At 44.8% G+C, this 115343-nt stretch carries 100 protein-coding genes and 1 tRNA gene (2 of these 101 cut by a window edge); 59 read left to right on the top strand and 42 right to left on the bottom strand.

Features of this window, described 5'->3' with window-relative positions; translation table 11 throughout:
* A protein-coding gene (locus ECHVI_RS03535) for a 4Fe-4S dicluster domain-containing protein (protein WP_015264572.1) crosses the window boundary here: on the bottom strand, positions 1–262 show its start. The gene continues 1073 nt to the left of window position 1, outside the view; 262 of the gene's 1335 nt are visible here — the first part of the coding sequence; its start codon is at positions 260–262; the stop codon falls past the left edge of the window.
* 101 nt (positions 263–363) lie between these two features.
* On the opposite strand from ECHVI_RS03535, the gene ECHVI_RS03530 reads away from it, so the two are divergent.
* From ECHVI_RS03530 to ECHVI_RS03525, 3 genes are all read left to right on the top strand, one after another.
* Positions 364–436: transfer RNA gene (locus ECHVI_RS03530), tRNA-Phe, on the top strand.
* Between the two features lie 177 nt (positions 437–613).
* Positions 614–736 carry a hypothetical protein gene (locus ECHVI_RS24220; protein WP_281168850.1) on the top strand — a complete coding sequence of 41 codons (123 nt, stop codon included), beginning with the start codon at positions 614–616 and terminating at the stop codon, positions 734–736.
* Positions 737–793: 57 nt separating this feature from the next.
* Positions 794–1072, top strand: a complete 279-nt coding sequence (locus ECHVI_RS03525; protein ID WP_015264571.1) for a hypothetical protein — start codon at positions 794–796, stop codon at positions 1070–1072.
* Here ECHVI_RS03525 and ECHVI_RS03520 read toward each other — a convergent pair.
* Positions 1067–1291, bottom strand: a complete 225-nt coding sequence (locus ECHVI_RS03520; RefSeq protein ID WP_157501192.1) for a hypothetical protein — start codon at positions 1289–1291, stop codon at positions 1067–1069. The genes ECHVI_RS03525 and ECHVI_RS03520 overlap by 6 nt on opposite strands.
* Before the next feature lie 38 nt (positions 1292–1329).
* Between ECHVI_RS03520 and ECHVI_RS03515 the strand changes: the two genes are divergently transcribed.
* Genes ECHVI_RS03515 through ECHVI_RS03500 form a run of 4 tightly spaced genes read left to right on the top strand, consistent with a single transcriptional unit; the run spans position 1330 to position 3295 of the window.
* Positions 1330–1818 (top strand): RNA polymerase sigma factor, encoded by a 489-nt coding sequence (locus ECHVI_RS03515; protein WP_015264569.1) that lies wholly within the window; start codon positions 1330–1332, stop codon positions 1816–1818.
* Complete coding sequence (locus tag ECHVI_RS03510) at positions 1815–2255, top strand: hypothetical protein (protein WP_015264568.1); 441 nt, start codon at positions 1815–1817, stop codon at positions 2253–2255. The genes ECHVI_RS03515 and ECHVI_RS03510 overlap by 4 nt, the downstream gene beginning before the upstream one ends.
* Positions 2252–2791, top strand: a complete 540-nt coding sequence (locus ECHVI_RS03505) for a DUF4252 domain-containing protein (protein ID WP_015264567.1) — start codon at positions 2252–2254, stop codon at positions 2789–2791. Before ECHVI_RS03510 ends, ECHVI_RS03505 begins: the two co-directional genes overlap by 4 nt.
* 30 nt (positions 2792–2821) lie before the next feature.
* Positions 2822–3295 carry a DUF4252 domain-containing protein gene (locus ECHVI_RS03500; protein ID WP_015264566.1) on the top strand — a complete coding sequence of 158 codons (474 nt, stop codon included), beginning with the start codon at positions 2822–2824 and terminating at the stop codon, positions 3293–3295.
* A 59-nt stretch (positions 3296–3354) separates the two neighbouring features.
* On the opposite strand, the gene ECHVI_RS03495 is transcribed toward ECHVI_RS03500, so the two are convergent.
* The 5 genes from ECHVI_RS03495 to ECHVI_RS03475 all read right to left on the bottom strand — a co-directional run bounded on the left by ECHVI_RS03495 (position 3355) and on the right by ECHVI_RS03475 (position 8012).
* Entirely contained in the window at positions 3355–4731 is a 1377-nt protein-coding gene (locus ECHVI_RS03495) for a mercuric reductase (RefSeq protein ID WP_015264565.1), read from the bottom strand.
* A gap of 5 nt (positions 4732–4736) precedes the next feature.
* A complete protein-coding gene (locus ECHVI_RS03490; RefSeq protein ID WP_015264564.1) occupies positions 4737–5018 on the bottom strand; it encodes a DUF427 domain-containing protein in 282 nt (93 codons plus the stop codon).
* Positions 5019–5682: 664 nt separating this feature from the next.
* Positions 5683–6828, bottom strand: a complete 1146-nt coding sequence (locus ECHVI_RS03485; RefSeq protein WP_015264562.1) for a pseudouridine synthase — start codon at positions 6826–6828, stop codon at positions 5683–5685.
* Positions 6829–7045: 217 nt separating this feature from the next.
* Positions 7046–7606, bottom strand: coding sequence for an SMC-Scp complex subunit ScpB (gene scpB / locus ECHVI_RS03480; RefSeq protein WP_015264561.1), 561 nt, complete (start codon positions 7604–7606; stop codon positions 7046–7048).
* A gap of 22 nt (positions 7607–7628) precedes the next feature.
* On the bottom strand, positions 7629–8012 hold the full coding sequence (locus ECHVI_RS03475; protein ID WP_015264560.1) for a TraR/DksA family transcriptional regulator: 384 nt from the start codon (positions 8010–8012) through the stop codon (positions 7629–7631).
* A 194-nt stretch (positions 8013–8206) separates the two neighbouring features.
* On the opposite strand from ECHVI_RS03475, the gene ECHVI_RS03470 reads away from it, so the two are divergent.
* Positions 8207–9295, top strand: coding sequence for an isoaspartyl peptidase/L-asparaginase family protein (locus tag ECHVI_RS03470; RefSeq protein WP_015264559.1), 1089 nt, complete (start codon positions 8207–8209; stop codon positions 9293–9295).
* Here ECHVI_RS03470 and ECHVI_RS23815 read toward each other — a convergent pair.
* Positions 9292–9462: a hypothetical protein gene (locus tag ECHVI_RS23815; RefSeq protein WP_015264558.1), complete on the bottom strand. Its 171-nt coding sequence runs from the start codon at positions 9460–9462 to the stop codon at positions 9292–9294. The two genes, ECHVI_RS03470 and ECHVI_RS23815, sit on opposite strands and share 4 nt — an antisense overlap.
* 37 nt (positions 9463–9499) lie before the next feature.
* Positions 9500–11518 carry a lamin tail domain-containing protein gene (locus ECHVI_RS03465; protein WP_015264557.1) on the bottom strand — a complete coding sequence of 673 codons (2019 nt, stop codon included), beginning with the start codon at positions 11516–11518 and terminating at the stop codon, positions 9500–9502.
* A 214-nt stretch (positions 11519–11732) separates the two neighbouring features.
* Between ECHVI_RS03465 and ECHVI_RS03460 the strand changes: the two genes are divergently transcribed.
* Together ECHVI_RS03460 and ECHVI_RS03455 are read left to right on the top strand one after the other, a co-directional pair.
* Positions 11733–12722, top strand: a complete 990-nt coding sequence (locus ECHVI_RS03460; RefSeq protein ID WP_015264556.1) for an aspartate-semialdehyde dehydrogenase — start codon at positions 11733–11735, stop codon at positions 12720–12722.
* 2 nt (positions 12723–12724) lie between these two features.
* Positions 12725–13918, top strand: coding sequence for a THUMP-like domain-containing protein (locus tag ECHVI_RS03455; RefSeq protein ID WP_015264555.1), 1194 nt, complete (start codon positions 12725–12727; stop codon positions 13916–13918).
* A 22-nt stretch (positions 13919–13940) separates the two neighbouring features.
* Here ECHVI_RS03455 and ECHVI_RS03450 read toward each other — a convergent pair whose 3' ends face one another.
* From ECHVI_RS03450 to ECHVI_RS03410, 8 genes are all read right to left on the bottom strand, one after another.
* Positions 13941–14174 carry a hypothetical protein gene (locus ECHVI_RS03450; RefSeq protein WP_015264554.1) on the bottom strand — a complete coding sequence of 78 codons (234 nt, stop codon included), beginning with the start codon at positions 14172–14174 and terminating at the stop codon, positions 13941–13943.
* A 533-nt stretch (positions 14175–14707) separates the two neighbouring features.
* The gene (gene infB, locus ECHVI_RS03440; protein ID WP_015264552.1) at positions 14708–17707 is read right to left on the bottom strand and encodes a translation initiation factor IF-2; all 3000 of its coding nucleotides are present in this window, start codon (positions 17705–17707) and stop codon (positions 14708–14710) included.
* A 76-nt stretch (positions 17708–17783) separates the two neighbouring features.
* Entirely contained in the window at positions 17784–19031 is a 1248-nt protein-coding gene (gene nusA / locus ECHVI_RS03435; protein ID WP_015264551.1) for a transcription termination factor NusA, read from the bottom strand.
* 5 nt (positions 19032–19036) lie between these two features.
* A complete protein-coding gene (locus ECHVI_RS03430; protein ID WP_015264550.1) occupies positions 19037–19507 on the bottom strand; it encodes a ribosome maturation factor RimP in 471 nt (156 codons plus the stop codon).
* A 300-nt stretch (positions 19508–19807) separates the two neighbouring features.
* Complete coding sequence (locus tag ECHVI_RS03425; protein ID WP_015264548.1) at positions 19808–20302, bottom strand: hypothetical protein; 495 nt, start codon at positions 20300–20302, stop codon at positions 19808–19810.
* A 122-nt stretch (positions 20303–20424) separates the two neighbouring features.
* Positions 20425–20886, bottom strand: a complete 462-nt coding sequence (locus tag ECHVI_RS03420; protein ID WP_015264547.1) for a hypothetical protein — start codon at positions 20884–20886, stop codon at positions 20425–20427.
* A gap of 128 nt (positions 20887–21014) precedes the next feature.
* On the bottom strand, positions 21015–21506 hold the full coding sequence (locus tag ECHVI_RS03415; protein ID WP_015264546.1) for a hypothetical protein: 492 nt from the start codon (positions 21504–21506) through the stop codon (positions 21015–21017).
* Positions 21484–22662, bottom strand: coding sequence for a hypothetical protein (locus ECHVI_RS03410; protein ID WP_015264545.1), 1179 nt, complete (start codon positions 22660–22662; stop codon positions 21484–21486). The genes ECHVI_RS03415 and ECHVI_RS03410 overlap by 23 nt, the downstream gene beginning before the upstream one ends.
* Positions 22663–23126: 464 nt before the next feature.
* Here ECHVI_RS03410 and cysS point away from each other — a divergent pair, with 464 nt between their 5' ends.
* Positions 23127–24620, top strand: a complete 1494-nt coding sequence (gene cysS, locus ECHVI_RS03405; RefSeq protein WP_015264544.1) for a cysteine--tRNA ligase — start codon at positions 23127–23129, stop codon at positions 24618–24620.
* Complete coding sequence (locus tag ECHVI_RS03400; RefSeq protein WP_041738290.1) at positions 24610–25596, top strand: M28 family peptidase; 987 nt, start codon at positions 24610–24612, stop codon at positions 25594–25596. Before cysS ends, ECHVI_RS03400 begins: the two co-directional genes overlap by 11 nt.
* A gap of 492 nt (positions 25597–26088) precedes the next feature.
* Here the strand turns inward: ECHVI_RS03400 and ECHVI_RS03395 are convergent, their stop codons facing one another.
* Positions 26089–27078, bottom strand: coding sequence for an IS110 family RNA-guided transposase (locus ECHVI_RS03395; protein ID WP_015264542.1), 990 nt, complete (start codon positions 27076–27078; stop codon positions 26089–26091).
* Between the two features lie 677 nt (positions 27079–27755).
* Here ECHVI_RS03395 and ECHVI_RS03390 point away from each other — a divergent pair.
* The 5 genes from ECHVI_RS03390 to metK all read left to right on the top strand — a co-directional run bounded on the left by ECHVI_RS03390 (position 27756) and on the right by metK (position 34042).
* The gene (locus ECHVI_RS03390) at positions 27756–28772 is read left to right on the top strand and encodes a LacI family DNA-binding transcriptional regulator (protein ID WP_015264541.1); all 1017 of its coding nucleotides are present in this window, start codon (positions 27756–27758) and stop codon (positions 28770–28772) included.
* 131 nt (positions 28773–28903) lie between these two features.
* Positions 28904–29983, top strand: a complete 1080-nt coding sequence (locus tag ECHVI_RS03385) for an aldose epimerase family protein (RefSeq protein WP_015264540.1) — start codon at positions 28904–28906, stop codon at positions 29981–29983.
* 15 nt (positions 29984–29998) lie between these two features.
* Positions 29999–31150, top strand: a complete 1152-nt coding sequence (locus tag ECHVI_RS03380) for a galactokinase (protein WP_015264539.1) — start codon at positions 29999–30001, stop codon at positions 31148–31150.
* A 153-nt stretch (positions 31151–31303) separates the two neighbouring features.
* Positions 31304–32347: a UDP-glucose--hexose-1-phosphate uridylyltransferase gene (locus tag ECHVI_RS03375; protein ID WP_015264538.1), complete on the top strand. Its 1044-nt coding sequence runs from the start codon at positions 31304–31306 to the stop codon at positions 32345–32347.
* A gap of 441 nt (positions 32348–32788) precedes the next feature.
* Positions 32789–34042 carry a methionine adenosyltransferase gene (metK, locus tag ECHVI_RS03365; RefSeq protein ID WP_015264537.1) on the top strand — a complete coding sequence of 418 codons (1254 nt, stop codon included), beginning with the start codon at positions 32789–32791 and terminating at the stop codon, positions 34040–34042.
* Between the two features lie 203 nt (positions 34043–34245).
* On the opposite strand, the gene ECHVI_RS03360 is transcribed toward metK, so the two are convergent.
* Positions 34246–35235 (bottom strand): D-alanine--D-alanine ligase, encoded by a 990-nt coding sequence (locus ECHVI_RS03360; RefSeq protein WP_015264536.1) that lies wholly within the window; start codon positions 35233–35235, stop codon positions 34246–34248.
* A 288-nt stretch (positions 35236–35523) separates the two neighbouring features.
* Positions 35524–35757 (bottom strand): hypothetical protein, encoded by a 234-nt coding sequence (locus ECHVI_RS03355; RefSeq protein ID WP_015264535.1) that lies wholly within the window; start codon positions 35755–35757, stop codon positions 35524–35526.
* Between the two features lie 228 nt (positions 35758–35985).
* Between ECHVI_RS03355 and ECHVI_RS03350 the strand changes: the two genes are divergently transcribed.
* The 4 genes from ECHVI_RS03350 to ECHVI_RS03335 all read left to right on the top strand — a co-directional run bounded on the left by ECHVI_RS03350 (position 35986) and on the right by ECHVI_RS03335 (position 41480).
* Entirely contained in the window at positions 35986–38163 is a 2178-nt protein-coding gene (locus tag ECHVI_RS03350; RefSeq protein WP_015264534.1) for a S9 family peptidase, read from the top strand.
* Between the two features lie 119 nt (positions 38164–38282).
* Entirely contained in the window at positions 38283–38657 is a 375-nt protein-coding gene (locus tag ECHVI_RS03345; protein ID WP_015264533.1) for a hypothetical protein, read from the top strand.
* Between the two features lie 781 nt (positions 38658–39438).
* Entirely contained in the window at positions 39439–39903 is a 465-nt protein-coding gene (locus ECHVI_RS03340; protein ID WP_015264531.1) for a hypothetical protein, read from the top strand.
* A gap of 110 nt (positions 39904–40013) precedes the next feature.
* Positions 40014–41480: a glycine--tRNA ligase gene (locus ECHVI_RS03335; RefSeq protein WP_015264530.1), complete on the top strand. Its 1467-nt coding sequence runs from the start codon at positions 40014–40016 to the stop codon at positions 41478–41480.
* Positions 41481–41808: 328 nt separating this feature from the next.
* On the opposite strand, the gene ECHVI_RS03330 is transcribed toward ECHVI_RS03335, so the two are convergent.
* A complete protein-coding gene (locus tag ECHVI_RS03330) occupies positions 41809–43218 on the bottom strand; it encodes an MltF family protein (protein ID WP_245553421.1) in 1410 nt (469 codons plus the stop codon).
* A gap of 172 nt (positions 43219–43390) precedes the next feature.
* Positions 43391–44161 (bottom strand): LytR/AlgR family response regulator transcription factor, encoded by a 771-nt coding sequence (locus ECHVI_RS03325; RefSeq protein ID WP_015264528.1) that lies wholly within the window; start codon positions 44159–44161, stop codon positions 43391–43393.
* Between the two features lie 325 nt (positions 44162–44486).
* Here ECHVI_RS03325 and ECHVI_RS03320 point away from each other — a divergent pair, with 325 nt between their 5' ends.
* Positions 44487–44942 carry a hypothetical protein gene (locus tag ECHVI_RS03320; protein ID WP_157501189.1) on the top strand — a complete coding sequence of 152 codons (456 nt, stop codon included), beginning with the start codon at positions 44487–44489 and terminating at the stop codon, positions 44940–44942.
* A gap of 24 nt (positions 44943–44966) precedes the next feature.
* Here the strand turns inward: ECHVI_RS03320 and ECHVI_RS03315 are convergent, their stop codons facing one another.
* The 6 genes from ECHVI_RS03315 to ECHVI_RS03290 form a co-directional block, all read right to left on the bottom strand.
* A complete protein-coding gene (locus ECHVI_RS03315; protein WP_015264526.1) occupies positions 44967–47129 on the bottom strand; it encodes a tetratricopeptide repeat protein in 2163 nt (720 codons plus the stop codon).
* A gap of 344 nt (positions 47130–47473) precedes the next feature.
* Entirely contained in the window at positions 47474–48802 is a 1329-nt protein-coding gene (locus tag ECHVI_RS03310) for a TolC family protein (RefSeq protein WP_015264525.1), read from the bottom strand.
* On the bottom strand, positions 48799–51861 hold the full coding sequence (locus tag ECHVI_RS03305; protein ID WP_015264524.1) for an efflux RND transporter permease subunit: 3063 nt from the start codon (positions 51859–51861) through the stop codon (positions 48799–48801). The genes ECHVI_RS03310 and ECHVI_RS03305 overlap by 4 nt, the downstream gene beginning before the upstream one ends.
* A gap of 1 nt (position 51862) precedes the next feature.
* On the bottom strand, positions 51863–52945 hold the full coding sequence (locus tag ECHVI_RS03300; RefSeq protein WP_015264523.1) for an efflux RND transporter periplasmic adaptor subunit: 1083 nt from the start codon (positions 52943–52945) through the stop codon (positions 51863–51865).
* 355 nt (positions 52946–53300) lie between these two features.
* Positions 53301–54323, bottom strand: coding sequence for a DUF4421 domain-containing protein (locus tag ECHVI_RS03295; protein WP_041738287.1), 1023 nt, complete (start codon positions 54321–54323; stop codon positions 53301–53303).
* Between the two features lie 2072 nt (positions 54324–56395).
* A complete protein-coding gene (locus ECHVI_RS03290) occupies positions 56396–56617 on the bottom strand; it encodes a hypothetical protein (RefSeq protein ID WP_015264521.1) in 222 nt (73 codons plus the stop codon).
* Positions 56618–57616: 999 nt separating this feature from the next.
* Between ECHVI_RS03290 and ECHVI_RS03285 the strand changes: the two genes are divergently transcribed.
* On the top strand, positions 57617–58411 hold the full coding sequence (locus ECHVI_RS03285; RefSeq protein ID WP_015264520.1) for a glycosyltransferase family 2 protein: 795 nt from the start codon (positions 57617–57619) through the stop codon (positions 58409–58411).
* On the opposite strand, the gene ECHVI_RS03280 is transcribed toward ECHVI_RS03285, so the two are convergent.
* The gene (locus ECHVI_RS03280) at positions 58408–59118 is read right to left on the bottom strand and encodes a glycosyltransferase family 2 protein (protein ID WP_015264519.1); all 711 of its coding nucleotides are present in this window, start codon (positions 59116–59118) and stop codon (positions 58408–58410) included. The genes ECHVI_RS03285 and ECHVI_RS03280 overlap by 4 nt on opposite strands.
* A 165-nt stretch (positions 59119–59283) precedes the next feature.
* Positions 59284–60486: a pyridoxal phosphate-dependent aminotransferase gene (locus ECHVI_RS03275; protein ID WP_015264518.1), complete on the bottom strand. Its 1203-nt coding sequence runs from the start codon at positions 60484–60486 to the stop codon at positions 59284–59286.
* Positions 60487–60692: 206 nt separating this feature from the next.
* Here ECHVI_RS03275 and ECHVI_RS03270 point away from each other — a divergent pair, with 206 nt between their 5' ends.
* Positions 60693–61556 (top strand): toxin-antitoxin system YwqK family antitoxin, encoded by an 864-nt coding sequence (locus tag ECHVI_RS03270; RefSeq protein WP_015264517.1) that lies wholly within the window; start codon positions 60693–60695, stop codon positions 61554–61556.
* A 110-nt stretch (positions 61557–61666) separates the two neighbouring features.
* Here ECHVI_RS03270 and ECHVI_RS03265 read toward each other — a convergent pair whose 3' ends face one another.
* Positions 61667–62023 carry a YraN family protein gene (locus tag ECHVI_RS03265; RefSeq protein WP_015264516.1) on the bottom strand — a complete coding sequence of 119 codons (357 nt, stop codon included), beginning with the start codon at positions 62021–62023 and terminating at the stop codon, positions 61667–61669.
* Positions 62024–62152: 129 nt separating this feature from the next.
* Here ECHVI_RS03265 and lipB point away from each other — a divergent pair, with 129 nt between their 5' ends.
* From lipB to ECHVI_RS03230, 7 genes are all read left to right on the top strand, one after another.
* Positions 62153–62872: a lipoyl(octanoyl) transferase LipB gene (gene lipB / locus ECHVI_RS03260; RefSeq protein ID WP_041739358.1), complete on the top strand. Its 720-nt coding sequence runs from the start codon at positions 62153–62155 to the stop codon at positions 62870–62872.
* A 50-nt stretch (positions 62873–62922) separates the two neighbouring features.
* Entirely contained in the window at positions 62923–63324 is a 402-nt protein-coding gene (locus tag ECHVI_RS03255) for a hypothetical protein (RefSeq protein ID WP_015264514.1), read from the top strand.
* 8 nt (positions 63325–63332) lie between these two features.
* A complete protein-coding gene (locus ECHVI_RS03250) occupies positions 63333–64058 on the top strand; it encodes a 3'-5' exonuclease (RefSeq protein WP_015264513.1) in 726 nt (241 codons plus the stop codon).
* A gap of 206 nt (positions 64059–64264) precedes the next feature.
* A complete protein-coding gene (gene rnr, locus ECHVI_RS03245) occupies positions 64265–66439 on the top strand; it encodes a ribonuclease R (protein WP_015264512.1) in 2175 nt (724 codons plus the stop codon).
* Positions 66426–67418 carry a polyprenyl synthetase family protein gene (locus ECHVI_RS03240; RefSeq protein ID WP_015264511.1) on the top strand — a complete coding sequence of 331 codons (993 nt, stop codon included), beginning with the start codon at positions 66426–66428 and terminating at the stop codon, positions 67416–67418. Before rnr ends, ECHVI_RS03240 begins: the two co-directional genes overlap by 14 nt.
* A gap of 42 nt (positions 67419–67460) precedes the next feature.
* Complete coding sequence (locus tag ECHVI_RS03235) at positions 67461–68090, top strand: rhomboid family intramembrane serine protease (RefSeq protein ID WP_015264510.1); 630 nt, start codon at positions 67461–67463, stop codon at positions 68088–68090.
* A 414-nt stretch (positions 68091–68504) separates the two neighbouring features.
* The gene (locus ECHVI_RS03230; protein WP_015264509.1) at positions 68505–69737 is read left to right on the top strand and encodes an IS4 family transposase; all 1233 of its coding nucleotides are present in this window, start codon (positions 68505–68507) and stop codon (positions 69735–69737) included.
* 46 nt (positions 69738–69783) lie between these two features.
* Here the strand turns inward: ECHVI_RS03230 and ECHVI_RS03225 are convergent, their stop codons facing one another.
* From ECHVI_RS03225 to ECHVI_RS03210, 4 genes are all read right to left on the bottom strand, one after another.
* The gene (locus ECHVI_RS03225; RefSeq protein WP_083891953.1) at positions 69784–70416 is read right to left on the bottom strand and encodes a class I SAM-dependent methyltransferase; all 633 of its coding nucleotides are present in this window, start codon (positions 70414–70416) and stop codon (positions 69784–69786) included.
* A gap of 170 nt (positions 70417–70586) precedes the next feature.
* Positions 70587–71300, bottom strand: a complete 714-nt coding sequence (locus tag ECHVI_RS03220; RefSeq protein WP_015264507.1) for an SAM-dependent methyltransferase — start codon at positions 71298–71300, stop codon at positions 70587–70589.
* A 143-nt stretch (positions 71301–71443) separates the two neighbouring features.
* On the bottom strand, positions 71444–72205 hold the full coding sequence (locus ECHVI_RS03215; protein WP_015264506.1) for an alpha/beta fold hydrolase: 762 nt from the start codon (positions 72203–72205) through the stop codon (positions 71444–71446).
* Between the two features lie 102 nt (positions 72206–72307).
* Positions 72308–73033 (bottom strand): pyridoxine 5'-phosphate synthase, encoded by a 726-nt coding sequence (locus ECHVI_RS03210; RefSeq protein ID WP_015264505.1) that lies wholly within the window; start codon positions 73031–73033, stop codon positions 72308–72310.
* Between the two features lie 64 nt (positions 73034–73097).
* On the opposite strand from ECHVI_RS03210, the gene ECHVI_RS03205 reads away from it, so the two are divergent.
* From ECHVI_RS03205 to ECHVI_RS03120, 17 genes are all read left to right on the top strand, one after another.
* Positions 73098–73544, top strand: a complete 447-nt coding sequence (locus ECHVI_RS03205; RefSeq protein ID WP_015264504.1) for a GatB/YqeY domain-containing protein — start codon at positions 73098–73100, stop codon at positions 73542–73544.
* A gap of 279 nt (positions 73545–73823) precedes the next feature.
* Positions 73824–74369 carry a CvpA family protein gene (locus ECHVI_RS03195; RefSeq protein WP_015264503.1) on the top strand — a complete coding sequence of 182 codons (546 nt, stop codon included), beginning with the start codon at positions 73824–73826 and terminating at the stop codon, positions 74367–74369.
* Positions 74353–74943 carry an anthranilate synthase component II gene (locus tag ECHVI_RS03190; RefSeq protein ID WP_015264502.1) on the top strand — a complete coding sequence of 197 codons (591 nt, stop codon included), beginning with the start codon at positions 74353–74355 and terminating at the stop codon, positions 74941–74943. Before ECHVI_RS03195 ends, ECHVI_RS03190 begins: the two co-directional genes overlap by 17 nt.
* Before the next feature lie 215 nt (positions 74944–75158).
* The gene (locus ECHVI_RS03185) at positions 75159–75824 is read left to right on the top strand and encodes a CBS domain-containing protein (protein WP_015264501.1); all 666 of its coding nucleotides are present in this window, start codon (positions 75159–75161) and stop codon (positions 75822–75824) included.
* Between the two features lie 10 nt (positions 75825–75834).
* Positions 75835–76710 (top strand): NAD kinase, encoded by an 876-nt coding sequence (locus tag ECHVI_RS03180; RefSeq protein WP_015264500.1) that lies wholly within the window; start codon positions 75835–75837, stop codon positions 76708–76710.
* Between the two features lie 122 nt (positions 76711–76832).
* The gene (gene porG, locus ECHVI_RS03175) at positions 76833–77576 is read left to right on the top strand and encodes a type IX secretion system protein PorG (RefSeq protein WP_157501634.1); all 744 of its coding nucleotides are present in this window, start codon (positions 76833–76835) and stop codon (positions 77574–77576) included.
* An 82-nt stretch (positions 77577–77658) separates the two neighbouring features.
* Entirely contained in the window at positions 77659–78396 is a 738-nt protein-coding gene (locus ECHVI_RS03170) for an undecaprenyl pyrophosphate synthase (RefSeq protein WP_015264498.1), read from the top strand.
* A gap of 5 nt (positions 78397–78401) precedes the next feature.
* Complete coding sequence (locus tag ECHVI_RS03165; protein WP_015264497.1) at positions 78402–81116, top strand: BamA/OMP85 family outer membrane protein; 2715 nt, start codon at positions 78402–78404, stop codon at positions 81114–81116.
* A 3-nt stretch (positions 81117–81119) separates the two neighbouring features.
* Positions 81120–81668 carry an OmpH/Skp family outer membrane protein gene (locus ECHVI_RS03160; RefSeq protein WP_015264496.1) on the top strand — a complete coding sequence of 183 codons (549 nt, stop codon included), beginning with the start codon at positions 81120–81122 and terminating at the stop codon, positions 81666–81668.
* Positions 81669–81805: 137 nt separating this feature from the next.
* Positions 81806–82366: an OmpH/Skp family outer membrane protein gene (locus ECHVI_RS03155; protein ID WP_015264495.1), complete on the top strand. Its 561-nt coding sequence runs from the start codon at positions 81806–81808 to the stop codon at positions 82364–82366.
* Between the two features lie 518 nt (positions 82367–82884).
* Positions 82885–83190, top strand: coding sequence for a thioredoxin (trxA, locus tag ECHVI_RS03150; protein ID WP_015264494.1), 306 nt, complete (start codon positions 82885–82887; stop codon positions 83188–83190).
* A 280-nt stretch (positions 83191–83470) separates the two neighbouring features.
* Entirely contained in the window at positions 83471–84529 is a 1059-nt protein-coding gene (locus ECHVI_RS03145) for an IS110 family RNA-guided transposase (protein ID WP_015264493.1), read from the top strand.
* A gap of 326 nt (positions 84530–84855) precedes the next feature.
* On the top strand, positions 84856–85362 hold the full coding sequence (locus ECHVI_RS03140) for a DUF4168 domain-containing protein (RefSeq protein WP_015264492.1): 507 nt from the start codon (positions 84856–84858) through the stop codon (positions 85360–85362).
* Between the two features lie 476 nt (positions 85363–85838).
* A complete protein-coding gene (hemH, locus tag ECHVI_RS03135; protein WP_015264491.1) occupies positions 85839–86882 on the top strand; it encodes a ferrochelatase in 1044 nt (347 codons plus the stop codon).
* Between the two features lie 181 nt (positions 86883–87063).
* Entirely contained in the window at positions 87064–88242 is a 1179-nt protein-coding gene (locus ECHVI_RS03130) for a CynX/NimT family MFS transporter (protein WP_015264490.1), read from the top strand.
* Positions 88243–88264: 22 nt separating this feature from the next.
* Complete coding sequence (locus tag ECHVI_RS03125; RefSeq protein WP_015264489.1) at positions 88265–88867, top strand: DUF2179 domain-containing protein; 603 nt, start codon at positions 88265–88267, stop codon at positions 88865–88867.
* 6 nt (positions 88868–88873) lie between these two features.
* Positions 88874–89383 (top strand): hypothetical protein, encoded by a 510-nt coding sequence (locus ECHVI_RS03120; RefSeq protein ID WP_015264488.1) that lies wholly within the window; start codon positions 88874–88876, stop codon positions 89381–89383.
* Between the two features lie 62 nt (positions 89384–89445).
* On the opposite strand, the gene ECHVI_RS03115 is transcribed toward ECHVI_RS03120, so the two are convergent.
* Positions 89446–90375: a 1-aminocyclopropane-1-carboxylate deaminase/D-cysteine desulfhydrase gene (locus ECHVI_RS03115; RefSeq protein WP_015264487.1), complete on the bottom strand. Its 930-nt coding sequence runs from the start codon at positions 90373–90375 to the stop codon at positions 89446–89448.
* Positions 90376–90429: 54 nt separating this feature from the next.
* On the opposite strand from ECHVI_RS03115, the gene ECHVI_RS03110 reads away from it, so the two are divergent.
* Positions 90430–91497, top strand: a complete 1068-nt coding sequence (locus ECHVI_RS03110) for an RluA family pseudouridine synthase (protein WP_041738285.1) — start codon at positions 90430–90432, stop codon at positions 91495–91497.
* Positions 91498–92150: 653 nt separating this feature from the next.
* Here ECHVI_RS03110 and ECHVI_RS03105 read toward each other — a convergent pair.
* Together ECHVI_RS03105 and ECHVI_RS03090 are read right to left on the bottom strand one after the other, a co-directional pair.
* Positions 92151–93383, bottom strand: a complete 1233-nt coding sequence (locus tag ECHVI_RS03105; protein WP_015264485.1) for an IS110 family RNA-guided transposase — start codon at positions 93381–93383, stop codon at positions 92151–92153.
* A 1061-nt stretch (positions 93384–94444) separates the two neighbouring features.
* Positions 94445–95161 (bottom strand): DUF4197 domain-containing protein, encoded by a 717-nt coding sequence (locus ECHVI_RS03090; protein ID WP_015264482.1) that lies wholly within the window; start codon positions 95159–95161, stop codon positions 94445–94447.
* 82 nt (positions 95162–95243) lie between these two features.
* On the opposite strand from ECHVI_RS03090, the gene ECHVI_RS03085 reads away from it, so the two are divergent.
* The 6 genes from ECHVI_RS03085 (at position 95244) to ECHVI_RS03060 (ending at position 102478) form a co-directional block, all read left to right on the top strand.
* Positions 95244–97310 (top strand): GAF domain-containing SpoIIE family protein phosphatase, encoded by a 2067-nt coding sequence (locus ECHVI_RS03085; protein WP_015264481.1) that lies wholly within the window; start codon positions 95244–95246, stop codon positions 97308–97310.
* Positions 97311–97334: 24 nt separating this feature from the next.
* Entirely contained in the window at positions 97335–97679 is a 345-nt protein-coding gene (locus ECHVI_RS03080) for an STAS domain-containing protein (protein WP_015264480.1), read from the top strand.
* On the top strand, positions 97669–98097 hold the full coding sequence (locus ECHVI_RS03075) for an ATP-binding protein (protein ID WP_015264479.1): 429 nt from the start codon (positions 97669–97671) through the stop codon (positions 98095–98097). The genes ECHVI_RS03080 and ECHVI_RS03075 overlap by 11 nt, the downstream gene beginning before the upstream one ends.
* 92 nt (positions 98098–98189) lie before the next feature.
* The gene (locus ECHVI_RS03070) at positions 98190–100205 is read left to right on the top strand and encodes a peptidylprolyl isomerase (protein ID WP_015264478.1); all 2016 of its coding nucleotides are present in this window, start codon (positions 98190–98192) and stop codon (positions 100203–100205) included.
* Positions 100162–101079, top strand: a complete 918-nt coding sequence (locus tag ECHVI_RS03065) for a peptidyl-prolyl cis-trans isomerase (protein WP_041738283.1) — start codon at positions 100162–100164, stop codon at positions 101077–101079. The genes ECHVI_RS03070 and ECHVI_RS03065 overlap by 44 nt, the downstream gene beginning before the upstream one ends.
* Positions 101072–102478 carry a peptidylprolyl isomerase gene (locus ECHVI_RS03060; protein ID WP_015264476.1) on the top strand — a complete coding sequence of 469 codons (1407 nt, stop codon included), beginning with the start codon at positions 101072–101074 and terminating at the stop codon, positions 102476–102478. The genes ECHVI_RS03065 and ECHVI_RS03060 overlap by 8 nt, the downstream gene beginning before the upstream one ends.
* A 199-nt stretch (positions 102479–102677) precedes the next feature.
* On the opposite strand, the gene pheS is transcribed toward ECHVI_RS03060, so the two are convergent.
* The 4 genes from pheS to hemW form a co-directional block, all read right to left on the bottom strand.
* Positions 102678–103706: a phenylalanine--tRNA ligase subunit alpha gene (pheS, locus tag ECHVI_RS03055; protein WP_015264475.1), complete on the bottom strand. Its 1029-nt coding sequence runs from the start codon at positions 103704–103706 to the stop codon at positions 102678–102680.
* 161 nt (positions 103707–103867) lie between these two features.
* Positions 103868–108184, bottom strand: a complete 4317-nt coding sequence (locus ECHVI_RS03050; protein ID WP_015264474.1) for a hypothetical protein — start codon at positions 108182–108184, stop codon at positions 103868–103870.
* 1395 nt (positions 108185–109579) lie between these two features.
* Positions 109580–109894 carry a DciA family protein gene (locus ECHVI_RS03045; protein WP_015264473.1) on the bottom strand — a complete coding sequence of 105 codons (315 nt, stop codon included), beginning with the start codon at positions 109892–109894 and terminating at the stop codon, positions 109580–109582.
* Between the two features lie 25 nt (positions 109895–109919).
* Positions 109920–111044, bottom strand: coding sequence for a radical SAM family heme chaperone HemW (gene hemW, locus ECHVI_RS03040; RefSeq protein ID WP_015264472.1), 1125 nt, complete (start codon positions 111042–111044; stop codon positions 109920–109922).
* Positions 111045–111094: 50 nt separating this feature from the next.
* On the opposite strand from hemW, the gene ECHVI_RS03035 reads away from it, so the two are divergent.
* The 4 genes from ECHVI_RS03035 to ECHVI_RS03020 form a co-directional block, all read left to right on the top strand.
* On the top strand, positions 111095–112825 hold the full coding sequence (locus ECHVI_RS03035) for a POTRA domain-containing protein (RefSeq protein WP_015264471.1): 1731 nt from the start codon (positions 111095–111097) through the stop codon (positions 112823–112825).
* A 4-nt stretch (positions 112826–112829) separates the two neighbouring features.
* A complete protein-coding gene (locus ECHVI_RS03030; protein ID WP_041738281.1) occupies positions 112830–113936 on the top strand; it encodes a DUF4271 domain-containing protein in 1107 nt (368 codons plus the stop codon).
* Positions 113937–113978: 42 nt separating this feature from the next.
* Positions 113979–114752, top strand: coding sequence for a uroporphyrinogen-III synthase (locus ECHVI_RS03025; RefSeq protein ID WP_015264469.1), 774 nt, complete (start codon positions 113979–113981; stop codon positions 114750–114752).
* Between the two features lie 79 nt (positions 114753–114831).
* Positions 114832–115343 carry the 5' portion of a PorP/SprF family type IX secretion system membrane protein gene (locus ECHVI_RS03020; RefSeq protein ID WP_015264468.1) on the top strand. 466 nt of this gene lie beyond the right edge of the window, so only the first 512 of its 978 coding nucleotides appear in the window; its start codon is at positions 114832–114834; its stop codon lies off the right edge, out of view.

The raw sequence follows: 115343 nt of genomic DNA, 5'->3' as shown, positions 1-115343 counted from the left end.
TGAATTCCGCAACTTCTAAATTGATAATGATAAAGCCCGCGTACACCAGAAAATGGAGAAATGCGGGCAGCCAGCGCTTAAACATCTTTTGTTGGCCAAAGGCGACCAACAGCATGGTCTTCCATCTTTCTGCAGGCTGATCATTCCTTTCTTCCTTTTTGCCCAGCATGATATTTCGCTTCAGAAAGGAAATCCTTCTGTAAAGTATATATCCTGCCACGGCAAAAATCACGAAAAAAATTACCTGGGGTAAAATACTCATAGTGAATAAATTAAAGTTGTTTCGTTAAAATTGTTGTAATTTTTTTGTCTCATGGGTTTGCATCAAAAGAACATTTACCTACCTTTGCATCACTTTACAACGGTGATGTAGCTCAGTTGGTAGAGCATCGGACTGAAAATCCGTGAGTCGGTGGTTCGAGCCCACTCATCACCACAAGCCTTGAAGAAATTCAAGGCTTTTTTTATGCCCTTTGCTGAAGTGATGGTTGCTACTGTTTTTATGGCTGTTTTCATGAGTTTATTGTCTGTTTGCTTCATCTTTTATACAAATTAACCAATTAGTACGCATGCATACCATTTGTAATGATAATTTAAAATTAATCTATTTTGTTTGAAAGCAGCCTATTTTAAGGGGGTGAATTTGGAAAGCTTTCCAAAGGAAGATGGAGGATCAGGGGTCAAGCAGAAAAACTGGGGAAAGGCTGGCCAGATGGAGGTAATGATGAATGATTGACGTTTCTATCCCCAAAGCTCCAAAAAGAAACTTTCGATTGCTCCTTCATCAAGACGTATGGCAGGTGTCACCGGTACTTCCTTGTCCTTTTTTCACCTGCAGGAAAAAAGTGACAACGTCAAAGGAAGAAATTCCCCTAAAGAGGAGTTTTTCTCCACTCCCCAATCCTTAGGACTGGTCGGAAATCCCTCGCCCCCCCAGAAATATGGCTTGATCCAGGATCAGGACTGGTCGGAAAAGTTGAGACTAGGGATCAAGCGGAAAAGTTGGGAACTGCCAGCTTCCATAATGGCAAAACCACGGGTGAAAAAATGCCACAAAGAGGCTGTCTCATAAATAATCCGTCATCACGACCGGAGTGAAGTGATCTCGATGTGCTTTCATTGCACGTATGACGAGATTGCTTCTTCCGATATCCATCGGAATCGCAATGACGAGGACTTTTGACACAGCCTCGACACTTTCTAGCCATGGGGGAAGCCCAGGGTGAATTTGCTCATCCAACGTTTTCTGGTTGAGGTTTTTTTCGGTTATTTTTAAAATATTTTCATCCAACCTGTAACATTTACTATTTAGGATCATTACCTACATAAATGAAGACATTTTTTGAAGCATATATCTGGTCCTTGCGAAGCAAACTTTACCGCATGGCTTATCTCTGGCTCAAAAGCAGGGATGAAGCCGAAGATGCGGTGCAGGAGGCGCTGGAAAAGGCTTGGCACCAACGAGAAGTGCTTCAAAAAATGGAAAATCCAACTGGATGGATGGTCAAGGTGGTCAAAAACCAAAGCTTACAGAAGCTAAGGGAAAGACAAAAGTGGGTGGTGATAGAAGCTGAGGATGAAATTCCTGAGGTTCCTGTAGCCGAAACGGAGGAAGTTTCCCCGGCGGTGAAGCTGGTCTTTAGGTTTCTAAGAGAGCTTCCTGAAAAGCAACAGGAGGTTTTCCAGCTCAGGGAAGTGGAGGGGTTGACTTACGAAGAGATCGCAGAGTATATGGACATTTCCATGGATCAAGTGAAAGTCAATATGTTCAGGGCGAGGAAAAAGCTGCAGTCGTTTTTAACAAATCAGCGGAAATGATGGAAGAACAAATCAAGGCATTATTGGACAGGTATTACGAAGGCAATACCAGTCTTGAAGAAGAGCGGCGTCTCAAGGAGCTTTTGAAGCAATCCTCTGGATTTGAGGAAGAGCGGATGATGATCCTGGGGCTGGAGGAGATGGCGCAAAATGAGCCCTCACCCAAGGCAGCGCCAAGGATGACAAGTGGCTTAGGGGCTTGGCAGAAAGTGGCGGCGATCGTGGTCGTTTTCCTGGCTTTGGGTTGGCTTTTCTTTGAGCAACAGAAAAGGGTGCAGGAGGAAGAGGCATATCACCAAGTCGTGGAGGTCTTGGCCTTGATCCAGCAAAATATGGAGAAGGGGACATCATCGATGAAGCCGTTGGAGGACATCAAACACCTGGGGACGACAAATGAATTATTTAACATCAAAGAAATCAAAGAGGAGGAAAAATGAAAAAGTGGATCAGTTTAATCGTGTTGATGATGATGGCTTCTGTGGCGCAGGCGCAGGATGATGCTATCGTGAAATTTTTCTCCAAGTACATGGAGCAGGATGATTTTTCCAGGGTGTATATCAGCCCAAAGATGATGCAGATGGCAGGTGGTTTTCTGAAATCCTCTGCCCAAGAGGGAGATGACGAGGACGCCAAGGAAATGGGAGAGTTGATTTCAAAGGTGAAAGGAATCCGGATCCTTAGCGGGGAAAAGGTGGACGGTAAAGCGCTCTATAAAGAGGCGATGGGTACCCTGACACGTAATAAGTACGAGGACCTTATGGATGTCCAAGACAAGGAAAGCAGCTTGAAATTTATGGTCAGAGAAGAAGGCGGTAAGGTGGTGGAGCTGCTGATGATTTCAGGCTCTAATAGCGAATTCACTTTGCTGAGCATGCTGGGGAATTTCACCTATCAGGATTTGAATATGTTGGCAGAGAAAACCGATTTGCCAGGGATGAACGAGTACGGTTCAGGAAAGAAAAAAAATAAATAGTCGATTACCTAACATTAAAACAATTAAACTATGAAACGGATTTTGATCATATTGGTATTCATGGGGGTTGGCAGCATGGCCTTTGCCCAGAGTAAAAGTGTAGATGCTCTCTATAAAAAGTACGAGGACAATGAGGAGTTTTTTCATTTGGATATGGCGGGGAGCTTTTTTGATTTTGCCGATGGGCTTGACTTTGATTTTGGCGAAGATGGAATGGCCACCATTGCCAAATCAGTGGACAGGATGAAGTTCTTTAAACTTCCTGTGGGAAGAAATCTCTCGAAGTCCGATTTTATGGACCTTCAAAAAGGTCTTCGTAAGGAAAGATACGATCTGATGATGGAAATGTCCGAGAAAGACAGCCAAGTAATCATTTATAGCAAAGGGAACGATATTTTGAGTGATCTGGTGCTGATGATCGGGGGAGATGACGATGATGATTTTATGGTCATTGAGCTGAAAGGTGAGTTTGAGAGCCAAGCACTGGCAGAGGCGATGCCCTAATGCAGAAAGCGCGATTTGATAGTGGTCATTCCGGAGGGGTTTCCCGGCAATGACCTTTTTTATTCAATTTGCCCCATCAAATTGTTCAGGCTTTCCGCCAACGTTGGATGTGCAATGGGCAAAGTGGCAATCGTATCATAGGTGACTCCTCCTACCATGGCCATCTGTAGGGTGGCCAAGATTTCTCCTCCATCGAGGCTCAGGATGGTGGCTCCAAGGATTTTCTTTGACTCGGGGTCTACCTGGACCTTGAAAAAGCCGCGTGTCTCATCCACCTCTAGTGTCCTGCCAGCATGTTTCATTAGGAATTTACCAGTTTTATAAGGGATGCCCTTGGCTTGGGCTTCCTGCTCATTAAGGCCAATTCTGCCCAGCTGTGGGTCGATAAATACACAATACGGCACAAGCCTCTCGTGTTTCGAAACCGCATTCTCTTTAAAAGCGTGCTGAAAGGCAATGTGTGCATCATGGTAGGCGATATGGGTGAAGGGCGCACTTCCGGCGACATCCCCTAAAGCATAGATGTGCTTTTCGCTTGTTTGGAGAAAGTCATCTGTTTGGATGAATCCTTTATCGGTCAATTTCACCCGGGTGTTCTCCAAGCCTAAATGGGCAGAGGAGGGGATTCTTCCTGTGGCCACCAGCAAGTGAGACCCTTTTATGTCCAACAGTCCTTTTGGCGTCTCGGTGGTCAGCTTAAACCCGTCTTGATAGGAGACTTTTCTGACTTCCGCATTGAAAAGGGTGTCAATTCCCTCTTCCGAAAAGATTTGAGAGATTTCTTTACAGACATCTTCGTCTTCTTTGTGGACGAGTCTTTCTGCTCGGTCGATGATGGTGACTTTGCTGCCAAACCTGCTGAACATCTGGGCAAATTCCAGTCCGATATAGCCCCCTCCCATGATCAAGAGATGTTCGGGCGTCTCTTCCAGCTCCATGATCGTGGTGCTGGTAAGATATGGAGTGTCGGCAAGTCCTTCGATTTCAGGGATTCGGGGTTCAGATCCAGTGTTGATAAATATTTTAGTACCGCTTATGAAAGAAATCTCCCCGGTGTCCGAGGTGATTTGGATGGTGCGGCTGTCCTTAAATGCCGCCGATCCCATAAGGATGTCGATGCTTTCATTTTTACGAAGGCTTTTTTCAGCCCCACCCCTGAACAATTCTACGATATGATCTTTCCTTTTTTTGACGATACGTTGATCAATGCGGTAGTGGGGAAGGATGGTCCCGAAATCGGCAGCTCTGGAGACGATGTGCGCGACACGTGCCGAGCTGACCATGGTCTTGGTGGGGGAACATCCGTCATTGATGCAGGTGCCGCCAATGACCCTTTTCTCAATCAATGCGACCGACAGGCCCAATTTGCTGATTTTCTTTGCTAAGGGCATTCCTGATTGGCCTGCTCCCAAAACGATAGCGTCATAGTTTTCCATGTGGTTTATCTCATGATCTTAACGCCTTTCCAAAAGGCAAAATACCCCTTGATTTTTACGGCAGCTTCTTTGGGTTGGTAATAGTGCCAAGCAGCGTCTTTGTTAATTTCTCCATTGACACAGATGTCAAAGTAACTTGCTTCTCCTTTCCAAGGGCAGGATGAGGTGGTTTCTGAGGGTGTTAAGAATGCTTTTTTGATGGAGGCAGGGGGGAAATAGTGATTGTTTTCGATCATAATCGTCATGTCAGAGTCGGCAATCACTTGGTCGTTCCAGATGGCTCTCATATGTGCGGATGTTAGTGTTCTTTAAGTTAACAAAAACTTTCCTAAAAAAAATAAGGCTGTCTCCGAAATGAAGGCAGCCTTGTTTTACGGTGTCCTTTGGCTGAATTGCTTCAGTCAAGTCCAGTGTAATGCTCTTGATTAAAGTCCGCCCAAAAGGCTAGACAATAGACCAAGAACAACATCAAGTAAGTTTGTGATAAGATCCATGGTTTTTTATGGTTAAAAGATTTTGCCTACTCTAAAAAATGGTTTTCGGCTTCCCCATCTATAAATAATGAACATTGCTAAATGTTCTGATGTGAAGGTAATAAGTAATATTATTTTATCTATAGACGGTAAAAACCATGTTTTTTATTACAAAAATTATATTATAGATGTTGATGATAGATTAATGACGTTTATTGAATGAAAAATGTTTTTCAAAAATAGGGGCTTGCAGAGATGGATATGGGAAGAAATTATTGATGTCATGAAATGACAGTAAAATGTGATGGTAATTTAGGAGAGGAAAGCTGACCAAAATGTGGATAGCAGCATTTTGTAAAACAGGGTTTAAACTGAATGCAAGTTTCTTATCCTTCATGCCAAGACATAAAAAAACTGTACCAAATCAAGGGTCTCCTCTATTGATACAGTTTCCTATAAAGATTGAAGCTTGGCGGCGTTATTTTTTCATGAATTTCAGGTTGATGACCTCTTTTTCGGTCAGGAACCTCCATTTTCCCCTGGAAAGGTCTTTTTTGGTTAGGCCGGCATAGGTCACCCTGTCCAATGCGACAACTTCATAGCCTAAATGAGCGAAAATCCTTCTGACGATCCTGTTTTTGCCGACATGAATCTCCAGTCCTAAAATGGTTCGGTCCTTCGAGAGGATTTGAATATCGTCCACATTGACCAGGCCGTCTTCCAAGGTAAGGCCTTCGGCGATTTCCTCAAAATGGGTTTTGGTAATGGGACTGTCCAGTGTTACTTGGTAGATCTTCCTTACTTTTTCCGCTGGATGGGAAAGTTTCGCCGCCAATTCGCCATCATTGGTGAACAACAAGAGCCCAGTGGTGTTCCTGTCGAGCCTTCCCACAGGAAAGATTCTTTCCTCACATGCCGAAGAAACCAAGTGCATGACCGTTTTACGGTTCATCGGGTCGTCGGTGGTGGTGATGAAATCCTTGGGTTTGTTTAGGAGAACATAAACCGGCTTTTCGGGATTGATAAGTTTTCCTTTATAGACGACCTTATCCGTGAGGAGTACTCTGTAGCCAAGTTCCGTGATGACTTCACCATTTACTTTGACTTCACCCTTTTCGATTAGCTTGTCAGCGTCTCTTCGAGAACAGATGCCAGCATTGGCGATGTATTTGTTTAGTCTGATCTCGCTACTAGTGGGCTTGGCAAGCTGCGGCTTGACCTTTTTCAGATTATACTCTGGCTTTTCTTCTTGTTCAAAACGGTTGTTTTTGATAAAACGGTTTTGTTTGAATTTGCCGCTCTTGAAGCGAGTGTTGGGATCGCTGACCCTTTCGTTTCCAAAGACAGGCTTTTGATCTTTGCCCCGGCCCTTGTAAACGGTCTTGTATGATGTATCGTTTTCCTTGTCGTTTTGTTGAGGGGAAGACGTTTCTTTTCGGTATTTCTTTAAAGGTGAAAAATCAGGATTGGTATTTTTCCCCCTGTCATTGTCGGCATTTCCAAATCTATTATCAGTCCTTCTCGGTTTGCCTTGAGAACGGAAGTTTGAAGACTTTTGGGGACGGGAAGAGGATCCTCCTGTTTGGCGCTTACCGTCGCGATTGTTCCTATTGTGCTTTTTCATAGTGTTGCAGCATCTCTGCTGTATAAGTGTTTATAAATCCTTTAATATGAGCGAATTGCGTCTCATGTTAAACGGGCTGCAAAGATAAGGACTTATTAATGGATTATTGATGAAGTAACGAAATATTTCACCCGACATCCTTCCTGCCCAATGGCAGATGAAGCCTTGGAAGTGCCCCGGATTTTCTCTTTAGGTCGTTAGTATAACGCTGGATTTCTTATTCCTGTTCCTTTCCGATTTGGTTTTCGTCTTGGCTGAAATCCTTTGGTTGGGGGAGGTCTTTGATGCTGTTGATGCCAAAATACTCCATGAACTTGTCACTTGTGCCATAAAGAAGCGGTCTTCCGATGCTGTCGGATTTGCCCTTGATGGTCACCAGTTCTTTCTCCAGGAGCTTTTGGACCGAATAATCACAGTTGACCCCCCGGATTTGCTCAATTTCCGTTTTGGTGACAGGTTGTTTGTAGGCAATGATGGAAAGGGTTTCCATTTGAGCAGTGGACAGCCTTTTGGTGGATTGCTGTTTTAAAAGGATCGAAATGCTGGTTTGATAGGCGGGTTTGGTCAGGAATTGATAGCCATTTCCCAGGTGCTCCAAGGCAAAAGAAAAATCATCCTGCAGGTATTTTTCCTGCAGCTCGCCGATAGCTTCCTCAACATGTTCTTTGGGGACGTCTGATTCAAACATCTCCGAAAGGCATTTACGGATTTCGTCCACGCCCAGCGGAGATGGTGAACAGAATATTAAAGCTTCAATATGTCTGTGTAGAAATTCCACGGATGTCTATTGATGCTAACGGTTATTTTTTGGATAATTTGGCCTCGATAGAGTGCATCGTGTGGGGTACTGCCTTTAATCTTTCCTTGGCGATGAGTTTACCAGTGTCCACACAGACACCATAGGTCCCGTTTTTAATTCGGATCAAGGCTTTTTCCAAGTTAATGATAAACTTCTGCTGACGGGCAGCAAGCTGACTGAGGCTTTCCCTTTCTAGCGTATCAGCACCATCTTCCAGCAATTTGGAGGTGGAGGCCGTAAAATCGGTTCCACTGTCGTTCTTCTTGCTAAGCGTTTCTTTCAACGAGTTTAGCTCTTCTCTTGCCACAGCAAGTTTGTTGTTGATCAATTCCTCAAACTCTTTCAGTTCTTCTCTGGAATATGATGTTTTCTCTTCTTGACTCATAGTTCTCAGGCGTTAAGTGATGATAGCTAAATAACCTTTTTGGATTTCAAAAAGTCCCCTAAAATAAGGTGCACTTTTTAAAATCAAAAATCCACTAGCATATTTCATACAAGCGCAAATGCTTGATAGGGATATACTGCTATCTTTACTATCTTAATACGGTTAATTGTATCCAAATGGTTTAATAAAATTTTATGAGAAGATTAAAAGTTAATGTTTTATTAGGGATTATTCTTTTGTTATGGTCTGCATGTTCGGAGAAAAAGACTGGTGAAAAAACCACTCCATCAACGGATGTTGCAGATGAGCAGCCGATTGCGCTGGTAATTCATGGTGGTGCAGGTACCATCAAGCGAGAAAATATGTCGGAAGAAAGGGAAAAGGCCTATCGGCAAAAGCTAAATGAGGCACTTGAAGCAGGCTATGCACAATTGGAGGCTGGAGAACCTGCCTTAAAAGCGGTGATGGCGGCCATCAAGGTCATGGAGGATTCACCGCTCTTCAATGCAGGGAAAGGTGCCGTGTTTACCCATGATGGCAAAAACGAAATGGACGCTGCCATCATGGACGGAAAGACCCGCAATGCAGGGGCTGTGGCTGGCATCACTACGGTTAAAAACCCCATTACAGCCGCTTATGAAGTAATGGTAAACAGTCCCCACGTTTTTATGGTGGGCAAAGGGGCAGAGCAATTTGCCGCCGAACAGCAATTGGAAATCGTGGATCCAGAATACTTTAGAGACGAGCGCAGGTACAAGCAATTGATGCGGATCATCGATGCCGAAAAGACCCAGCTGGACCATTCTTCCCTCAGGGAGATGGAATTGGAAGATCCCTATTTTAATGACAGAAAATACGGTACAGTAGGGGCCGTAGCCGTGGATCAGGACGGCAACATAGCCGCGGCCACTTCCACTGGAGGAATGACCAACAAGCGCTACGGAAGGGTCGGTGATGTACCGGTGATCGGTGCAGGAACCTATGCTGATAATGCCACTTGCGCCGTTTCCGCTACCGGACATGGGGAGTTTTTCATCAGAGATGTGGTCGCCCATGAAATAGCTTCCATCATGCGCTATACGGATAAGTCACTGGCAGCAGCTGCTGATGAGGTGGTGATGAAGCAATTGGTGGAGATGGAAGGCAGTGGAGGGGTCATTGCCATTGATAGCAAGGGGAACATCGCGATGCCCTTTAACTCCGCCGGAATGTACCGCGGCTACATCAAGGAGAAGGGAAACCCCAACACGTTTATCTATGATGATGAGGACGAAGGCCTTTAGGCAAATTTGGTATCCTGGCGAATGTTTAGCTGGGATGCCCTTTTTCGAAGAATGGCCTCTTCGATGTGCACGTGATATTTTATCCGCAGGTACCGCTGGATGACCCTGATGTTTTTCCTTTTGCCCAAATAGGTCTTCAGCGTGGTGTTGATGAAGTCATTTTCCATATGGAGTAAGGGGTTGATTGTGATAGGAATATACAAATTATTTTAATTTACTGCCTACTACAATGGTCTTTTTAATTTGCTTGATTTGCCCATCGGGATGGACGAGCTCTGCCAGTAAAATATAATAACCGGGCCGTACTTTACGGTTTTTTTCATTGGTGCCGTTCCATGTGTAAAACCCTTTCGTGCCCCAAAGCTCATTTTGACAAATGGCCGTGACCAGCCTTCCGTCGGTAGCGAATATCCTGAGCGTTCCCAAATATCCAGCATCAGGTAGTTGGTACGAAATCGTGGTGAAAGGTTGCTCTCCTGCGGCTGCAGGGATAAAAACCTTAGGCTGAATATTGATGCTGGCAGGGGTGGTTTCCAGTGAGAACTGCTGGGAGTTTTTAAATCCCGGCGTCGCGTATCCTGCAGCTGCAGCAGCTGAATGCCAATTATCAGGGTTATTGCCTTCCCGCTCAGGAGAAAACCGCTCCAGCGAGATGCCTTTTGGGTTTTGGATCAGCGGATGCTGCATTTTTTCGGTGTAATCCAGCCGTTCCACCCATTGCTCATCTGGATCTAAAAGGATGACACTGCCGCCTTTGATCGGGTAGCTGGGCAGTGAACTCAGCTCCACCCATTTCTCTTGGATTCCTTTGGGGTATTGCTGGCTTAGTTCAGCGATATCGGTGGTAATGACCAAATAGTCAAACGGCGCAATGATCTTCGCCACATCGGAAATGGTCCTTCGGTTGTCAATGATGCCGTCATCAATATTGGCCAATTTCCAGCCCATAAGGTCAATATACTTACTGCTATGGTTGTATATTTCCACAAACTTTGGCGTGCCACTGCGAGGGTTGGACAGCAGTTCGTTCAAGATGATTTCTCCTTTGGATGCTGCTGAAGGGAGCTGGAAAGTGATGGTGTTGGCGGCAGGATCTACGCCATTGCCAGCACAATCATACAGGTTCTTGACGGTGACTTCATAGGCGGTTTTTTCTTGCAATTGCCTGTCAAGGCTGAGCAGTACAGCATTGGTGGAGCCAGGAAAGAAACGACGCTGGACGATACGCAATCCACCGTTGATGGCCCAATCTGCCGCTAGTGCTGATGAAGAAAGGGCTTCGTCAAATTCCACCAAAATGCTGAGACTATCTTGGACGGTCGCATTGACCAGCTTTGGTCCCCTCATGTCCGGTGTGGTGTCAAAAACCGAGTTCGCTTTTCCAGGGGTTCCTTTTTGGGGATCCTCAGATGCTTGAAGGAGCAGCGATTGGTCACAGGCCAGAAACGGATTGGACACTTCTAAGCTGTATCCGCTTTTGGCTTTACTGGAGCTGCCATAGCTTTTAGTGCTGTAGGCCAAGCTGTCGATGATCGTTTTACGGTCGTCACAGAGATAGACTTCCCCTTGGCTGTTGGTGTAGCCGGGCCAGCTGGATAATGGAAGTACCTTTCCAAATGACTCAAAGTCTTTTGCATCATCTTCATCCACCAGGATCAGGTATTCCTCTGGGGAAATTTCATAGGCAGGTAACCTTGCCGTTTTTTTGGCGTCTTTCAGGTAGAAACCCTCCAATTCAATTGGCTTATCCGATGCATTGAAAATTTCCACATATTCGGCATACGGCAAGGGGTTGTCTTTTTTTGGGGCCGCCATGACCTCGTTGATGACGAGTGATTTGAAGGCAATGGAGTCGTTATTTGTTCGGTGCGGATTTTGGGTTATGGTTGGTGGCCATTTTCTTTCGAATGGCAGCGCTAACCTTTGACGAGACAGGCGGGATCGGCGGTTTATGTGGCCATTTGAGGATTTCGCTTCATTGATATTCGGGAAGTGCAGTCGTTTGGGGCTTATTGTGGAGTGAATGCGGTATATTTTGGGATTTTCTACTTCGTTAATAAATGATTTTCCGTAACTTGCGGCACCAAAAATAAACGGGGACTTTAACGTATGATTCCCCGGTGTTTTCGGAACGGTGTACACAGTGGCATTTGTTTGTGAAGTCAAGGTGAAAAACATGGCAAAGCACCACAACCCTTGCCAAAAGCAATATGAAATTTTCATAACGTTTGAGGTTTACGGTTACGCATTAAAAAAGCGTAAGATTCATTGGTCTCCCTGGGTAGTGATCAAAAATGAAATTTACTGAAATGGTGTTTTTGACAGAAAGTATGCGAAAAAACAGATATCGCATTTAAAATTGACCTTGTTTACAGTAAGTGATCGTTGGTGTACAGAAAAAGTAATATAAATTTCAACAAATAGAAAGTTTTCAACAATGAAATTAGCTGTTGTGGGAGCCACAGGTCTTGTGGGCTCCGAAATTCTTGAGGTGCTTGCTGAGCACAATTTTCCTTTTGATGAACTGCTGTTAGTGGCCAGTGAAAGGTCCGCAGGGAAGAAGATTGCCTTCAAGGATAAGGAATACACAGTGATAGGTTTGGCCCAAGCGGTTTCCGAAAAGCCAGACATTGCCATTTTCTCTGCAGGAGGAGACACGTCCAAGGAATGGGCACCAAAATTTGCAGAGGCGGGCACTATCGTGGTAGATAATTCTTCTGCTTGGAGAATGGATCCTACCAAGAAACTGGTGGTTCCTGAGATCAACGCTAAGTCACTGAAAATTGACGACAGGATCATCGCCAATCCAAATTGCTCTACCATTCAGATGGTCTTGGCCCTGACCAAACTCCGTGATCGCTATGGCATCAAACGGGTGGTGGTATCTACGTACCAATCTGTCACTGGAAGTGGTCTGAAAGCTGTAAACCAGCTACAGGATGAGCGTGCGGGAAAAGAAGGTGAAAAGGCCTATCCGCATAAAATCGACCTTAATGTGCTGCCCCATATCGATGTATTCCAAGATAACGGCTACACCAAGGAAGAGATGAAAATGATCAATGAGACGAAAAAGATATTTGAAGATCCATCTATCCAAGTGACGGCCACGACCGTAAGGATCCCGGTGATGGGAGGCCACTCAGAATCCGTAAATGTAGAGTTTAAGGAGGATTTTGATTTGGAAGAAGTGAAGGAGCTGTTGGCCGCTACCCCTGGAGTAGTCGTGGAAGACGATGTGGCGAATAACGTGTATCCAATGCCGATGAATGCCCATAAAAAAGACGAGGTATTTGTGGGGAGATTGCGACGTGATGAATCTCAGCCAAATACGCTAAATATGTGGATTGTAGCCGATAATTTGCGGAAAGGTGCCGCTACCAATGCGGTTCAGATTGCCGAATATTTGGTAGAACACAGCCTTGTGTAAGCGTGGAGCTTTCCACCATATATACACCGGAATTATTTCAATTTGTGCAGGATCATCTTCAAGAAGATCCTGCACAATTGCTTTTAAAGCATCGCTCATCCGAGAAGTTTGACCTTAAAGAGGCCGTGGCACAGATCGCCGCCAGGCAAAAAGGACAACGTAAACTGCCGGAGTGGGCCGCCAATGATGCGGTGATTTTTCCACCTGCGGTATCCCTGGAGCAATGTTCTTCCGCCCAAACGGCTGCCTTTAAACAGCAAATCGCTTCAGGGAAATCCTTGGTGGACCTTACGGGCGGTTTTGGTGTAGATGCCTATTACCTCGGGCAGCATTTTGAGGAAGTCGTCTATGTGGAGCGTCAAGAGAAGCTCTCAGCCATTGCTAAGCATAACTTTTCGGTGCTTCCCAATGCAGGGAGCAAATATCGCGTCCATTGTGCAGATGCAATTACATTTTTAAATACGCTTGAAGATAAGGTGGACTGGATGTATCTAGATCCAGCGAGAAGAGGTGGGGGAAATCAGAAGTTGTACCAATTGGCAGACTGCGAACCGAATGTGGTCAGCCATTGGGATGTTTTGGCCATGAAATCCCGCCATATCCTGATCAAAGCCTCACCGATGTTGGATATTAAGGAGGCCATGCGAGAATTGCCGGAGCTCAATGAGGTTCATGTGGTTGCCGTTAAAAATGAAGTAAAGGAATTGTTGTTGGTATGGAAAGAGGAGGGCAAAGGAAAAATGCAAGTCTTTGCATGGAGCCTTCCTTCTCCGGTGCCTTTTTGCTTTGATTTTGATGAAGAAGCGGGGGCTGTGGCTGCCTTTGGTCTACCGGAAAAGTATTTGATCCTGCCCTCAGCGGCCATTTTAAAGGCAGGGGCTTTTAAGGCTTTTGGAAAGCACTATGGGCTCCAAAAGCTTCATCCCCATACCCATCTGTACACCTCGTCAAAGAATCCCGCCCAAAAGCACTTTCAAGGACGGGTTTTCGAAATTATTGAAGAGGTGAGGGTGGACAAAAAGACGATAAAGAAGCAATTTCCTACTGGGAAGGTGAATGTCATCTCCAGAAATCATCCCATGAAGCCTGATGCTCTCAAAAAGAAATTTCGCCTTCGAGATGGGGGCGAGGATTACCTTATCATGTGTACGGTTTCTGATGGTAGCCCGAAGGCATATCACTGTAGGCGCAATTGATCCAGATTTATGGGGTAATTTGTTATTGCTTTTTGAACGGAACACCGTTGATGGACACCAACTTGTCCATGGGGATGGCCAAGCCATTCTCTCCAAATAAATACTCACCATCCTTTACATTGAGTACTCCGACGATTTTGGAGTGAACGGTGAGTTCTTTTCCATCTTTACGGTAAACGATGTCACATGCTGTATCGGCGAATGACCAAGCTTCCAAGCTATCATGATAGCTTGCGCTGATGTGATTATTTTTCATAATTCAATTTTAGAGTAGTAGGTGACCAACTAGTTCATATGAAACAAAAAACACGAGGGCTAATGTTCCATAAAACGTTAAAACACGCAAACGGTTACATTTGTCCATAAACCAAAGCACAAAAACTGGCCGGACGAAGCCCACGACAATGCTTACTAGCGAAGCATAGCAGAACGTCTTTAATAGTAAAACCAGTGCAATCAGCATTTGTTTAAATGTTTTCTTATGTACACTTTGTACGACCATTTGGCTGTATAAGATACCCTGTCGGACCAAAAAGCCAGAAATAGCCGGGCCAGTATCCACCGCTGGGAGGATTTTCTGAACGATATCCCTCATCCGTAACCTTTAAGGCCAGGTTACGGGATCCGCTTGGTGCCTTTGGGACGTTGTGGCATTTTTATTTATTTGTGGTTTTACCATTTAGCAAACTGCACGTCCCCAACTTTTCCGTTACAATCGGACACAGCCTAAAAGTGAAAAGGACAGTTATGATAACTGTCCTTTGACTTAAAGTGTGTGCTTAAGTTGAATTATTTTTTACGTTTCACTTCACGCATTTCGTATCCTTCGATGGTATCTTCAAGTTTGATGTCGTTGTAGCCCTTGATAGAGATACCACATTCGTAACCTGCTTTTACCTCTGACACATCGTCTTTGAAACGTTTAAGTTGATCGATTTCGCCATCGTGAATCACGATACCGTCTCTGATCACCCTGATTTTGTTCTTTCTGGTCACATAACCATCCGTTACATAAGATCCGGCTACCGTGCCGACCTTGGAGATTTTGAAGACTTCCCTTACCTGGATGTTTCCGGTGATCACTTCTTCAAACTCCGGCTCAAGCATTCCTTCGATGGCATCTTTGATTTGGTTGATGGCATCATAGATGATGGAGTAATGCCTGATCTCGATTTCCTCCTGCTCTGCCAGTCGCTTCGCACTGGAAGAAGGTCGCACTTGGAAACCAAGGATAATGGCATCCGATGCAGAGGCCAAGAGCACATCTGATTCGGAAATCTGTCCAACACCTTTGTGGATAATGTTTACACTTACCTCATCTTTGGAGAGTTTCAGCAAGGAATCAGATAGGGCTTCCACGGAGCCGTCCACATCACCTTTGATGATGATGTTCAGTTCCTTAAAGCTTCCGATTGCAAGACGTCTGCCGATTTCATCCAAGGTGATGTGTTTCTTGGTCCGCATGCTTTGCTCACGGTTGATTTGCTCTCTGGAGTTGGCGATTTCCCTAGCTTCCCGCTCAGTGTCGTAAACTTTAAGGATATCGCCCGCTTGAGGAGCACCGCTGAGTCCCAGTACCTGTACAGGGGTAGACGGTTCTGCTTCTTGGACTTTCTGGCCCAAGTGGTCAAACATCGCCTTGACACGGCCGTAATGCTGACCGGCGAGCATGATGTCTCCTATTTTAAGCGTTCCATTTTGGATCATGACCGTGGATACGTAACCACGTCCTTTGTCCAAGGATGCTTCTACCACTGTACCCATGGCTTTTCGGTCAGGATTAGCCTTAAGTTCGAGGATTTCAGCCTCTAGCAATACTTTTTCAAGGAGTTCATCGACACCTTGTCCTGTTTTGGCGGAGATTTCTTGGGATTGGTATTTGCCACCCCAATCTTCCACTAGCAGGTTCATATTGGCCAGCTCTTCCTTGATTTTATTTGGATTGGCGTTTGGCTTGTCAATTTTATTGATCGCAAAGATCATCGGCACACCCGCCACTTGTGCGTGGTTAATGGCCTCTTTGGTTTGTGGCATGATGCTGTCATCAGCCGCGATGACGATAATCGCCACATCGGTGATCTTGGCACCACGGGCACGCATGGCCGTAAAGGCTTCGTGACCTGGCGTATCCAAAAAGGCAATCTTATCGCCATTGTCGGTTCTTACATCATAGGCACCGATGTGCTGCGTAATACCACCGGCTTCACCGCTGGTTACCTTAGAGCTTCTGATATAGTCAAGCAAGGATGTTTTACCGTGATCGACGTGACCCATGATGGTGACGATAGGCGCTCTGTCACCCAAGTCTTCTGGGCTGTCTTCTACTTCTTCTACCTCTTCCTCTTCGTCCGCTTTGGTAAACTCTACCTCGTAGCCAAATTCGTCTGCAATGATGGTAATGGCTTCCGCGTCCAGTCGCTGGTTAATGGAAACAAACATGCCCAGTGACATACATACCGAGATGATTTCATTCACGGAAACATCCAGTAAGGAAGCCAGGTCATTTGCCGAAATAAATTCGGTTACCTTCAGTACTTTGCTTTCCTCGATTCCTTCAGACTGTTGGTCTTTGGCTCTTTCGCGTTGCTTGTCTCTTCTGGTTTTCTTGCCACCGCCGGATTTGCCTCCGCCTTGAAGACGGGCCAGGGTTTGCTTGATTTGGTCTTGGATTTCCTTTTGGGTAGGCTCCGCTTTTTGGAAGCGGTTTCCGCCTTTTCCTCCACCTTTATTATTACCGCCCGGTCTTTTGCGCCCGCCTTGATTACGGTTATCGCCTCTTCCACCTTGAGGACCACCCCCTCGGTTACCACCTTGGGGACCGCCCGTTCCAGGCTTGTCGATGCGCTTGCGAGGACGTTTCTTTTTGTCTTTATTTCGTTCATCAGAAGAAGCCACAGGCTTGGCCTTTTTCTTGGGCCTGTCTTTGGGCAGTTCGATCTTACCAAGTACCGTCAGCCCTTTCAAGGCATCCGCTTTGGCAGAAATCACATTTCCTGAAGCATCTTTTTCCCCTTGTGGAGGGGTTTCTTTGGCTTCTTTTGAATCAGATGAAGCAGGTTTAGCTTGAGGCTTTTTGTCGTCAGAAGGAGGCGTAGCTGGTTTTTCAGCAGGTTGTTGCTTTTGGCCTTTAGATGCGTCGTTTGATTCCTGTGGCTTCCCAGCTTCAGGTGTCGAAGGTTTAGCGTTTTCTTTTTGCTCAGACTTCTCAGCCTTAGGTGATTCATCTTTAGGTTTTTCAACAGCCTTTTCAGGCGCTTTCTCGGCAGGCTTTGCTGCTTTGGGCGCTTCTTCCTGAACAGGCTTTTTCTCCTCTTGCTTCGGAGCAGCTTCTTTTTGCTTTGGCTCCTCTTTTTGAGGGGCTTCTTTTTTGTCCTGTTTTTTGTCGGACAGGTCGATTTTGCCCAATACTTTTATGCCTGGAAGCTTTTCCGCTTCAGAGGTGACTTTGTCCTCTTTTTCAGGCGCTTTTTTGGGCGCTTCTTCTTGTTTGGGAGCGGGCTGGGCCGGCTCTTCTTTTTTTGCTTCTTCAGGCACAGACTCAGATTCGGCTTTGATGGTAAACGTCTCATTGTGCCGTTTACCGATGGACAGGTGGGATGCTTCCTCCTTGTCCTGAGCAGAGGACTTGAATTCCTTGGCCAGCATGCTGAATTGCTCTTGGCTGATCTTGGAATTTGGGTTGCTCTCTACATCAAAGCCTTTCTTAGCCATGGACTCAACTATCGTGGAAATCCCCACGTTGAGCTTTCTGGCTACCTGGCCTAATCGCATCATTTTTTCTTCTGACATACGCTAAAACCTCTTGCTTATTTTTTTGATGTAAATATATACTGCCGTCGACGAAAATTGCGCTCAGGCATGTAATTTACTGTTCAAATTCTTGTTTTAAAATTCTGAAGATTTCTTCTATCGTTTCTTCTTCAAGTTCTGTTCTTCGGGTCAGGTCCTCTTTGGAAAGTGCCAAAACACTCTTGGCGGTGTCCAGACCCGTTTTTTTCAACTCCTCAATTATCCAACCCTCAATTTCATCGGAAAATTCAGACAAATCAACATCTTCTTCCTCTTCATAATCAGAAAGTTCACGGAAGACGTCGATTTCATATCCCACTAGCCTACTGGCCAGTCGGATATTGTATCCTCCCTTTCCTATGGCCAAAGATACTTGATCAGGCTTTAAAAAGACAGAAAGTCGCTTTTCTTCTTCATTGGCCTGGATAGAACTTACTTTGGCTGGGCTAAGTGCCCTGGATACGTATAGTTCCAAATTGTCCGTGTAATTGATCACATCGATGTTCTCGTTTTGGAGCTCACGTACCACTGCGTGGATCCGGCTGCCTTTCATGCCCACACAAGCCCCCACCGGGTCAATGCGGTCATCATAGGATTCTACGGCCACTTTGGCCCTTTCGCCAGGTTCACGGACGATTTTCTTGATCGTGATCAGACCATCGTATACTTCCGGTACTTCGTTCTCAAACAGCCTTTCCAAGAAAATCGGAGAAGTTCGGGAAAGGATGATCCTTGGATTGCCATTGACCATTTCCACCTTATGGACGATGGAACGGATGGTGTCTCCTTTTCGGAACCGGTCTTTGGGGATTTGCTCGCCTTTGGGCAGGATCAGCTCATTGCCTTCTCCGTCCATTAGCAGCATCTCACGGCCCAGGATCTGGTAGACCTCTGCTGTGATGATTTCTCCTACCAGCTCTTCATACTGCTGGAACAGCAAATCTTTCTCCAAATCCTTGATTTTCTGTATCAATGTTTGTCTGGCCATCATTACGGCCCTTCGGCCAAAGTCTTCCAGTTCGATTCTTTCGTAAGTCTCTTCGCCGATTTCGAAGTCAGGTTCGATCTTTTTGGCTTCTGAATGGCTGATCTTATCGTGGTCCCAGATGTCCTCGGAGTTGTCGTCGACGATCTCACGGATCCGCCAGATTTCAAGGTCTCCTTTGTCGGCATTGATGATCACATCAAAATTCTCGTCTGTTTCGTATTTTTTACGAATCATCGCTCTAAACACATCTTCCAGAATGCGGATCATCGTAGGGCGATCCACGTTTTTAGATCTTGCAAATTCTGCAAACGAATCTATAAGAACTTTAGCATCCATTTTTTTTATTTAAAAGAGACTAATACAATTGATTTTTTTATTTGCTCAAAAGCAATCTTTTCTTCTTTTTCGACCGCTTTCTTGCCTTTTTCTTTATGTTTTACCAGCAAAGTGACCTCCGATTGGTCCACCGCGGTAAGCTTGCCCTCTGCAGTATCACCACTTTCCATGGTGACCTTCAGATTTCGGCCAATGTTCTTTTGATATTGCCTTTTTCCCGTTAAAGGGTGATCCAGCCCCGGAGAAGAAACTTCCAGCACATAGGCATTGTCAATGATGTCCTTGGCCTCCAGCTCTTCTCCGACAGCCCGGCTGACGGTAGCACAGGTGTCGATGTTCAGCCCTTCATCCGCATCGATCAGGATACTGATCTTCTGCTTGGGGCCTTTCTCATTTAGGATGACATCTACTACAAAATGAGCATCATCGGGCAAATGCTTGGTGACGATCTCTTCGATGGTCTGTTTCAAACTCATATTACATTTACCTATAATGAAAGAGGGGACGACGTGTCCCCTCTTATAAACGACTAAATACGATACAAATGTAATGAATTTTTTTTCGGAAAAAAAGTAGGTATGTTGAGAATAAATTTTTCAAATGCCCTGAATAAAGCAATTTACCCCGTAAGCAATGGCATCTTGCCTTATCAATTTGAGGGGGATGTGATGGTGTGATTTTTGTTAGAAAGTGATTATCCATAAACCAAATTAAACCTTCTCTATTTTTCCATATGGAATGGGTCCTTTTAGGATGGAAGCACTTCTCTTTATTGGCTAGTGCTCTGCTATGGAGATTGTTACCTCTAATTTCAAATACTCATCGCTTGGTAATTTGCACAAGAAAAACAATTTCCTGAACGGTGATATTTCATTTGGGGATTGTTGTTTCCATGCATTTCTTTTTATCCATTGGTAATCTTTTAGTGCTAGTTGGTTAAGGCTATCGGGAGGTAATGATACGATTTGACAGCCTTTGATCATGAATTCCATACTGGGCACTTCCATCTGAATATTGTCTTTTCCACTTTCATGATCATAAAAATAGGTTCCTTTGCTTTTTTTAGATTTGACTCTTGATTGGTAATCTACATAGGTTTTTTTATCCAAAAGGGATAATTGGTCAAAGTCTATTGATGAATCATCAATACTGAATTTGCCTTTACTCGTCATAATGATATATTCTGAGGAGCTGCTCTCAAATACAAAATAGGCATCTTTCTTTTCTTGGGCATCTGCCTGAATGATAGGAGAACAAATCAATGAGACCATTAGGCCGATAGCAACTATGTGCTATAAGTTTTTCATAGGTCGTCTGTTACATTCTCTAATTGACATAAAAAGGCCATGTGAATGATAGATTTTCTTTTGGTTCTGTCCATAAGAAAGCTCGGTTAATGAGCACTATGGATTCTACTACCTTTAATCAATAAATAGCCCGTTTCATTTTTTAGCACAAAGCAAAGGTCTTCAAAATTATTCAAGACTATCCGGTTACTGGTCTTGGTGCGTTCGTTGTGCTTAATCCATTCAATATCGACAACCTTACCGTGTAAATTTTCAATGTCCCCTCTCTTTTCACAAGCATTAATCTTAATAGTGATGCCATCAAGTTTTGTGTCTTCCTTATTTTTAAAGTTTACAAAGAGTGTTTTAGCGCTACATGTGGCCTGCCCATTAAATTTTTCCCCGTCCAGGTAGAGGCAGAAATTCTCTTCATCCTTTTCTATGACTAGGTATTTAATGTTTTCCTGCGAAAAACTTGGATTGGTCAAGAAAGCCATCATCATCCATAGGGCTATTTGGTCGCATTTACAGAAACGTCCTATTACAAAAATTGGATTATTTGCATTCATTCTTTCTTAGATTTTCAATGTAAACTTCCTCCTAACAGTGTCATGGATCACTTTTAAGAATGCCTAGGTAAAGCTTGAAGGAGTAGCGAAAATAGCAGTATGTGGTTTTTTATATCATTGAAATTGTTTTATGGTGTGATATCCAGCCACTTCACTTTATAAATTACAGCTTTTTTGCTCTCTAAGACTTCCACAAAATGGATATTAAGATTACCGTGTGTTAATGGAGGAGGTGTATGGACTTGACTTTTGGATACAGCTCGCTTATACTCTTCGTATTCTTTGTCCTTTAATTGTTTGATGTTAATAAATTTTAATTTTTCATATTCTTCTAAGCAAACTGTGTCAGGCTTTTCATTTTGGTTTACGAAAATGAAAATTTCCTTCCCAACATTAAATTGCAAATCTCCATTATCTCTTAGGGATAATCTTTCCGTACTATCACTTAATCGTAGATAAACTGATGGTTTTAGGAATTTTTCTCCTCCTTTATATAATTGATAGAATTCTTGGCTAGTTTGGGCATTGACACTGGTGAGTCCTTTCCCTATACTCAAAAGAATTAGAAGAACTAATAAAATTTTTCTCATCAAGCTATTATTTACAATTTGATGTTCCATTGTGAAAGTGGTTTTTGAGGTTCAATAAAATCCTATCTTGGTGGTCACTATCCAATGAGTCCCAAGCAATGGAAGTAACGTTTTCCCCCAATATTCGCAATCCCGCCCATGAAATGTCATCGTATATCTGCTTTCCAAATCTTTTATTGTCAAACTGTTCTGCGATATCACTCAGTGTACTTCGGTAATGTGCTGCCATCATATTATGATCCCAAGTAGGTTTATAACGTTTTAAGTAATAATCATATAGGCCAGGAAAATCGTTTCTAAGATTATTAATAAAATCCAATTGTTCTCCCTTGGACATATTGGATACTACTAAATCGCCCCTTTCAGCAGCAGAGAGCATTTTCCGATATATTTCTGCATGGATTACTTCATGAGCAAACGCAATAGCTCCCCTCAAATCCGATATTTTCTCTAATTGATTGTTACTCATGCTAATAGGTATGGTATAATTATTTGGAGCACCGGTAATTCCATAAATGCCATTTGACAAAGAATTATTGATGTCTAGCCTCAGGTGAGCAACAGGAAACTCCCCATCAAATTTTTGAATGGCACTTTTAAAGCCTCCTTTTAACTTCATAAGTTTATCATATACACAAGCTGCCTTTCCAGTAAGATTATTTATGATTTTATAGTCGTCATCTTTATAAGGAACACACGGCACCACCATTCCCGGAATCGTCGGATGCGGATCATAACAGGCCTCATCGGTCTGTGGAGGGTTGGGGCCATTGCCATTACTGGGGAGTACATATCCTCCTCCGTTAGGGCTAGATTCTTCGGGGACTGGGGCCTCTTCCGTAAACCGGCATTCCAAATACACATCCGAATCGAGGTAATAATCATCCCCGTAAGGATTTACTTGGTACCAGTTGATGATCTCATATTCGCATTCATAGCCAATGAAACCGCCGCCTGCAGATTCTTCTTCAGAATCCTGATCATATCTGAATTCCCCTTCGCCAAAGCGAATAAGTACCGAATCGGCAAAAGCTGACCATTTTACCTCACGTGGACAGGAAGATTGTGTGCACCAAGTGCCATGGGCACGGCATGTTTGGTAACCTGCGGTATTAGCCGCAGGATGCTTCAGGGACCCCAACCGCTTAATGTAGGACAATCCCCTATCACATAGCTCTAGCACCATACTGTGTACTTTACCGCTCCTTGGCTGTATTCCTTGAACGGACTGCCAGTTCCCCTAACTTGATCCAAAAATATATCCAGTAGAAATTTAACCTTAAAACATACATCAAGTAAGGTTAAAATATGACAAAATTATATAAAAATTACCAGTGCTGCCTTGGGCTAAGGTGAGTAAGGCCTTCAGCCGTTGGCTTCTGGGGGTGGTTAGGGATTAAAAAACCAAGTTGAAGAGACCATCAGGCTTAGAAACCAAAATGGGGATGATTTCTTTAAATGCGTTTGCCCTAAGTAGGATGCGGTTCATGTTAGGTGTTTTGAAAAGATAATTTATATTTGAAGGGAATATGGAATTTTTCTTGATGTACGGGAGTTTTATTTCCTGATAAAATGGAATTTGAATTTTATAGAATAGTTTTGTAACCCAAATACCTGCAGATTTCCTATCGGTTTAATTAAATTTGTTTTATGATTTCCAAAGAACTGAAGATTTACAACACGCTGAGTCGTGAAAAAGAACTTTTTGAACCTTTTAAACCGCCCTTTGTCGGCATGTATGTGTGTGGTCCCACGGTTTATGGAGATGCCCATTTGGGACATGCCCGCCCGGCAGTGACGTTTGATACGGTATACAGGTACCTGAAGCATCAGGGATATAAGGTACGTTATGTCCGAAACATTACCGATGTCGGGCACCTGCAAGGGGATGCCGATGATGGCGAGGACAAAATTGCCAAAAAGGCGAAATTAGAGCAGCTGGAGCCAATGGAAGTGGCGCAGCACTACACCGATACCTATCACCGGGACATGGATTTGCTGAACACCTTCAAACCCAATATTGAGCCCCGGGCGACCGGCCACATTCCCGAGCAGATCAAACTCGTACAGGATATCCTGGACGCTGGCTTTGCCTATGAGGTAAACGGCTCGGTGTATTTTGATGTGGTAAAATATAACGAGGAAAAACCCTACGGGAAGCTCTCCGGTAGGGTGGTGGAAGAACTGATGAGCGGCAGCCGTGAGCTGGACGGGCAGGATGAAAAGCGCAATCCGATTGATTTTGCCCTATGGAAAAATGCGGCTCCCGAACACCTGATGAAGTGGGATTCCCCTTGGGGCGTGGGCTTCCCCGGGTGGCACCTGGAGTGTACAGCCATGAGCTCCAAGTACCTCGGCGACCAATTTGATATCCACGGTGGTGGGATGGACTTGATGTTTCCGCACCATGAGTGTGAGATTGCCCAAGGTAATGCCGGCCATGGCCATGATCCGGCCAAGTACTGGATGCACAATAACATGATCACCATCAATGGTCAAAAGATGGGCAAGTCCCTGGGGAATTTCATTACCCTGCAGGAGCTTTTCAATGGTAAACACGACCTGCTCGAACAGGCCTACAGCCCAATGACCATCCGTTATTTTATCCTGACGGCTCATTACCGGTCCACGCTGGATTTCTCCAATGATGCCCTGAAAGCAGCCCAAAAGGGCTATAAAAAGATCATCAATGGCCTCCGCATCGCCAAAGATTTACACTATGTGGACGCAGAAGGAGTGGCGACGGACGAAAAGCAAGTACAGCAGGTGGAAAAAAGCATCGAGAATGCCTATCGCGCCATGAACGATGACTTTAACACCGCCCAGGCGATTGGCCAGCTGTTCAATTTGCTGAAAAAAATCAACAGCATCTTTACGGGGCAGCTCCAAGCAGCGGCTTTGGGGAAAGCAGTGTTCGAAAAATTAATCCAGACCTTCATCGTTTTTGTAGAGGACATCTTAGGCTTGGTAGAAGAAAAGTCAGACAAGCAACAGGCCCTGCTGGAACTGCTGCTGAAACTGTACAAGGAGGCCAAGCTGGCCAAGGATTATGATAAGGTCGATGAGATCCGTGCCGCACTGAAATCCATCGGCATCGTGGTCAAGGACATGAAAGAAAAAGTAGATTGGGCTTATGAAGAATAATTTAATCTGGGCAATGGCCTTTGGGCTTTTGCTCGGGGCATGTGGAGAAGCCAAAAAGGAAACCGTACAGGCGCCAGTAGTGGAGGTCCCTGCAGCGGAGGTTCCTGATTTTAATGCAGACTCTGCCTATCAGTACATCCAAAAACAAGTGGATTTTGGTCCTCGTGTACCCAATACGGAAGGACATAAAGCCACCTCCAAATGGCTGCAGGATACGTTTGCTTCCTTTGGCTTATCCGTACAAGCGCAGGAGTTTACTGCTGAAGCCTATGATGGCAAGCAGCTGGAACTGACCAATATCATTGCTTCCTATAATCCCCATGCCAAAAAGCGGATCCTATTGGGCGCCCACTGGGATACCCGAAGGGTGGCCGATAAGGACACGGAGCGCATTGAAGAACCCATCGATGGTGCCAATGACGGTGCCAGTGGTGTGGGCGTTTTGTTGGAGATTGCCCGAGTGATTACCTCCGCCTCCAAGCAGCCGGACGTCGGCATAGACTTTATCCTCTTTGACGGGGAAGATGACGGCAAACCCGAATCCGCCAAAGCCGGGGCCAATGATGCCAAATGGTGGTGCTTGGGTTCGCAGCACTGGGCCAAGACACCACATGAACGCGGCTATGCTGCTTATTACGGGATCCTACTGGACATGGTGGGCGCCAAGGGAGCGCGCTTTTACAAAGAAGGGGTGTCCATGCAATATGCCAAAGGAATCGTCAACAAGGTCTGGAACTATGCGCATTCGATCGGTCATAGCGACTTTTTCCAAATGCGCAATTCCCACCCCATCACCGATGACCACATTCCGGTCAACGAGGTGGCCAGGATCCCCATGATCGACATCATCGATTATTCTCCTGATTTTGGCTTTGGGCGCTACCACCATAAGCATGCGGACAATATGGACATCATCGATACCAGGACCCTCAAGGCCGTAGGAGAAACGGTGCTGTTTACAATTTACCAAGAATAAGGAAGTAGCGAGTATCAAGTAGGGAGACGTGAGTAGGGGCTATGGAAAGGGCAAACGATGTGGTGCCGGGTGCTGTCCAGGCACTATGCAGCACTGCGCCCTGACTCAGCAAATTTCCGTTGTTTATCCAGGTTTGAAATCGGGATATCAGACTACTCGGATTTGCAAACAGCATGCTCAAAGCCCAACAAGGGATCCTTTACCTTCATTTGGCTGGCGTCATTACGCACATGCTGTGGCACAAAAGTAATCCAACCCAAACCCATTTAGAAAATCCAGTTTACTACCGTCCACGAATCTGACGTGTCCAAGTATGCGTTAATTGGAGCATAAAGGAAATTAGAGGCTGTCTCATAAATAAATAGTCCGTCATCACGAGCGGAGTGAAGTGATCTCGATGTGCTTTCATTGCACGTATGACGAGATTGCTTCTTCCGATATCCATCGGAATCGCAATGAATTGTGTATAATATCAAGTTTTAGTTCAAAATTTTATTTTGCCGCTACTCTTCTAGTAGTGTGGTTCTGGACGTAGTAACTATTTGATTTTACAATAGCAAATGCCTGTTTGATGAGCTTATTGATGACGGCTACCATGGCGACTCTATGGGCTTTTCCCTTTGCTCTTAAGCGTGAATAAAGCTCCATACAAGTCTTATTGTAGGACTTTGCGGATCGGGCAGCCATATACAGACATTTTCTGACTTCGGACATCCCCATTTTGCATATTTTTGCTTTCCCTTTTACCGAGGTACCTGATTCATAAATCCTGGGGGACAGCCCTAAATAGGATATGATCTGTTTATAGTTTTGAAAGTTTTCAAAACCTCTTAAAGCGACTATCAACAATAGACTGGTCTTTGGGCCAATACCTGGAACGGATTCAAGCTGCTCCCTTAACTGGCCGTTTTCCTGGTCTATCAAATGGTTTAATTGTCTGTCCACTTCCTTGATGTTTTCATCAATCCTAAAGAGCTCATTCTCTATTGATTCCCTCAAAAGGTCGTTAAGCGTACCTGTTGATATAAAGGCTTCCAGTTTCATTTGAATGGCATGTTGGTGTTTTAACAGCTGCTTTCTATAGGCATACCATTGTTTGATCTCAAGGTAGCAGGACTTTAACGGTTCCCAGGGGTTTATTTTGAGCAGGTTTCCATATTCAGCGATGCTTTTTGCATCGGCACTGTCAGTCTTGGTTCTGCTAAGCTTCATCTGCGTAAACCTTTTGATTACAAGTGGATTGATCACCGAAACCATGACTCCTTTATCATATAGAAAGCTCGCCAGTTGATAATAATATGGTCCAGATGCTTCCATAACCACCCAGGAATCAGAAGGAAGAAGGTTCAGTAACTCTGAAAAGCCCTCCGAATTATTATCCAGCTTTACCTTGGTTTCCTCTCCATTTCCCAATTTGAAATAGATATCAAACTTTACCTTCGAAATATCAACGCCTATGTATACCTTTTCTGGTTTTTCCATTTTCTTGCTAACTTTACCCTATGTCTTTGGCGGCCGTTGCTATCAGATAAGTCTTTTACCGGATCAATCTATACTTAAAACAGGTTCTTATGACCTTATGAATTGTCCTGATTTCGGTAATAAGAGCAGAAGGGAACAGCATTGCGAACAGTCTTTACGACCAATGACGGATAACGTCCTTATTCCTTCTGCATTTACCTGGTAGCAGCGTCCCGCTTCTCAGGCAAACCAAATAATATTCCGATATTTTTACAACACTTTTTCCGCCACTAACTTAGTATGACGAGGACTTATGAGACTACCTCATTTAATTCAGCCCAATGGAGCCCATTGGGCTAGAATGGTGGGGATAAACACTCCTTACGGCCTGTAAGGCCAATTCAGAATAATGGTCGTTAAAAGTACCTAGTTGAAGCGTTGAGCTGGGCTTTTAGCCTGCGGAGAGAATGGGATTGGGCATATCACACCAAGGCCTTGCTTTGGGCTCATGTGAGTAAGGCTTTCAGCCTTTGCTTCTGGTGGTGCTTAGGGGTGAAAACGAAGCTTGAAGGCACCATCAGGCTTCGAAACCAAAATAGGATGATTTCTTTAAATGCGTTTGCGCTGAATCATGGACTTTCATTTAAGACAATTTCGCCAAAAAACAGTATATTCATTTTTTAAGTGAATGGAAGAAAATGAAAAAAGGACAAGTTACCATCCGGGATATCGCATTGAAATTGAATATTAGCATTTCGACCGTCTCACGGGCATTGCGAAATTCTCCGGAAATCAAGTTGGAAACCCGTAAGAAGGTGTTGGCCATGGCCGAAAAGCTCAATTATTCTCCAAATGTGGTTGCACAGAGTTTGCGGGTCAATAAGACCAAGACCTTGGGCATCGTGGTGCCGGAGCTAGCCTCTCATTTTTTTGCTTCCAATATCAGTGGTATCCAAGATACCGCTTACCGGCGGGGGTACAATGTGATGATCTGCCAGTCCAACGAGAATTTCGAACAGGAAAAATCGGATATCCGTACCTTGGTTTCCAGCCGGGTGGATGGGCTGCTGATTTCCCTTAGCCGTGAGACCGTTTCCTTTGACCACCTCCAAAACCTTATCGATCGGGAAATTCCTTTTGTTCTTTTTGACCGGATTTTGGAAGGCCTGCCGGTATCCACGGTGACGGTGGATGACACCTTGGGGGCGTATAAGGTCACGCGTCATTTGATCGAGCAAGGGTGCAAGCGAATAGCTTTTATTTCTGGGCCGAAAGGGATGTACATCAGCCAGAAGCGCATGGCCGGTTATGAAAAGGCGCTCAAGGAAGAAGGCATCCCGCTGGAGACGGGTTTGGTCAAGCATAGCGATTTGACCGTTGAGGTGACCCAATCCTTGGTGGGAGAATTGCTGGATGGGCCTGAGCGGCCGGATGCCATATTTGCCATCAATGACCCGGTGGCCATTGATGTGATGAAATTTTTGAAGGCAAAGGGCATGCGCATTCCCCAGGACATTGCCTTGGTGGGTTTTACCAATATGCCGGTATCCGATGCCTTGGAACCTGCCTTGTCCACGGTGGATCAGCCTGCCTATGAAATGGGGAGATTGGCGGCCAACAACCTGCTGGATCAGCTGATGGACCCGGATAGCTTTGAGCCAAAAAATATCGTGTTGGATACGGAATTGGTGATTCGAAAGTCCTCAGAAAGATAGATGGTTCATGGAAACGTTTTCGGGAACGTTTTTTTTAAAATTTAGCCCAAAATGCCCTGAATAACATTTTTTAATCCTTTAAATTGGCGGATATATTTGAGAAAATTGTCAGTCAATAAACCTTTTTACCCTTGTCAACAGCACAAACTAACCACAGTAAAACTACCGTTGAGCGGACCGTTTTTGGCCAAACGCCTACCGGCAGTGACATTCATTTATTCACCTTACGAAATGCAAATGGCGCAAAGGCCTGTGTGACCAACTATGGCGCTACCCTCACCCATCTTGAAGTGCCCGACCGGGACGGCCAATTCAGGGATGTGGTGCTCGGTTTTGACAGCTATGAGGACTATACCAGCGAGGCCTATCTGAAAGCGGGAGCCTTTATGGGCTGTACCGTAGGCAGGGTGTGTAACCGTATTGACCACGGGCGGTTTCAGCTGGAAGGGAAGCCTTACCAAATGGCCGTAAATAACGGCGACCACCACCTGCATGGAGGATTGGAAGGGTTCGATAAGAAAATATGGGAGGCTTCGATCATTGAAGATGGCGTGGAATTTACCTATGTCAGTCCTGATGGAGAGGAGAGTTATCCCGGAGAATTGACGGTAACCGTAGCTTTTACCCTTTCCGCAGCCAACGAATTGAAGCTTGCCTACCGGGCCACCACGAATAAAACTACGGTGGTCAACCTGACCAATCATTCCTATTTTAACCTTTCCGGAGACCTTTCTTCCAGCATTCTGGATCATGAGCTGCAAGTCAATGCACCGTTGTATATACCGGTCAAAGAAGGCAGTATTCCCACGGGGGAAATCCTGTCCGTAAAAGGAACCCCGCTGGATTTTCTTCAGCCCAAAAAGGTAAAGAAAGGCGTGATGGCCGACCATCCGCAGACCGTAATTGCCAATGGCCTGGACCAGACCTTGGTATTTGATGCCCATCAACCTGCCGCGGTACTCTCTTCAGCGGCATCAGGAATCCGCATGGAAGTGGCTACTTCAGAACCCGGCATCCAGTTGTATACTGCCAATTATTTTGACGGGACACTCCAGGGAAAGGGGCGGACTTATGGCAAGCATGGCGGAATTGCCTTGGAAACGCAGCATTTTCCGGATTCGCCAAACCATCCCCATTTCCCTACGGTAGTACTCCAGCCGGGAGAAACTTTCCATAGTTTTACGGCTTTTAAATTTTCAGTCATTAAGTAAAGTAAATAGAACATCATGAACCCAGGAATTATCCGGTCAGCATTCGAAGAATTGTTTGACAAAAAACCTATTGTCGTAAAATCTCCCGGCAGGATCAACCTGATCGGGGAGCATACCGATTATAACGAAGGCTTTGTCCTTCCCGCAGCGATCAACAAGGAAATCGTCATTGCCGTCCAAAAGAATGACAGTGATGAATGCCGCTTATTTTCCCAGGATTTTCAGGAATCCCTGACCTTTGACCTTCATGATTTTGAGCGAATGGAAGGTGGTTGGGGCAATTATGTGATGGGCGTCGTGGCCCAGTTGCAGCAGGCAGGCTACCCCATCGAGGGCTTTGACCTGGTGTTTGGGGGAGATGTACCGGTGGGTGCTGGATTGTCTTCCTCTGCAGCAGTGGAAAACGGTGTCTGCCTGGCGTTGTCCGAGCTGTTTGGGCTAGGGCTGGAGCGATTGGACATGCTGAAGTTTGCCCAGAAAGCTGAGCATGAATTTGCCGGTGTCCAGTGCGGGATCATGGACCAGTTTGCCTCCATGATGGGCAAGGATAACCATGCTATTCGCTTGGACTGCCGTTCCCTGGAATACAGCTATTTTCCGATCGACCTAGGAGATTACCAGATCATCCTGTGTGACACGCAAGTGAAACATTCCTTGGCCGATTCAGCCTATAACGACCGCAGAAGGGAGTGCCAAGCAGGTGTAGCCGCTGTTCAGCAGACCAATCAAACCGTCAAGAGTCTCCGTGATGTAACGCTGGAACTACTGGAAGAGACCAAGTCCAAAATCAGCGAAGTGGTCTTCAGGCGATGCAAATTTGTGATTGAGGAAAATGCCCGTTTGCTCAAAGGCTGTGAGTTGTTGGAAAAAGGCGATATCAAAGGATTCGGCCAGCAGATGTACGGCTCCCATGACGGCCTTTCAGGGCTATACGAGGTGAGCTGTAAGGAATTGGATTTTTTGGCTGATTTTGCCAAGTCCCGTGAGACGGTTGCCGGTGCCCGGATGATGGGCGGTGGCTTTGGTGGCTGCACCATTAATCTAGTCGAAAAAGGTGCTAAGGAAACGTTTGAAAAAGAAGTGGCCGCAGCCTATGAAAAAGCCTTCGGAAAATCACTCCAAATCTACGAAGTAGAGGTCACGGATGGCACGAGAGTAGTCGGATAGTTTGAGTAGAGCGTATTAATTTTCAAGATAAAAGTAACGTGGTGTTGGGGCTTCGCTCCTGCACTCCCTGAAATTGAGGCTCTGACTCAACCAAGTGATAATTGTGCCCAAAAACAAAAAAAACCTTTTAAACATTACAACATTTACCCCCTCATGACTGATTTTAATTTCGAAGACCATAGTCATAGAAGATATAATCCATTTACCGGTGACTGGCTGCAGGTATCCCCGCATCGTGGCAAGCGGCCTTGGCAGGGACAAGAAGAAGATACCGCCGAAGCACAAAAGCCTGCCTATGACGAAAAGTGCTACTTGTGTCCCGGTAATACCCGGATAAATGGAGAGAAAAACCCTGATTATACCGGTGCATATGTGTTTCAGAATGATTTTGGGGCATTGACTTCCGATATTCCTCAGGGAGAAATGTCCGAAGGAGAATTCTTCAGGGCCAAAAGTGAACGGGGGATCTGTAAGGTGATCTGCTTTTCGCCCCGCCATGACCTGACCATTCCCGAACTGGACGTACAGGCCATTACGAAGGTGGTGGAGCTATGGAAGAAAGAATACCAGGAATTGGGCGGTAAAGATTTTATCAATCATGTCCAGATATTCGAAAACAAAGGTTCGGTGATGGGCTGCTCCAATCCACATCCCCATGGCCAGATCTGGGCACAGGAATCCATCCCAGTGGAGCCGGCCAAAAAGCAGGTGAAGTTTGGTGAATATTACCAAAAATATGGACGTAGTATGGTGCTGGACTATGTGTACGAGGAGCTCAAGAAAGGAGAACGTATTCTATTCGAAAATGATTATTTCGTGGGCTTGGTACCATTTTGGGCGGTTTGGCCTTTTGAGGCGATGATTGCGCCTAAGACGCATATTGCTTCCCTTTCCGAAATGGACGCTGCACAAATGGAAGCTTTGGCGGATGCCTACCGTCAGCTGGCGATCATGTATGACAATGTCTTCAAGGTGTCTTTTCCGTATTCGGCAGGGATCCATCAAGCTCCCACAGATGGCCAAAACCATCCAGAATGGGACCTGCACATGGTGTTCTATCCGCCACTGTTACGCTCTGCGACCGTGAAGAAATTTATGGTCGGCTACGAGATGCTGGCCAATCCACAACGGGATATCACCGCAGAATCAGCTGTGAAGATCTTGAAGAGCCAGCCAAAGGAGCATTATAAGGTCTAAACGTTAAGAAGTTAAGTTGTTGGAAGGTTGGAAGGTTGGAGAATTGGGAATTGCAACATTAACGGAGCTTGTACTTTATCGCATTTGATACCTTACTTTCAACTTCCTTTCCACTTCCCACTTCTTCGTACTTGGTACCTTGGTTACGCTGCAAGTCTGGAGACTTGTGGAAGTTGAGGTCTCAGTCGGGAGACTAAGACCAGATGGGAAAGTCGGGAGACTTTGATCAGTGCCTACGCTTTCAGTTTTTAATCATGGTGGGGGTGTTCGTCTTAACGGATAAACTGTTTTCGAGTTTTTGGGGCCTTTCAGAAGCGGGAAAAATGCCCGTTATATGTGCGGACAGACCTGTTATCATTTATCCCAAAGTAAAAGTTTTTTATTTCCTGCTTATGCTTTAATTTTACACGCCATTTCTACTTGTAATTAAAAACTCGATATATGCCTTATTTATTTACCTCGGAGTCTGTTTCTGAGGGACATCCTGATAAAATTTCTGATCAGATATCAGATGCATTGATTGATAATTTTTTGGCGTTTGATCCTCAGTCCAAGGTGGCTTGCGAAACCTTGGTGACCACAGGCCAGGTGGTCTTGGCAGGAGAGGTGAAGTCCAATACTTACCTTGATGTCCAGAAAATTGCCCGTGATGTGATCAATAGGATCGGTTATGTGAAGGGAGAGTACATGTTTGACGGGAGCTCTTGTGGTGTGCTTTCAGCTATTCACGACCAGTCTCCTGATATCAACCAAGGTGTGGATCGGACAAGCCCAGAAGAACAAGGCGCTGGTGATCAGGGTATGATGTTCGGATATGCGACGAACGAAACACAGAACTATATGCCATTGGCATTGGATGTTTCCCATAGGTTGTTGAAAGAGTTGGCTAACTTGAGGAGGGAAAATAAGGAAATCACTTATCTCCGTCCAGATGCCAAAGCACAGGTGACGATCGAATACAGCGACGACAATGTGCCACAGCGGATCAAGACCATCGTGATCTCTACCCAGCACGATGAATTTGCGGATGAGCCGGCCATGCTGAAGAAAATCAAGGAGGACCTGATCAGTATTTTGATCCCACGTGTGAAGGCACAGCTGATCCCGGAAATCCAGGCGCTCTTTACCGATGACATCACCTACCATATCAATCCTACAGGTAAATTTGTGATCGGCGGACCCCATGGAGATGCGGGCTTGACAGGCCGTAAAATTATTGTGGATACTTATGGTGGAAAAGGCGCTCATGGAGGAGGGGCATTCTCCGGAAAGGATCCCTCAAAAGTGGATCGCTCTGCAGCTTATGCTACCCGTCATATCGCCAAAAATATGGTGGCAGCGGGAATAGCCGATGAGGTGTTGGTTCAGGTGTCCTATGCCATCGGCGTAGCCGAGCCAATGGGCATATATATCAATACTTACGGCACCAGTAAAGTGGACCTGAAGGACGGGGTAATCGCTGAAAAGATCCAGAAGATTTTTGATATGCGTCCATATGCCATTGAGCAAAGGCTGAAGCTTCGTAATCCTATTTATGAAGAAACGGCTGCCTACGGCCACATGGGAAGAACGAACGAAGTGGTGCAAAAGACCTTTGTTTCTCCGGATGGCACTTCGCTAACCTTGGATGTGGAGTTGTTTACCTGGGAAAAACTGGATTATGTGGACAGGCTGAAAAAGGAGTTTGACCTTTAAGCAGGATCCAATATAAAAATGTCCTGGCGATGACCAGCGAGAAGAAGCAATCTTCTTTTACCTTCCGTCCGATTAAAAGAAAACATCGCTGCCAGGCCTAAAGGGAGATTTGAAGAACATAAAGGAGTGGCAGCTCGGTGCACCGAGCTGCCACTCCTTTTTTTGTCTATACCCTCTTAAAAGGGGTGGCATGAAATCCGTCCTTATTGCTTCCACATTTCCTCAATAATCTCCGTGTAGAATTCTTTGACAGTCTTGCCGATGGCACGTACTTGCTGTGAGATAAGGCTGGTTTCCGTTTGGCCGGGAACCGTATTGATTTCGATAAAGAAGATTTTTCCGGTTTCCTTTTCGAGGAAGTAATCCATACGCACAGCGCCTTTGCAGTTGAGTTTGAGGTAGACCTTTCTGGCCACTTCCCTTACCCTATTGACCTCTTCCTCGGACATCCTTCCGGGGGTGATTTCCTCTGTGACACCCGCAGTATATTTGGCTTCAAAGTCAAAAAACTCTTTGGAGCTGACAATTTCCGTAGCAGGGAGGACGATGACTTCGCCATTTACCATGTACATGCCGATGGAAAATTCCCTGCCGGAAACAAACTCTTCGATCAGCACTTGGTTGTCTTCTGCAAAGGCTTTGTCCAAGGCTTCTTGGACTTCTCCTTCGCTTTTTACCTTACTCATGCCGATACTGCTACCGCCATTATTGGGTTTGACGAAATAAGGAAGGGTAAGCTCATCGATGACGCGCTGGGTGTTTTTGGGGGAGTTTTTGAACAGCTGGAGGGAATTGGCCACTTCCAGTCCTTCGATGTCCTGTACTATGGCCTTGGTGTAGCCTTTGTTCATGGTGATCGCAGAGGTCAGGGCGTCACAAGTAGTGTAAGGGAGGCCTACCATGTCAAAGTATCCAGCAAGTTTGCCATCCTCTCCCGGTGAGCCGTGGAGGATGTTAAAAACACCATCAAAAGTGACCTTTTTACCATCCACCTGAATGGAAAAGTCATTTAAATCGACAAGGGAAGGGGTTCCGTCTTCAGCGGCATAAAACCAATTTTCCTTTTCAATGATGATTTTATAGACATCATAGCGCTCCCTATCGATTTGGGTTTCTACTACCGCGGCACTTTTTAGTGAAACGACCGATTCTCCGGTAAAGCCACCGGTGACCAATGCAATTTTTTTCTTCATAAAGTAAATTTAAATGACTTCCCTATGATTTCGAAGTATTCTTCCGGATTAATGAAAATAATACCACCAAGGTGCCAAGGCACACAGCATTTGCCGTGGTTAATGTCCAAAAATAAAAAGCGGGTCAAGAAATAGGAAGGAGTATGTTTGGGTGGGTGGAATGGGATTGGTCGATCGTTCTTTGGTACATCTACCTTGCAGCTTGGTTCCTTTGTGCCTCAGTACCGTAAAAAAAAGCAGGAAAACAACCTGTTTTCCTGCTTAGTAAAGTCTAGAAAGAATGTGTCGTTAAGCATCTACCGCTAATCCCAAGCTTAGGCCCAATCCTAAAGTAATTCCGCCAACGGCGGCAGCTAAGCTAACTCCTAATCCCGCAGAAGCATCCACAGATGGAAGGGACAAAGATGAGAGCGAAGGAACTGTGATGGAAAGTCCTCCGTTGATTTCATTTTGCTGAAGGTCGGAGATTTCTTCTACGCCCATTTCTTTAAGGTCGAAAGATTTTGAATCAAAAGATTTCATAAAAGTACAGTTAGAGATTAAAATAACCCCATCTTAAGGGATGGGACACCTTTGATACTGTCAAATCTAGTTTTTGTCTGTGCATAATAATTGCACAAATGCAGTAAAAACTAAAAAAATATCATTGAAATGAATTGAGAGTAATGAACTCGACGCGGGAGATGGTGACCTTAAAGGTCAATTTCATTATATTTAGCGATCAGAATAAAATCCACAATATAACTATTTATGAACCGAATAAGCATTTTCGCGCTAGCGGCATTAATGATCAGTATGTGTACAGAAATCTACGCACAGCAAAAGGAGGTATCCTTAGCTTCCATTTTCAAAGAAGGAGTGTTTAATCAGAAGTCTGTCAGAGGCATCAATTGGATGAAAGATGGGCAGTACTACAGTTCCTTGAAAAAAGAGGATGGCGTCACTCAGGTGGTAAAGATGAATGTCAGTACGGGTGAGCAGGAGGAAGTCCTGATAGACGGCAATAAGCTGGGCATTGAATTTTCCAGCTATTCTTTTAACAATGACGAGACCAAGGCTTTGGTGGCCACTGAGGTGGAGAGCATTTATAGAAGGTCTTCCAAGGGTGTTTTTTATGTCGTAGACATTGCTTCAGGGGTGTCCCAAAAGCTGATGGATGGAGAAAAAATATCCTATGCTACCCTTTCGCCAGATAATACCAAGGTGGCCTTTGTGAAGGACAATGACCTATACTATATCACTTTAGAGGATAACAAGGTACATCAAGTGACGCACGATGGTGAGTGGAACAAGATTATCAATGGCTCGGCCGACTGGGTATATGAAGAGGAATTTTCCATGGCCCAAGCGTTTGAGTGGTCTCCAGACGGACAGAAAATTGCCTATATCCGCTTTGATGAATCAGCCGTCCCTGAGTATAACATGCAGCTTTGGGGGCCCTTGTATCCACAGGATTATAAGTTTAAATATCCAAAAGCAGGGGAGAAAAATTCAGCCGTGAGCATTCACGTGTACGACCTTGGGGCGGATGAAAGCACCAAGATGGACGCCGGTGAAGAGACAGACATTTACTTGCCCCGAATTTACTGGACTGGCAACAGTGAGACCTTGGCATTTATCCGTCTCAACAGACTTCAAAATCAGCTGGACCTTTTGCATGCCAATACAGCTACAGGAGACAGCAAGGTGATATTGACCGAGAAAGCGACTACTTACGTCGACCTCAACTATAATGATAACCTTCTTTACCTGAAGGATGGTAGTGGTTTTTTGCGAACTTCCGAGCAAGATGGGTTTAAGCATATTTACCATCATGATATGAACGGTGCGTTGATTCAGCAGGTGACCTCAGGAGACTGGGAAGTAACCGAAGTGGTCGGCGTGAATGAAAAGTCCAAGAAGATTTACTTTGTTTCTACTGAGCAGTCTCCCTTGGAGCGAAACCTTTATGTGATCAAGCTGAATGGAAAAGGCAAAAAGGAACTCACTCCTGCCAAAGGAACCCACGGGATCAACATGAGCCGCGATCAAAAGTACTTTATCGATTATTTTTCCACTGCAAACAAACCCCTGCATGTCACCTTAAACAATGCCAAGGGCGAAACCATTAAAGTGCTCGAGGACAATAAGGCCTTAAAAGACCGTTTGGATGGCTATGCACTTAGTGATAAGGAGTTTTTCCAATTTCAAACCGTAGACGGCACACAGCTAAACGGCTATATGATTAAGCCAGCAGATTTTGATGAGACAAAAGAGCATCCTGTATTGATGTATGTTTATGGAGGGCCAGGCTCCGAAAACGTGCGAAATGCTTGGGGAGGTACCCGGGATTTTTGGCATCATCACTTGGCAGCAGAAGGCTATATCGTCGTGTGTGTGGATAACCGTGGAACGGGAGGAAGAGGCCGCGCCTTTAAGCATGCCACCTATGCACAGCTGGGCAATCTGGAGGTCCAAGACCAAATAGCGGGGGCCAAATACTTGGCTTCTTTGCCGTATGTGGATGGCGCGCGTATCGGTATTTGGGGCTGGTCTTATGGAGGTTACATGAGTTCTCTCTCCCTTATGCTGGGCAATGATGTCTTCAAAACGGCCATTGCCGTAGCGCCAGTAACCACCTGGAGATATTATGACACCATTTATACCGAGCGGTATTTGCAGACGCCTCAGCTGAATCCATCTGGATATGATGATTATAGCCCACTTACCCATGTGGACAAGTTGAAGGGAAATTTCCTTTTGATCCATGGTACAGGAGATGACAATGTCCATTTCCAAAACTCAGTGGCTTTGTTGGATGCATTAGTGGCTGCAGACAAGCAGTTTGAAACCTTTTATTATCCAAATAGAAACCATGGAATTTATGGTGGCAATACCACTTGGCACCTCTATAACCTGATGACCAATTTCATCAAGGAAAAGCTGTAATTCGAAATCATCCGCTCTCATGCAGCATTGACTAATGGCTGTATGAGAGCGTTTTCTATTGGGATTTGGGATTGATTTTTAGCAAAAAAGCAGCTATCTTGATCAAAACCCAAGTAACCATGAAAGAAAAATTGAACACTTCCCTGCAGTCGATCAGCTTGATTGCAGTGGCTGGATTAGCAGGATGGTCGGTATTTTACGATCAGATTTCTGCCCTCAAGCTGCTGACTTATTTGATCATTTTTTTGGTTTTGATTGAGATATTGAGTTTGATCTTGATCCGGAAAACCTATCCTGAAAGCCATACTACTTTTAAGCTTGGGATTATTGCCACATTACTTATTCTGTTAGGGATCAAAAGAATGCTTCCTGATTTTTTTGTGCCTTTGGCAGTGACCACCTTCGCCATCAATTACTTGTATAATTTTTATACCAATAATAAGCGCCGTAAAGGGCAGTACAAGCGAAAGAAAACCAATAAATTTCATTTGTAATCTGATGGCTCCCCTTAGAGAAAGTGGCCTCTTCAAATAGGGGATGGCCATCTTTCGGATCAAGCGGAAAAGCTGGGGACTGCCGTTTTACTTAAAGGCAAAATCACGGGTACAAAAAAGCCACAACGTGTCAAAGGCACCAAGTACATGTAGGTCCTGCATAGAAAGGAATGTATAATTGCATTGTGCCTGAGGTCTTGACGGCGTATCAATGTTCCGGTTACTAAATTTATCACCTTACAGAAGTATTGCGTGATCGCATTTTACTCCTAAGTGTAATCTGAGGAGAGCTGAAACACAAGGTATAAGGTGTTTTGTAGCGATCGTTATATATGCTCGAAAGCTAGCCCCAAAGGGGCGATATATTCTTAGCCATGGGTGAAGCTCATGGTAAATTTGCCCATCCAACGTTTCCCGTTTTAGCGGCATGGGCCTAACTATTCCCCATAAATTCCCGCTAAAGCCCATTTGTGCGGATACCTAAAAAACCATCGTTTTAACGGCATGAAATTTTCTTTTATAAGACCATGTCAACATTCGTCCCCCAGAAATATTGCTTGATCCTTTTTCGGTAATATCTAACGGATATGGAGCACAAAAAGGCTATTGGTGTCGATGCCTTAACAGCGAAAGCGTTGGTTTCCATCAAAGCGGTCCTGTGTGGCTTGATGGTTTTTGGCTGGGGGCAAGTGGCACAGAAGTAACCAGCAGTGGCTTTTACTTTTCCTTTTAGCCGCTATCGGCACGTTATTTGATCTTAATAGGCGTAAAAAATACAATTATGTTTAAATATCTACTATTGTTCTGCTTGGCGATCCCCGTGATTTCGCCTGCTCAGGATCGATTGGAAAAGCTTGTGGATGAGCGTCAAGGGCTTCATCGCCAATGGAAGGCCTCAGAAGAGGAGAAATCCGGCATTTTTGGAAACCGCACCAAAAAAGATATGATCAAGACCAATGAATGGATGGAGCGCATTATCCTAAAGGATAATTTGATCATGGATGAGCTGGAAATGCTCAAAAACATCGAAACTACCGAAATCAAATATGAAAAGGACGATTACAAGTATATTGCCCAAAAGCAAGAGCAGGATATTGGAAAGCTGAAAAGGGCTTTAGACGATAAGGATGATGATATCGCAGAAGTGCTGGCCAGTAAAAGAACTTACGAGTGGACTACTTTGATCTTTTTCCTGTCCACCTTGGTATTAGGGTACCTTTTTTACAGGACAAAAAAACATGCTTAAAAGCATCAACGGATCAAGTTTGGGCACATTGATCCGTAAATCTGTAATTTTCTTATTTTTCAATCTTCTTATCTTTCAATCTTAAAAGCTATTTCCCTATTTTTGCGGCTATGGCAAAGACAGAACAAGCAACCGAAAATGCACAATTGAAGGATATTATCTCACATGCCAAGGAATATGGTTTTGTGTATCCTTCATCCGAAATATATGATGGACTTCAGGCCGTTTATGATTATGGTGCCTATGGAGTGGAGCTTAAAAATAACCTAAAGCGCTTGTGGTGGGAGTCCATGACGCGGTTAAATGATAATATAGTTGGGATCGATGCAGCCATTTTTATGCATCCCACTACGTGGAAAGCTTCCGGTCACGTGGACAGCTTTAATGATCCCATGATCGATAATAAAGACAGTAAAAAGCGCTACCGTGCGGATGTGCTGATTGAAGAGAAAGCTGCTACACTGGAAAGGGCCGGGAAAGAGGAAGAAGCTAAGTCCTTACTGGCCGCCATGGGCAAGCTGTTAGAAGCAGAAGACCTTGAAGGTGTCCGTGACCTGATCATAAATGAGGACATCACCTGTCCGATCAGTGGCACGTCCAATTGGACGGATGTGCGTCAATTTAACCTGATGTTTGCCACGCAGGTAGGTTCTGTGGCCGAAGATGCTTCCACCATTTACCTCAGGCCAGAAACGGCTCAAGGGATATTTGTCAATTTCCTGAACGTGCAAAAGACGGCCCGTATGAAAGTGCCTTTTGGCATTGCCCAAATAGGAAAAGCTTTCAGAAATGAAATTGTGGCGCGTCAGTTTATTTTCCGAATGCGGGAATTCGAACAGATGGAAATGCAGTACTTCGTCCGGCCTGGTACGGAGCTGGACTGGTATAAGACGTGGTCCGAAACCCGACTTAAGTGGCACAAAGCACTGGGGGTACCCGAGGAGAAGCTCAGGACACACGATCACGATAAATTGGCGCATTATGCCAATGCTGCGATGGATATTGAGTTTGATTTCCCCTTTGGGTTCAAAGAGGTGGAAGGAATTCATTCCAGGACGGACTTTGACTTGAAAAGCCATCAGGAATACTCCAAAAAGAAACAGCAGTACTTTGATCCAGAGGTAAACCAAAATTATATCCCTTATGTAATCGAGACCTCAATTGGTGCGGACAGGCTTTTCTTGATGACCCTTTGCAATGCATTTGTGGAGGAAGAGCAGGAAGGTAAAAAGCGTACCTACCTTAAATTTCATCCTTCCATTGCCCCTGTTAAGGCGGCCATTCTTCCACTTACGAAAAAGGACGGATTGCCGGATAAGGGAAGGGAAATTTTCGATAAATTGAAGTACGATTTTAACGTGGTCTATGAGGAAGCGGCTTCTATCGGTAAGCGCTATACTCGTCAAGACCTGATAGGTACGCCATTTTGTATAGCGGTGGACCATCAGACCCTTGAAGACAATACCGTGACCATTCGTCATCGTGACACGACCGAGCAGGAGCGTGTGCATATAGACGAGCTACATGGTAAATTAGGGACTGCTACAAGCTTTAAAAATATCTTTGACAAAATTTGATAGATCTCGCGTATGCTGCACAGCCAAATTGAAACGTAGGTTGGCTTAGCATCCGGAAATACCTTAGAAGAAAAGCGATCTTGATGTACTGGTAACGGGTGCAGGACAGGATCGCTTTTTTCGTTTTTGCCATATTCGCTTAGAGGTCCAGTTGCGCTAAAATCCTGAGGTTTTTGTACTGAAAATAGTTGTAAAGGGACGTATGTACTTATCTTCCTTGTATCCAAGGAAAGAAATATATTTTTCGATTATGCCCATGCTTAGCTTTCGACCTGGTAAATCAGGCTAATTTTAACTTTTCTACATTCTCCCAAAAGCTGGATTGCGTTTATTTTTTTGCGAGGGTTTTATCTTCGATTTCACGGGGATAAGGGTCTACCAATATCCTGTAGGACTCATAGATGCTTAGGATGTCCCGCACGTACGCCACCGCGAGGTGCCCTTTAGCATATCCGCTTCTGACCACTGGGTCGCGGTAATATTTCGGTTGGGATTTTCGCTCCAGGTAATAAGCTACATTGCTCCAAGTACGAGTATCCTTTCCGAATTTCAAGGCAAGCCTCCAAGCATCATTTACGTGGCCATGGCCTACATTGTAAGAGGCTAGGATAAACTTAATTCGTTCATTGGTCTCTGGAACTCGCTCGAGCCAGAATTTATCCAAGTACTTGAGGTACTTGACTCCCCCCATCAGGCTTTGGGAAGGATCATTGGGGTTATCGACACCAAACCGCTCTAACGTAACAGGCATCAGCTGTAAAAGCCCTTTGGCCCCGGCATAGCTGGTGGCTTCGGTATTAAACCTGGATTCCTTGTAAACAAGGGAAGCTAACAGCCTCCAGTCCCATCCCAAATAGTCGGCTCCTTCCTTGATTATCTCATCATATTTGGATATTTGATCGCCTGAAATAGAAGAAAAGGGGCTTTTGTTTCGGTAGTAGCTGTTTTTCTTGTTCAGGAAATATTTCCCGTAAAGGATGGCAAAATAAGTGGATTGTGTGCCTTTTTCTATCCAATCGTTCACTGCTGCCAAAAGGTTTGGAGCGTTTTTCCGTACGAGCCAAGCGACCGGGGAAGGTGAGTTGATCTGTAAGTCAATGTTGATTTCACTGTAATAGGTGGAGTTGACCAGTGCTAAATCTTCGTCCACCAAGGTGAAGTCGATATTTTCCCGCACCACTTCGTCCACTAACTCGTCTGAGTTTTTGGGGGCCTCGACGATGTCAATATCTATTTGCAAACTGTCTTCCAATTGCAAGAGTTGGTCCTTATAGACTGCCGATTTCCTTACGTGTACAGTTTTTTGGTCCAGCTGTTGAAGCGAATCCAACACCTCTTTTTTGCGGTTTTGGACGAGAACGGAGGACAGTAAGTTAAGCTTGGAGGTAAAGCTTCCGTATTTTTTTCGATCCTCATTGACGACCAAATTAATGGCCACGATATCTGCCTTTCCTTTGTTGAGCAATTGGTAGGCTTTCTCGATGTCTTCATTGACGATAAGTCTCAGCTGTACATCCAATTGCTTGGCCAAATTGCGAAGGAGTTCGTATTCATAGCCCATCCGTCGACCCCGATAGATATAATAGCTCGTGGAGGAATTGTCCACGACTGCCCTGATGAATCCTCGCTTTTTGATTCCTTCCAGGTCCAATTGTACGGGGCTCTCCCAGTAGGGGGGAGCCTTCTTTTTCTTTTGAATTTCTTCCCCACATCCCAACAAAAAGGCAAGCAAACACATGACTAGCATATTTACTGATCGTTGTTTGCAATTTGCGGTCAAAAAGGGTTGTTGGTGAAGTGGCATAGATCAATAATAATACAATTACACCACATCTACAAAAATACAAAGGGTACCAATTATAGTATTGGTGATTTTGGGAGGCGAATCAAATGATTCTGTGTATAAAACGTTAGAGTGATTTATTCTTGGCGATTGCTTCAAAGAGCGTAATGATCTCCTCTTTCTTTCGCTGACTTATAGGTAGGGATTTTCCATTTTCCATCTGTACTCCTCCTCCATCATGACGAAAATACTTTTTCATATAATTTGGGTTGATCAAATAGGATTGGTGGATTCTAATAAAAAAATACTTTTTCAGCGTTCTTTCTACTTCTTTTAGGGTTTTGCTGAATAGAAGCGTCGTGTTGTCATGTAAATGAAGGATAGTGTAATTGTTTTGACTTTGGGCATAAATGATCTCGTCCACTTTAATAAACTCCAGTCCTTCGCTCACGGGAACGGCAATTTTGGACTTGATGATATTATCTTTTTTCAGCGAGGAAATGAATTCCATCAAATCGACTTCACGCTCTTTTTTGAGGTGTTGGTGGTAGCCCTTGTATTTCTTCAATACTTCGGCAAGCTCATGATGACCAATGGGTTTGAGCAAGTAGTCAAATGCTTTGTATTGAAAGGCTTTTAGGGCGTATTGGCTATAGGCTGTGGTGAATACCACCTCAAAATATACCTCATCGATCATGTCCAAGAGTTCAAAACCGTTGATTCGCGGCATCTCTACATCCAAAAACATCAGGTCGATGGAGGATGTACTTAGGGCTTCCAGTGCCTCTTCTACTTTTGAGGTGGAAAAAACGATTTCTACTTCTTCCTTAAACTGCATTAGTTCAAGTACCAAGCTTTCCACACAGTGGACTTCATCGTCGATTATCCCTACTTTCATTAACGCTATATTTGAGGTCGCCTAAATTATTCCTTATGCTAATATAGGAAACATCTTAGCCTGCTAATTAAGAATAGATGAATTTTTGATCGAAAAAGGAGGATAGCGCATATTAATAATTGAAACCGGTAGACTACTCATTGTTTTGTTCTGTCCACTATTTTACTGTTTCACCGCCCAATAATTTGTGGTAGCTTTCATCATATCATTTTATGACTGACTATTTACATGCTACTTTTTTATGGACAATCAGTAACCAAAAGCTAGCTTCAGGGTTTCCTCCAAGACCCTGGAGCCTGCTTTTATTTAATGGATGGAAATCGTCATGAAAACAATTTTAATGCTTATTTCTATGGTGTTTGCAGGTGCCTTTTGGTATACTGTTGGGGGAAAGGAGGAGCCCGTTGAGCAATATTATTGGCTGATTCCCCAAGCTGGTGGGCAAGGACCTCTTGAAAGTAGGAACAGGAAATATGGAAAGGTGATTTTAGAGCACCAACCCGAGAATCATTTTTTTAAGGCAAAAGTGTTGGTTCATCCTTCTTTAGCCTCCAGTGGCTTCCAGTTGTTTGTGAACGGCGATTCTAATTATAGGATGATGGAGTATGGTAAACAATATTTTTGGGGCGTCAAGCTTACTGATCATCGAGAGATAGTGTTACGGGTGAATATTGGCGAGGGACGTTATCAACGGTTTCAACTGGAAAAAGTGGATGGGAAGGAAGCCTTTATTCCTGAAAGCAAGCTTCGGTTTACTGCTTTTATCAGTTTGCTGCTTTGATTATACCCTTAGGGAAAGCACAGCTTAGGAGGTGGTGTTCAGGGCACTTTCCAGCACAATATGTATGGTAGCGCTAGTACCGGTCACTTCATCTCCATGAGGATTTCTTGGGGCAATAGAAAAGGTGACTTGCCCTTCATGCTGCTGATTAAAAATTACCAGTCGCTCTTCGATGAGCTTTAGCCCAAGATGTGTTCCGTCTGGCCGAGGTTCGATGAAACTTTCCTTGGATTTAGAGAACCCTCTGCCATTATCAAGTACTTCTACCAAGACACCGTCATCGGTTTGATTCACTTTGATGTCGAGGGTTTTTGGGGATTTCCGGCTGGGAAGTAGCCCATGTTTTATGGCATTTTCTACCAAAGGCTGTAGGATTTTGGGCGGCACCTTGACCATTTTAGGGTTTACCTTGGGGGAGATATTGATGTGGTAATTAAACTCGCTGTCAAAACGTAACTGCTCGATCTTTAAATAGAGAGCGGTAGATTGCAACTCTTCATCAAGTGTTATGGACTTTTTGCGGTTATTGGTCAAGCTCATGCGGAGCAGCCGTGCAAAGGTGTCAATATACTCCTTGGCTTCTTCATTTTTGTTCTTCATGACCAACCAGCGGACAGCATTCATGCCGTTAAATAAAAAGTGCGGGTTCATCTGGGATTCCAAGGATTGAATGGCCAACGATTGGATACGGTTTTCAAATTTACTTTCGAGCAGTTTGATCCGCTTTTCTTCCGTGTTCTTTTGCTCTTGGATCAATTCCTCAAATGTCGCTTCCAGCTGTTGGTTGACGTTTTTGATTTCATCCCTTTGCGCCTTGATTTGGTTGTTTTGACGACGAAGGAGCTCATTTGCCCTTTTCTTGGCTTTGATGTTTTTGAATTGCATAAAGGCGATCACCACAATAAAGACCAATAATGTGGCCAATAGGATGAAGATCACCTGATGGCTCTTCAAGGCCGCCCGTTGACTTTCCAGCTCTGAATTTTGCAGTGCTTTGTCTTTTTGCAGCAGTTCGATTTGTGACTCCTTTTTTTCAATGGCATATCGCTTTTCGATGGCAGCAATTTGCGTTTGCTGATCCATCAGCGCCACGCTGTCCTTGTATTGATGTGAAAGGGTAAGGAATTCCAATGCTTTCCTGTATTTGCCTTGCTGCTCATAGATGGCCGATAGCCAATACGAACATTCTTTGATCAGGCCTTTGTTTTTGATTTTTTCGGCAAGCTTCCAAGCGTCATGGTACAGCTGGATGGCTTTGGTCAAATTCCCCAATTTCCGGTAAACATCTCCTTGGCGCTTGGCGATGTCCGCTTGCTTGTGAAGGTCTCCCAAGTGTTCAAAAAAAGCCTTGGACTGGTCAAAGTAGGCTGCCGCTTGCTGCAAGTCCTTTCCTTCTTGAAAATAATTTTGGCCAAAATACTCATAGGTTATGCCCAGCCCAAAGGTGTCCTTCCTGGCCTGATTGATCTCTAGAAGCTTGTTCAAATAGCTTCTGGCCGTGTCGAATTCTCGCTTTTCGGTATAGTAATCGCCAATGGAAAGGTAATTCATGGCGATCCCGAGGGTATTGTTACGTTCTCGCTCTGCCTCCAGCGAGCGTTCGAAGTAGGCCAATGCATCTTCCTCACGTCCGGGAAGGTGGAGCAGGGTATTGCCCAAGCCATTACATGAAATGGCAATGTTTCTAAGGTCGTTTTGGGCTTCAGCCACCTTTAGGGCTTCCAAGTAAAAGTATACCGCTTGGTCAAAATCTTCAGCATAGCGGCTGGCCACTCCGGCGTTATTGGCGAAGATCATTTTTTCCATGTCGCTGGAGTCTTCCTTTGTGATCAGCTCAAGGGCCTTGGCATGCAGTGGGATGGCCTCTTCGTACCGCTGATGATAGCGGTAGATCAAGCCGAGGTTATCCAGTGCCTTTGCATACAGTAGGGTGTCACCGAGCGCTATGGAGAGGCTGATGGCTTTTTCCGCTTCCTGGTATTCGGTGTCTGGCTCATGATTGCTCCGATGAATGTCCCGTGACAGCTGGATGGCATTTACAATGGCCAAAGAATCCCGTGACTTATCTTCCCTTGCATTACTGAAGGGGCCATCTTGTGCGAAGCCGAAGACGGTGGAGGAAGCAGAAACTGAAATGACCAGCAATAAACAACGTAAATAGTGGCGCAGATACTTTTCTACTTTCATATGGATTGCTGTTTATACCGTATGAATATCCACAATAAAAATTATAAATGCATGGAATAACGTGGGTTTCTCATCTTAAGAGCACTTCCATTGGCAGGGGTTCGACGTGTGGAGAAGTTCCCCTTTAGGCGGTTAGCAATGCAATTAAGTCATCAATATGCATGTCAGGCTGAGCGGCGTCGAGGCCATGACTATCTGGCTAACCTTCCCGTAATTTAAGCCCACAGAGGAGACCAGAGAAACGGGGCAGCATGAAATCTTTCATGCACTTCCTCGACATCTGGGAAAATGTCACGATCTCCCCATGACGTTTTGATGTCGGATAAGCTGTCGAACGGAGGTGGTTACCTCAGTATTTCTTCGTCATTGCTTTTGTAATAGATCTTTCCTGCCAATCGCATCAATTCCACTTCTGCCACTTTGGTACTGAAGATCGCATCGATTAGGCGGCTTTCGGCATTGAGCCGGTTTACTTGGGCATCTCTAAACTCCAAGTAGCTTGTCAGTCCGGTTTTAAATCGGTCAAAGGCAATGTCGGTGTTTTCCTCTACTACAAGGTAATTTTGTCGTTCGATCTCCAGGCGTTGCTTGCTGTTTTCATAGACATTAAAAGCCCGATAGATATCCGATTTTAACTGGACTTCATATTGGTCCAGGATGTAGGCTTGGCTTTCTTGCTGTACACGGGCCCGTTGGATTTGGCGGTTCAAGGTAAAGCCACTGAAGAGGTTAATGCCGATGGTAGCCCCAAAGGAGTATCCTTCGCGCTTATTCTGGATGAGGAAGCCAGCGTCGGAATTGGAGACGGACTGGCGGTAATTCCCGTCCAGAGAAAGGTAGGGTAGGCGTTGGGCTTGGATTTCTTTAAGCTGCAGGTAGGCGACATTCTCCTGTCTTCTGTTGATCAGAAGCATTTTGTTCTGATCCATGGCCTGATCTACCAACGGCCCCAATGTGAGGTCCTTGTTGATCAATATGCTGTCCGTAATGACGAAATTTTGGGTGTCATCCAGGGCCATCAGCTCATTCAGATTGATACGGGCAGTCCGGATGACTTGCTCTTGAGAAACGAGCATGGACCTGTCCGTATTATAATCTACTTGGGCAGCAAGGTATTCGGTTTTCGAGCTTCCGCCCAGCTCATATTGGGATTTTGCAATGTCCAACCGCTGCTGGGAGAGCTCAAGGGTCTCTTGGAGTACTTCGTAGCGCTCCAGTTCGGTGGCAAGTCGGTAATAGGCTTCAGAAATGGCCGCCACGGTGTTTTCAATGACCACTTTGGCCTGCAGTTCACCGATTTCATCGAGCTTTCCCAAACGCTTTAAAGCGACTACCGCCTCATATCGAAAACCATAGATGGCATTGATGTTAAAGTTTTCCCCGGTGGATTTTGCCCCATCGATGTTTCGGGGAGTGCTTTCATTGACAAACTGCTGCTCTACGTCCTCGGTACTGGTCGTCCTGCCATAGGTAGCGTCCAAACTGGGCAACAAGGCGCCCACTCCTATTTTCTTGTCGATTTCAGTGACCTTTTTGTCCTGAAGGGCAATTTTTACATCGTAGTTGTTTTCCAAGCCCTTGATAATGGCTTTTTCAAAAGAGAGTTCTTCTTGTCCAAATGCCGAATATATCGCCGCCATCATGCCCAATAAAACCAAACACTGCTTCCTCATATTCTTGCTAATCTTGATGATTTTGATGTCAAATAAGTATAAACGCCCGGGATGACAAATAGCGTCAAAATGGTGGATAATACCAGTCCGCCAATGACCGCTACGCCCATCGGACTTCGGCTTTCTGCTCCTGCGCCCAAAGCCAGGGCAATGGGCAATATTCCCAAAATCGTGGAAAGGCTGGTCATCAAGATCGGACGGAACCGGGCCACAGCTGCGCCAATGATGGCTTCATCCACTTCCAGGCCGTGTGCTTTGCGCTGATTGGCAAATTCCACGATGAGGATCCCGTTTTTCGTCACCAAACCGATGAGCATGATGATGCCGATTTGACTGAAGATGTTCAAGGTATAGCCGCCAAGCCATAAGGACAGTAAGGCACCAAACAGGGCCAAGGGCACCGTGATCATGATGGTCAGCGGATCCGTGAAGCTTTCAAATTGTGCGGAAAGTACCAAGTAAATCAAAATAAGGGCAAACAGGAAGGCGAAAATCAAGCTGTTAGAGCTTTCGCGGAATTCCTTGGATACCCCAGCGACGTCCGTAGTGAAGCTTTCGTCCAATACCTCCGCTGCAATCCGGTCCATTTCATCCAATCCATCACCAATGGTGTATTTGGGGGCCAGTCCCGCCGAAACGGTGGCACTCACAAAACGGTTAAAACGGTAAAGCTGTGGAGGGGTGCTTTTTTCGGTAATGTTTACCAAATTGTCCAGCTGTACCAATTGCCCGTTTTCTGCTCTGACGTACAGCATGCGCAGGTTGATAGGCTCATTTCTGTCTTCCTTCTGCATTTCACCTACGACCTGATACTGCTTGCCGTTCATGATGAAATAATCAAAGCGCTGTCCAGAATAGGAAAGTTGGAGTGTCCTTGCGATTTCTTGCACCGATACTCCGATGTTTCGGGCTTTTTCCCTGTCTATCTCTACTTCGATTTCTGGTTTGGTAAATTTCAAGTTGATATCTGAAAATTGGAAAATAGGGCTTTGGGTTACCTCATCCATAAAAGCGGGGATGACCTCTTTGAGCTTCTCGAGGTTTTGTGCCTGCAAAACGTACTGGATGGGCATGCCGCCTCGACGGTCCCCGATGGATTGGGGCTGGGAGGCAAAAGCTTTGACGTCTGTTTTCTTCCTTAGGATTTCCGCTACGTCTTCGAAGACGGCCTGTTGGCTTACCGTCCGCTGACTCGCGTCGACCAGCCGGACACGGATAAAACCGGAGTTGGTGCTGGCCGTACCAAAACCCGGGGAGGTCACGGAGATAAAGCTGTCCCAAACATCCGATGGTATGGTGGTCATCATTTCGTACAATAGTTCGTCGATGACCCTGTCCATGTACTCGAAAGTAGCCCCCTCAGGGCCACTCATGTTGATGCGCATTTCGCCCCGATCTTCGGTGGGCGCAAGCTCAGATGGAATGGTGTTGAACAGTAGGTAAATGCCTCCGCCCATGGCCAAGATGATGATAAAAGACACCCAGCGGAACTGCATGAACCAGACCAAGGCTGCTTCGTATTTTTTGTTGAGCCACAGGAATCCCGGTTCGGTCACATTGTAAAACCAATTGTGCTTCTCACGCTTTTTGAGCAGCTTGGAGCTTAGCATTGGGGTCATGGTCAAGGCCACAAAGGAGGAGATGATCACCGAACCTGCTACGACGACTCCGAATTCCCTGAAAAGCCTGCCGGTGGTTCCCGTAAGGAAAATTACGGGCAGGAATACCGCTGCCAGAGCGATGGTCGTGGCGATGACGGCAAAGAAGATTTCCTCTGCTCCCTTCTCTGCGGCGGCCTCTGGCTGTTCTCCTTTTTCGATCTTGGAATAGATGTTTTCCAGTACTACAATGGCATCATCCACCACCAAACCGATCGACAGCACGATCCCCAGCAGGGTCAGCACATTGATCGAAAAGTCCATGGTGTACATGATGAAGAATACCCCTACCAGTGATATGGGAATGGTGATGACAGGAATAAAGGTGGTCCTCCAATCCCGTAAAAACAGAAAGATGATGGCCACCACCAGCAAAAATGCCAGGAGGATGGTCTCTTGTACTTCGCTGATCGAGTTACGGATATATTCTGTAGAGTCAAAACCAATGCCCAGCTCTATGTCTTCTGGAAGGTCTTTCTTGATAAACTCTAGTCTGCGGTAAAATTCATCTACAATATCAATACTGTTGGAACCGGGCAATGGCACCAATACCACGCCCACCATGGGGACACCATCCCGTTTCAGTACGGTCCGTTCATTGAGTGGTGCCAATTCGGCATTTCCCACATCCTGAAAGCGCACAATGTTATTTTCGCTCTCTTTGATGATGAGGTTGTTGAATTCATCGGGAGTGGATAATCGGCTTTTGGTACGGACGGATAGTTCAATGGTGCTGCCTTCGATCCGTCCGGAAGGCAATTCGACATTTTCACTTTGCACTTTAGTGAGTACATCCAATGGCGTGACCCCATAGGAGGCCATCCGGATAGGATCCATGCGAAGGCGCATGGCGTATTCTTTTTCGCCCCAAATGCGGACTTCGCTGACCCCGGGGATGGTCTGGAGCCGCTCTTTGAAGATATTATCTGCAATGTCCGACAGCTGGAGCAGGGATTTCTGTTCACTTTTTACATTGAGGAATACGATAGGTTCAGAATCGGCATCGGCTTTGGAGACTACGGGAGGCTCTGCATCTGGAGGAAGATTCCGCTGTGCCCGGGAGACTTTGTCACGGACATCATTGGCGGCAGCCTCCATATCTGCTCCCACATCAAATTCCACGGTGATATTACTCGTCCCGTCATTACTGGTGGAGGTGAGGGATTTAATGCCCGAAATACCGTTAATGGATTCCTCCAAAGGTTCTGTGATTTGGGCTTCGATAACATCGGCATTGGCTCCTACGTAGGTGGTCCGGACATTGATGATCGGAGGGTCCACGCTGGGATATTCCCTGACACCCAAAAAGGTCATTCCGATGATCCCGAAGAGCAAAATGGTCAGCGAGAAAACAATGGCCAGTACCGGCCTTCTAATGCTTACAGTGGATAGGCCTGCCATATCAATTGATTTTGTTGTATTTCACCTTCATGCCTTCTTTGGCCTGGAGTACACCTGTGGTCAGCACCATTTCTCCAGGAGACAGTCCGTCGAGGATCTGCACTTCACTGTCTGTCCTGATGCCGATCTGCACTTGCCTTTCCTGAACGATGCCTTCTTGATTGACCAAAAAGAGCTTGTAACCGTTCAGTTCGGGAATGAGGGACTGAGAAGGCACCAAAAGGGCATCTTCCTCTACTTCAAGGTTAAACCGGATGTTCACAAACATGCCCGGTAGGAATTTCCGGTCTTCATTTGGACTGATGGCCCGAAGGGTCAGGGTCCTGGTATTGGCATCGATTACCGGCTCGTACGCATAGACCTTTCCTTTTTTGAGTCCGTGGGAGGCGTTGTTCGAAAACTCGATCGTGCTGCCCACTTGCACTTGGCTGGCATATCTTTCAGGAATGGAGAATTCGATTTTTATCGGGTCGATATTGACAATATTGGCAATGATGTCCGTGGTGCTGATGACCGACCCGGCTGATATTTGCCGCAGTCCAAGTACTCCGTCAAAAGGTGCCTTGATCACGGTTTTGTCCAGCTGGGCTTTGACCAGTTTGATATCCGAAAGGGTGGTATTGTATTGGTTCAGGATGATGTCATATTCCTCCTGACTGATGGCCTCCCGGGCCAAAAGCTGCTTTTGACGGCTTTCCTGACCTTCATAAAGTTTTTTGGTGTATTCCAACCGATCCAGTTGGGCGGTGAGCTCATCATCATTAAGGTAAACCAAGGGGGTGCCTTTTTTGACAAACTGCCCTTCTTCAAAATTAATGGATTCTACCAGCCCGGTGATTTCAGCACGGAGCGATACGGATTCATTGGAAAGGACATTGCCCGTGACATTCAGGTTGTTTTCCAGCCGTTCGGGCGTTACTTCCACGACATCCACGGGAAGCGCCGTCATCGCTTCGGGAGTGCTTTGGGGACTTTTGCTTGGTTCTTTACTGGTGTCACCACCTTGTAGGCGAGGAAATAGAAAAATGACAGCAATGACCACAACGATGGCCACTATCACTAATATTTTGGTTTGTTTCTTCATTGGGCTAATGAAAATGTCTTACACGTTAAGTTGATTAAGGAATAGATTCCTTTTTTATTCGTCATCTTGCTGGTCCAATGCCCCTGATAATTGCGCAAAGAAACCATTCAGGGTTTCGTGCAGATTCAGGGCATTCTTTGAGAAATGGCCTATGCCGACAAAAAAGCGAATAGTCAGGTTTTCTTTTAAGAAATACCCCAATGGCTATTCCGGACTTTAAAGTAAGTCAATTATAAAAGAACATCCCTCAATTTAAAATACAGGTGGTCAATGAAAACTTTTAATGGTCAATGACTTTGCTGCATAATTTACCCAAAGTTTTGATCCCGCTGCTGATCGTGGGTCGAAATCTTAGTTAAAAATAGCGATAGGGATTGATAGTGTTTAGGATTTTCTTGCCTTTTGGCCCAGGGATAAAGCGGTAAATAATGTTTAGCCGATAGTTTCCCGTCAAAAGGCTGTTGTTGAAATCGTTGTTCTTGGCCAGCCTGACGTTGCTGAAGACGTAATTGGCATTGACCGCCCAGCGTTTTGAATTGTAGCCGGTGCTGGCTTTGAGGAGATAGTTTGCATTGACCGACCAATTGGTCGATTTTTCCAGCCCGTATTGGTTGGTAAACCCCAGACCGAGGTTTCCACTGGCAGCTCCCATTATGAAATAATGTTTGGCAATGACCAAGGTGTAAGCGTATCCAATGTTTGGTCCGAACTCCATGAAAAACAGTTTGTTGAAATCCCTTGAAGGATCTAGCATGGCCTTTTTGGGGATAAAAGAACTGTCCCCTTTTGCCAGTCCCCCGTAGATTTCAGCTCCGACTAAAAAGGTGCCGGCAGATTTTTTTTGCCATTCTGTCTGGAGGAAGGCAGCTTTATAGCTGAATTTTTCCCCGTTAAAAACGTACTTCACCGAAGCACCTACTTCACGGACTTTTATGTCTTGACGGTAATAGTAAGCTTGTGACGCTGGTGCAAATTGACCTTCCGAGGCCAGGTGGTATCCATTATAGATTTGCAGAAAACCGTCAATGGCCCACTTGTCGGGGTATGCGTGGACCTGAGCATCCAGGTATTTGGTATCACCTTTTCCTATTTCCGGATTGAGAAAGCCAAATCCCAGGGCTAAGTTCAGGGTGAATACATTGTAGGAGGCACCCACCCCCATGTTTAAGGTGGAATTAGGCCTGTACCGTAAAAGTGGAGTTTCACCTAATCGGTCTTTGATGTTGAGTCCGGTGTATTTTCTGGATAGGTAAAACCTTCCCGTCACCATTTCTGGAAACCGCTCAAAATACGTCGTGTCGTTTTTGAGCTGCCCAAACAAGAGGTCGCTGTACAAGAACATTCCTACCGTCATCAATATAAAGCCCCATTTTCGCATGTTCGTCGTGTAAAGGTGTATTCAGTAAGTATAAAGAAAATATGGGGAATAATTGTAAAAAATTAATGTTTTGAGGAGTAGCTGGTCATTTGCTCCTTCAGTATTTACTTCTGCCAAAAGCTGATCATATCACCTCATATGGACAGGTAGCTTACTCCTTCCAAGTGCCTTTGGCAGGGCGCCCAGGGTGACCTGCTGATTTAGCCGTAGGATGGTGGATCAAGCCATATTTTTGGGGACTAGGATTTATTTTCATGAGGAATCCCCCTGCTCGGAAAACTTCCATGAAGTCAAGGGATTTAGGGATCAAGCGGAAAAGTTGGTGATAGCCAGTTTACTTAAGGGCAAAGCCACGGATAAATAAAAAATGGTTGTTCCGATAATCATCTAGTCTGCATTTGAAATACGGACTTTAGTGAAGAGATTGTCTCATAAGTCCCCGTCATTGCTTCTTCCGATGGATATCGGAAGAAGCAATCTCGTCATACGTGCAATGAAAGCACATCGAGATCACTTCACTCCGCTCGTGATGACGGATTATTTATGAGACAACCTCTTGTATAAGTACTCCATAATTGTCGGTTGATCACATTTTACGCCATCGTGTAATCAGGGGAGAGGTAAAGTACACTAACATTATGTATGATATACGTTCGAAAGCTAGCCCCGGAGGGGCGACACATCCATAGCCATGGGTGAAGCCCATGGTGAATTTGCCCATCCAACATGGTCGGTTTTAGCCGCATAACCCTCCCTATTCCCCATAAATTCCCACTAAAACCCGTTCAGTGCCCATGGCGGAAACCATTATTTGACGGTGTGAAGTATTCCTCCATAAGAACATGTCAACATTCATCCCTTGGAAAAGTGGCTTGATCCCATAGATTACAGATCAAGCAGAATAGTTAGGGGCATTTTACAACATAATGAAAATTGGTAGTTCCCCTAGGGCAACCACTTTTAAACTGTTAGTAAAGAGATGTCAGCCTGAATTAAAGAACTTCAAGGGGCTAAAAGTGATTTCCCTGATGGTTTTCAAGTGGGGCAAACGCATTTAGTACTCATTTTGTGTAGAGGAACTATGATCCGTGCCGCTGGCACTCCTTCGGGAGGTTGAGGAGCGCTTGAGTTCCTGCGGATGAATCCGCAGGTTACAAAATTTATCGTGCCGCTGGCACTTTGCCACGATTTGTACATTGGAAACTGCAGTAGCCTATGGTGCCGAATGGCGGAATAGGCTGAAAGAATGATTAGTTGATTTGGATCATACAAGCCGTCACGGCTATCTGCTCAGGTATAGTGGTTGGCTTGGTTGAGGTTAAACCCTGGGTATACGTTAGCAACTGGGCATCCTGCCTAATCCGCCCTTGGCGGAGGGGCATATAGAAGGTGCAGGTGACCACCTGCATCAAAAATGATTGCACAAAAAAGGGTAAGTTCCATAGGAACGGCAGATATAAATGCAAATAGGAATATTTTTTTTAAAGGCGATTGCCCTGTGGAGGAAGTCCATCGTTTTGAAGTTATGAAATTTTCTTTCATAAGACCATGTCAACATTTGTCCCCCAGAAATATTGCTTGATCCATTATACCTGCGCTTGCCATCTTTGGTTCCTATTTGGCCACGGATGAACGCTGATAAACACAGATAGGATGCTTAAGGCGTTGCAAATCCGTGGTATGGTGTATAATGTAAACTCGAATGCCAGCCCCAGAAGGGCGGCACATTCATAGCCATGGGTGAAGCCCATGGTAAATTAACCCAACCAACGTTTTCCGTTTTAGCCGCATTGACCGCCCTATTCTCCAGAAATTCCCGCTAAAACCCATTCGAGCGGATGGATGAAAAGCATCGTTTTAGCGGTGTGCAATTTTCTTTCATAAGAACATGTCGAAAATCATCCCCTAGAAATATTGATTGATCCAAAGCAAGCAATTATGGCGTCCGCACCCCAAGGCCTTCCTGGGGTAGGGTGATAGAAGACTTTCAGCCTTCAGGTTTTGGGGATAAATATCTGCTTGAAGCCCTCCCTGAGCCTGGAAAAATCCAAGGTTAAGTGGCCGTTTGGAATTTAGCGAACGAAGAGTTGCATAAAGAAAAAAGTCAGGGCACCTGCTACCGTACCTGATACCAAATAGGCTTTCACAAAAAAAGACTTCATTCTACCTGGGTATTTGAAGAATGATAAGGTGGCTAACGCGTACGCGGAAAATAATAGGAATGCACTGGCAATGGTCTGAATCATGGTCTCCTTGCTGTTGGAATGTGTCGCAAGGAAGGTATTTTTGGCCATTTCAGGTGTTTTTTAATTTTAAGTTTATGTTAATATTCAGGAGCTTAGCTACTTGCGTGATTATATGTACGTAAATACTACAATCTTTTGGTTAATGTGACGTGTTATTTTTGTAAGCGTTTGCAAAGGGGAATTGTGGTATATATTACTACTTATAGTTGAATTTTTTAAGAGATTCCATTTGGCTGAGCCCGAGATCTTGCGGCATTTCAAGCGCTATATCAGGAGCTTGAGCAGCTTTTAGGCGGGGTAAAGCGGGAGCTCTTGAGGAGGGAAAATGATCCCTAGATGCCCTTGGTAAACAAAAATGCCACCCTTATTTATAAAAGAGCAGCATTTAAATTTTTATCTAAGAATCTAATAAATGGAGGCTTGTAAAAAGTAATTTTTAAAATAACCTCCAACTCAATTACACACACTAAAAGTCGGTAGTAGAAAAAGTTGCTTAATCACCCGAGACAAATGTAGTAATTTTTTTCAATACAATGCAAAATATCTTTCTATAAAATATCGGGTTTATTACTGGAATAATGACAAAATGAGCTTTTATTAAGTAATTTTTAAATAAAAATAGATGTATAGACCTATAATTAGTAGGTTGTGATTAACGTAAGTTGTTTATGAAAGTTCTGTTGATTTTTGCTAGGTAGGTATAATCTGTTTTGGTGTGGGCTATTTTAATAAAAATGCTTCTTTAAAAGCGATTATAGGTTCATCTCCCGAATCTCAATGTTGTATTATGTTTTTATGATTCAAAAAAATAAATGTGATCTGCATTTAGATAATGTCAATTGACATGGTAAATCATTATGATGAATTTTAAAAGATGGGATGTGCAAACTGCATCAGTAACGTTTCTTTTCAGCTAGGGGTGTCGTAAAAGAAGGGCTTTTTGTTACGAGAACATAATATCTAATGATAAGTCAGGTAATGTAGGTGGAGAATTGAATTAGTTTTTATATTTGATTTTTGAAATGAACTTTGCAAAACCCATTACCAATGCAGCCTTCGGAACAGAAAAATCTGGTAAGTGTAGTCGTTCCATGTTACAATCAAGGAATTTACCTCCGAGAGACGGTTCTTTCAGTGCTTGAATCTACCTACAGACCATTAGAAGTAATTATCGTGAATGATGGATCTAAGGATGATTCCCTTCAGTTGGCAAGGGCGTTAGCGGAAGAGTTTCCTGAGGTTAGGGTGATTGATCAAGATAACGGAGGGGTCTCCAAGGCCAGAAACACAGGAATTGAGGCTTCCAATGGAAGTATTATCCTTCCGCTAGATGGAGATGATCTTATTTCAAGTGATTACATAGCGGCAGCGGTAGAAGTATTGAAGTCCCAGCCTTCGGTAAAAGTGGTGTACAGTAAAGGGGTGAAGTTTGATGATTCTGGGGAAAAAAGCTGGAACCTAAAGCCCTTCAGTAGACATCAATTGGCGTTGGACAATATGATTTTTTGTTCAGCTTTGTTCCGGAAAGTGGATTGGTTAAAGGCTGGTAAGTATTCGGTCGAAATGCGTTACATGGGAAGGGAAGACTGGGAGTTCTGGATCAAAATGTTGAAAGATGGAGGTGAAGTGGTGCAGCTGCCTTTTATCGGGTTTTACTATCGGCTCACACCAAACAGCAAACGGAAAAAGACTTCAAGTGCTGCCATAAAAAGGGAGCGAATTGCTTTTATGAATTCCAAGCATGCAGCATTTTTTGCGCGAGAGCTCAATGGACCATTACGGTTTAGGAGATCTTGGTCAAAACCCTATAACACCATGCTAAAATGGCTGGGCCTATTCTAAATCTTATCCATTCCCTTCCAAAACTTCAGGAAGTAGTATTTTAACGGGTTTTTGTATTTCAGCTGTTTCCAAGGGCGACTGCCGTGGGGCTTGTGGAGGACAGGTGCATCCATCATGACGTAATTTTGATATCCCATCTCGATGGCCTTTTTGGAGATAAAGGTGTCGTACCAGTCTTTTGACTCGTCGAGCTGCATAAAGTCGTATGCGGCCAGAAACGCTGGACTGAACAGGGTGCAGCAAAAGCTCAAACTCCTCTTGGTATCGATGACCGCATCCTTGACGTCCTTGAATTTAAGGTAAGGGAAATTGACTTTCTGGTCATAGCCTACCGTAATGGCACCTACCAAACCTGTGTTTTCATGATCTTGCAGGAACTGCAGCATTTTTTCGATGGTGTCTTTTTCCACCGTTACATCCGATTCTACCACCAGCAGGGGGAGTTGCATTGCTACTGCTTCTTTTTGGGCCATTTGCAGCACCAGCTTGTAATTGGGTGAAGGGGTGTCTGTGATTTCCTCCAAGTGCACCAACTCATAGCCTATCTTGGGAGCATTTTGGTCCAGCAAGGCTTTGGTTTCGGGGCTGCTAAAATCGTTGAAGATCTTATGGGTGACCGGAACAGTAGAAGCCTGGATGGCTGCAGCCGTTTCCAATGTGGTCTCAATCGAGTTTTTGACAGGGGTAATTACAAGTGCTTTGGCCATAATGGCGGCAAGTTACAAAAAATGATGGACTCATACCGGTAAAAAAACGAGGCTGTCTCATAAGTCCTCGTCATGGCGATTCCGATGAATATCGGAAGAATCCTTCCCCGATCGCTATCGGGGAAGGATTGCCTAATTATGAGACAGCCTCGGATTAACTTTTTATTAGCTAAGTTTGGCTACTGCTTCTTTAATGCGCTTCAGGGCTTCCTTGAGTTCCGCTTCAGAGGCGGCGTAAGAAAGCCTTACGCAGTTAGGGGCACCGAACGCTGCGCCGGTCACCACAGAGACGTGGGCAGTGTTCAAGATGTAAAGGCAGAAATCGTCAGCATTGTTGACTTTCACCTCACCGGCAGATTTGCCAAAGAAGGCCGTTACATCCGGGAAGAAGTAGAATGCTCCTTCGGGTACATGGGTTTTGATGCCGGGGATATCCCTGAGCAGTTCCAAGACCAGTTCCCTTCGTTTTTTATAGGCTTTCTCCATTTCCACGGAAGGCGTTTGGTCACCGGTAATGGCAGCCAAAGCCGCTCGCTGAGCGATGCCCGTGCCACCAGAAGTGAACTGTCCCTGGATTTTTTCACAAGCCTTGGCAATAAACAGTGGCGCACAGATATAGCCCACTCTCCAGCCGGTCATGGCATATCCTTTGGAGAAACCATTGACAGTAATGGTCCTGTCAAACATCCCTGGCAGTGCAGCCATGCTGGCATGCTGTCCTGTATAATTGATCAATTCGTAGATTTCATCTGCCACGACATAGATGTCCTGGTGTTTTTTTATTACCTCTGCGATGGCTTCCAGTTCTTCTTTGCTGAATACAGATCCGGTAGGATTGCATGGAGAAGAATAGATCACCGCTTTGGTTTTGGAGGTGATGGCTTCCTCCAATTGGGCTGCAGAAGCTTTGAAGTTGTTTTCAAGGGTGCCTTCGATCAGTACCGGTACACCGCCTGCTAGTTTGATGATTTCAGCATAGCTCACCCAGTATGGAGAGAAGATGACTACTTCGTCCCCTTCATTCAGCAGGCACATGAAGATATTGGCGATGGAATGTTTCGCTCCTGTGGAAAGGACGATGTTCTCTGCCTTGGCTTCATTGATTTTATTTTGTGTCTGCAGCTTCTGGGCAATGGCTTCTCTCAGGTCTTGATAGCCCGCTACAGGAGAATAAGAGAAATACTTTCCCTCGTCAATGGCAGCCTTGGCCGCATCTTGGATGTGCTGAGGCGTCTTGAAATCAGGCTCTCCAAGACTCAAACTGATGATGTCGATTCCCTGGCCTTTCAGCTCTCTTGCTTTTTTGGCCATTGCCAGCGTAGCTGACTCTTCCATATTGTTAATACGGTCTGATAAAATACTGCTCATTTGCTTTATAATTGTTTTTATATGGTCAGTTTATTGTTACCTTTAATTTTATTTTCCGCCCAAGATGAAATCGATACGATTCCCGACGTTTTAATAATTGGGCAAAATTAAGGATTATGCTTGTTAATTCTAAACCTTTCTTTTATTTAGAGCATAGAATCTTCCAATTAGAACGTTACCCATAAAAATAGTGCAGTGTATCGCCTATGCTTGGCATGAAAAAATACCTCATTCTACTTCTTGTACTGGTCAACGTCAGCGTGGCCCAGGCACAGCGTTTTGACTCCTTGTCTTCTGCATCGCCCGAAGCAGATTCTTCAGGGATCGTCGAGGGCACTTTGTTGCCTACCACGGCACCGATCCTTTTATTTGACGATGAAAAGCGAAAGGAAGAAAAAAAGAAGAAACGAAAAAAGCGGAAGAAGAATATCTATTATGGCGAACGGACCCGAAAAGACTTTATCCGGGTGGATGCCAGGGGGAAAACCCAATACCAGCTTTTCCATTATACCGCCCGTAACAGGCAGGTCAACCCGTATGTGCGTGATGTTTACTGGCTGGACACCAAGGACAATGTGATCCGAACCAAAGGCTTTGATCCGGAAAAGGGGTACCTCCTGCATGGACCCTATGAGAGGCGTATTGATGATGCCGTGGTGGAGAAAGGGATGTTTTACTTTGGCACCAAGCATGAACGCTGGATGACCTTTGACCAAAAAAACATTCTGCTAAACAAGGCCAATTACTATGAAGGATGGCCCAAAGATTCCAGGGTGACCTATTACAATAAGGGCGAGCAGCAGATCGAAAAGGTGATTCCGGTAGAGTATGACCTTAAAGAAGGAAACTTTTACCATTTTTATGAAAATGGACAGTTGGCCGTCATGGGAGAATACCATTATGGAGAGAAAGTGGGGCTTTGGACAGAGTATTGGAATACGGATGGTGGCAAGACCATACGAAAGCGGGAAATCCAATATCAGGAAGAGCCTTTCACCAGGAATTTCAGGCCTTATATCAAAGCGGAATGGAATGCGGATGGCCAGCTGATCTATCAGGCTGGACGTTGAGGGGCTTGGGTTTTGTAAGGCAAAGGGTGTCCTAAGTTCCCGATTGCAAATGTTCCTGATTTCAAGCCACGAACAGCTTACGCGCGGGAAAGGGCGTCATGCCGATGGTCCTAATAAAAAGCATCCTCAAAATGCTTAAACCGAATGGTTCCCTCTTTGTCTTTATAGACACCGACAATGTCAAACCGGATGTCTTTATGCCAGTCTTTTTCATGGATATAGTGATCGGCAGCCCTGATGATCAATTGACGTTTTTTATAATCGACAAACTCCTCTGCATAACCAAACCCTGTACCGCTCCTAAACTTCACTTCGACAAAAACCATCAGTCCACGATGCTCCATGATCAGGTCAATTTCAGCGTGCTTATGACGGTAGTTCTTTTCCAGAAGCGTATAATGCTTGGTGGTCAGAAAATCAGCGGCGAATGCTTCTGCATCGCTTCCTAAGGTATTGTGCTGTGCCATGGTATTTTTTATTAATTTTGTCAAACGTTAAGCATTGGCCTCCTGCTCACTAGGGATGGATGGCCAAAAAATAGAACCCATCGTCAAAAAATGGTGTTGATCACCATAAATCATTGGAAGGAATACGTTGTGAATCATTTCATCAATAAAAAAGTAAAATTTATCGACTTAGGCAAAAAGGACTATAAAGAAACCTGGGATTATCAGGAGTCGCTTTTTGCTGATATTGTGGCCACGAAGATCGAAAATCGAAAGAAAGCTCCGTCCGATCAAGTGACCACGACCAATTACCTGCTGTTTGTGGAGCATCCGCATGTGTATACCTTGGGCAAAAGCGGGGAGTTGACGCATTTGCTCCTTGACGAGGCCCAATTGGCCGAAAAGCAGGCGAGATTTTACAAGATCAACAGAGGAGGGGACATTACCTATCATGGGCCGGGGCAGTTGGTCGGCTATCCACTGTTGGATTTGGATAATTTCTTCACCGACATCCACAAATACCTTCGTCTTTTGGAGGAGGCGATTATCCTTACCTTGGCCGATTATGGCGTGGCAGCAGGCAGGATCGAAGGCCTTACCGGAGTATGGCTGGACCATGAAAAGCGTATGAATCCTCGCAAGATCTGTGCGCTGGGCGTAAAATCCAGCAGGTGGGTGACCATGCACGGCTTTGCCTTTAATGTCAATGCCGACCTATCCTATTTTGGTAATATTGTTCCCTGTGGCATCGCGGATAAAGCCGTGACCTCCCTGCATTTGGAGCTGGGAAGGCCGGTGGATGAATTGGAAGTGAAAGAAAAGGTAAAGCAGCACCTGGCCGATTTATTTGAAATGGAGTGGGAAGAGTGAAGGGATGAGACTTTAATAAAGCAGTAAAGTTTTAATGGTTTAGTATTAGTATGAAAAAGGATATAGATTTTCACCCGGTAACGGGCGTAAAGCTGGCCATCGCCAGAGAAAAAGTGAATGGTAATACCGAGTGGGGCGTGTATATCATCAACCACAATATGATCGAGCTCAAAAATCTCATGGTGACCTCCAAAGGATACGGGTTGATCAATGGGGAGGAAACCAAAACCTCAACACTACGGCATATGATCGAAGAGCTGGGATCGGAAAGTATCGCAAAGATCGAACCCATTGATCCTAAATTGTTTGCGCTGAACAATGAATTCTGGGTAAGTTATTATATATTGGATCAGATATTTGATAAGAAATTTGTCTTCGTGGAGGGCAGTATGGACGAGAAGAACGTTCAGCACATTCCAGCCCTTGATCTGGAAGGCGTTTTACATCCCTGATTTGGATTATGGCAGATTTTTTGAGTGATCTCAAGGACATTTTATTTTTGGACATCGAAACAGCTTCTCTCACAGAGCAGCTGGATGCACTGCCATCAAGGGTACAAGAAGAATGGACCAAAAAATCAGGTCAGCTGTCCAATGAAAACAATCGAAGCGCTGAGGAACTATATTTTGAGAAAGCTGGTATATATGCTGAGTTCGGAAAGGTAGTCTGCGTAGGCATTGGTTATTTTCTTTATGATCCCGAACAAGACCAACTGCAGTTTCGGACCAAGGCCATCGCCTGCGATGAGGAGCATGAGACGCTACTGGAACTGAGAGCCATCTTAGAAAAAAAGCACTGGACCCTCTGTGCCCACAACGGCAAAGAGTTTGACTTTCCGTATCTTTGCAGGAGAATGTTGATCAATAGGCTACCTTTGCCGGAGGTACTCCAAATGGCCGGAAAAAAACCTTGGGAGATCAGGCACCTGGATACCTTGGAGTTATGGAAGTTTGGGGATTATAAGCATTACACCAGATTAGAACTGCTGGCCGCTATCTTTGATATTCCAAGCTCGAAGGACAATATAGATGGCAGTGAGGTCAATTCGGTTTTTTACAAAGAGAAAAACCTTGAGGCCATCGCTACTTACTGCCTTAAAGACGTAGAAGTGACGGCGAGGATTTATTTGGCCTATCAGGGACTTCCGGGAGATATGAACATCCAAGTCATCCGCTCTGGAGCATAGGAGTTAGCGGCGTGGGTAATATTGACCTATATTTGCAGATAGCATTCAGATGGCCATAAGTTTTAAAAAAACAATCACCTTAGTTTTAGAGTCATTATAGAGATGGTCAAAAACAACTAACCAAACGGTGCGATAGCAGCACGACATTTGGTACAAAAAGAGATTAAAAGCAGGAAAAATCCTGCCAAAGAAAACAAAAAATTTTTATGAGCAAAAGACCAAGAAAACAACGAAAAGGCAAGGGCAAGGCAGATAAAATCAATAATGCTGCCCAGCTTGCCGAACGGATCCTCCATTTTTTGGATAGCCACTATGGTGAGGAATATTCGCTAAAACAGATTATTAGAAAATTGAACATTCGGGACAAGATCACCAAGGGCAGTGTGGAGCCGGTTTTACATAAACTTGTGGCGGCCGGCAGTGTTTCAAAAAATCCCAGAAATCATTTTTCATCTACCAAAACCCCTGATTTCATTGAAGGGACGGTGGATTTTGTCAATCCGCGATTTGCCTTTATCGTGCCCGATAAAAAAGGAGAAGGAGAAGAGGATATTTTAGTGAAGGCACGCGATTTGAAAAATGCCTTGGACGATGACAAGGTCCGTGTGATGGTCAATCCACCAAAGCATGCTGGCCAAAAGAGAGAGGGCAGGGTGCTGGAAGTCGTCAAGCGTGCGAGAGAGGAGTTTGTTGGCCGTGTAGAGATCTCACCGCGCTTTGCCTTTGTGGTGTCCGATTTCAAAAAGATGCACCATGACATTTTTATCCGCAAATCAGACCTAAACGGCGCGGAGCACAATCAAAAAGTGGTGGTGAAAATTACTGAGTGGAGGGACGAAGACAAGAACCCTACCGGCAAGGTATTACAAGTGCTCGGCGAGGCAGGCGAGCATGAGGTGGAGATTCATTCCATCATGGCCGAGTTTGGGTTGCCTTTCGAATATCCAGATGAAATCGTACAAGAGGCAGAAGCCATTTCCGATAAAATATCCAAATCAGACATCAAGTCCAGAAAAGATTTCAGGGGAGTGACCACGTTTACCATCGACCCGGCGGATGCCAAGGATTTTGATGATGCGATTTCGTACCAGCGCCTTCCCAACGGCAACATCGAAATGGGCGTGCACATTGCCGACGTGACCCATTATGTGAAACCCAATACCCCGCTGGAGAAGGAAGCCTATGACCGGGCCACTTCTGTCTACCTGGTGGATCGGACCATTCCGATGCTGCCCGAGCGACTGAGCAATGGACTTTGCTCGCTTCGGCCCCATGAGGATAAGCTGACGTTTTCCTGTGTGTTTGAGTTGGATGAAGACGGGCAGGTGCTGAAACATTGGATCGGCCGGACGATTATCCATTCGGACAGAAGGTTTGCCTATGAGGAAGCCCAAGAAAATATAGACCAGCAGGAAGGGGACTTCTATTCAGAACTGACCCTGCTGAATAACCTGGCCAAGAAGATCCGCAAGCGCAGGTTCCAGCAGGGAGCCATCAATTTCGAAACGGTGGAGGTGAAGTTTAAGCTGGATGATAAGGGGACACCACTTGGCCTAATGGTAAAAGAGCGGAAGGATATCCATAAGATGATCGAGGAGTTTATGCTTTTGGCCAATAAGGCTGTGGCGGAATTTGTGTTTAATAAAAACAAGGGTGATGATACCTTTGTTTACCGGATACATGACCACCCGGACTTGGAACGGTTGGAGACTTTTGCGAACTTCGCCAAAAAATTTGGCCATGAGGTTTCCATTACCGAGGCCACTAGGGTCTCGGCCACGCTGAACAAGCTCATGGGGGAAATCGAAGGAAAGCCGGAACAAAACCTGCTGGAGCAGCTGGCGATTCGGAGCATGGCCAAGGCACGCTATACCACCGAGCCAAAAGGGCACTTTGGGTTGGCATTTAAGCACTATACGCATTTTACTTCCCCGATCAGGCGGTATCCGGATATGATGGTGCATCGCTTACTGCAGCACTACCTGGATGGCGGGAAATCAGCTGATAAGGAAGCTTGGGAAGATAAATGTATCCACTCCAGCGAACGGGAAAAACGGGCAGCAGATGCCGAAAGGGCCTCCATTAAGTACAAGCAGGTAGAGTATATGGCCTTGGCAGAGGATAAAGCCTATGATGGCATTATCTCAGGAGTGACCGAGTGGGGGATTTTTGTGGAAATCACCGAGACCAAATGCGAGGGAATGATCAGGCTGCAGGATTTGGAGGATGATTATTATGAGTTTGATGAGAAAAACATGCGCCTCATTGGGGCCAAAAATAAAAAAATGATCACCTTGGGCGACCAAGTGAGGGTCCGTGTGGTTAATACGGATATTGACAGAAGAACTATAGATTTGGAATTTGCAGATGACAACGACTAAAACCAACCTCAGCCAAGCGCTGGTGGAACAGCTGGAAAAGCACATTGGGACGTACACTTTTGGGAACGATCCCCAGGAGCTGTATGATCCCATTGCTTATATCATGAGCCTTGGCGGGAAACGCATCCGGCCACTTTTGACCCTGCTGGCTTACTCCCTTTACCGGGATGATTATGAAAAGGTGCTTACCCCAGCGGCTGCGGTGGAGGTCTTTCATAACTTTACCTTGGTCCATGATGATATTATGGATGAGGCACCCTTGCGAAGGGGAAAGACTACCGTGCATAAAAAGTGGGATACCAATACCGCTATTCTTTCGGGTGATGTGATGCTGGTAAAGGTCTACGATATGTTGTTGCATGTTCCAGAGGATAAGTTGGCCGTATGCCTGAGGCTATTTAACCGGACGGCTACTGAAGTGTGTGAAGGACAACAGCACGATATGAATTTTGAGCGTCGTGATCATGTTTCGGAAGCCGAATATTTGGAGATGATCCGGCAGAAAACGGCTGTTTTGCTGGGGTTTGCCTTGCAATATGGCGCCATTCTGGGGGGCGCTTCCCAAGAAGATGCCCAGCACCTGTATGAATTTGGAGTGAACGTGGGCATTGGTTTTCAGCTAAAGGATGATTTGCTGGATGTGTATGCTGATAAGGCTAAATTTGGCAAACAGGTAGGGGGTGATATTCTGGCCAATAAAAAGACGTTTCTGCTGATCAAAGCCCGTGAGCTGGCGACAGGTGAACAACAGGAAGCATTGGAGTCTTGGCTGGCCAAGGAGGATTTTGACAAGGCCACGAAGGTGGAAAAGGTCACTGCTATTTACGACAGTTTGGGTATCAAACAGTTGACAGAGGCCAAGATGGAAAGTTATTTCGATCAGGGCTTTTCACAACTCAGCACTTTAAAAGTCAATAAACCGGAAGTGCTGACAGCCCTTAAGGCATTGACCCAAAACCTGATTGACCGGGAAAAATAGACCCGGTAATTTTATTACTTTCCTGAAAAATCCCCATTGTAAATGCAATTATCCGCCACTGTTCTGATCATTATCATTACCGCTTTAAGCTCCTTTTATGCTTGGAAGCATTATGCATTTCTGTCCAGAAGCATGTTTAATCCCTATCAGGTAAATCAAAAAGGACAGTACGACCGTTTTGTACTTTCGGGCTTTATCCATAAAGACGGGATGCACCTGCTGTTTAACATGATTACGTTTTATTTCTTTGGCAGGCTGGTGGAGCAATATTTGACCTATCGTTTTGGTGGAATGACAGGTGTCGTGGTCTTTGTGCTGTTTTACTTGGCGGCCATTGTGATTGCAGACATCCCGACGTTTCTAAAGCATAAAAATAATCCGCATTATCAGGCCTTAGGAGCCTCTGGCGGCACGGCAGCTGCGGTCTTTGCCAGCATTATCCTGATGCCAATGGCCGATATCTGCTTATTTGGATTGCTTTGTCTTCCAGGGTTTATATTGGGCATTCTGTTCCTAGGTTATTCGGCCGTCAAAAGCAAGCAGGGAAATGACAGCATCAATCACGATGCCCATCTTTATGGCGCTTTATTTGGGATTGTATTTATTTTGGTATTGTCTCCTGAGAGTGCCGTGCACTTTATCGATCAAGTGAAGAATTTTAGCCTTTTCTAAGTGAAAGGAAGGCAAGAGTGGGGAATTAAATGCACAAGTCGGAAGACTTTTGGAAGTGTTGGTAGGAGTCTTCAGACTCCTACCAACTCCTACCAAACCGGATGAAGACTCCTTCCAACAAAAGCGTCTGAAGATTCCTGCCGAAAGCTTTGGAACAGCTTTAGCGAAATGCACTTGATGGCAATCCGCGCTATTTGAAGGCGACAAAAGAGGCAAAGCAAAGGTGCTTGTGCAAAATTTCCACTGATCGAAATCCTACTTTCCTGAGCAGCTCTGTTTGGTAGAGGGTGCTTCTGGGAGAATCTTCCTTTTCAATCATTGGTGTCCGGTAAAAAATAAATGAAAGAGGGCCAGTCCATTGCTGAACCAGCCCATTGTGGCTACTTTTGAGTTACGACACAAAAAAGTTAAGCCATGGGCAAAAGTAGTAATTTTAGCGGACAGCCGATATTCAATCAGTTAATAAAGTTCATTGACAAGGGGGAGGTAAGGGAGATAGCCCGCAGGCATAATGCGGAGCGTTATGTGAAGAAGTTCACGACTTATAACCACTTGATAGTAATGCTGTTTGTAGCATTTGAGGGCTATCATTCCATTCGTGAGACACTTGTCGGTTTGTTGGCCAATGCCCATAGATTGGCCCATTTGGGTCTGAACTATGTGGTAAGGCGGAGTACGTTATCAGAAGCCAACAAACGACGTGTGAGCGATGTGTTCGCCGATATATACATGAGTGTGTACCAAAGGCATGGTGACAGTTTAACGGACAGCCGGTTGAAGGATGCTGATATGAAGAGGCTCTATATTATGGATTCTACCACCATTAGTCTGTTCAAGGATATTCTCAAGGGAGTAGGCAGGAACCCTAAAACGGGCAAAAAGAAAGGAGGTATTAAGGCCCACACCATCATCAGGGCGAGTGACCATGTTCCTTATCTTGTCCGTTACAGTGCGGCTGTCCGACATGACCATACCTTCCTGGATGAGGTTTTCAACCTGCCCGGGGGCTCTATCATCACTTTTGATAAGGGATATGTGGATTATGGAAAATATGAGGTCCTGACCGAAAGCGGGATATGGTATGTGACCAGGTTAAAAGACAATGCTGTCTATCAGGCCCGAAAGGAGTTTAATATTCCTGATCAGGCAGATTCCGGAGTACTCAAGGATGAAGAAATCATCTTACGATATGGCAAGAACAAGCAACAGGAGCACCGTTCCAGGAGAATAGCCTATTGGGACAGCAAAAGTGAACGCCTGTTTGAGTTCATTACCAATAATTTTGAGATGGCAGCAGAGAAGATAGCACTCATCTATAAAAGACGCTGGCAGATAGAGCTATTATTCAAACAGCTTAAGCAGAACTTCCCTTTAAAGTACTTCTTGGGCGACAATGAAAATGCCATAGAAATACAGATATGGTCGGCCATGTTGGCCAATCTCCTTTTGACCTTGATCAAAAGCCAGGTCAAAAGGAAATGGGCTTTCTCCAACTTGGTATCCCTGGTCAGACAGCAATTAATGAATTATATCAGCTTGTATAGGTTCCTGGAGGATCCGGAAGGAAGCTGGAGAGCCATCATACAAGAAGATATTTTGAAAAATCAAAACACACTGTTCCCTGAGATGAGGGGGGCTTGCTCCTGACAAAAACCAAGTAACCGCTTTATAATCAGTAGGTTGAGAATTGAATTTAACTAATATCCGGGTTTACCGGACAACAATGCTTTTCAATATAATCAAACACATGATCGCGGTAATTTTCGTCCTTCAGATGGGTCAAGAACTGTCCGTATTTCTGTCGGTACAGTAAATCCTGGATTTTCGGATCATCATGGGCCACCAAATCAAATACCCATAGGCTGCCCCCTGGTTTCAATAGGCGAAAGAGTTTTTCAAAAGCTGATTTCCAATCTTCGTCATCCCTTAGGTGATGCAATACCGCCGTGGCAATGATGACTTCAAATGATTTTTCCGGTAAGGGGAGGTTCCTGAAATCTCCTTTCACGGTCGTTACTTCGCCCTCCGTGAGGGGTGTAGTTCGCTCTTTTGCCCGATCCAGCATGGGTTGGCTAAGATCTGCCAACGTGACATTGGTGGGGGCAAGGACCTTGGATAGGAGCTTGACCGAGAAATTGCCGGCGCCACAGCCGATGTCCAATAATTGGGTCAAATTAGGATACAGCTGGGCGATGCCGTCTGTGATCAATTCCATGTTGAACAAGGCGTCTACAGTGGAGGATTGTCCGGTTTCTATATTGGAGAAACGGTCCACATCGCTGTCAAACCTTTTTTCAATTTCTGCTATAGTGGATTTTTTGGTCATGGTAATTGGGGGTAAAATGAGGGTGTTTACGGTGGATTGAAGAAAAGGTCTTACTTTTTTTGGCAAGGCCTCTCGCTTTAGGGTGTTTAATGGATAAGAAGTACTTGATGGCGCGAACCAGCCAGGAACTGTATGTATTCAAGCTTTATAACATTCCAGCCTTGAATTCCTCAATAGTTCGTGTCCAGCACAAACACCGTAGGAATTTTGTGGAGGTCTATTTTGACCTTCCTCCATTCTGCTATGGTTTTGGTTTGGATAAACTCGTCCTTGGCGGTTAAGTTTTTGGCGATGCAGAGTTTGGTGTTTGGGTGAAGGTGTGTTTTGAGGTCTTCCAGCAGGTGGTTATTGCGGAAGGGCGTTTCCATAAAAAGCTGCGTCCGGCGAAATTGCGTGGATTCGTTTTCCAAGCTTTTAATGGCTTGAACGCGGCTTTTTTTGTCAATGGGAAGGTAGCCGTGAAAGGCAAACGACTGGCCGTTAAAGCCAGCGCCCATCAGGGCCAAAAACATCGATGAAGGGCCGGAAAGGGGCACCACCTGAATGTTCTTTTGATGGGCAAAAGCCACCGCCACCGCTCCTGGATCTGCAATGCCTGGACACCCTGCTTCCGATATGATGCCCATGTCGTGGCCTTCAAAGATCGGTTTTAGCAGTTCTGGCAGCTGTGCGGCCTTTGTCTTTTTATCCAGCACCTCAAAATGCAATGCTTCGATGGTGAGGCCAAGCCGTAGGCTGGAAATATAGCGGCGGGCCGTCCGGAGATTTTCAGCCAAATAATAGGAGGTTTGGCTGATCACTTCTTTGACTTGTGGGCTGATGATTTCTTGGCCCGTGCCGTCTGCCAATATGTTCGGAATCAAATAGAGCTTTCCTTTTTTCATGATCGATTTTTCACGGTGGTGCTTTCAGGTTAAGGAGCGGTGCTGTCTACTGTTTGAAATAGAGCACTTCAAGATGGTAGGCTGGCCTTGAGTGACCGAAGCCGCGACATGCTAATTTTTTTATGCATTTAGAAAGTTATGGCTTACCCCAAAAAAGCCTTGATCGTCTCTACGACAGCATCAGGCTGTTCGGCATGAAGCCAATGGCCAGCATTTTTGATGGTTATCAGCTTATATTCTGGGAAATATTTTTCTAAGTCTTCCTTGTCCTTTTCTTGGATATAGTCAGAATTGGCCCCCCGCATAAAGAGCGTCGGCCCCGCATAGGATTTGTCGCTCTCGATTTCAGCGCCGACGTTATCAATTTTTTCGGTAATGACGGGGAGGTTGATTTTCCAGACGAATTTTCGGTTTTCATCCCGCCCCAGGCTTTTCATCAGAAATTGCCTTATCCCCATTTCAGGGATATGCTCCGCAAGGGTTTCGTCGGCTTCTTTTCTGGAGGCTAAATGATCCATGTCGATGGCATTCAGTCCGGCAAGGATGTTTTCGTGATGGGGAGGGTAATATCGTGGTGCAATGTCTGCAATGATGAGCTTTTGGACTTTATTGGGGTACTTTAGAGCAAAGTTCATGGCCGTCTTTCCACCCATGGAGTGCCCCATGATATACGCAGCTTCCAAGCCTTGGGAAGTCATAAAAGCTGCCAGGTCATCCACCATGCTTTTATAACTCCACTCTTCACTGTGGGGGGAATCGCCGTGGTTCCGCTGATCCACCAAGTACATGGTGTAATCCTCTTCCAGTTCTTTGGCGATGCTCAGCCAGTTGTCTGCCGAACCAAAAAGTCCATGCAGAATGATCAGTGGTTTGCCTTGGCCTACTTTTTTATAGTTTAGTTTCATGCTGTAGCGTTTTGTTCAATTGTTTTACTGATGAGCGGAAGCCTAAGGTTACGGCGTATCGGGGTACCGCCACGCTTGTTGCTTTTCGCGACTCAATACGAATTATCCTTCATCCATTTCCAACTGCCTTCTATACAGTTGGATGGTGTTCTCCAAACCGTAATAAAGGGCGTCACAGATCAGGGCATGGCCGATGGATACTTCATCCAAGAAGGGAATGTTTTCCTTCAGAAAGCGAAGGTTGTCCAGGTCGAGGTCATGTCCAGCATTTAGGCCAAGGCCCAATGAGCTGGCCATTTTGGCCACTTCCACATACGGTTTGACAGCCTCCTGCTTGTTTTTGTGAAAGTTACTGGCATAGGGTTCGGTATACAATTCCACTCGGTCGGTGCCTGTAAGTTTGGCCGGTTCGAAGTATTTTTTATCCGGATTAATGAATATAGAGGTGCGGGTTCCATATTCATGTAATTCCGCGATGATGTCTTTCAACTCTTCCTGATGGGCAATGGTGTCCCATCCGGTGTTCGAGGTGAGCACATGAGGCGGATCCGGGACGAGGGTCGCCTGTGCGGGCCTGGCCAAGCGAATAATTTCCATGAATCGTTTGTCAGGATAACCTTCTATGTTAAATTCGGTGGTGACCACGTCCTTAAGCTTCATGACATCATCATATCGGATATGTCTCTCGTCCGGGCGAGGATGCACCGTGATGCCTTGAGCGCCGAATTTTTCAGCATCCAAGGCGACCTGGACCACATCTGGATTGTTGCCACCGCGGGCATTCCTGATGGTGGCAATCTTGTTAATATTTACGCTGAGTTTGGTCATTTTATTAAATTATGCTCTAATTTTGTTTCAAAATTACACCTTAAATCACATAAACATAAAGATAATGAGTTTAAAGCAAAGTATAGAAGCTGAGATCAAGAACGCCATGCGCTCCAAGGACAAAGACCGTTTGCGTGCCTTGCGGTCCATCAAGTCTATGATTATGTTGGAAGAGACCAAGGGATCGGAAAAAGGCATGACCGAAGATGAGGAGATCAAGCTACTGACCAAAGCGGCCAAGCAACGAAGGGATTCCCTGGAGATTTATGAGCAGCAGGGTCGGGAAGATCTGGCTGCCACCGAGCAATCTGAACTTGACATTATCAATGAATTTTTACCTAAGCAGCTGAGCGAAGAAGAACTTGAAGGTGAATTAAAAGCCATTATCACTGAAGTAGGCGCCGAAGGGCCAAAAGACATGGGCAAGGTGATGGGCGTGGCGACCAAAAAACTGGCCGGAAAGGCAGACGGGAAAATGATCTCGCAGAAAGTAAAGCAATTGCTTTCTTAATAGGCTGGGCCAAAGCAGCAAGAGGTTTGTGCGGGGTGGTTGCCCTAGCATCGTAAAGGATGGGGATCCTTGGATAGCCTTTGGTGACTTTCCTCAGGCCCCCATAGGTGTTCCCGATTCCTTTACTGAGCATGTCAAAAGGGCAAGTCAGGGGCTTATGAGAAGTGATTGGACGATCCCTGCATCGGGTAAACGGCCGCTGCTGCTTCCAAGAAAGCCAATCATACTGGATCAGGAAGGAATCACGCCTTACCCATAAATAGTTAACCATACCAATAGTTGAACACGATAGACATTGTTATACTGATTTTATTGGCCATAGGGGCTTATAGCGGCTATCGGCAAGGCCTTTTTATTGGCATTTTGTCGATAGTGGCCTTTATCATCGGGCTTGTCTTTGCTTTTAAGTTTATGCACTGGGGGGCAGAACTCTTGGCCACACGGGTGGAGAGCCTGACCTTTATGTTGCCTTTCATCTCCTTTTTGATCATATTTTTGTTGGTGACGATCACGATTCGGATTTTGGCCTTATTGGTGAAGAAAACGTTGGACCTGACCATTTTGGGTACCTTTGATAATTTTGCTGGAGCTATCCTGGGCTTGCTGAAGTGGGGCTTTATGCTCAGCCTGTTGATTTGGGCGGCAAAGTCCTTTGGGATAGAAATGCCCCGTGAAAAGCTGGAGGAAAGTTACCTTTTTACGGTCATCGAACCATTTGCTGCTATTGTCATTGATATGGTCGGGGTCATTACACCAGCCATTCAGGATGCCGTAGGACGAATCAATGAGTTGGTAGAAAAATCTCAGGATGCTGTTGCTAATTGATAATTTTGATTCCTTTTCCCATATCTTGGCGGATTACTTTAGGCAGGCAGGCTTCGACCTGCATATTGTCAGGAACGATACGCCATTGGCGGTTTTGATGGAAGGAAAATATGAGGGACTTGTACTTTCTCCAGGGCCGGAAACTCCTGCAAAGGCGGGAAATCTTCAGGAGATTTTTGAATACTTTCATGACAAGTTGCCCGTACTGGGGGTGTGTCTGGGGCATCAATGCATTGGAACCTTTTTTGGTGCCAAGTTGGTAACGGGAGCACGTCCGGTTCATGGCAAAGTGTACTCCGTGACCAAGCGCTTGGACCACCCCATGCTGAACGGGCTGCCGGAGCGATTTTTGGTGACACGCTACCATTCCCTGGAACTTAAGGATTTGCCGGATTGCCTTCAGCCACTGCTTTATACCGAGCAGGGAGCGTTAATGGCCATGGTACACCAGACACTTCCGATTGTCGGCATCCAATATCACCCCGAAGCGTACCTAAGTGAATATGGCCTGCAGGTAATTCAGAATTGGGGCAAGTGTTATGTGCGGGACGGGCAGTCTCGGAATGAGGGCTGAAGAGTGTGCTACCTATAAATGGGTTTGTTTTTTTGCTTTTAATGTATTTGCCTGTTGGGGACTTCCGGTTTGGTTTATTTTTCCTAGGATAAGTGCTTAAAACGCTGGGATTGGAAAATTGACCTATAAGTCATGAAAAATAAAATTTCCCTCATTGGACGCGGGATGTGCTTTTTGCGTTTTAATAAATGAATACTATTTAATATCTTTAAAATATGCAGGCGTACGAATTCATCAACAACATGATTCCCCCATTAAAACTCACAGACAAGGCAAAGATGGCTTTGTCATGGATGGAAGAAATCCGTACGGATGTATTGCCTGTGGTGGAAGCGGGGATTTTCAGGGGCTTGGTCACAGATGAAATGATCTATAACATCAACAAAGAAGATATTCCCGTGGCAGATGTTCCACTGGAGTCAGAGGGGTGCTTTGTGCTGAAGGACAAGCATATCTATGACGTGCTCCGTGTCGCTTCCGAGTTTCAAAGCAATATGGTGGCCGTAGTAGATCATGAAAATATTTATCATGGTGTGGTCACGCTGGAAGATGCCATAGCAGCTTTTGCCGATACGCTGTCGATCCAAGCCCAGGGAGGGGTGTTGGTGTTGTCGATGTTCATGACAGATTACAGTCTGTACGAAATTGCCCGGGTCATAGAATCAGAAAATGCCAAGGTGTTGAGCAGTTTTTTGACCAGTGACCCTTTGGATGAGAGCAAAATAAAGGTGGTGCTAAAAGTCGATAAAACAGAGCTTCGCCATATCAAGGCCACCTTGGAGCGGTTTGGGTACAAGGTGATCGATCATTATCAGGAAGAAATGGATGAAAACAAAGAACAAGACCGTCTGGATAACCTGATGAGATTTTTAAATATCTAATAGGAAACAAATGAAGATAACCATTCATGGTATAAGTTTTCAAAAGGAATTTGTGCCATATATAGAGAAGTTGATAGCGGTGCTGCATGGTCATGGAACCGATTTATTTCTCACTGAAACCTTTTCAAAATACTTAAAGAAATCCGGGGCAAAAGCTACCGGATTCACTGTGTTGGGCGAAAGGAAGGAGTTGGCAGGGATGGACTTTGTCATTTCGGTAGGCGGTGACGGGACATTGCTGGATACGGTGTCCTTGGTGGGCGAGTATGAAGTGCCCATTGTAGGGATCAATACCGGTAGGATGGGATTTTTGGCGACCATTGCCAAGGAAGATGTGGAGAAAGCGGTGCAGGTACTCTTTGACGGTGATTTTACCATTCAGGACAGGATACTGATAAACCTGGAAGCCGATCAAAAGCTGTTTAATGGGGTGCCCTATGGCCTGAATGAGTTTACCATCCACAAGCGGGATACTTCTTCCATGATCATCGTACACACGTACATCGATGGAGAATACCTGAACAGCTACTGGGCAGACGGCCTGATCGTCGCGACTCCCACCGGTTCTACGGGCTATTCCCTGAGTTGTGGAGGGCCGTTAATATCCCCTTCAGCCAAGAACTTTGTCATTACACCGGTAAGTCCGCACAACCTGAATGTGAGGCCTATGATTGTTTCGGACGAAAGTGAAATAACTTTTTCCATTGAAGGAAGAAGTAAGAAATTTTTGATATCATTGGACTCTCGGTCCACGGCGGTGGATGCCTCGGTAAAGCTAAAGGTCAAGCGAGAGAAATTCGTGGCCAGGTTGGTTAAGTTCCACGATTACAGTTTCTTCGACACCTTGCGTAAGAAGCTGAATTGGGGCTTTGATATGCGAAATTAGTTTTAACATAAATTAACCCCCTGAATACTGAGGAGGGTTTTTTATTCGTTGAGTACTTTATAAATTGCAGCGTCTTGAAAAAAGTCAATTTTCAGTTTTTGTGTTGTTCCCTTCTGATTTTGATGTTAATGTCAATTTCAGTGAGGCGTGGATATGCGCAAAAGACCAGTGAATATGGCATAGGCTTGGGAGTGGCGACGTATTCCGGAGATATTATCCGACGACTGGATCCTTCCCAGATTGGACTTCAAGGCACGTTGTTTGGCAGACGAAAATTTGACAATGTTTGGAGTTTACGGTATGGCATTGCCCTGGCCGGATTAAACGCCGCGGACAGTGTACGACCGTTGGATGCTATGGCTCAAGCTCGAAACGCATATTTCAAGGGCTTGCTGGTGGAAGGACATGTGATGATGGAATACCATTTTCTCGATTACTTGGCACCACATTCTCCTGTGCGATATTCTCCCTACGCGTTCTTTGGGATTGGGTACACGATGTTCTTTGGCGAAGGACAGGCCTATCAAGGGGAAATTCATCCGCAGGATGATGGGGATTATTCCTTGTCCACCCCGGTGATCCCTTTTGGTTTGGGCGTCAAGTACCAACTGAAGGAGCGGTTGTTTCTTTCGGTAGAGTTTGGCTTTAGGCCCACCCTCTCAGACTTTTTGGACAAGATCGAGTCGAGTGAGACCAATTTGCCACGGTTTCCACCTGACCCAAATGCCCCCCTTCCAGATGATCCGGATGCATATCCTTTGCCTTATGGATTGAATTATGGAAACAAGGCGGACAAGGACTGGTATTATTTTTTAGGTGTGACGCTAAGTTACTCCTTCCACAAGATCGAATGCTTTAATTATTAATTAATTGGCATCGGGGATAGAATATTAAAAAAGAAATAGCATTTTTGTACCTCCAAAAAATTTAAGCTCGGACAAAACTGGAATGAAGGAAGCGATAGACAAGGAAAGGATTCCCAAGCACATTGCTGTAATCATGGATGGTAACGGTCGATGGGCGCAGGGCAAAGGAGCCAAGCGTGTCTTTGGCCATAGAAATGCCATTACAGCCGTGCGTGAGACCATTACTGGGGCGAATGATTTGGGCGTAGCGTATTTGACGCTTTATACATTTTCCACGGAAAACTGGTCCAGGCCAAAACTCGAGGTCAAGGCCATTATGGAGCTGCTGGTAAAAACCCTTACCGATCAAGTGCCCAATCTGATGAAGGATAATGTAAAGCTTACCCTGATCGGGGACATGGGCATGTTGCCACCCAGAAGCAGGGCCAAGCTTAGCGAAGCCATCGAGGAAACTTCCCGAAATACCGGACTTACCCTCATCTTGGCCCTGAGCTATAGTGGAAGATGGGAAATTACCAATACCGTAAAAGACATTGCCAAAAAAGTAGCTGACAATGAAATTGATGTAGAAGAGATCACAGAAGATATGATCACCTCTCACCTGCTGACCAAAGATTATCCCGATCCGGAACTCCTGATCAGGACCAGTGGGGAGTTGAGGATCAGTAATTTTCTGCTTTGGCAATTGGCCTATACTGAACTGTATTTTACAGAGGTATTATGGCCGGACTTTAGAAAAGAGCACCTGCTGGAAGCTGTTGCGGATTACCAACGTAGGGAAAGACGCTTTGGCAAAACAGGTGCCCAGATAAAATCATGAGATTAATGAATAGAAGCTTACTTGTAATATGCTTATTCCTCCCGGTGTTTATCGGGATTACCGGTGTCACGCAGGCCCAGATCAGACTGGGGCAAAGTCGTTACTCCCAACAGAAACCGATCGATATTCTGGAGCTGAACTATGCACAGCCAAAGCAATATAAAATAGCAGAAATCAAAGCAGTAGGCCTTTCCACCCTTGATGAAACGGCTATTGTTTCCTTGTCTGGATTAAAGGTCGGTGATGAGATCAGTGTACCGGGAGATGCGATCTCAAATGCACTAAAAAAGCTCTGGCAGCAAGGCATTATCGGAGATGTGAAAATCTTGGTCACCAAGATAGAAGGAGATGAAATTTACCTGTTGATGGACTTGACCGAGCGGCCAAGGTTCAGCATTGTGGAATTTACCGGGGTGACCTCTACCCAAGAAAGCGAACTGCGCGACAAAGTACAGATCCGAGGTCGTGTGGTACGAGAGGATGTATTGAATTCCTCCAAAAGAAAAATCACCAATTATTTTGTAGAAAAAGGTTACCTGAATACCGAGGTAAAAATCATACAGGAAAGGGATACTTCTTTTCCAAACAGTGTAAAGCTGCGTTTTGACGTGGACAAAAAATCCAAGGTCAAAATCAACGAAATTGCCATTACCGGAAACGAGGAAATTGCGGATGGTAAGCTTAAAAAGAAGATGAAGAAAACCAACGAGCATGCGCGTGTGTGGATCTTCAAAGACATCTTCGAGCGGCTAAAAAATGCCGATGCTGAACATATAGGCAATAGCATCGCCCGTCGAAATCCAGTGACCGATGAAGAGGTCAAAACCTATATTAATAAAAATTTCAAGCTGAATTTCTTCAGCAGCTCCAAATTCAATAAGAAGGAATACCGAAACGATAAAGACAATATCATCAACTTCTATCAGACCAAAGGTTTCCGGGATGCGGAAATCTTAGTCGATTCGGTATATAACTTTGATGAGCGTACGGTCAATATCGACATTGACTTGGAAGAAGGAAGAAAATATTATTATAGAGATATATCCTTTACCGGTAACTATATCCATGATGATGCGGAGTTGTTGGCAAAACTGGGGATCAAGTCAGGAGACACCTATAATAAAGAGCTATTGGACAAGCGACTGAACTATGACCCTACCAAGGGAGATGATATCAGTTCATTGTACCAGGATGATGGCTACTTGTTTTTCCAGATTGATCCTGTGGAAGTAAATGTAGCCGCAGATAGCATTGATATCGAAATGCGGATCTTCGAAGGCCCTCAGGTGACCGTGAACAGTGTTTCCATCGAAGGGAACGAGCGGACTTCTGACCACGTGGTCATGCGTGAAATCAGGATCCTTCCCGGACAGAAATTTGATCGGTCTTTATTGGTAAGAACGATTCGGGAACTTTCGCAGATTGGATATTTCGATCCAGAAACAATCAATCCTGACTTAAGACCAAACTTTGAGGACGCTACAGTAGACATTGTCTTCCAGCTGGAAGAGCGGCCAAATGACCAGATCGAGCTTTCTGGTGGTTGGGGTGGTTTCTATGGTTTTGTGGGTACCGTAGGATTGGTGTTTAACAACTTCTCTGTGCGCAATATTGGGGATTTCTCCAAGTGGCGACCACTTCCGGTGGGGGATGGCCAGAAGCTGAGCCTAAGGGTACAGGCCAATGGTAAAAGTTTCCAGAACTATAGCTTTTCCTTTACCGAACCTTGGTTTGGTGGCAAGAAACCCAATGCGCTTAGCGTAAGTCTTAATCACTCTGTTCAGCGGAGAATTGATATCTATAATCAGTCCAATTTTGGTGATGAGCTTGGCTTCTTTAAGATTACTGGGATTACCGTTGGACTGGCGAAGCGGGTAACCTGGCCGGATGATTACTTCAGCATCAGTAACTCCTTGCAGTACCAAGTGTATGAGTTTGACCAATATGGAACCAGCTTTGGGTTGAGCTTCCCTACGGGAAAGCTGAAAAGTTTTGTGTTTAATACCACGGTGTCAAGATCCAATGTGGACAGTCCGATTTATCCAAGAATGGGGTCCAATATTTCCTTGGGCGTAAACTTTACGCCTCCTTATGCCTCATTGAACAAGAATATTACGGAAGATTCCCCTGATCAAGAGAAATATAGATGGCTGGAATATCATAAATGGATGTTTGATGCCAAATTTTATACGCCTATATTTGGCTCCAATAAATTTGTGGTCAGTGCCAGGACGCACATGGGCTTCCTAGGTTCTTATAGCAAGAAAGTTGGGATGATCCCAGTAGAGCGCTTTGTTATGGGGGGTGACGGCATGACCTTTAATAACTTCTCGCTCGGCCAAGATATTATTGGTCTGAGGGGGTATGAAAATCAGGTGTTGACGCCCGGTTATTACTCAAGAGGAACACCAGGGAATGATGAGCCTTTTGGCGGTATCGTCTATAATAAATACGTGATGGAGTTGCGATACTTGGTGTCGCCCAATCCGTCAGCGACCATCTTCCTGTTAGGCTTTGCCGAAGCGGGTAATAACTGGGGTGATTATGCGGAATTTAACCCGTATGATCTGAAGAAATCTGCTGGATTTGGTGCGAGGATCTTTATGCCGGCCTTTGGCCTGCTGGGCATCGATTGGGGGTATGGCTTTGATGCAGCCCCAGGTACTTACCAACCAAGTGGAGGGATGTTCCACTTTACAATTGGTCAACAATTCAGGTAAAACATGTTAAAGTGTCTTAAAATAGTATTTTTTCTGTTGATGCTCGCTTCTGCGGCACAAGCCCAGAAAATAGGGTTTGTGGACTCGGAATACATCCTAAATAAGCATCCGGACTACAAAATCGTCCAGGAAGAGCTTAAGAAGCAGGCAGCAGCATGGAAAAAAGAGGCACAGAATTTGGAGAATAAGATCAAGGAAATGTACAGTGCCCTGAAAGCAGAAGAAGTCTTGCTGACCGAGGACATGTACAAAGAGCGAATGGAGGCTATTCGGCAGAAGGAAAAGGCCGCCAGTAATTATAATACGAGGGTTTTTGGCATAAACGGTGAATACTATCAAAAGCAAGATGAACTGATGAAGCCGCTACAGTCCAAGATCTTTGATGCCATCGACAGGGTGTCCAAAAGGAATGGTATTGCCATTATGTTTGATAAGGCTGCCGATCTGTCCATGATCTATACCGATCCGGTGCATGATTATTCGGATTTTGTGATTGAGGAGCTTGGCATTGATGAAAGTTTGGAAACAGAAGAAGCCAAGCAAGACCAATGAGTCACGGACTGGGATGATGAATCGTTCGAGATTCCATGCCAGCAAGCTGAAATGCTGCACTGTGGCAGGTAGGCATGTGGCCCTTGAAGGAAAAATATAAACACGTGAAAACAAATAACTTAATTAAACAACAGATTATGAAAGTGAGAATTATCTTATCAGCCGTTGCTTTATTTTGTTTGAGCTTTGTGGCAAAAGCCCAGCAAGATATCAAAATTGGCTATACGAATGTGGAGGTACTGATGAGCCTGATGCCGGAGATGCAACAGATCGACGCCGACATGCAGGATTATGGCAAGCAATTGCAAACCAACGTACAGACGAAAACCCAAAACTTCCAAAGGGAGGTACAGTCATATCAGCAAGCGATGCAAACCATGACTGAAGAAGCAAGAGCTACCAAAGAGCAGGAACTCACTAAAATGAGAGACGAAGTAGCCAAATACGAGCAAGATGCGCAAGTGTCTTACCAAAGAAAACTGAGCGAATTGCTAGAGCCGGTACAGACCAAAGTATTCAATGCTATCAACGCAGTAGCTGCTGAGCATAACTATACGCATATCTTCTCGGAGACTGCCGGACAATCTCCCGTATTGCTTTACACCAAAGAAGCAGACAAGTTCACGGAATTGGTAGCCACTAAATTGGGCATCGAGCTTCCTGAGCAAATGCCTGAAAATGCTGACCTTCCTCAGTAAGCAGTAAAGACATTAGAAACAAAGAGCCCGGTTTTTCCGGGCTTTTTTTGTTTAAAGAAAAGAAGGCCACAAAGTCACCAAGTCACGAAGATGTTGTTTTTGGGGCCAAGTGGAAAAGTTGGGGGGAATAGCCTATTTCGATGGGTAAATATGTTCTACGCTACCTTTGGTTGCTATTTGGCCACGGAAGAACACTGATAAACACAGATAGGATGCTTAAGGCGTTGCATATCCGTATTCAAATCTTTTATCAGTAGCTTATTACATGACTTAGCAGTTTACGATGCCCATGCCTTTAGCGATGAAGAGGACTTTTCGGCAAAGGTTGGATTCATCCAATTCATAGATGAAATAGCATCCTTTTAAATAAAGCTGCCCTTAGAAATATTGCTTGATCCTGTTTTTGGCTGAGGTTTTAGGGTTTGGTGTCCAGTAAAAAAAGCTTAGTGCCTTCGGGTCTTAGTGGCAGCAATATTAAGCGACTTGTTAAATTGTAGATTTCATTAAAGATTTTAATTATGGCAAAGAAGAAATTCAAAGATATCATCCAGCAATCCGATGTTCCGGTGTTGGTGGACTTTTATGCCGATTGGTGTGGGCCTTGCCAGACGATGTCGCCTGTACTGGAGGAAGTGGTTAAGGAGTTGGATGGTAAGGTCAAGATGTTGAAAATAAATATCGATAAAAACCAGCAGGCAGCCTACCATTTTGCGGTAAGGTCGATTCCACATTTTATCCTGTTCAAGCGCGGAAAGATTCTCTGGAGAAAGGGTGGTTTGATGACCAAGCGGGAGCTTTTGCAGCAACTTAAGGGGTTCGTTTAAGATCCAGATCACTGTCCTTAGTGTCTTCGCGCCTCCTATGTTTGAATAATCTCCTAAATTTAAAGGAAAAAGTGGTGAGAGATGGGAGCGAATTTGCGCCTAAATAGCCATCACAGGTATATTCTCGCTAAGATATTGCCCCATCTCTTTCTTTCTCTTAGAGTTTAAACAGAATGTAAGGCATATCGTCATTTACCCGATATAGCAACAATAACCAAACTGGAGAAAAGACGGAGAGAGACATCCACTTGTTTAGTGTTAACCTTTTTCTCTTTTAACTATGAATGTACTAAAGCAAGTAATTGGAATTGATGTCGCCATGGGGGAATTGGTCTGCAATTTCAGCCTTCTAACTGATGAGCTCAAAATCAAGCTGAACTCCTGTGAGGTATTTAAAAACAAGCCAACCGGTTTTGTCAAATTACTCAAATGGGCTGAAAAACATAAGACTGCTGAGGGGGAGATCCTTTTTGTAATGGAAGCTACAGGTGTCTACCACGAAAAGCTTGCCCATTGGCTCCATGGCCAATCAAGAAAAGTGGCAATTGTGCTTCCCAATAAAATCAGCAATTATAGCAAGACACTTGATGTCAAGACCGTTACCGATAAAACTGCTGCTGAAGCGATAGCACGTTTTGGCCTGGAAAGACACCTTGAAACCTGGCTGCCCCCCAAACAGCTATTCAGGGAAATCAAACAGCTCACAAGGGAAAGAGAGCAGATCGTCGCCGAAAGGGTGGTGATCAAAAACCAGCTGCACGCAGAGAAGGTCCAGGCATTTCCAAACAAAAACTCGATTAAAAGACTGAATTCCAGGTTGAGATTGCTCAATAAACAGGAAGCCGAGATAAAAACCGAGATCAGACAGCTTATAAATCAAGATCAAAAAGTGAAACAGGATGTGGCCAATATGACCTCGATCCCAGGTGTTGGCGAACTTACCGCTGCCATAGTGTTGGCAGAAACCAACGGCTTTGAGCTGATCAAAAACAAAAGGCAATTAGCAAGTTATGCCGGTTTTGATGTAAAGGAAAAACAGTCTGGAATATCGGTAAAAGGCAAGCCCAAAATATCAAAAAAAGGAAACAGGTATCTCAGAAAAGCCGTGCATCTACCGGCCCTGTCAGCAGTGAAACACTGTGAACAATACAAAAACACCTATGCAAGATTAGTGGGCAGACATGGAATAAAAATGAAAGCTTTGGTTGCTGTCCAGAGAAAAATACTCGAACTAATGTATATCCTTTACAAAACCGAAACAGTTTTTGATCCGGATTATGAAGAAAAAAGAAAGGCCCCGCAAAACATCGCAGGACCTTTTGAATCTAGCTTAAGCTGATTTATATCCAAAGATAAAAAAATAAACTGTTTCTTGACATTTAACACAGAATCTTAGTGGCCAAAAAGTTGGGGTGCCACAAAGTCACCAAGGCACGAAGTTGTTGTTGGCTAAGGTTTGAAGGTTTGGTGTCCATTTAAAAAAGCTTAGCACTTTCGCGTCTTTATGTCAAAACCCTAATGATGAGGTTCTTATTCAGATAAAATGAAAACTTTGTATTATTTTACTTTTTTAGGATAATTTAACATCTCAATTTTCGTTTTTATGGCAAAGGGGAGAAATTTTTGTACCTTAAAACAATGCATAAAATGATAAACCAACCAATTATGATTAATTTGAATGAAATGAAAAAGGTAAGCTTATTTACAGCAATGATGCTACTGTTGGGCTTTGGACTGCATGCACAGCAGATTGCACCACAAGCTCCACAGAATGCTGCAAAGGCATCAGATTTTACCGATGAAGAATATGATAAATTTGTCAATATCAATGCGGAGCTGATACCCGTCCAGCAGGAAGTGCAAGGAAAAATGATGGATGCAATTAAGGCAGAGGGCTTGGATGTGCAACGCTTCCAAGAACTGATGCAGGCTCAGCAAACGGGCAAATTGACAGATGCATCGGATGATCCTGAAGAGATTGGGAAGTTTAATAAAGCCGGCCAAAAGGTGATGGAAATCCAAAAGGAAGTACAGACCAAGGCACAGGGACTCATCAAGGAAAACGAACTATCTGTGCAGAAATTCCAGCAAATGTCCATGGCTTATAACCAAAGCCAGGAAGTTCGCGCCAAAGTGGATACTTTGATCAGCGAAAAAATGGAGCAGCAATAATTCATTACGTGTTTATTTATTATAGATTGATAGAGCATCCGCTTAGCGGGTGCTTTTTTTGTTTCCAAGAAAAGAGTAAGTAACCTGCGCTCGATTTATCATCAATTTAAATGCATCATTGCCCATTTTTTAAGAAAAAGGTGGGGCCATCTGTGGGGGATCAGTCATCCATATCGAATACAGCCTTTGTCCATGACCAAAACGGAAATGATCAACAGCCACCCTTACAGGCTACTTTTAAGCGCATACTTGATCCCGCTGTCTAAGGGCTAGCAGCTGTGGCCTAATATTACCTGTCATTGAGCCCGTCTATGGGCAGTTGGATTTATCCATTGGTATTTTGAAACAATAGGTTGTACTTTTGGTTTGCTTAAATGAGCATTTAATCTGAAGTGGTATTTGGTGATGGATATGGGATGGCGTGCAATCCTTTTCCCTGCCGAAAACCGTATATTCGTGTAAAGAGACAATATCCAATGAGTAAACAGGCAAAAACTGGAGTATTACTGGTAAACTTAGGAACGCCGGACAGCACGGCAGTACCACATGTTAGGAAATATCTACGGGAATTTTTAATGGACGGAAGGGTCATCGATATTCCTTTTTTGTCGCGTTGGCTATTGGTAAACTGCATCATCGCGCCGTTCAGGGCCCCTAAATCAGCAGCAGAATACAGGAAATTATGGACCGATCGGGGTTCTCCCTTGCTGTATCATACCGAGGATTTAAAAGATAAACTTATCGGGAAGTTAGATGGAGAACAGTATCAGGTAGAAATGGCCATGCGGTACCAGTCGCCCAGTATCGAGCAGGGGTTGGCAGCATTGCAGAAAGGCCGCGTCAAAAAGATTATTGTCATTCCTTTATTTCCGCAATATGCTTCCGCCACCAACGGTTCCGTAATCGAAAAAGTCATGGAAGTCGTGAAGGAGTGGCAGGTGATTCCTGCGATCAGTTTTGTGCCTAAATTCGTAGATCATCCGCTCTATTTGCAGGCCTGGAAGGATATAGCAGCAGATTTTATTCAGAAAGAGGAATATGATGCGTACTTGTTTTCTTATCATGGCATTCCAGAAAGACAAATACACAAAGCTTCTTGTGAAGGGTATTGTCAGTTGAATGATAAATGCTGTGCCCGCCAGACACCTTCCAATCAATACTGCTATAGAGCCCAGTGTTTTTACAATACCCGTTTGCTGACAGAAAAACTTGGATTGCCCAGCGATAAAGTCCATACGGCATTTCAGTCCCGGCTTGGCAAAGATCCCTGGATCCAACCGTACACGGAAGACACCATTCGGCAATTGGCCCAAAATGGAGCTAAGAAGGTCTTGGCCTTTTCTCCCGCTTTTGTGGCGGATTGCTTGGAAACCACAGTGGAAGTAGGGGAAGAATATAAAGAAGTCTTTGAGGAAGAAGGAGGTCAGCAATGGGATTTGGTGCCATGCCTGAATGCACATGACACCTGGGTGGAGTGTGTAAAGGCATTGGTGATGGAGCAAGATGGTGCACGGGAGTGAGGTATGTATCCACTGCGGTCGGGCTCAGGTGAATTTCAGGTTTTTTCACGTATTCTAGAGTATAAAGTGAGGCCCGTGATTCATTTTCAACTTTCATGATTGAAAAAAATCTGCTCAGGTAGCATTTTTTTAACCTTCCAATGGTTGTAGGTAGTTCTTAAATGCTGAAATTTGTAGGCCAATGAAAAAGACAGCTCCAACCAAGGGTTTATCTGAAGGATTGCTGATTACTGGAATCATTTTGGTTTCCTTTTGCTTAAGACCTTCGATCACATCTGTAGGACCACTGATCCCCATGATTCGTGAAGACCTCGGTCTTTCCAATGCTTGGGCAGGTTTCCTGACGACATTGCCGCTGCTCTCATTTGCCACATTTTCCTTATTTTCTTCCGCCATCGGGGCACGTCTTGGCAATGTAAGGGCGATTCTGCTCGGGTTGTTCCTCATCGCCTTTGGGATATATATTCGGGTTCAGGGAGGAGCTTTTTTATTGTATTTTGGTACGGCAGTATCCGGGATAGGCATTGTGATTTGCAATGTACTGCTCATCCCATTGATCAAAGTAAAACTTCCGCATAAGATAGGCATTATGACCAGCTCCTACACCACGGGAATGTCGGCTTTTGCGGCAGTAGGCACGGGGCTTAGTGTACCGCTGGCCGTGGGAATGGGGCTGGGCTGGAGAGGTTCCCTGCTTGCTTGGGTGGCACTGGTGGCGTTGGCGATCGTGATCTGGCTGCCTCAAGTTAAGCCCAATAAGGTGAAAGGCCCCGACGAGGGACTCACCGGCGGGAAAAATGTTTGGAAATCGAAGCTTGCTTGGCAAGTCAGCATTTTTATGGGCATACAATCTACCATGTTTTATACCTTGATCGCTTGGTTGCCTGATTTGCTGATCAATAAAGGGTTTTCGGCCGGACAAGCAGGATTAATGATGAGTTTGATGCAGGTGGTCGGCCTTATCGGATCTTTTACGGCACCCTTGGTAGCGGTAAAATATGCCACTCAAGTGAAAATTTCGTTTGGGATGGGCATGATCTATTTTATCGGGTTTATCGGATTGTTTTTTGATCATAGTTGGGTGATTTATATTGCGTTGACATTGATCGGGTTTTGCCTCGGGGCAAGCATCAGTTTGGCGTATACTTTGATAGGTTTACGGACAGAAGGCCCCACGACGGCACGGCTTTCGGGAATGGCACAATCTGCAGGATACTACTTAGCGGCGCTGGGACCCTTATTGATCGGGGCCTTGTTTGATTTGTTCGCTAATTATAACCTGCTGATCATTCTAATGGTGATATGTGCGCTATCCTTTGCCTGGCTGGGAACGAAGGTGGGCAGAAATGTAAAAGTTTAAAATCAATCTTAAAAGCGGTATCATGCAAGAATTCTTTAGCGGAATGGGAATGGACGAGGATATGTTTACTTATGTCGTCATGCCCTTGTTGATTTTCTTGGCCCGGGTAGGAGATGTGACCATCAACACGCTTCGGATCATGTTTGTGTTAAACGGCAAAAAAAATGTTGCTCCCATCTTAGGTTTTTTTGAAGCCTTGATATGGTTATTGGCCATAGGCCAGATCTTTCAAAACATCGATAACCCGATGTCCTATTTGGCGTATGCAGGAGGTTTTGGGGCAGGAACTTACATAGGGATGGTCATTGAAGAGAAACTCGCACTGGGCCGTGTGCTGGTCCGGGTCATCACCAAGGAGCCGATGCCCGAGCTGATAGAATACATGAAGGAAAGGGACTTCCGGTTTACCAATGTCGGAGCTGAAGGAAGATACGGCAAAGTGAACTTACTGTTTACCGTCATGAAAAGAGAGAGCCTGAAAGGGTTTATCGGAAAAATCAAGTCCCTAAATGATAAGGCATTTTATACCATTGAGAGTGTCAAGAGGATCAGTGAGGACGATCTTAATGTCATGGAGGACAGGCCTCGATTTACCACCAGGGTGTTTAACCGGGTTAGAAAATAAGCGTTTATGGATATCAGGGCCGAGCTCAAGCGGGGACATTCGAAGGAAATTGCCAATCGCATCGTTGCTTATATTGGAAATGATGCCGGCCGGTTCCGGGAGCTGATGGAGATATTGACCGCAGGACCTTACCGGATCACCCAACGGGCCTCCTGGCCAATGGCCATAGCCGTGGAACAGTATCCTTCCTTGCTGCTGCCCTATTATAAATCCGTGATTTCCCTTCTGGGCAAGCCTGAAATCCTTCCTGGAATCAAACGGAATATCCTTCGGGTATTGCAGTACCAGGAGATTCCTGAGGAGTTTGAAGGAGAGGTGCTGGACAGGACTTTTGCGCTGCTGGAAGATACGGGGCAGCCAGTGGCCATTAGGGTGTTTTCCATGCAGGTGGTGTACAACCTTTCCACAAAGTATCCTGAAATCAAGCCAGAGCTGAAGACCATCATCGAAGCTTCTTTACCGTATGCGAGTGCGGGCTTTAAGAGCCGGGCGGGTAAAATTCTTCCTGTCCTTTAAAAAGATTTTTACATTAGCTGTTCCCACAGAATGTGATCAGTGTTGAAGCTGCGGAGATTATCTTATTCCGTTTCCAGCGTTTCGCCAAAACGTTGGTTGAAGCCTTGTATGCCCTGAAGGCCTCCCGAATGGATCAGCAGGATATGGCTGCCGGGCGGGAAGAAGCTGGATTTAATATTGTCCATGACGCCATAAAATAGCTTTCCGGTGTACACAGGGTCCAAGGGGATGCCTGTAGCTTGCTTGAATTTTTTTATAAACGCAATCAGCTCAGGTTTGTGTTTTGCATATCCGCCAAAATGATAGGTTGAAAATAGTGCATATTGGTTTTGGGAGGGAATTTCGTGTGCTTGGAGAAGATTTGCGATCTCCTGATGGATAAATTCACCCTTCAAGGCGCTAAAGCCAAGGACCTTTTGATGGGGCATGGCGGACTTGATAAGGCCTGCGATAGTCCCGCCAGTGCCTATGCTGCAGCAGATAAAGTCCATTGTTTGATCTTCGTCGGTTAGGATCTCAGCAGTACCTTTGATGGCAAGAGCATTGGTGCCGCCTTCCGGAATAAGGTAAAAGTTGCCAAATTCCTCTTGCAGGCGATCAATGATCTCCTTTTCGTGTTTTTTTCGGTAAGTGGTCCGGTCCATAAAGGACAAGGTCATCCCATTGGCCCTTGCCTGTTTCAGGGTAGGATTTGGCTCCGCGGGGCATTCCCCACGAATGATGCCGATGCTTTTTAGTCCCGCTGCTTCGGCCGAAGCGGCTGTGGCCAAGATATGGTTTGAAAAGGCTCCTCCAAATGTCAATACCGTGGAGTTTCCGGATTGCTTGGCCGCCTCGAGGTTGTATTTAAGTTTGTAGAACTTGTTGCCACTGGCCAAGGGATGGATTTTGTCCAAGCGTTTGACAAAAAGACGGACGCCCATTTCCTTGATTTCAGGCAAAAAGACTTCTTGGGTGATATGGTTTTTTGTTTCCAGCACAGAGATTAGCATCGAATAGATTCAAAATTATCAAAAACTTTGGCAGTAGACCCTTATTTTTGCAGAATGAATGATGAAATGGACGATGAATTGTTTGATTTTGATGGAGCCGCTGAGGACGATCAAACAGACGGAGCCTCAGGATATGAGCACCTTAGAATAGCAGTGGACAAGGGACAGGCTGCCACGAGGGTGGACAAGTTTCTGACTGACAAGGTGGCCAATGTTACCCGTAACAAGGTGCAGCAGGCCATTGATAATGGGCAAGTTAAAATCAATGGCAGCAATACCAAAGCGAATTATAAGATCAAGCCTGGGGATGTGATCACTGTGGTCCTAGAGATGGAACCGCGGGAAACAGAAGTATTGCCCGAAAAGCTTGATTTGGATATTGTCCATGAAGACGATCACCTTTTGGTCGTCAACAAACCTGCTGGAATGGTCGTCCACCCAGCCTATGGCAATTGGACCGGAACATTGGTGAATGGGTTGGTGTATCATTTTAGCCAACTTCCTGAGATGCCCGGTAACAGTGGAAGGCCGGGGCTGGTCCATAGAATTGATAAGGATACGAGTGGCCTTTTGGTCATTGCCAAATCCGAGCAGGCCATGACAGGACTGGCCAAGCAGTTTTTTGATCACTCCATCGAACGGACCTATATCGCCCTGGTTTGGGGAGAGCCGCAAGAGGACGCCGGGACCATCGATGCCCATGTGGGAAGGAGTGCCCGTGACCGGAAGGTGATGGATGTATTTCCTGAAGGGGACCAAGGTAAAAATGCCGTTACCCATTGGAAAGTGCTCAAACGACTTCGATATGTCTCGTTGGTTCAGTGTAACCTCGAAACGGGAAGAACCCATCAGATTAGGGCGCACATGAAGTACCTTGGCCATCCGTTGTTTAACGATGCCGTGTATGGAGGGGATAAAATCCGGAAGGGTACCCAGTTTTCAAAGTATAAGGCTTTTGTAAATAATTGCTTTAAGTTGCTCCCTCGGCAAGCGTTGCACGCCAAATCTTTGGGTTTTTCACATCCAATCAGCCAAGATTTTTTACAGTTTACCTCCAATTTGCCAGAAGATATGCAAAGTGTTTTGGAGAGATGGGAAAACTATGTAAATTTTGAGGGATAGAAATTTTTATTTAAAAAAATGTTAAAAAATGAACTTTATAATTGCCTATACGTTAACTTTACTACATAACTATTAGAGGGATTTCAAAAGGAAACCCAAAACACATTATCAAGTTTTCAAAAACGAGCACGGTTTAGCCTGTTTTAAGCGTAATATTTTCAAATAGAAAACGTTGTCGTTAAAAAAAATGTAAAAATTTGTTAAACCTTTTTGAAAATTTTTGAGTTTAAGATACGTGATGTATCTTTGTAGTGTAATTAAAGCCAAAGGAAGTTTGGTGATAGTATTGTAAGGCGGATAATCCGCAACGGGGAAGTGGAGACACTTTGAAAGGTTCGAATCCTTTTCTTACAACAGGTTATTTTGGGTTTATTGTTAATTGACTAAAGCTATGAGATTCTATTTCATAGCTTTTTTTTCTGAAAGAGAAAATCTAAAAATAGGCTTGTTCAGTCATTTTTAAAACTGGTAGGGCATAGTTTTGCTATCCTTTGAAAGGTTTTTTAAAGGACTATAAATTAAGTTAGGCCAAGTTAGAGAGTAAAATTTTTTCTACATGCTCGAAGCAATAACCGTTTGTTCTTGGCCTATGAGTTCAGTTTTTATTCCGGGACTTGTAAATCACCAATAAAAGCTCGAACTTTCACTTAATCTTAATTGGGACGGATGTCCACTTGGACTCCGAGCCCGCGCAGGCGCTCTAAGGATTTCTTAATCTGCGCCTGCTTTCTTTTTTCCTGATAGGTTGTATCGTCAGGCTCTAGGTAGGGCTCCTTGTTTTTGAGGATGTAATACAGTCCGGTCAAGATTTTATGAGCTACGGCAATCAGGGCCTTTTTAGATCCGCGGCGAGCAGCTATTGCCCCATATTTGCGGCCCAAATAGGTGTCCTTTGTGTGTGATGCGGCCCAAGCAGCTTCGACCAATGCAGTTTTCAAGTATTTGTTCCCATGTGTGATGCGGGTTGACTTCTTCTTGCCTGCACTTTCGTTGTTGCCCGGGGAGACACCTGCCCATGATGCCAGGTGTTTGTGATCAGGAAAAACCTCCATGTCATTGCCTGACTCGGCCAGGATATTCATGGCGGTTTCTTTACCTATTCCGGGTATGGTCTGGAGTAAATCGACCTCTTGTTGAAGCTCGACTGCATAACGCTCAATTCTAGCCTCGATGTGCCCGATCTGGGCGTTGATCGAATCAATGGAATCACGGAGTGTGGCCAGCATGAACCGGTGATGTTCGGTGAGTCTTCCCTGCAGAGAAAGTTTGAGGTCCGCCATCTTTTTGCGCAAGGAACCTTTGGCAAGGTTGGCCAGGTATTCAGGATCATCCTGTTTCCGGATCAAGGCATCTATGATGAGCGTACCTGTGACCCCAAAGATATCCGAAGCCACTGAGGCCAGTTTGATATTGGCATCTTCCAGGATTTTATGCAACCTGTTGCGTTGGGCGACCCGCTGTGCGATCAGCTTACGTTTATACCTGCAAAGATCACGTAGCTCTCTTATCCACTCGGTAGGGACAAAGCTCCCCTTTAACAGACCGCTTAGAAGCAATTTGGCAATCCATTCACTGTCTTTCTTATCTGTCTTATGACCGGGAACATTCTTGATATGCCGGGCATTTACCAGGATAATCTTAAAATCCTCTTCCAGGATGTTGTAGACAGGTTTCCAATAAACTCCGGTACTTTCCATCGCAATGTGGGTAATGGAAAGGGAATTCAGCCATGTTTTAAGCTCCTCGATCTGAGCAGTAAAGGTCCCGAAGGTACGGGTATCAATCTCAACGTCAATGCCACTGACTGTGGCCACTACCGTCTTTTGGTGAACATCGAGGCCACAGCCCCGCTGGATCACCTGTTCGAATTCAATTTGTGATGACATAACCGATAAGTGAATGTGAATATTCTACTTATACGGATAAACTCCTCTTTCATTCCCGTTTGTGAAGTCCTAATTCATGAATGTTTTTATTTTTAGGGATCAAGCGAAAAGTTGGGGACTGCCAGTTTTACTTAATGGCAAAACCGGATCAAGCGATATTTCTAGGGATACGAATGTTGACATGGTCTTATGAAATAGAATTTCATACCGATAAAACGATGGACTTCCGCCATAGGGCAAACGCTTTAAAACAAATGTTCCTGTTCGCATTTATATTTGCCGTTCCTACGGAACTTCCCCTTTTGTGTGTAATCATTTTTGGTGCAGGTGGTCACCTGCAACTTCTGTATGACCCTCCGCCAAAGGCGGATTAGGCATGATGCTCAGTTGCTAACGCATATCCAGGGTTTGACCTCAACCAAGCCAACCATTATGCATGAACAGATAGCTGCACCGGCCTGTACGATCCAAATCAACAACTCATTCTTTCAGCCTATTCCGCCATTCGGCACCATAGGCTACCGCGGTTTCCCAGGTACAAATCGGGGCAAAGTGCCTGCGGCACGATAAATTTTGTAACCTGCGGATGAATCCGCAGGAACTTAAGCGCTCCTCAACCTCCCGAAGGAGTGCCAGCGGCACGGATGAACACGGATAGACACAGATAGTATGCATAAGGCTTTGCAAATCTGTGTTCATCTTTTTATCGGAACCATCATATGCCATCAAGGCTCAAAGCAATTTTACATTCCTTTCAGTTCAGGTTACAGCATCCACTGGGTCAAGTTGTATTGCTGGGGACCAGGATTCATCCTCATGGAAAAAAAAATCGCCTGTTCAGGAAACTGCCATGATCACTGGGAATCTGGTAGGTAGCACACCCGATGACTGGCCCTGGAGGGGCGATACATCCATAGCCATGGTGAAGCCCATGGTAAATTTGCCCATCCAACGTTTTCCGTTTTAGCCGCATTGACCGCCCTGTTCCCCGCAACTTCCCGCTAAAACCCTTTCATAAACATGTAAACATTCCTCGCCCCGAAAATATGGTTTGATCCATTTTAGTCCTGCGCAGCAAATACTCTTTTTAGAATGCTGCTGGTCCGTTCCAGCGGATTTTCGCGGATCGCCTTTTCCTCTTCAGCGATCAATTTAAACAATCCCTCTATGGCTTTGTCCGTCACATAACTGTTTAAGTCCGGATCCAGCTTCTTTTGGGTCGTGGGGAAAGTGTTGTAGCTGTTGACCAAGTCACCATAGTATCGCGTGGCCCCCACCTTGTCCAACGATTCCTGGACATGTGGCTTGAACAGGGCCGTCAATTGATCCGTAGTGGTTCGCTGTAAATAGCGGGTAGCCGCATCATCTTCTCCTTTAAGGATGGTCCAAGCATCTTGGATGGTCATTTGTTTGATCGCATTGATAAAAATAGGTTTGGCTTCTTTTGCAGCGTCTTCTGCCCCGCGATTGATGGTGGTGATGACCTTGTCCACTTCTCCTCCAAGGCCAATCGTACGCAGTGTGCTTTCCACCTTTTGGACATCTTCCGGTAATCCGATGCGCAGCAGCTCATTTCCCAAATAGCCATCTTGCTTTCCTGCGATGTCGACCCCTTCGGAAATGCCTTTTTGCAGGGCTTCTTTCAGCCCATTGCTGACATCTCCTTCTGAGAGGCTGGCTTCAGTGGCTCCTTGGATAAATTTGTTCACCTCGGCTGTGGTGCAGCTCATCATCAGGCTTAGGATGGCCACGATACCGGCCATTACACATTTTTGCATGTTTATCATTGCTTAAAAACTTACACTAAAATTGATTCAGGTTATTTGATTGACATTACGTATTATTGTAATGGTTTTGTACATGATCAAATTTCCCAACATAAATATCGGAAGAATATTAATCCTGGTGACCGTTCTCACCTGGTTGGGATTGCTTTTTGTAGACTTGCTCCGTCTTTTCGGAACGGTTAATCGTATGAACCTGGGCATTGCCCATGAAATTACATGGACACTGGAAATCATTTTTTTTGTCTTGGTCTATTTGTTCTATTCACGATCCATCGAACGCAGCGAGCAAAATAACTTTATCCAACTCATCTGGCGAGCCGCTTCTACAGGCTTGATTGTCATTGGAGTGGCGTTTTTGATCAGGGTGTTTTATATCCTACTGGACGATACACGCCTTAGTACAGATCCCCTTTTGGGAAATTTCTTTTACCATGTCAACTTCGGGTTGACGACCTTGTTTCTTATTTCGTGTTCTTTGTTGTGGAAAAAGCTCATTTTATACCAAAAGAACAAGAATACCGTCCAACAATGGCAAATATATGAAGTCATGCTCTTAGTGAGTATGTTTTATGTATACTTTAACCAGAATACCTTTGATTTCACCTTCCTTTTTGGCTTGGTGTTCTTGCTGATTTTTGGGGTTATCATATCGGTAAACCTCAAATGGATTCCTTACCTGACCTTTAAGGACAAGTGGAAGTCCATTCTGTTTTTTGTGATTATCCTGATCACGACCTCCTTTCTCTTCATGCAATCCCTGAGCCATCAAAGCCATCATGCAGAAATTAACCTGATGGACAATTTGTTTTTGATGGGGCTTTTTGGGTTTGTGTTTGTTTATTCACTGTTTAGTTTTTTGGTGACGCTCTTTAATCTACCGACCTCGTCGGTTTTTGAACAGAAGCTTACTGAAGCGATCAACTTTCAAAAACTAAGCCAATCGATACAGCCCGGCCAAAGTGAAACCCAAGTGTTGGACATATTGGTGGACAGTTGCATGAGTGCCGCTTATGCCGATGCGGCTTGGCTAGAAATAGTGGACGAAGAAAACCAGCTGCAAATCCTGCACCAGCGGTTTGTGACCAATATGGACCGTAAGGAAATCAAGGCCCTGATGGACAAAAATAAAGTCTTCAGTAGTTTTCTAAGCTTGAGGAAGCCGTCTGCCACAGACCATGTCAATAGCGGTGTGGAGCATGACCTTTACAAGTCGGCTTTGGTGGTGCCGATATGGGTAAATAAAAGCCTCTTGGGATACCTTTTCTTGCTTAAAGAGGTGAAGAACGGCTTTAACAAGGAGATGCTTAATATCGTGACCACTTTTGTGGGACAGGCAAGCATTTCTGTCGAGAACCACCGGTTGCTTAACGAAGCCATCAAGAATGAACGCTATAAAGAGGAGTTGAAAATTGCCCAACGGGTACAGCGCAGCTTGCTGCCGTCTGCGCTACATCATAACAGCCACTTCGATATTTTTGGGTTTTCTGAGGCGGCCGATGAAGTAGGTGGAGACTATTACGAAACGTATCAATTTGATGAAAACCGGTTTGCCCTGATCATCGGAGATGTGTCCGGGAAAGGGCTTTCAGCGGCTTTTAACATGTCACAAATGAAAGGGGTCTTCCACAGCTTGGTACAGCTGGACCTTTCGCCCAAGGAATTCCTCTCAAAGGCCAATAATGCCTTGAGCAGCTGCTTGGCCAAGAACCTGTTTATCACGACTACCTATTATTTGATTGATACGGCAAAGGCCACCATTACCTTTTGCAGGGCTGGACATTGTCCCACGCTTTATTATGACAGTAAGGCAGGCGAGGCCGGTTACATTACCTTGGAGGGCATGGGCTTGGGGATTTTGCGGAGCGATAAATATCCTGAATACTTGCATGAAAAGACCATTCATTATCAGCCTGGAGACATTTTGGTCATGTATACCGATGGAATTATCGAGAGTAAGGATCAAAATGGGGAAGAGTTTGGTTATGAGAGACTAAAAGAAGTACTGAATACTTATAAGGATCAATCACCTGAGAAAATCAAAAATCACCTAATTCAAGCGGTTTATGAATTTGTGGGAGAAGCCGCTTTACCCGACGATGATTATTCCCTCATGGTATTAAAATTCTTAGAACAACATTAGCAAAAACTTAGCGTATAATCAGTTATGTTGACGATTAGTAAGAAGCAAGAAGACAATCATATGCTCCTCCTCCTTGACGGGCAGGTGGATGCCAGTAACTCTGTGGAGCTGGATGAGGCGATACATGAAGTGGTGGGCCAAGGCCACAAAAAAATCTTGGTAGACGGCAGTGAGTTAGCCTATATTTCCTCAGCAGGTTTAGGTGTCTTTATGTCCTATCTGGAGGAGTTTGAAGAGCAGGGGATCCATTTTTTGATTTACGGGCTGTCAGAGAAAGTAGCCAATGTATTCCATATCCTGGGCTTGGACCAGCTGATCACCATCAAATCAAGTAAGGAAGAGGCTTTAGAGACCATCCATGAAGCATGAGCTAAGACTATATTGTGAAAAGACCAAGCTGGCTGATCTAAGGGATTTCTTGGTCAAAGAGCTTTCCCACTCCAACCTTACTGAAGTGCTGAAGAACGAATTGGTGCTGGCCGTGGAAGAGGTGTGTGCCAATCGCATTATCCACACCCATGGCTGCAATCCATCTAACCACCTTCATGTAGGAGTTCAGCAGCATGACGACCGGATCATTTTTGAAATTACAGACAATGGCGAGCCCTTTGATATTTTGGACTATAAGACCCCCGATCTTAAGGAAGTCATCAAGGAAAGGCAAAAAAACAAAGCTGGAGGAGGAGTAGGCATTATGCTGGTAAAACGCATCATGGATACCATTGAAATAGAATCACACCCATCTTGGTACAAGGTAAGACTCATCAAGCAATTGAATTCCAAATAATTGTTAATTCTTGCCACTTATCACCTTTAAATCCACACATTCTACATTAAAATTTGTAACATTGCACAATTGTTTTTGGCATGGTAAATAAGATGAAAACTACATACCAGTGTCTTTGGGTGTTGGGTTTATTGGTGGCTTGTTCCCCAAACTCCAAGGTTTCGCAGAGCACTCCACTATCAGATGAACCGCAGTATCTGCTCACCGTGGGCAATGAAAATGTGTTCGCGGAGGAGTTTATGCACATGCTTTCGAAGAATAGGGCATTTGACAAGGAGGAGGATAAGCTCAGCAAAACCGAGTTTGAAGAGAATTTCGAGCTGTTCCTAAACTATAAGCTCAAGGTGAAAGAGGCGGAAGCGCTGGGCATGGATGAATCTGTGGAGTTTCAGCGAGAGTTTACGGCATTCAAGGAAGATTTAAAGCAGCCGTATATTTTGGAGACTTCCCTGCAGGAAGGGGAGATCAGAAAGGCTTATGCCAGAATGCAGGAAGTCGTTCATGCCCAACATATCTTATTGCGTTTTCCGGCAAATGCGAGCCGTGAGGACTCTGTGGCGGTTTACCGAATGGCGCTGAAAATCAAAGAAAGGGCTTCCGATGGAGAAGCATTTACGGTCTTGGCAATGGAGTATTCACAGGATCCATCGGTCAAAAGCAATAAAGGCGATTTGGGATATTTCACTTCCTTGCAGATGGTGTATCCCTTTGAGGATGCCGTGTATCAGTTGAAACCCGGCCAAATTTCTGATCCGGTGTTGACAGATTTTGGGTATCACGTGATCAAGCTCCTGGACAGGAAGCCCAATCCCGGTCAAGTCAAAGTGTCCCACATTCTGATCCGGACAGATCCTGCCGATCCACTTTCAGAAGACCGGGCACGAAGAAAAATTACGGACATCTATGCCGCCCTCCAAAAGGAAGATACCAGTTGGGAAGAGGTGTGTCAGCTATTTTCAGAAGATACCAATACCAAAGAAAAGGGAGGCGAACTGCCTTGGTTTGGCGTGGGAGCCTTTTTAAAGGAATTTGAGGAGGCGGCTTTTGGGCTGAGCGAAATTGGGGAGATCTCCTCCCCGGTGAAGACTTCCTATGGCTATCACATTATCCGCTTGGAGGATGAAAAGCCCCTGGCTTCATATGAAGAAATGGAGGAAAGCCTTAAATCCAAAATCCTGAGGGACAGTCGGTCAGGACTTATCAACAGCCAAGTGATGGCCATCCAAAAATCGCGGTACCAATTTAGGGAAAATACTCCGGTCATTACTGCGGCAAGGACAGCAATCTCCGAGCAGTCCAAGTCACTTAAGGATCTTCGAAATACCTATACTGCCCAAAACTTGATGGACAGTACGTTGTTTACCATCGAAGAACATGGCAAGACCGTGGCCGATTTTGTGGGTTTTGTAGAGCGGGACGAAGTGGTCGTAAAAGTGGGAAAAAGAACGCCTTTCGATGCGTGGTTTGGGAAATTTGTGGAGACCTCACTGGATCAAGCGGAGGAGGCAGATCTCTTGGCCAATAACGATGATTTCCGATTGCTGGTAAATGAATACCGCGAAGGGATTTTGCTGTTTAATCTCATGAATGAGCGGGTTTGGCAGCGGGCTTTAACAGATACGGCAGGACTGAAGGAGTATTTTGCAAGTCACCGGGATCAATACACGTGGGGAGCCCGTACCGAGGCACTGATCGTGTCGGTATTAGCGCCAGAGGCAGCCGCACCCATAAAGGCATTCTTGACGGATAAGCCTTACCAACCTGGATTAAAAACATCACTGGTGGATCATTTGGACAGTCTTTCGACGTTATCATATCAGGTGGAAGAAGGAGTATTTGAAGTCGAGAATAAGCCTGTCCTGCAAGAAATTGAAATTCAGTCGGGACTTCAGGAAGTTACCGTAAAGAATAAACGTTATATTGTCCTTTTGGGCAAGCAATATCCAGCGGGACCCAAAGCGTTCGAGGAAACCCGCGGAAAGGTAATCCAAGATTATCAAGAACATTTGAACGAAACATTAATCAGCTTACTGAAGCAGAATTTTATCATCCAGGTCAATGAGGATGAAAAAGCGAGAGTCGAAAATATCGTTGTTGGGCAGCACTAGCAGTGTGGTGTTATTCCTGTTCATGGCGGCGGGAGTGGTGTCTAGCTGTGGCTTCTTCAAGGTGAAATCCGAAGAAGATACCGCGGCCAATAGCAGCCCTGCCGTGGCTTCCGTGGATGACATCTATTTACGCCAATCGGATCTGGATTTTGTGACACGGGAAGCGACCAGTGCCAGTGATAGCACGGATTTGGCCAATCGCTATGTCCAGTCATGGGTGAAGAAGCACCTTATGATCAAGGAGGCCAGCCAAAAAGTTTCAGTCAGTAAAGCGGAGCTCGATAAGAAGCTATTGGACTATAAATATGCGTTAATTGTGTATGAGTATGAAAAGGCGTATATCGAGGAAAACCTAAACAGGGAAGTTTCCGATGAAGAGGTCAATGCCTATTACGAAGAAAATATCCATAATTTTACACTCAAGGAAATCATCGTGCGGGCCAATTTCATCAAAATGAACAAATCGCTTCCCCAAAATAACCAAGCGAACCGTCTTTTAAACCAATCCGGTGAAGCCGCCAAACTTGAATTGCGGGAATTGGCGATAAAGTCGGCAGCCAACTATTTTCTGGAAGATTCCACTTGGGTGAAATTTGATGAGATCATCACCAATACGCCTTTGGCAGAAAACCAGAATAAAGTACAGCTGCTTACCAGGGGGAAGCCCCTGATAAAGGTTGAGGATGATCAGTATAACTACTATTTCAAGGTGCTGGAATACAAGCTCCGGGATCAGGTGCCTCCAGTGGAATTTGTCAGGGATGAGATTTCTAAAATCATTGTCAATAAAAGAAAAGTAAACCTAGCAGAAGACCTTCAAAATGAAGTTTATTCGAGGGCAAAAGGTAATAATGAATTTAAAATATATGAATAACCTTACTAAAACGCTGGCCGTTATTTTATGCTTTTTGAGCACTATTACAGTTTATGCTCAGGAGAAAGACAGTACCAGTACGGAAGAAAGCAAGCCATCCGGGCAGATATTGGATAAAATCATTGCCAAAGTAGATAATTATATCATTCTGGAATCAGACCTTCAGAAGTCCTATTTGGAGGCTATTTCCCAGTCCCAGCAGGGCTTTGAAGCTCCTTCCCGATGTGAAGTGTTTGAATCTTTGCTGGTCAATAAATTGATGCTTGCAAAAGCTGAAATAGACTCAGTAATCGTTACCGACGCGGAAGTGGTGATGGATGTGAACCAACGGTTCAATATGGTATTGCAGCAGTTTGGAGGGAATGAGGAAACCTTAGTGGAGGCCTATGGCAAGACGGCAGAGCAGCTAAAATCTGAGATCCATGATATGGTAAAAGAGCAAAAGACCATCGCTAAGATGAGGAGTTCTATTGTCCAAAGCATGTCTGTTTCTCCTGCTGAGGTGAGGGAATTTTACAATAAGATTCCCAAAGATTCACTCCCCTTCTTCTCTGCTGAAGTTTCTGTAGGACAAATCGTCAAAAAGCCAGAGCCAAGCAGGAAAGAAAAAGACCGGGTGATCAAGCAATTGAGCGATATCAAGCAGCGCATCCTCGATGGTGAGGTGGATTTTGCCTCTATGGCCATCAAATATTCCGAAGATCCCGGATCAAAGAACCAAGGAGGGGATTTGGGCTTTTTCCGAAAAGGGGAGTTGGCGCCGGAATATGAGGCGATGGCCCTTAGCCTCCGGGAGGGAGAAATCGGAGATCCTGTGGAATCCCAATTTGGAATCCATTTGATCCAGTTGCTGGAAAGGCGGACCGATTCTTATAATACCCGACATATTCTCATCAAGCCAAGGCCCACCGAGCAGGACATCGCTGCTGCCGAACGGGAGTTGGACAGTCTGAGGCATTTGATCGAATTGGACAGTATGAGCTTTGCCAAGGCAGCAAAGGATTTTTCTGAAGATAGGAATACGTCCGATAATGGTGGGTTCTTCTCTGACCCCACGACAGGAGCAAATAGGCTTTCTGCAAGGACACTTGAGGACCCTATCTTGTATTTTACGATAGATACCATGCAAGTAGGAACCATCAGCCATGCTTTACGCTATGAAGAGCAAAATCAGCGTACTGGTGAGCCAGAAAAGGCCGTTAGGCTGCTTTACTTTAAAAACGAGTATCCTGCTCACCGGGCCAATTTGGAGGATGATTATGAAAAGCTCAAGGCAGCTACCAAAAAGCAGAAAGAATCCGAGGCACTGGAGGATTGGTTTAAAATAGCCAAAGAAGAAGTTTACATCGATATTGATCCAGCCTATGATCGGTGCAATGCCCTTAAAGAGGAGGATTGATGCCTTGGAGCAGTGATATAAAAAGCGAGCACTTGATCTGATCAAGTGCTCGCTTTTTTGTGTCATTTTAGCTTCCTGAAAAATCCGCTAATCTATAATGTGTGTTAAGCCTGAAATAGGCAAGCCATGCTATGGTGGACAATGCTGTTTCCTGACAACATGGTTTCCTTGTGCTTTGAGTATCCTAATACAAACCGGATTAAAGTAAGGGTTTGAACTGTTTCAGGAAACGGATGTCGTTTTCGGTAAATAACCTTAAATCCTTGATTTGGTATTTCAGCATGGCGATCCGTTCGATGCCCATTCCGAAAGCAAATCCCGTATATTTTTCAGGGTCAATGCCACAATTTTTCAGGACATTCGGATCCACCATGCCCGATCCTCCGATTTCTACCCAGCCGGTTCCTTTGCAGACATTACAGCCTTCGCCCCCGCAAAGCAAGCAGGATATGTCGATCTCAGCACTTGGTTCTGTAAAGGGAAAGTACGACGGGCGAAAACGAACTTTGGTTTCTTTGCCAAACATTTCCTTGGCAAAGTGGTAAAGGGTTTGCTTCAAATCTGCAAAACCGACGTTTTCGTCCACATACAGCCCTTCCACTTGATGGAAGATACAATGCGCCCTTGCCGAAATGGCTTCGTTTCGGAAAACCCTTCCCGGGGATAATGTCCGAATGGGAGGTTTTTGGTTTTCCATCACCCTTACCTGAACAGAAGAGGTATGTGTCCGCAAGGCAATGTCTGGATTTTTTTCGATAAAGAAGGTGTCCTGCATCTCCCTCGCTGGATGGTTTTCTGGGAAGTTCAATGCAGTAAAATTGTGCCAATCATCTTCTATTTCTGGCCCTTCGGATAAATTGAATCCTATTCTTTCGAATATTTCAATGATCCGCTGACGGGTAGCGGTTAGCGGGTGGATGCCGCCTACGGGCTGGTTAGTGGCAGGGAGTGTCAAGTCTATAGCAGCGGACTTGGAGGTGCGCTCGCCTTCATTGACCTTGTCGATCAATGCTTTGAACTTTTCCTCAGCAGCTTGTTTTACGCTATTGACCAGTTGGCCATAGGCCTTTTTTTGATCATTGGGCACATTTTTCATTTCAGCAAAAAGTGCTGCTACCACACTTTTTTTACTGATGTACCGCATTCTAAATGCTTCCAGTTCTTCTGGATTGCTGGCTTCTGCCCCGGCAATTTCTATTTTTAATGCTTCAATTTTATCCTGATGCATAGCGCTATTCTTTTTTGGACATGCAAATCTAAAATAATATCATTTAATGACCTCATTTTTCATCAAATGGTTTCCTTGCAATGGTTTTTAAGATAAACCGTTTGTTGATGTGTTCCCTTTATTGTGCGAGCGATATGACTTAGGCACCACTTATCGTGTGGCTATTCTTCCTCATCCTCTTCCTTCTTGGCAGGACCGGCATCGCCAAGCCCCAAGGATCCCTGAAACCCAGAGAGGGATGCTTTCCACCAGTAGTTAAAAATAAATTTACGCTTGTCCCTTTCGAAATAGATGGGTGCGACTTTTTCCGTGCCAAAGATCTTTCGGGGGTTGTTCCCTCGGAGGGCGATGGCGTTGAGGACAAAGTTCAGCATTGCCTTTCTTCCTCTTGCCTTTTTGAGGGTCCTGTCATTCAGTAGTTGGACTTTTAAACTGTTATAATAGAATGTCATGTGCCCCTTGGCGGTTTCATTATCAGCCGTAAAGGACCAAGAAGAAGGCTGGGCAACCCCCTCGCGGATTTTCAGGAAGGCATTTCTGGTCATAATGGAGTTGACGGCCTTAAGGTCAAATTTTCCTGAACGGACCCTAATGTCCATAGGGTAAGGGGCTGAATAATCAAAAAGCCCGGTCATTTGAATGCTGGCTGCACCATTGATCCTAGCGGCAGCTTTTAAATGACTGCTGTCTATCCGGAAGGTGTCCAGGAGTGTTTTGCTCAGGTGAAAAGGGTACATTTTGGCATAAAGGGAGTCGAAAGTAATGCTTCCCGGCACCATTCCCTTTTCGGGGAACTCTTCGTAGGTAATGACTCCATTAATGACATCCAAGGTGTCCAACTCCAGCTTAATACCAGATTTTTTCATTAATTCTTGGGGCATGGGCCGGTAGATGCTGTCATTGAACGGTACTCGCTTATCCCTGAACACATGGATGTTTGGGGTTTGCACTTCCATTTTGTTGGCTTGGATCTCCCGTACTTCCATCAGTTTGTTTAAGTCGATTTTGTCAAATCTGACCGACGGGAAATGCGCTTTGACCACATCGGTTTGGTAGCCTACTTTACGGATGTATTCATACCTGCCATAACGGGGTTTTAGGGTGACGTTTTTAAGGGTCATTTGATCCTTATGAATGGAAACCAGGCCAATGTTCAAAATATTCAGGCTGTCGGGAAGCTTGATTTCATAGTTGGGCAGTTCCACCGAAAAGTCCCTGTCCAAGAAAATGTCCTTATCAAAAGCGGTGGCTTTGGACAGGTCAAAGCTTAAATCGTTGAGGACGATGTTCAGTCCATTAAAGGATTGGATGTTGGCATCGGAGTCTTTTTGCAAGATGTTCAGCTTTCCTCCGGTAAGCTCGAAATTGGTGACTTTTAAATTTTGGATGATATCCTGAACGGCTTCTTTTCCTGATTTTTCACTTGTATTGTCCGCACTTTTTTGGTCGAGGTATAAGCTTATTTCCGGGTTTACCAGTTCGATCCGTTGGAAGTCGATTTCACCTGTTTCTTGGAAGCTTGTAAGCGAGTGGGTTTGTAGGTTTACCTTGGGCACAGCAGCAGCTATGACGGGACTGCCGGGGTTGCCCTTAAGGTTTTTGGGGATGACCTTGAAGTTTTCAAAGACGATCATGTCACTTTTGGTATCCAGCTCTACCTTGCTGAAATTAAGGGTGTGGATACTGTCGTTTAACGCGAGGTTAAAATTATCAATATCCATGGCCATGTTGTCAAAGAATCCCACAATGTCTCCTTTTACCAATTTGCTAGAATCCAAAAGAAAGCCATAAAAGGAAAGGTTTACGCCTGAATTAATGAGGTTTCGTTCATGGCCGTCATCGCTATAGATGGCATTGAAACGGGCGTTTTCAGCTTCAATGGTGTCAATTTGCATAATGTCAAACCTCTTGGGAAGATTCCGCTTCTTTTTGGTGGATTTTTCCTGCTGGTTTTTCTTGGTTCCGTTGCGATCGATGAATAGGTTTACTTCTGCGTCCGAAAGCCGTACCTTAGACATCGCTAAGGTGTTTTCGAAAAAGAATCGGTCCACATCCACGCCTGAAAAGCTGAGATTGGAAATGTCGGCACCGATGGTCACTTTGACCCCCAGGTCTCTCCGTGGACGTAACCGCACATTGGATGTGATGAGCTCGTCTCTGGAAGAATTATAACTTATTTGATCAGCGTGCAAGGAATATCTCCCATCTGCTATGTCGAACACGTAATTGTTCAGGCTAATGTCCAATTCCTCCGCAAAAAATGTTTCTGCATTGCGGGGAGTGACATCTTCATCTAGTTCAAATTTTTTAATCTTGATGGATACATTGTCCTCCGCAAAGGTTTTGATCTTGTTTTGCACATAGTTTTCATAGGCAATGGATCCATCAATGACATTGAGCGAATCGATATTGACATGTGAAAAGTAACTCGTCACCAGCTGGTATAGGTCGTTGATCTGAACCTTTTCCCTGTTTTGGTTCGGGGCAATGTAGCGGCTGAGCTTGATGTCGGGGGAGGGCACTTCTATCATTCCGATTTCTAACATCCCGTCAAAATAGGCCTTCCCTATTTCCACATCGCGTAAATAGAATTCTGGGACCTGTACCTCCAGAACCATTTTCTTGTTTAGCCGACGTAAGTTTTCCATGACCTTGTCAGGTTGGAGCGGCTCAAAACTGAAGCCCTCTATTTTTAGCAGTTTTTCTTTGGTATCCACAAAAATCTTGTCTGCTTTAAATAAGTGCAGATCATCGGTAAGTTTCATGGCATAGTTATCCAACTCCAACTGAAGGTCCTCAGCCAAAAACATCCTGGACGAATCCTGCTCTATGCCTTCGTCCACTGCAAAATTCTCCAACACCATACTGGCCTTTTTGAATGAAATACTGTCCTTGTTTACTTTTAAGGTGTTGTTTATGATCATGTTTCCTTCCACCAGTTCTAACCGGTCAATATAAATGGCACGAAGAAAGTTCTTGGTAAGCTCTTGGATGGTTTGGCCTTTCATGCTACCATCTTTTTTCTGAAGATTGCTGAATTTTACCGTCGGATAGCGGAAAACCATGTCCTTGACATCAAGGATGTTGTGGTTGTAAACTTTTTTGAGGTTGGCGTTTTCAAGGTTGAATTCCGGGATGTCAACTTCAAAGAGCGGAACCTGGGAAGAGACCTCTCGAAAAGGCGCTATCCTGGCTCCTTTTACCCTGACCTCATCTTCTTTTGAAGAGAGGTACACTTCCTTACCGGTGATCCAGTGTACGCCGTCTGCCAGGACCACCTTTACATTGGATAGGGAAAGGGCTGCTTCTTCAGCATAAAAGAATTGGTTTTTGGAGCGCTCTGTGTCGGGGCCAATATAAACCTCCTCCATTTCGAAATTGATCTTATCGGTTTCGATCCGGTTTTTGTATTCGTCCTGGACACCTCTTTGGAGAAATCGGCCTTCTTCAATCTGGAGATGATGAATGTTTATGGAAGAAAGAATGTCTTTTATGAGGGGATATAGACTGTAATCCAATAATGATTTATCCTGCACATCTGGCGAGAGTTCTGAATACACCAAAAACTCTGGATGGCTAAGCTTGAGGTTTCCGACATTGACATCTGTCGTGTAGAACACCTGATTGATGTCTGCGTCGGTTAGCATAAGATTATCGAGTTTCATGCTGTAAAATACCTCTCTTGGCTCCTGTAGGTTGGGGGTCAGCATGACTTCCTTGGCAATAATATGATCATCAAGAGAGGAGATTTCTATTTGTGCCGCCCGCAGTGTATGGACACTGTCCGCCAGGAGCATCTCGAAATTCTCTAAGGTAAGCCCAAACCCTTTGGCATTGAAGGGGGTGGGTTCGGGTCTGGGGTTCAAGAGCCGAACACCTCTTAAGTGAAAATTGGTATTTTCAGCCTTAACTGATTTCCGGCTCACAAAATTTTCTACCAATAGATCCGCTTGGTCGATGTATAAGTCTTGAATGATGATTTCTTCCAGAGGAAGCTGTTCCAGGGATTTTTTGATTTCCAGCTGTAGCTGTTCCAGTTTGGAGTTTGAACTGAGGCTGTCCAAATGCTGCTTGGTCTGAATCATAGGTTCGACAAACCGTAGACTGCCTACCCTTAGGGTTTTATCCGAAAAATGATAACCAATCCCCTTTACGGCAATTTGGGGAACCTGGATTTTATAGACCGGCTTGTCATCTGGTAAGGAGTCAAGCATGGCTTTATTGGGAATCAGGCTGAATCCTTCAAAGTAAAAACCACGCTGGAAAATCGATAAATGGAAGCGGTCAAAGCTGACTTCATATTTTCCTCCGGAAGCTTCGTCCACTTTGGTTTGGACATAACTCCTTAACAAGAGATCAGACCCAAAATAAAGGCCCACCTGAAGAAACACCAAAGAGAAAATAACGATGGCAAAAAACCGGATCAACCGCCTCTGGGATCGTCTCAGCCTTTTTTTATTTTGGTCCTTTTTTACCATAAATTAACCATGTAAAGTAAAATAAACTTTATTCTAAATAAAATAAAGTCGAACATGACAAAGTTTACAAGCTCTCAAAAATAGCGTCTGAAAAACTTAGGTGTTTCCTTTTCCAAGATAATCAAAAGAGATTTTCTCTACAATAGTTCTACCTTTTATGGAAGCCTGTCAAAATTCATGCCTTAAACCTGTCGCGAGGCTTAGGCGATCTATCTATAGTATAGCGATATTTCGGGGAGATGAATTATAACATGTTCTTATGAAAGAAAATTTCACCCCGTTAAAACGATGGTTTTCCTCTATCGGGGCGAATGGGGTTTAGCGGGAAATTGTGGGGGATAGGAAAGGAAATGCGGCTAAAACCGACCAGTTTGAATGGGCTGATTTATAATGGGCTTCACCCATGGCTATGGATGTGTCGCCCTTTTGGGGCCAGCTTTCGAGCATATAAGCTATAACGATAGCTACAAAACACCTTATATCTTGTATTTTACCTCTCCCCAGCTTACACTATGGAGTAAAAATGTGATCAAGCAATAATAATGGAGTGCTTATACAAGAGGTTGTCTCATAAATAAATAAGTCATCACGAGCGGAGTGAAGTGATCTCGATGTGCTTTCATTGCACGTATGACGAGATTGCTTCTTCCGATATCCATCGGAATCGCAATGACGAGGACTTATGAGACAATCTCTTCACTAAAGTCCGTATTTCAAATGCGGACTAGATGATTATCGGAACAACCATTTTTTATTTATCCGTGGTTTTGCCATTAAGTAAAACCGGTAGTCCCCAGCTTTTCCGCTTGATTCTCTTTGAGCCGTTATGCCTTGTCGGATTAGACAAAAAAAAGAGAACGTTTTTATGCTTAATGGTTGCCCATTCTCCTTTGCCATAAAAACATCCTCTGTAAAATAATTTAACACTGTGCTGTAGGAGAAGGACTCGAACCTCCACGGAGAAGTTAGGCAACACAAGAGCTCTATGTGTGCTTTATCCCATAATCTCCACCCCCGAGACAGGAGGGCTTGTCTGCCAATTTCAACATCCTACAGTATAAAAGCCCTTTTGGCTAAATGGTGCGTCAAAGGTAATAAATAGGTTTATATTTTAAAAATTACATAATTAAAACGATTGAAATTTACATTATTTTAAATTTTCGACCTATTTGAGCTGTTGATATGTAATTGAGTATTGGGATTTGCTATAAATTTTAATAAAATGACAATAGGCAGTTTGCGTTAGAGCAATAATGTGTTTATGCGAAAAATTAGTGTGTAAAAAAGGATGTGTTCGAAATAATTGTTGGTTTAAGTATTGATTTGATGGCGAGTGCAATACGATTGTTCATGAAAATCCTTGATCAAATGATAAAGGTTTTGCAAGTGTTTCTACTATAAAAAGGTAATGTCCTCGATGGCGCCTTTCCCAAATTTTTCCTCGATGATATGGATGATCCGGGATTTGTTCATCATCAGTTCTTTTTTTATGGGGCCTGAACTAAGCTTTACAAATAGCTTTTTATCCTTGGCATAAATACTGGAGGTCCGGCTGGCTATCGAATTTCCCATCATTTCTCCCCAAGCACTGACAATCTTCCGCTCATTGAAACGATCTTTGAGTTTGTATGCTTGGAGCAATTCTTCAAAGGCCTCCTTAAGTGGGGTGATCTCTTTTTTGCGCGGGTTGAAGTCTTGATATTTTTTCATGATAGCCAAAGTTAAGAAGTAAACATTACACAAACAGCTTGCCGGCAATATAGTCTGCCAAAAGTTTTCCTTGTTTGGTGAGGCGCAGGTGGCGAGTGTTGGTCTCGATCAGCTTTTCTTGGCTCAGTTGCTGGATCAGGGGAGCGTGGATATGCATGAGGTCTACACCAAACGTTTCTTTTACTTTCTGAAGGTCCACTCCCCAAATGGTTCGCAATGCTGTAAGCAGGTATTCGTTTAAAATATCCTCTTGACTCAGGACGTCTTTCTCGAACGGGACGGTTTCATTATCCAGGGCTTTGATGTATTTCGGATTATTGGCGATGTTGTGCTGCCTGGAGCGGCCATCAAAGGAATGGGCGCTTGGCCCAATGCCCAAGTAGGGAATACCTTTCCAATAATTGCTGTTGTGCACTGCAAAAGCATCGGGTTTGCCAAAATTGGAAATTTCATACTGGACGTATCCTGCGTCTTCCAGCTGGTTTTGCATCACCTCAAATTGCTCGGCGCAGAAATCTTCGGAAGCAGGGTTGAAGGATCCTTTTTGAGCCCATTTACCTAGTGCAGTGTCCGGCTCTATGGTGAGGCAGTAACTGCTGATATGGCCTGGTGCCAGCTGGATGGCCTGTCTGAGGTCATGATTCCAGAGCTGGTGGTCTTTGGCCGGAAAGCCATACATCAGGTCGATGGAAAGCTTATCAAATCCCATTTTGCGCGCTAAGTCAATGCTCTTCAAAGATTCTGTGGCGGTGTGTGCACGATTATAAAATCGCAATACTTCTTCGCTGAAACTCTGGATGCCGATGCTCAGACGGTCAAAGCCTAGTGTTTTTAATGACTGTAGCATTGCCGGGTTGAGGTCATCGGGATTCGTCTCAATGGTCGTTTCTTCCAGCTCAAGCGGGTAGTGAAGCGAAATGGTTTCCAGGATTTCAGCAAGCGCTTCGGCTGATAGCAGTGATGGGGTGCCGCCTCCAAAATAGATGGTTTTGATCGGTGTGCCCCGTCCCAGGTAGTCTTTTTGAAGTTGAAGTTCCCGGCAGATCATGCGGACCATTTTGTCCTTCAGTGCGGTGGAAGTGCTGAAATGAAAGTCACAATAGTGACACGCCTGTCTGCAAAAGGGGATATGGATATATATTCCTGCCAAATTGATTACTTTTATTGGCGCAAAGTTAAATAAAACCACGGGAAGGATTTTTGAAACGCCGATTCATTATAGCATTGTTTTTTGCATTTTGGTTCAGTAGGACTTTACTGGCCCAGCAACCTTATGTCCTTCGCTATGAAATTGGTGGTGGGAAGAGCGAGAAAGGTAAGCGGGAATTGGCCGATTCATTGGCAGTGGAGGCGTTTCTAAAGGCAGAAATTGAGCGGTTGTGGGAAGAAGGGTACTTGATGGCGGCAGTGGAGGAAAAAGTCTTCGCGGATTCTATGGCTACCGCCCGAATAAATCCCCATGGGCAATTTAAATGGGTTTCGCTCAGAAGGGGCAATTTGTCCGATCAAGTGCTCAGGAGGGCGGGGTTTGATTCCTGGCTCTTTGATGGCCAGCCAGTGTCACACAGCAAGGTAGTTCGCTTATTTGACCGTATTTTGACGGTCAAGGAAAATGAAGGATACCCCTTTGCAGCCGTAAGGCTTGATAGCATCCGCCAGACGGACCAGGCTCTCCAAGCGCACATTGATTTGGTAGAGGGACCGCTTATCCTGTTTGACAGTTTGAGCCTACAAGGCAATGCACGTGTGAATGAGCGGTCGCTTGCCCGCAAGCTTGGGATTGTGCCGGGAGAACCGTATTCTCAAAAGAAGGTGGAAGAGGCGCTGAGTATGATCCAGAATTTGCCCTATTATAAGTTAGCGGAACCACCCAAGGTGAGCTTCCAAAACAGTGAGGCCACCGTGTACTTGACCCTAAGGAACAGAAGGATCAACACATTGGATGGTATTATTGGGCTTCTCCCGAATGAGGCGGAGGCCAATAAACTCTTGGTGACCGGGCAGTTTGATCTGGACATTTATAATCCAGCAGGCAAGGGCCGACAGTATGGGCTGCATTGGCAGCGGCTTACCCAGTACAGTCAAAACATGGAAATAACCGCGCTGGAGCCTCAGCTTTTTGGGACAGGAATAGATGTGAACGCTTCCTTTTTTTTGCTCAAGGAGGATACCAGTTTTGTCAATAGGGACTTTAGGCTTGGCTTTGGATACCAGGTGACCCCGCGGATTTACATGGATTTTTTCAGCAGGTGGCAATCCGGAGATTTGCTGTCGGTCTCTGAAGTCAGTGAGGTCGATGAACTTCCTGATGTACTGGATTTTCGCTATCATAGTTACGGACTTCGGTTACATTATCAAAACCTGGACGACGGCTACCTTCCCAAAAGTGGCAGGCGACTGATCGCCGAAGGAGGGGTGGGCAATAAGCGGATTCTTTATAATACTGCCATCGCCGAGGAATTTTACGACGAAGTGGAAAGAGCGTCGATACAGTTTTTCGGAACATTCTCAGCTGAGGAATATTGGCGTGTGGGCAAAAGGTTGGTCGGCTTTTTGCGGTTACGGGGAGGCATGTTGCTCGGGGACAACCTCCTGAAGAACGACATGTACCGCTTGGGAGGGCTGAGGAGCATTAGAGGGTTTAATGAAAATTTCTTTTTCGCAAACCGATATGTTTATGCTAATTTTGAACCTAGGTTTTATGTTGAAGAAAATTCATATTTTCTGCTGTTTGCCGATGTGGGGGCGCTGGAGCAGTCAGGCTGGTCCATTCCAAAAGAGCAGGACGGGGTGCTGTCCTTTGGAGGGGGAATCAATTTGAGTGTGGGGACAGGCGAGTTTCGGTTTTTGTATGGAATGGGTCGGTCAAATGAGCAGAAGATAGGAGTTAATTACGCAAAGATTCACTTTGGATATATTGGGAGATTTTAGTTTTATGAAGAATAGTTTTAAAAAGCTGTCAGTAGCTTTTGTTATGGTGCTTTTTATGGGCACACTGCAGGCCCAAGTGCTGGAAAACTATAATCCGAAAATTGTCATTGAGCATAAATACGAGCTGGTCCCTTCGCCTGTGATGGCCAAGGTTTCGCTAAACCTGAAAGATTATCCCATGGCCTCTTTTCAGCTGGAGTTTCCTGAGCAGGCTGCTGTTTTCCTAGGGGAGAAATTATGGCTTTATGCTTCTTCAGACACGAGTTTTATCATTCCGATAGCGCAGCTAAAAGCCGCCATTGGCGAAAATGCCAAAAGTATTCCGATGAGGGTGTACAAGAAAGGGGTGGCAGATGGAGAAGTGTCCATTAAGAAAGGAGTTTTTACACAGGGTGAGCCTGTGAAAGAAGGAAAAGATGCTGCTGTCGAGCAGTTAAGGGAAAAGGATCCGGTAAAGGATTTTTTGATTTTGGCCTTTGTCGTGGTATTGGCGTTGGTCGCGTTGTTTAAGGTGACTTATCCGATGGTGTTCCAGTCGGCATTGAGGCCTGTGTCCCTGTTTCAAGAGGAGTTTTCCGACAGCAGTGGGGGGATGAAGCTGTTTTCATCCGATGTGATTTTTTACATGTTGGTATTCAGTATGCTCATGTCGTTGTTTGCGTTTTCCTTTTTGCATTTTGCAGGCATTGGTCTATTGTCGGAGTATTTTGGTGAAGGGCTCAATGCCTTGCTATTGATATGGCTCTCAGGCGCCATGATTTTTATGGTGATGTCCTTTTTAAAATATCTTTGGATTAAGATTTTTGCGATGGTTTATCATTTGGATAAAATTGATTTTAGTCAGTTTTTCTATATGGTAAAGAGTTTGATGTTGGTGTTGTTGATTTTGTATGTTGTCATCATGGGATTTTACCTTCAGGGATACACCGCAATGGACGAAATGATGAATTATGCCATTTGTGCTTTTTTGGTGGTTTATTTGGTGGGAATATTTAGACTGTTTTACTTAATGTTAAAAAAAGTCCCTTTTAAAAGTTACCATTTATTTTCTTACCTTTGCAGTTCGGAATTGGTTCCCTTTTTAGTGATCGTTAAATTGATCATTGGCTAAACGGGAAAAATACCAGAGAAAACAAAAGAAGAAAAAGAGCATATGACAAAATCTACCAAGGACAGATTTCGGCCGGTGAAGAGTATTTTGGTTTCTCAGCCTCGACCCTCAGATGCCAAGTCTCCTTATTTTCAGTTGGCCGAGAAATACAATCTGAAAATTGATTTCAGGCCTTTTATACAGGTAGAACCTGTTTCTATCCGAGAGTTTAGAAAGCAAAAAATCGATATTCTTAAGCATACGGCCGTTATTTTTACAAGCCGGAATGCTATCGATCATTTCTTTAAGATTTGCCAGGAACTCAAAATTGAAATGCCTGCTGACATGAAGTACTTTTGTATTTCAGAGCAGACAGCTCATTATCTTCAGAAGTACATCGTGATCAGAAAACGCAAGTTGTTTGTCGGTGTAAGGACAGCGGCGGATTTGTTTGATTACTTCAAGAAGCATAAGGGCGAAAAGTACCTTTTTCCTTGTTCAGATATCCGTAAAAATGATATTCCGGATTACTTGGCCAAGGCCAATATCGAATTTACAGAAGCCGTTATTTACCATACCGTAGCGGCGGATTTGTCGGACCTGAAAGATATCAAGTATGATATCCTGGCTTTTTACAGCCCATCAGGCATCAAATCATTGATACATAATTTTCCGGATTTTGACCAAGGGGCGACAAGGATAGCGGCTTTTGGGCCTACCACTTCCAAGAGTGTAAAGGACCAAAACCTGATTTTGGACATTGAGGCACCCATGCCAAATGCGCCAAGTATGACAGGAGCGCTTGAATTGTACATAAAAAAAGTGAATAACATCTAAAAATTCCCAACATTTATAAGGTAAATTCGATTATAATTGTGTAGACTAGTCATATTGATTCAATATACTTTTGAAGCGCATGAAAAAGAGAATTTACCTTTGTTTTATATTTTTTTCAGGAGTACTCATCGGAGGGATTTGCCCTTCGGTGGTTTATGCACAGCAAGATGCCCAGTTTTCACAGTACATGTACAATGGACTGTTTTATAATCCTGCCTTTTCGGGAAATCATACAGGGTATCGATTTTCTGCCCTGCACAGAAGCCAATGGCTAGGGTACACGACATCATCCGGGAATGGTGGCGCCCCGACGACCCAATTGGTAACGGCCTCTGGAAGGATTCCCGGTACGGCGATCGGCTGGGGAGTATCCTTCACCAATGATGACATTGGGCCTGCTACCAGCCAAGAGGCGAATATATCCTTGGCGTACCATAAAAAAATTAGAAGGGGTGTCCTGAGTTTTGGTGTTTCTGGAGGCATGTTTTCCAATACCATTAAATACGATGAGATCGATGTGGTGAATCCGGACCCGACTATTCCTTCTAGCGGCAATGAAAGTCAGATGAGCGCCAATGTCGGTGCAGGGAT

Source organism: Echinicola vietnamensis DSM 17526, from assembly GCF_000325705.1.
Lineage (GTDB): Bacteria > Bacteroidota > Bacteroidia > Cytophagales > Cyclobacteriaceae > Echinicola > Echinicola vietnamensis.
The sequence above is the reverse complement of the archived record's forward strand: the minus strand, read 5'-3'. Positions and strand labels throughout refer to the sequence as shown.

What these genes read in the sequence shown, in the direction of transcription:
- ECHVI_RS03300 (WP_015264523.1), bottom strand. Translation starts at nt 52,945, where the DNA reads ATGAAGAAACAAACCAAAATATTAGTGATAGTGGCCATCGTTGTGGTC.
- ECHVI_RS03030 (WP_041738281.1), top strand. Translation starts at nt 112,830, where the DNA reads ATGAAGAATAGTTTTAAAAAGCTGTCAGTAGCTTTTGTTATGGTGCTT.
- rnr (WP_015264512.1), top strand. Translation starts at nt 64,265, where the DNA reads ATGAGCAAAAGACCAAGAAAACAACGAAAAGGCAAGGGCAAGGCAGAT.
- ECHVI_RS03240 (WP_015264511.1), top strand. Translation starts at nt 66,426, where the DNA reads ATGACAACGACTAAAACCAACCTCAGCCAAGCGCTGGTGGAACAGCTG.
- ECHVI_RS03475 (WP_015264560.1), bottom strand. Translation starts at nt 8,012, where the DNA reads ATGAGTCAAGAAGAGAAAACATCATATTCCAGAGAAGAACTGAAAGAG.
- nusA (WP_015264551.1), bottom strand. Translation starts at nt 19,031, where the DNA reads ATGGATGCTAAAGTTCTTATAGATTCGTTTGCAGAATTTGCAAGATCT.
- ECHVI_RS03450 (WP_015264554.1), bottom strand. Translation starts at nt 14,174, where the DNA reads ATGAAAAATAATCACATCAGCGCAAGCTATCATGATAGCTTGGAAGCT.
- ECHVI_RS03390 (WP_015264541.1), top strand. Translation starts at nt 27,756, where the DNA reads ATGAAAAAAGGACAAGTTACCATCCGGGATATCGCATTGAAATTGAAT.
- ECHVI_RS03420 (WP_015264547.1), bottom strand. Translation starts at nt 20,886, where the DNA reads ATGAATGCAAATAATCCAATTTTTGTAATAGGACGTTTCTGTAAATGC.
- ECHVI_RS03310 (WP_015264525.1), bottom strand. Translation starts at nt 48,802, where the DNA reads ATGAGGAAGCAGTGTTTGGTTTTATTGGGCATGATGGCGGCGATATAT.
- ECHVI_RS03025 (WP_015264469.1), top strand. Translation starts at nt 113,979, where the DNA reads ATGACAAAATCTACCAAGGACAGATTTCGGCCGGTGAAGAGTATTTTG.
- ECHVI_RS03335 (WP_015264530.1), top strand. Translation starts at nt 40,014, where the DNA reads ATGGCAAAGACAGAACAAGCAACCGAAAATGCACAATTGAAGGATATT.
- ECHVI_RS03220 (WP_015264507.1), bottom strand. Translation starts at nt 71,300, where the DNA reads ATGAAAAAAGGAAAGCTCTATTTGATTCCGAACATATTGGCAGACGGC.
- ECHVI_RS03515 (WP_015264569.1), top strand. Translation starts at nt 1,330, where the DNA reads ATGAAGACATTTTTTGAAGCATATATCTGGTCCTTGCGAAGCAAACTT.
- ECHVI_RS03350 (WP_015264534.1), top strand. Translation starts at nt 35,986, where the DNA reads ATGAACCGAATAAGCATTTTCGCGCTAGCGGCATTAATGATCAGTATG.
- ECHVI_RS03205 (WP_015264504.1), top strand. Translation starts at nt 73,098, where the DNA reads ATGAGTTTAAAGCAAAGTATAGAAGCTGAGATCAAGAACGCCATGCGC.
- ECHVI_RS03185 (WP_015264501.1), top strand. Translation starts at nt 75,159, where the DNA reads ATGCAGGCGTACGAATTCATCAACAACATGATTCCCCCATTAAAACTC.
- ECHVI_RS03505 (WP_015264567.1), top strand. Translation starts at nt 2,252, where the DNA reads ATGAAAAAGTGGATCAGTTTAATCGTGTTGATGATGATGGCTTCTGTG.
- ECHVI_RS03345 (WP_015264533.1), top strand. Translation starts at nt 38,283, where the DNA reads ATGAAAGAAAAATTGAACACTTCCCTGCAGTCGATCAGCTTGATTGCA.
- ECHVI_RS03290 (WP_015264521.1), bottom strand. Translation starts at nt 56,617, where the DNA reads ATGGCCAAAAATACCTTCCTTGCGACACATTCCAACAGCAAGGAGACC.
- ECHVI_RS03280 (WP_015264519.1), bottom strand. Translation starts at nt 59,118, where the DNA reads ATGGCCAAAGCACTTGTAATTACCCCTGTCAAAAACTCGATTGAGACC.
- ECHVI_RS03170 (WP_015264498.1), top strand. Translation starts at nt 77,659, where the DNA reads ATGAAGGAAGCGATAGACAAGGAAAGGATTCCCAAGCACATTGCTGTA.
- ECHVI_RS03070 (WP_015264478.1), top strand. Translation starts at nt 98,190, where the DNA reads ATGAAAACTACATACCAGTGTCTTTGGGTGTTGGGTTTATTGGTGGCT.
- ECHVI_RS03265 (WP_015264516.1), bottom strand. Translation starts at nt 62,023, where the DNA reads ATGGCACAGCACAATACCTTAGGAAGCGATGCAGAAGCATTCGCCGCT.
- hemH (WP_015264491.1), top strand. Translation starts at nt 85,839, where the DNA reads ATGAGTAAACAGGCAAAAACTGGAGTATTACTGGTAAACTTAGGAACG.
- ECHVI_RS03180 (WP_015264500.1), top strand. Translation starts at nt 75,835, where the DNA reads ATGAAGATAACCATTCATGGTATAAGTTTTCAAAAGGAATTTGTGCCA.
- ECHVI_RS03430 (WP_015264550.1), bottom strand. Translation starts at nt 19,507, where the DNA reads ATGAGTTTGAAACAGACCATCGAAGAGATCGTCACCAAGCATTTGCCC.
- ECHVI_RS03330 (WP_245553421.1), bottom strand. Translation starts at nt 43,218, where the DNA reads ATGTGTTTGCTTGCCTTTTTGTTGGGATGTGGGGAAGAAATTCAAAAG.
- ECHVI_RS03190 (WP_015264502.1), top strand. Translation starts at nt 74,353, where the DNA reads ATGCTGTTGCTAATTGATAATTTTGATTCCTTTTCCCATATCTTGGCG.
- ECHVI_RS03110 (WP_041738285.1), top strand. Translation starts at nt 90,430, where the DNA reads ATGAATGATGAAATGGACGATGAATTGTTTGATTTTGATGGAGCCGCT.
- ECHVI_RS03355 (WP_015264535.1), bottom strand. Translation starts at nt 35,757, where the DNA reads ATGAAATCTTTTGATTCAAAATCTTTCGACCTTAAAGAAATGGGCGTA.
- ECHVI_RS03060 (WP_015264476.1), top strand. Translation starts at nt 101,072, where the DNA reads ATGAATAACCTTACTAAAACGCTGGCCGTTATTTTATGCTTTTTGAGC.
- ECHVI_RS03375 (WP_015264538.1), top strand. Translation starts at nt 31,304, where the DNA reads ATGACTGATTTTAATTTCGAAGACCATAGTCATAGAAGATATAATCCA.
- ECHVI_RS03075 (WP_015264479.1), top strand. Translation starts at nt 97,669, where the DNA reads ATGAAGCATGAGCTAAGACTATATTGTGAAAAGACCAAGCTGGCTGAT.
- ECHVI_RS03315 (WP_015264526.1), bottom strand. Translation starts at nt 47,129, where the DNA reads ATGAAAGTAGAAAAGTATCTGCGCCACTATTTACGTTGTTTATTGCTG.
- ECHVI_RS03415 (WP_015264546.1), bottom strand. Translation starts at nt 21,506, where the DNA reads ATGGAACATCAAATTGTAAATAATAGCTTGATGAGAAAAATTTTATTA.
- ECHVI_RS03145 (WP_015264493.1), top strand. Translation starts at nt 83,471, where the DNA reads ATGAATGTACTAAAGCAAGTAATTGGAATTGATGTCGCCATGGGGGAA.
- ECHVI_RS03490 (WP_015264564.1), bottom strand. Translation starts at nt 5,018, where the DNA reads ATGAGAGCCATCTGGAACGACCAAGTGATTGCCGACTCTGACATGACG.
- ECHVI_RS03340 (WP_015264531.1), top strand. Translation starts at nt 39,439, where the DNA reads ATGTTTAAATATCTACTATTGTTCTGCTTGGCGATCCCCGTGATTTCG.
- ECHVI_RS03485 (WP_015264562.1), bottom strand. Translation starts at nt 6,828, where the DNA reads ATGAAAAAGCACAATAGGAACAATCGCGACGGTAAGCGCCAAACAGGA.
- ECHVI_RS03255 (WP_015264514.1), top strand. Translation starts at nt 62,923, where the DNA reads ATGAAAAAGGATATAGATTTTCACCCGGTAACGGGCGTAAAGCTGGCC.
- ECHVI_RS03120 (WP_015264488.1), top strand. Translation starts at nt 88,874, where the DNA reads ATGGATATCAGGGCCGAGCTCAAGCGGGGACATTCGAAGGAAATTGCC.
- ECHVI_RS03425 (WP_015264548.1), bottom strand. Translation starts at nt 20,302, where the DNA reads ATGGTCTCATTGATTTGTTCTCCTATCATTCAGGCAGATGCCCAAGAA.
- ECHVI_RS23815 (WP_015264558.1), bottom strand. Translation starts at nt 9,462, where the DNA reads ATGGAAAATGACTTCATCAACACCACGCTGAAGACCTATTTGGGCAAA.
- ECHVI_RS03085 (WP_015264481.1), top strand. Translation starts at nt 95,244, where the DNA reads ATGATCAAATTTCCCAACATAAATATCGGAAGAATATTAATCCTGGTG.
- ECHVI_RS03160 (WP_015264496.1), top strand. Translation starts at nt 81,120, where the DNA reads ATGTTAAAGTGTCTTAAAATAGTATTTTTTCTGTTGATGCTCGCTTCT.
- ECHVI_RS03130 (WP_015264490.1), top strand. Translation starts at nt 87,064, where the DNA reads ATGAAAAAGACAGCTCCAACCAAGGGTTTATCTGAAGGATTGCTGATT.
- ECHVI_RS03115 (WP_015264487.1), bottom strand. Translation starts at nt 90,375, where the DNA reads ATGCTAATCTCTGTGCTGGAAACAAAAAACCATATCACCCAAGAAGTC.
- ECHVI_RS03210 (WP_015264505.1), bottom strand. Translation starts at nt 73,033, where the DNA reads ATGACCAAACTCAGCGTAAATATTAACAAGATTGCCACCATCAGGAAT.
- ECHVI_RS03230 (WP_015264509.1), top strand. Translation starts at nt 68,505, where the DNA reads ATGGGCAAAAGTAGTAATTTTAGCGGACAGCCGATATTCAATCAGTTA.
- ECHVI_RS03065 (WP_041738283.1), top strand. Translation starts at nt 100,162, where the DNA reads ATGAAAAAGCGAGAGTCGAAAATATCGTTGTTGGGCAGCACTAGCAGT.
- ECHVI_RS03235 (WP_015264510.1), top strand. Translation starts at nt 67,461, where the DNA reads ATGCAATTATCCGCCACTGTTCTGATCATTATCATTACCGCTTTAAGC.
- ECHVI_RS03105 (WP_015264485.1), bottom strand. Translation starts at nt 93,383, where the DNA reads ATGTCATCACAAATTGAATTCGAACAGGTGATCCAGCGGGGCTGTGGC.
- ECHVI_RS03320 (WP_157501189.1), top strand. Translation starts at nt 44,487, where the DNA reads ATGAAAACAATTTTAATGCTTATTTCTATGGTGTTTGCAGGTGCCTTT.
- ECHVI_RS03360 (WP_015264536.1), bottom strand. Translation starts at nt 35,235, where the DNA reads ATGAAGAAAAAAATTGCATTGGTCACCGGTGGCTTTACCGGAGAATCG.
- ECHVI_RS03285 (WP_015264520.1), top strand. Translation starts at nt 57,617, where the DNA reads ATGCAGCCTTCGGAACAGAAAAATCTGGTAAGTGTAGTCGTTCCATGT.
- ECHVI_RS03460 (WP_015264556.1), top strand. Translation starts at nt 11,733, where the DNA reads ATGAAATTAGCTGTTGTGGGAGCCACAGGTCTTGTGGGCTCCGAAATT.
- infB (WP_015264552.1), bottom strand. Translation starts at nt 17,707, where the DNA reads ATGTCAGAAGAAAAAATGATGCGATTAGGCCAGGTAGCCAGAAAGCTC.
- ECHVI_RS03270 (WP_015264517.1), top strand. Translation starts at nt 60,693, where the DNA reads ATGCTTGGCATGAAAAAATACCTCATTCTACTTCTTGTACTGGTCAAC.
- ECHVI_RS03510 (WP_015264568.1), top strand. Translation starts at nt 1,815, where the DNA reads ATGATGGAAGAACAAATCAAGGCATTATTGGACAGGTATTACGAAGGC.
- ECHVI_RS03045 (WP_015264473.1), bottom strand. Translation starts at nt 109,894, where the DNA reads ATGAAAAAATATCAAGACTTCAACCCGCGCAAAAAAGAGATCACCCCA.
- ECHVI_RS03500 (WP_015264566.1), top strand. Translation starts at nt 2,822, where the DNA reads ATGAAACGGATTTTGATCATATTGGTATTCATGGGGGTTGGCAGCATG.
- ECHVI_RS03140 (WP_015264492.1), top strand. Translation starts at nt 84,856, where the DNA reads ATGATTAATTTGAATGAAATGAAAAAGGTAAGCTTATTTACAGCAATG.
- ECHVI_RS03400 (WP_041738290.1), top strand. Translation starts at nt 24,610, where the DNA reads ATGAAGAATAATTTAATCTGGGCAATGGCCTTTGGGCTTTTGCTCGGG.
- ECHVI_RS03465 (WP_015264557.1), bottom strand. Translation starts at nt 11,518, where the DNA reads ATGAAAATTTCATATTGCTTTTGGCAAGGGTTGTGGTGCTTTGCCATG.
- cysS (WP_015264544.1), top strand. Translation starts at nt 23,127, where the DNA reads ATGATTTCCAAAGAACTGAAGATTTACAACACGCTGAGTCGTGAAAAA.
- ECHVI_RS03155 (WP_015264495.1), top strand. Translation starts at nt 81,806, where the DNA reads ATGAAAGTGAGAATTATCTTATCAGCCGTTGCTTTATTTTGTTTGAGC.
- ECHVI_RS03295 (WP_041738287.1), bottom strand. Translation starts at nt 54,323, where the DNA reads ATGCGAAAATGGGGCTTTATATTGATGACGGTAGGAATGTTCTTGTAC.
- ECHVI_RS03165 (WP_015264497.1), top strand. Translation starts at nt 78,402, where the DNA reads ATGAATAGAAGCTTACTTGTAATATGCTTATTCCTCCCGGTGTTTATC.
- ECHVI_RS03470 (WP_015264559.1), top strand. Translation starts at nt 8,207, where the DNA reads ATGAGAAGATTAAAAGTTAATGTTTTATTAGGGATTATTCTTTTGTTA.
- ECHVI_RS03090 (WP_015264482.1), bottom strand. Translation starts at nt 95,161, where the DNA reads ATGCAAAAATGTGTAATGGCCGGTATCGTGGCCATCCTAAGCCTGATG.
- ECHVI_RS03525 (WP_015264571.1), top strand. Translation starts at nt 794, where the DNA reads ATGGCAGGTGTCACCGGTACTTCCTTGTCCTTTTTTCACCTGCAGGAA.
- trxA (WP_015264494.1), top strand. Translation starts at nt 82,885, where the DNA reads ATGGCAAAGAAGAAATTCAAAGATATCATCCAGCAATCCGATGTTCCG.
- ECHVI_RS03225 (WP_083891953.1), bottom strand. Translation starts at nt 70,416, where the DNA reads ATGACCAAAAAATCCACTATAGCAGAAATTGAAAAAAGGTTTGACAGC.
- ECHVI_RS03380 (WP_015264539.1), top strand. Translation starts at nt 29,999, where the DNA reads ATGAACCCAGGAATTATCCGGTCAGCATTCGAAGAATTGTTTGACAAA.
- pheS (WP_015264475.1), bottom strand. Translation starts at nt 103,706, where the DNA reads ATGCATCAGGATAAAATTGAAGCATTAAAAATAGAAATTGCCGGGGCA.
- ECHVI_RS03215 (WP_015264506.1), bottom strand. Translation starts at nt 72,205, where the DNA reads ATGAAACTAAACTATAAAAAAGTAGGCCAAGGCAAACCACTGATCATT.
- ECHVI_RS03305 (WP_015264524.1), bottom strand. Translation starts at nt 51,861, where the DNA reads ATGGCAGGCCTATCCACTGTAAGCATTAGAAGGCCGGTACTGGCCATT.
- ECHVI_RS03395 (WP_015264542.1), bottom strand. Translation starts at nt 27,078, where the DNA reads ATGGAAAAACCAGAAAAGGTATACATAGGCGTTGATATTTCGAAGGTA.
- ECHVI_RS03275 (WP_015264518.1), bottom strand. Translation starts at nt 60,486, where the DNA reads ATGAGCAGTATTTTATCAGACCGTATTAACAATATGGAAGAGTCAGCT.
- ECHVI_RS03325 (WP_015264528.1), bottom strand. Translation starts at nt 44,161, where the DNA reads ATGAAAGTAGGGATAATCGACGATGAAGTCCACTGTGTGGAAAGCTTG.
- ECHVI_RS03410 (WP_015264545.1), bottom strand. Translation starts at nt 22,662, where the DNA reads ATGGTGCTAGAGCTATGTGATAGGGGATTGTCCTACATTAAGCGGTTG.
- ECHVI_RS03250 (WP_015264513.1), top strand. Translation starts at nt 63,333, where the DNA reads ATGGCAGATTTTTTGAGTGATCTCAAGGACATTTTATTTTTGGACATC.
- ECHVI_RS03080 (WP_015264480.1), top strand. Translation starts at nt 97,335, where the DNA reads ATGTTGACGATTAGTAAGAAGCAAGAAGACAATCATATGCTCCTCCTC.
- ECHVI_RS03495 (WP_015264565.1), bottom strand. Translation starts at nt 4,731, where the DNA reads ATGGAAAACTATGACGCTATCGTTTTGGGAGCAGGCCAATCAGGAATG.
- ECHVI_RS03125 (WP_015264489.1), top strand. Translation starts at nt 88,265, where the DNA reads ATGCAAGAATTCTTTAGCGGAATGGGAATGGACGAGGATATGTTTACT.
- metK (WP_015264537.1), top strand. Translation starts at nt 32,789, where the DNA reads ATGCCTTATTTATTTACCTCGGAGTCTGTTTCTGAGGGACATCCTGAT.
- ECHVI_RS03050 (WP_015264474.1), bottom strand. Translation starts at nt 108,184, where the DNA reads ATGGTAAAAAAGGACCAAAATAAAAAAAGGCTGAGACGATCCCAGAGG.
- porG (WP_157501634.1), top strand. Translation starts at nt 76,833, where the DNA reads ATGTTAATGTCAATTTCAGTGAGGCGTGGATATGCGCAAAAGACCAGT.